103 protein-coding genes (1 of these 103 only partly in view) are annotated in these 115,343 nt (G+C 51.4%); 52 read left to right on the top strand and 51 right to left on the bottom strand.

Annotated features, from left to right (window positions below):
- A protein-coding gene (locus tag PsW64_RS09960; protein WP_057462566.1) for a TetR/AcrR family transcriptional regulator crosses the window boundary here: on the bottom strand, positions 1-392 show its 5' portion. Its footprint begins 178 nt before the window's first position; 392 of the gene's 570 nt are visible here — the first part of the coding sequence; the start codon lies at positions 390-392; its stop codon lies off the left edge, out of view.
- Positions 393-645: 253 nt separating this feature from the next.
- The gene (locus PsW64_RS09955; protein WP_063303489.1) at positions 646-4,131 is read right to left on the bottom strand and encodes an indolepyruvate ferredoxin oxidoreductase family protein; all 3,486 of its coding nucleotides are present in this window, start codon (positions 4,129-4,131) and stop codon (positions 646-648) included.
- Positions 4,132-4,286: 155 nt separating this feature from the next.
- Here PsW64_RS09955 and PsW64_RS09950 point away from each other — a divergent pair, with 155 nt between their 5' ends.
- The 3 genes from PsW64_RS09950 to rpe all read left to right on the top strand — a co-directional run bounded on the left by PsW64_RS09950 (position 4,287) and on the right by rpe (position 6,659).
- Positions 4,287-4,772 (top strand): Lrp/AsnC family transcriptional regulator, encoded by a 486-nt coding sequence (locus tag PsW64_RS09950; protein WP_063289568.1) that lies wholly within the window; start codon positions 4,287-4,289, stop codon positions 4,770-4,772.
- Positions 4,773-4,902: 130 nt separating this feature from the next.
- Entirely contained in the window at positions 4,903-5,892 is a 990-nt protein-coding gene (locus PsW64_RS09945; protein WP_063303488.1) for a hypothetical protein, read from the top strand.
- A 98-nt stretch (positions 5,893-5,990) separates the two neighbouring features.
- Entirely contained in the window at positions 5,991-6,659 is a 669-nt protein-coding gene (rpe, locus tag PsW64_RS09940; protein WP_057462570.1) for a ribulose-phosphate 3-epimerase, read from the top strand.
- Positions 6,660-6,722: 63 nt separating this feature from the next.
- Here rpe and PsW64_RS09935 read toward each other — a convergent pair whose 3' ends face one another.
- On the bottom strand, positions 6,723-7,490 hold the full coding sequence (locus PsW64_RS09935; protein WP_063289570.1) for an HpcH/HpaI aldolase family protein: 768 nt from the start codon (positions 7,488-7,490) through the stop codon (positions 6,723-6,725).
- 168 nt (positions 7,491-7,658) lie between these two features.
- Positions 7,659-7,982, bottom strand: coding sequence for a DUF1476 domain-containing protein (locus PsW64_RS09930; RefSeq protein WP_063292757.1), 324 nt, complete (start codon positions 7,980-7,982; stop codon positions 7,659-7,661).
- 356 nt (positions 7,983-8,338) lie between these two features.
- On the opposite strand from PsW64_RS09930, the gene purC reads away from it, so the two are divergent.
- From purC to purQ, 4 genes are all read left to right on the top strand, one after another.
- A complete protein-coding gene (gene purC / locus PsW64_RS09925) occupies positions 8,339-9,103 on the top strand; it encodes a phosphoribosylaminoimidazolesuccinocarboxamide synthase (RefSeq protein WP_008548091.1) in 765 nt (254 codons plus the stop codon).
- Positions 9,104-9,313: 210 nt separating this feature from the next.
- A complete protein-coding gene (purS, locus tag PsW64_RS09920) occupies positions 9,314-9,553 on the top strand; it encodes a phosphoribosylformylglycinamidine synthase subunit PurS (protein WP_057462573.1) in 240 nt (79 codons plus the stop codon).
- Positions 9,554-9,587: 34 nt separating this feature from the next.
- Positions 9,588-9,695 carry a phosphoribosylformylglycinamidine synthase-associated small membrane protein gene (locus PsW64_RS28180; protein ID WP_193757775.1) on the top strand — a complete coding sequence of 36 codons (108 nt, stop codon included), beginning with the start codon at positions 9,588-9,590 and terminating at the stop codon, positions 9,693-9,695.
- Positions 9,696-9,740: 45 nt separating this feature from the next.
- Entirely contained in the window at positions 9,741-10,412 is a 672-nt protein-coding gene (purQ, locus tag PsW64_RS09915) for a phosphoribosylformylglycinamidine synthase subunit PurQ (protein WP_063303487.1), read from the top strand.
- Between the two features lie 69 nt (positions 10,413-10,481).
- Here the strand turns inward: purQ and chrA are convergent, their stop codons facing one another.
- Positions 10,482-11,708, bottom strand: a complete 1,227-nt coding sequence (chrA, locus tag PsW64_RS09910; RefSeq protein WP_063303486.1) for a chromate efflux transporter — start codon at positions 11,706-11,708, stop codon at positions 10,482-10,484.
- 89 nt (positions 11,709-11,797) lie between these two features.
- Positions 11,798-12,610, bottom strand: coding sequence for an AraC family transcriptional regulator (locus PsW64_RS09905; protein ID WP_057462576.1), 813 nt, complete (start codon positions 12,608-12,610; stop codon positions 11,798-11,800).
- A gap of 147 nt (positions 12,611-12,757) precedes the next feature.
- Between PsW64_RS09905 and PsW64_RS09900 the strand changes: the two genes are divergently transcribed.
- On the top strand, positions 12,758-13,294 hold the full coding sequence (locus tag PsW64_RS09900; RefSeq protein ID WP_057462577.1) for a peroxiredoxin-like family protein: 537 nt from the start codon (positions 12,758-12,760) through the stop codon (positions 13,292-13,294).
- Positions 13,295-13,357: 63 nt separating this feature from the next.
- On the opposite strand, the gene PsW64_RS09895 is transcribed toward PsW64_RS09900, so the two are convergent.
- Together PsW64_RS09895 and PsW64_RS09890 are read right to left on the bottom strand one after the other, a co-directional pair.
- Positions 13,358-14,422: an FUSC family protein gene (locus PsW64_RS09895; RefSeq protein ID WP_063303485.1), complete on the bottom strand. Its 1,065-nt coding sequence runs from the start codon at positions 14,420-14,422 to the stop codon at positions 13,358-13,360.
- A gap of 23 nt (positions 14,423-14,445) precedes the next feature.
- The gene (locus tag PsW64_RS09890) at positions 14,446-15,429 is read right to left on the bottom strand and encodes an HlyD family secretion protein (RefSeq protein ID WP_193757774.1); all 984 of its coding nucleotides are present in this window, start codon (positions 15,427-15,429) and stop codon (positions 14,446-14,448) included.
- A 359-nt stretch (positions 15,430-15,788) separates the two neighbouring features.
- On the opposite strand from PsW64_RS09890, the gene PsW64_RS09885 reads away from it, so the two are divergent.
- From PsW64_RS09885 to PsW64_RS09855, 7 genes are all read left to right on the top strand, one after another.
- Positions 15,789-16,301: a hypothetical protein gene (locus tag PsW64_RS09885; RefSeq protein ID WP_063303484.1), complete on the top strand. Its 513-nt coding sequence runs from the start codon at positions 15,789-15,791 to the stop codon at positions 16,299-16,301.
- Between the two features lie 224 nt (positions 16,302-16,525).
- Positions 16,526-18,730, top strand: a complete 2,205-nt coding sequence (gene purL, locus PsW64_RS09880) for a phosphoribosylformylglycinamidine synthase subunit PurL (RefSeq protein WP_063303580.1) — start codon at positions 16,526-16,528, stop codon at positions 18,728-18,730.
- A gap of 113 nt (positions 18,731-18,843) precedes the next feature.
- Positions 18,844-19,077, top strand: a complete 234-nt coding sequence (locus PsW64_RS09875; protein WP_057462580.1) for a BolA family protein — start codon at positions 18,844-18,846, stop codon at positions 19,075-19,077.
- Between the two features lie 130 nt (positions 19,078-19,207).
- Positions 19,208-19,543, top strand: coding sequence for a Grx4 family monothiol glutaredoxin (gene grxD / locus PsW64_RS09870; RefSeq protein WP_063289577.1), 336 nt, complete (start codon positions 19,208-19,210; stop codon positions 19,541-19,543).
- 153 nt (positions 19,544-19,696) lie between these two features.
- Positions 19,697-20,575: a hypothetical protein gene (locus tag PsW64_RS09865; RefSeq protein WP_063303483.1), complete on the top strand. Its 879-nt coding sequence runs from the start codon at positions 19,697-19,699 to the stop codon at positions 20,573-20,575.
- Positions 20,576-20,721: 146 nt separating this feature from the next.
- Positions 20,722-21,384, top strand: a complete 663-nt coding sequence (locus tag PsW64_RS09860) for an HAD family hydrolase (protein ID WP_063303482.1) — start codon at positions 20,722-20,724, stop codon at positions 21,382-21,384.
- A gap of 93 nt (positions 21,385-21,477) precedes the next feature.
- Positions 21,478-21,669: a hypothetical protein gene (locus PsW64_RS09855; protein ID WP_057462584.1), complete on the top strand. Its 192-nt coding sequence runs from the start codon at positions 21,478-21,480 to the stop codon at positions 21,667-21,669.
- 553 nt (positions 21,670-22,222) lie between these two features.
- Here PsW64_RS09855 and PsW64_RS09850 read toward each other — a convergent pair.
- The 6 genes from PsW64_RS09850 to PsW64_RS09825 all read right to left on the bottom strand — a co-directional run bounded on the left by PsW64_RS09850 (position 22,223) and on the right by PsW64_RS09825 (position 27,915).
- Positions 22,223-22,720, bottom strand: coding sequence for a hypothetical protein (locus tag PsW64_RS09850; RefSeq protein WP_063303481.1), 498 nt, complete (start codon positions 22,718-22,720; stop codon positions 22,223-22,225).
- A 99-nt stretch (positions 22,721-22,819) separates the two neighbouring features.
- A complete protein-coding gene (gene ttcA, locus PsW64_RS09845) occupies positions 22,820-23,785 on the bottom strand; it encodes a tRNA 2-thiocytidine(32) synthetase TtcA (protein ID WP_063303480.1) in 966 nt (321 codons plus the stop codon).
- A 132-nt stretch (positions 23,786-23,917) separates the two neighbouring features.
- The gene (gene rpsD, locus PsW64_RS09840) at positions 23,918-24,535 is read right to left on the bottom strand and encodes a 30S ribosomal protein S4 (protein ID WP_057462588.1); all 618 of its coding nucleotides are present in this window, start codon (positions 24,533-24,535) and stop codon (positions 23,918-23,920) included.
- Between the two features lie 238 nt (positions 24,536-24,773).
- Positions 24,774-26,219: an alanine/glycine:cation symporter family protein gene (locus tag PsW64_RS09835; protein ID WP_193757778.1), complete on the bottom strand. Its 1,446-nt coding sequence runs from the start codon at positions 26,217-26,219 to the stop codon at positions 24,774-24,776.
- A 152-nt stretch (positions 26,220-26,371) separates the two neighbouring features.
- Positions 26,372-27,109 (bottom strand): glutamate racemase, encoded by a 738-nt coding sequence (gene murI, locus PsW64_RS09830; RefSeq protein ID WP_446737465.1) that lies wholly within the window; start codon positions 27,107-27,109, stop codon positions 26,372-26,374.
- Positions 27,110-27,144: 35 nt separating this feature from the next.
- The gene (locus PsW64_RS09825) at positions 27,145-27,915 is read right to left on the bottom strand and encodes an RNA methyltransferase (protein ID WP_063292767.1); all 771 of its coding nucleotides are present in this window, start codon (positions 27,913-27,915) and stop codon (positions 27,145-27,147) included.
- A 294-nt stretch (positions 27,916-28,209) separates the two neighbouring features.
- Between PsW64_RS09825 and PsW64_RS09820 the strand changes: the two genes are divergently transcribed.
- Positions 28,210-28,794 carry an HdeD family acid-resistance protein gene (locus PsW64_RS09820; RefSeq protein ID WP_057462592.1) on the top strand — a complete coding sequence of 195 codons (585 nt, stop codon included), beginning with the start codon at positions 28,210-28,212 and terminating at the stop codon, positions 28,792-28,794.
- An 88-nt stretch (positions 28,795-28,882) separates the two neighbouring features.
- On the opposite strand, the gene PsW64_RS09815 is transcribed toward PsW64_RS09820, so the two are convergent.
- Entirely contained in the window at positions 28,883-29,473 is a 591-nt protein-coding gene (locus tag PsW64_RS09815) for a DUF2585 domain-containing protein (RefSeq protein ID WP_063292768.1), read from the bottom strand.
- A gap of 226 nt (positions 29,474-29,699) precedes the next feature.
- Positions 29,700-30,962 carry a beta-ketoacyl-ACP synthase II gene (fabF, locus tag PsW64_RS09810; RefSeq protein WP_063303478.1) on the bottom strand — a complete coding sequence of 421 codons (1,263 nt, stop codon included), beginning with the start codon at positions 30,960-30,962 and terminating at the stop codon, positions 29,700-29,702.
- Between the two features lie 459 nt (positions 30,963-31,421).
- On the opposite strand from fabF, the gene PsW64_RS09805 reads away from it, so the two are divergent.
- The 3 genes from PsW64_RS09805 (at position 31,422) to PsW64_RS09795 (ending at position 35,137) form a co-directional block, all read left to right on the top strand.
- A complete protein-coding gene (locus PsW64_RS09805) occupies positions 31,422-32,639 on the top strand; it encodes an NADP-dependent isocitrate dehydrogenase (RefSeq protein ID WP_063303477.1) in 1,218 nt (405 codons plus the stop codon).
- A 183-nt stretch (positions 32,640-32,822) separates the two neighbouring features.
- Positions 32,823-33,944 (top strand): hypothetical protein, encoded by a 1,122-nt coding sequence (locus tag PsW64_RS09800; RefSeq protein WP_063303476.1) that lies wholly within the window; start codon positions 32,823-32,825, stop codon positions 33,942-33,944.
- Positions 33,945-34,156: 212 nt separating this feature from the next.
- The gene (locus PsW64_RS09795) at positions 34,157-35,137 is read left to right on the top strand and encodes a glycerophosphodiester phosphodiesterase family protein (protein ID WP_063303475.1); all 981 of its coding nucleotides are present in this window, start codon (positions 34,157-34,159) and stop codon (positions 35,135-35,137) included.
- Here the strand turns inward: PsW64_RS09795 and PsW64_RS09790 are convergent.
- From PsW64_RS09790 to recA, 3 genes are all read right to left on the bottom strand, one after another.
- A complete protein-coding gene (locus PsW64_RS09790; protein WP_063303474.1) occupies positions 35,127-36,302 on the bottom strand; it encodes a cyclic nucleotide-gated ion channel in 1,176 nt (391 codons plus the stop codon). The genes PsW64_RS09795 and PsW64_RS09790 overlap by 11 nt on opposite strands.
- Positions 36,303-36,491: 189 nt before the next feature.
- The gene (gene alaS, locus PsW64_RS09785; protein WP_063303473.1) at positions 36,492-39,152 is read right to left on the bottom strand and encodes an alanine--tRNA ligase; all 2,661 of its coding nucleotides are present in this window, start codon (positions 39,150-39,152) and stop codon (positions 36,492-36,494) included.
- 190 nt (positions 39,153-39,342) lie between these two features.
- Positions 39,343-40,407 carry a recombinase RecA gene (recA, locus tag PsW64_RS09780; RefSeq protein WP_057462600.1) on the bottom strand — a complete coding sequence of 355 codons (1,065 nt, stop codon included), beginning with the start codon at positions 40,405-40,407 and terminating at the stop codon, positions 39,343-39,345.
- A 301-nt stretch (positions 40,408-40,708) separates the two neighbouring features.
- Here recA and PsW64_RS09775 point away from each other — a divergent pair, with 301 nt between their 5' ends.
- From PsW64_RS09775 to PsW64_RS09765, 3 genes are all read left to right on the top strand, one after another.
- Positions 40,709-41,632, top strand: coding sequence for a carbohydrate kinase family protein (locus PsW64_RS09775; protein WP_063303472.1), 924 nt, complete (start codon positions 40,709-40,711; stop codon positions 41,630-41,632).
- A 32-nt stretch (positions 41,633-41,664) separates the two neighbouring features.
- A complete protein-coding gene (locus PsW64_RS09770; RefSeq protein WP_063303471.1) occupies positions 41,665-42,579 on the top strand; it encodes a pseudouridine-5'-phosphate glycosidase in 915 nt (304 codons plus the stop codon).
- A 393-nt stretch (positions 42,580-42,972) separates the two neighbouring features.
- Positions 42,973-43,440 carry a hypothetical protein gene (locus PsW64_RS09765; protein WP_063303579.1) on the top strand — a complete coding sequence of 156 codons (468 nt, stop codon included), beginning with the start codon at positions 42,973-42,975 and terminating at the stop codon, positions 43,438-43,440.
- 171 nt (positions 43,441-43,611) lie between these two features.
- Here the strand turns inward: PsW64_RS09765 and cckA are convergent, their stop codons facing one another.
- The 7 genes from cckA to flgB form a co-directional block, all read right to left on the bottom strand.
- Positions 43,612-46,176 carry a cell cycle histidine kinase CckA gene (gene cckA, locus PsW64_RS09760; protein WP_063303470.1) on the bottom strand — a complete coding sequence of 855 codons (2,565 nt, stop codon included), beginning with the start codon at positions 46,174-46,176 and terminating at the stop codon, positions 43,612-43,614.
- A 95-nt stretch (positions 46,177-46,271) separates the two neighbouring features.
- Complete coding sequence (gene flhB / locus PsW64_RS09755; RefSeq protein ID WP_057462611.1) at positions 46,272-47,348, bottom strand: flagellar biosynthesis protein FlhB; 1,077 nt, start codon at positions 47,346-47,348, stop codon at positions 46,272-46,274.
- An 11-nt stretch (positions 47,349-47,359) separates the two neighbouring features.
- Positions 47,360-48,133: a flagellar biosynthetic protein FliR gene (gene fliR / locus PsW64_RS09750; RefSeq protein ID WP_063289596.1), complete on the bottom strand. Its 774-nt coding sequence runs from the start codon at positions 48,131-48,133 to the stop codon at positions 47,360-47,362.
- A 43-nt stretch (positions 48,134-48,176) separates the two neighbouring features.
- Positions 48,177-48,443, bottom strand: a complete 267-nt coding sequence (gene fliQ, locus PsW64_RS09745; RefSeq protein ID WP_057462613.1) for a flagellar biosynthesis protein FliQ — start codon at positions 48,441-48,443, stop codon at positions 48,177-48,179.
- Positions 48,444-48,500: 57 nt separating this feature from the next.
- The gene (locus PsW64_RS09740; protein WP_208860463.1) at positions 48,501-48,809 is read right to left on the bottom strand and encodes a flagellar hook-basal body complex protein FliE; all 309 of its coding nucleotides are present in this window, start codon (positions 48,807-48,809) and stop codon (positions 48,501-48,503) included.
- A 35-nt stretch (positions 48,810-48,844) separates the two neighbouring features.
- On the bottom strand, positions 48,845-49,270 hold the full coding sequence (gene flgC, locus PsW64_RS09735; RefSeq protein WP_057462615.1) for a flagellar basal body rod protein FlgC: 426 nt from the start codon (positions 49,268-49,270) through the stop codon (positions 48,845-48,847).
- Between the two features lie 39 nt (positions 49,271-49,309).
- The gene (gene flgB / locus PsW64_RS09730) at positions 49,310-49,717 is read right to left on the bottom strand and encodes a flagellar basal body rod protein FlgB (RefSeq protein ID WP_082827033.1); all 408 of its coding nucleotides are present in this window, start codon (positions 49,715-49,717) and stop codon (positions 49,310-49,312) included.
- Between the two features lie 445 nt (positions 49,718-50,162).
- On the opposite strand from flgB, the gene PsW64_RS09725 reads away from it, so the two are divergent.
- Positions 50,163-51,629, top strand: coding sequence for a flagellar biosynthetic protein FliO (locus PsW64_RS09725; RefSeq protein ID WP_063303469.1), 1,467 nt, complete (start codon positions 50,163-50,165; stop codon positions 51,627-51,629).
- A 10-nt stretch (positions 51,630-51,639) separates the two neighbouring features.
- The gene (gene fliP, locus PsW64_RS09720) at positions 51,640-52,401 is read left to right on the top strand and encodes a flagellar type III secretion system pore protein FliP (protein ID WP_082596717.1); all 762 of its coding nucleotides are present in this window, start codon (positions 51,640-51,642) and stop codon (positions 52,399-52,401) included.
- A gap of 84 nt (positions 52,402-52,485) precedes the next feature.
- Here fliP and PsW64_RS09715 read toward each other — a convergent pair whose 3' ends face one another.
- The 5 genes from PsW64_RS09715 to PsW64_RS09695 form a co-directional block, all read right to left on the bottom strand.
- On the bottom strand, positions 52,486-56,490 hold the full coding sequence (locus PsW64_RS09715) for a hypothetical protein (protein ID WP_208980696.1): 4,005 nt from the start codon (positions 56,488-56,490) through the stop codon (positions 52,486-52,488).
- A 105-nt stretch (positions 56,491-56,595) separates the two neighbouring features.
- Positions 56,596-57,294, bottom strand: coding sequence for a MotE family protein (locus PsW64_RS09710; protein ID WP_063292778.1), 699 nt, complete (start codon positions 57,292-57,294; stop codon positions 56,596-56,598).
- Positions 57,291-57,857 (bottom strand): DUF6468 domain-containing protein, encoded by a 567-nt coding sequence (locus PsW64_RS09705; RefSeq protein WP_063292779.1) that lies wholly within the window; start codon positions 57,855-57,857, stop codon positions 57,291-57,293. Before PsW64_RS09705 ends, PsW64_RS09710 begins: the two co-directional genes overlap by 4 nt.
- The gene (gene fliM, locus PsW64_RS09700; protein WP_063289603.1) at positions 57,858-59,081 is read right to left on the bottom strand and encodes a flagellar motor switch protein FliM; all 1,224 of its coding nucleotides are present in this window, start codon (positions 59,079-59,081) and stop codon (positions 57,858-57,860) included.
- 11 nt (positions 59,082-59,092) lie between these two features.
- On the bottom strand, positions 59,093-59,590 hold the full coding sequence (locus PsW64_RS09695) for a flagellar basal body-associated FliL family protein (protein WP_063303468.1): 498 nt from the start codon (positions 59,588-59,590) through the stop codon (positions 59,093-59,095).
- Positions 59,591-59,869: 279 nt separating this feature from the next.
- Here PsW64_RS09695 and flgF point away from each other — a divergent pair, with 279 nt between their 5' ends.
- The 4 genes from flgF to flgH are packed head-to-tail and all read left to right on the top strand — an operon-like array spanning position 59,870 to position 63,146.
- Positions 59,870-60,610, top strand: a complete 741-nt coding sequence (gene flgF, locus PsW64_RS09690; RefSeq protein ID WP_057462620.1) for a flagellar basal-body rod protein FlgF — start codon at positions 59,870-59,872, stop codon at positions 60,608-60,610.
- 11 nt (positions 60,611-60,621) lie between these two features.
- On the top strand, positions 60,622-61,404 hold the full coding sequence (gene flgG / locus PsW64_RS09685) for a flagellar basal-body rod protein FlgG (RefSeq protein WP_057462621.1): 783 nt from the start codon (positions 60,622-60,624) through the stop codon (positions 61,402-61,404).
- A 12-nt stretch (positions 61,405-61,416) separates the two neighbouring features.
- On the top strand, positions 61,417-62,385 hold the full coding sequence (flgA, locus tag PsW64_RS09680; RefSeq protein ID WP_063303467.1) for a flagellar basal body P-ring formation chaperone FlgA: 969 nt from the start codon (positions 61,417-61,419) through the stop codon (positions 62,383-62,385).
- Positions 62,385-63,146, top strand: a complete 762-nt coding sequence (gene flgH, locus PsW64_RS09675; RefSeq protein ID WP_063303466.1) for a flagellar basal body L-ring protein FlgH — start codon at positions 62,385-62,387, stop codon at positions 63,144-63,146. Before flgA ends, flgH begins: the two co-directional genes overlap by 1 nt.
- Before the next feature lie 359 nt (positions 63,147-63,505).
- Here the strand turns inward: flgH and dksA are convergent, their stop codons facing one another.
- Complete coding sequence (dksA, locus tag PsW64_RS09670; protein WP_057462624.1) at positions 63,506-63,922, bottom strand: RNA polymerase-binding protein DksA; 417 nt, start codon at positions 63,920-63,922, stop codon at positions 63,506-63,508.
- A 158-nt stretch (positions 63,923-64,080) separates the two neighbouring features.
- Entirely contained in the window at positions 64,081-64,518 is a 438-nt protein-coding gene (locus PsW64_RS09665; protein WP_057462625.1) for a flagellar assembly protein FliX, read from the bottom strand.
- 249 nt (positions 64,519-64,767) lie between these two features.
- On the opposite strand from PsW64_RS09665, the gene PsW64_RS09660 reads away from it, so the two are divergent.
- The 4 genes from PsW64_RS09660 to PsW64_RS09645 all read left to right on the top strand — a co-directional run bounded on the left by PsW64_RS09660 (position 64,768) and on the right by PsW64_RS09645 (position 67,369).
- Positions 64,768-65,886, top strand: coding sequence for a flagellar basal body P-ring protein FlgI (locus tag PsW64_RS09660; protein ID WP_057462689.1), 1,119 nt, complete (start codon positions 64,768-64,770; stop codon positions 65,884-65,886).
- A complete protein-coding gene (locus PsW64_RS09655; RefSeq protein ID WP_057462626.1) occupies positions 65,886-66,215 on the top strand; it encodes a rod-binding protein in 330 nt (109 codons plus the stop codon). Before PsW64_RS09660 ends, PsW64_RS09655 begins: the two co-directional genes overlap by 1 nt.
- Positions 66,212-66,712 (top strand): hypothetical protein, encoded by a 501-nt coding sequence (locus tag PsW64_RS09650; RefSeq protein WP_063303465.1) that lies wholly within the window; start codon positions 66,212-66,214, stop codon positions 66,710-66,712. Before PsW64_RS09655 ends, PsW64_RS09650 begins: the two co-directional genes overlap by 4 nt.
- A gap of 192 nt (positions 66,713-66,904) precedes the next feature.
- Positions 66,905-67,369 (top strand): hypothetical protein, encoded by a 465-nt coding sequence (locus PsW64_RS09645; RefSeq protein WP_063303464.1) that lies wholly within the window; start codon positions 66,905-66,907, stop codon positions 67,367-67,369.
- 232 nt (positions 67,370-67,601) lie between these two features.
- On the opposite strand, the gene PsW64_RS09640 is transcribed toward PsW64_RS09645, so the two are convergent.
- Complete coding sequence (locus PsW64_RS09640; RefSeq protein WP_063303463.1) at positions 67,602-69,143, bottom strand: flagellin N-terminal helical domain-containing protein; 1,542 nt, start codon at positions 69,141-69,143, stop codon at positions 67,602-67,604.
- Positions 69,144-69,590: 447 nt separating this feature from the next.
- On the opposite strand from PsW64_RS09640, the gene PsW64_RS09635 reads away from it, so the two are divergent.
- Positions 69,591-70,046 (top strand): flagellar biosynthesis repressor FlbT, encoded by a 456-nt coding sequence (locus PsW64_RS09635; RefSeq protein WP_063289608.1) that lies wholly within the window; start codon positions 69,591-69,593, stop codon positions 70,044-70,046.
- Positions 69,967-70,353, top strand: coding sequence for a flagellar biosynthesis regulator FlaF (locus PsW64_RS09630; RefSeq protein ID WP_082827035.1), 387 nt, complete (start codon positions 69,967-69,969; stop codon positions 70,351-70,353). The genes PsW64_RS09635 and PsW64_RS09630 overlap by 80 nt, the downstream gene beginning before the upstream one ends.
- Positions 70,354-70,387: 34 nt before the next feature.
- Here PsW64_RS09630 and PsW64_RS09625 read toward each other — a convergent pair whose 3' ends face one another.
- From PsW64_RS09625 to PsW64_RS09615, 3 genes are read right to left on the bottom strand one after another with little or no spacing between them, the layout of a single operon-like run.
- Positions 70,388-71,947, bottom strand: a complete 1,560-nt coding sequence (locus tag PsW64_RS09625) for a hypothetical protein (RefSeq protein WP_208980695.1) — start codon at positions 71,945-71,947, stop codon at positions 70,388-70,390.
- A 27-nt stretch (positions 71,948-71,974) separates the two neighbouring features.
- A complete protein-coding gene (gene flgK, locus PsW64_RS09620; protein WP_082831065.1) occupies positions 71,975-73,819 on the bottom strand; it encodes a flagellar hook-associated protein FlgK in 1,845 nt (614 codons plus the stop codon).
- A gap of 53 nt (positions 73,820-73,872) precedes the next feature.
- The gene (locus PsW64_RS09615) at positions 73,873-75,564 is read right to left on the bottom strand and encodes a flagellar hook protein FlgE (protein ID WP_063303461.1); all 1,692 of its coding nucleotides are present in this window, start codon (positions 75,562-75,564) and stop codon (positions 73,873-73,875) included.
- A 325-nt stretch (positions 75,565-75,889) separates the two neighbouring features.
- Here PsW64_RS09615 and PsW64_RS09610 point away from each other — a divergent pair, with 325 nt between their 5' ends.
- From PsW64_RS09610 to PsW64_RS09575, 8 genes are all read left to right on the top strand, one after another.
- On the top strand, positions 75,890-76,726 hold the full coding sequence (locus PsW64_RS09610; protein ID WP_063303460.1) for an AAA family ATPase: 837 nt from the start codon (positions 75,890-75,892) through the stop codon (positions 76,724-76,726).
- Positions 76,727-76,749: 23 nt separating this feature from the next.
- Positions 76,750-77,367, top strand: a complete 618-nt coding sequence (locus tag PsW64_RS09605) for a hypothetical protein (RefSeq protein ID WP_208980694.1) — start codon at positions 76,750-76,752, stop codon at positions 77,365-77,367.
- 402 nt (positions 77,368-77,769) lie between these two features.
- Positions 77,770-78,300 (top strand): SixA phosphatase family protein, encoded by a 531-nt coding sequence (locus PsW64_RS09600; RefSeq protein WP_057462636.1) that lies wholly within the window; start codon positions 77,770-77,772, stop codon positions 78,298-78,300.
- Positions 78,301-78,393: 93 nt separating this feature from the next.
- Positions 78,394-79,890, top strand: coding sequence for a YcjX family protein (locus tag PsW64_RS09595; RefSeq protein WP_063292792.1), 1,497 nt, complete (start codon positions 78,394-78,396; stop codon positions 79,888-79,890).
- Positions 79,887-80,948, top strand: coding sequence for a YcjF family protein (locus PsW64_RS09590; RefSeq protein WP_063303459.1), 1,062 nt, complete (start codon positions 79,887-79,889; stop codon positions 80,946-80,948). The genes PsW64_RS09595 and PsW64_RS09590 overlap by 4 nt, the downstream gene beginning before the upstream one ends.
- Positions 80,949-81,032: 84 nt before the next feature.
- Positions 81,033-81,557 (top strand): GrpB family protein, encoded by a 525-nt coding sequence (locus tag PsW64_RS09585; protein ID WP_063301114.1) that lies wholly within the window; start codon positions 81,033-81,035, stop codon positions 81,555-81,557.
- Positions 81,558-81,628: 71 nt separating this feature from the next.
- Positions 81,629-82,804 carry a vWA domain-containing protein gene (locus PsW64_RS09580; protein ID WP_063300912.1) on the top strand — a complete coding sequence of 392 codons (1,176 nt, stop codon included), beginning with the start codon at positions 81,629-81,631 and terminating at the stop codon, positions 82,802-82,804.
- 302 nt (positions 82,805-83,106) lie between these two features.
- Positions 83,107-84,810, top strand: a complete 1,704-nt coding sequence (locus tag PsW64_RS09575) for a DUF3011 domain-containing protein (RefSeq protein WP_208980693.1) — start codon at positions 83,107-83,109, stop codon at positions 84,808-84,810.
- A gap of 6 nt (positions 84,811-84,816) precedes the next feature.
- On the opposite strand, the gene PsW64_RS09570 is transcribed toward PsW64_RS09575, so the two are convergent.
- A complete protein-coding gene (locus PsW64_RS09570) occupies positions 84,817-85,602 on the bottom strand; it encodes an AraC family transcriptional regulator (protein ID WP_063289617.1) in 786 nt (261 codons plus the stop codon).
- 108 nt (positions 85,603-85,710) lie between these two features.
- Between PsW64_RS09570 and PsW64_RS09565 the strand changes: the two genes are divergently transcribed.
- Positions 85,711-86,928, top strand: coding sequence for an MFS transporter (locus PsW64_RS09565; RefSeq protein ID WP_063303458.1), 1,218 nt, complete (start codon positions 85,711-85,713; stop codon positions 86,926-86,928).
- Between the two features lie 71 nt (positions 86,929-86,999).
- On the opposite strand, the gene PsW64_RS09560 is transcribed toward PsW64_RS09565, so the two are convergent.
- The 3 genes from PsW64_RS09560 to PsW64_RS27880 all read right to left on the bottom strand — a co-directional run bounded on the left by PsW64_RS09560 (position 87,000) and on the right by PsW64_RS27880 (position 88,356).
- Positions 87,000-87,320 (bottom strand): 2Fe-2S iron-sulfur cluster-binding protein, encoded by a 321-nt coding sequence (locus tag PsW64_RS09560; RefSeq protein WP_063303457.1) that lies wholly within the window; start codon positions 87,318-87,320, stop codon positions 87,000-87,002.
- A 121-nt stretch (positions 87,321-87,441) separates the two neighbouring features.
- On the bottom strand, positions 87,442-87,726 hold the full coding sequence (locus PsW64_RS09555) for an Hpt domain-containing protein (protein ID WP_063303456.1): 285 nt from the start codon (positions 87,724-87,726) through the stop codon (positions 87,442-87,444).
- A gap of 333 nt (positions 87,727-88,059) precedes the next feature.
- On the bottom strand, positions 88,060-88,356 hold the full coding sequence (locus tag PsW64_RS27880) for a hypothetical protein (RefSeq protein WP_063289621.1): 297 nt from the start codon (positions 88,354-88,356) through the stop codon (positions 88,060-88,062).
- Between the two features lie 386 nt (positions 88,357-88,742).
- On the opposite strand from PsW64_RS27880, the gene PsW64_RS09550 reads away from it, so the two are divergent.
- Complete coding sequence (locus PsW64_RS09550) at positions 88,743-96,011, top strand: apolipoprotein A-IV repeat region-like domain-containing protein (protein ID WP_063303455.1); 7,269 nt, start codon at positions 88,743-88,745, stop codon at positions 96,009-96,011.
- A 240-nt stretch (positions 96,012-96,251) separates the two neighbouring features.
- Positions 96,252-97,556 carry an SAM-dependent methyltransferase gene (locus PsW64_RS09545; protein WP_063303454.1) on the top strand — a complete coding sequence of 435 codons (1,305 nt, stop codon included), beginning with the start codon at positions 96,252-96,254 and terminating at the stop codon, positions 97,554-97,556.
- A gap of 42 nt (positions 97,557-97,598) precedes the next feature.
- Here PsW64_RS09545 and PsW64_RS09540 read toward each other — a convergent pair whose 3' ends face one another.
- Positions 97,599-98,204 (bottom strand): LysE/ArgO family amino acid transporter, encoded by a 606-nt coding sequence (locus tag PsW64_RS09540; RefSeq protein WP_057462645.1) that lies wholly within the window; start codon positions 98,202-98,204, stop codon positions 97,599-97,601.
- 102 nt (positions 98,205-98,306) lie between these two features.
- Here PsW64_RS09540 and PsW64_RS09535 point away from each other — a divergent pair, with 102 nt between their 5' ends.
- Together PsW64_RS09535 and PsW64_RS09530 are read left to right on the top strand one after the other, a co-directional pair.
- On the top strand, positions 98,307-99,191 hold the full coding sequence (locus PsW64_RS09535; protein ID WP_063303453.1) for a LysR family transcriptional regulator ArgP: 885 nt from the start codon (positions 98,307-98,309) through the stop codon (positions 99,189-99,191).
- A gap of 190 nt (positions 99,192-99,381) precedes the next feature.
- Positions 99,382-100,323: a 3-hydroxyacyl-CoA dehydrogenase family protein gene (locus tag PsW64_RS09530; protein ID WP_063303452.1), complete on the top strand. Its 942-nt coding sequence runs from the start codon at positions 99,382-99,384 to the stop codon at positions 100,321-100,323.
- A gap of 303 nt (positions 100,324-100,626) precedes the next feature.
- Here PsW64_RS09530 and PsW64_RS09525 read toward each other — a convergent pair whose 3' ends face one another.
- Entirely contained in the window at positions 100,627-101,343 is a 717-nt protein-coding gene (locus PsW64_RS09525; protein WP_063303451.1) for a hypothetical protein, read from the bottom strand.
- Between the two features lie 177 nt (positions 101,344-101,520).
- Here PsW64_RS09525 and PsW64_RS09520 point away from each other — a divergent pair, with 177 nt between their 5' ends.
- A complete protein-coding gene (locus PsW64_RS09520; RefSeq protein WP_063303450.1) occupies positions 101,521-101,829 on the top strand; it encodes a cupin domain-containing protein in 309 nt (102 codons plus the stop codon).
- A gap of 19 nt (positions 101,830-101,848) precedes the next feature.
- On the opposite strand, the gene PsW64_RS09515 is transcribed toward PsW64_RS09520, so the two are convergent.
- The 4 genes from PsW64_RS09515 to PsW64_RS09500 are packed head-to-tail and all read right to left on the bottom strand — an operon-like array spanning position 101,849 to position 106,567.
- Complete coding sequence (locus PsW64_RS09515; RefSeq protein ID WP_208980692.1) at positions 101,849-102,640, bottom strand: ABC-type transport auxiliary lipoprotein family protein; 792 nt, start codon at positions 102,638-102,640, stop codon at positions 101,849-101,851.
- Positions 102,641-102,650: 10 nt separating this feature from the next.
- The gene (locus tag PsW64_RS09510; RefSeq protein WP_063303448.1) at positions 102,651-104,588 is read right to left on the bottom strand and encodes an MlaD family protein; all 1,938 of its coding nucleotides are present in this window, start codon (positions 104,586-104,588) and stop codon (positions 102,651-102,653) included.
- A gap of 9 nt (positions 104,589-104,597) precedes the next feature.
- On the bottom strand, positions 104,598-105,413 hold the full coding sequence (locus PsW64_RS09505) for an ABC transporter ATP-binding protein (protein WP_063303447.1): 816 nt from the start codon (positions 105,411-105,413) through the stop codon (positions 104,598-104,600).
- A gap of 5 nt (positions 105,414-105,418) precedes the next feature.
- The gene (locus tag PsW64_RS09500) at positions 105,419-106,567 is read right to left on the bottom strand and encodes an MlaE family ABC transporter permease (RefSeq protein ID WP_057462652.1); all 1,149 of its coding nucleotides are present in this window, start codon (positions 106,565-106,567) and stop codon (positions 105,419-105,421) included.
- Positions 106,568-106,675: 108 nt separating this feature from the next.
- Here PsW64_RS09500 and dgcN point away from each other — a divergent pair, with 108 nt between their 5' ends.
- Complete coding sequence (gene dgcN / locus PsW64_RS09495) at positions 106,676-107,689, top strand: N-acetyltransferase DgcN (RefSeq protein ID WP_063303446.1); 1,014 nt, start codon at positions 106,676-106,678, stop codon at positions 107,687-107,689.
- The gene (gene dgcA / locus PsW64_RS09490) at positions 107,686-108,669 is read left to right on the top strand and encodes an N-acetyl-D-Glu racemase DgcA (protein ID WP_063303445.1); all 984 of its coding nucleotides are present in this window, start codon (positions 107,686-107,688) and stop codon (positions 108,667-108,669) included. The genes dgcN and dgcA overlap by 4 nt, the downstream gene beginning before the upstream one ends.
- Positions 108,670-108,716: 47 nt before the next feature.
- Here the strand turns inward: dgcA and PsW64_RS09485 are convergent, their stop codons facing one another.
- Positions 108,717-109,889 (bottom strand): MFS transporter, encoded by a 1,173-nt coding sequence (locus PsW64_RS09485; RefSeq protein ID WP_244277263.1) that lies wholly within the window; start codon positions 109,887-109,889, stop codon positions 108,717-108,719.
- A 178-nt stretch (positions 109,890-110,067) separates the two neighbouring features.
- Between PsW64_RS09485 and PsW64_RS09475 the strand changes: the two genes are divergently transcribed.
- Complete coding sequence (locus PsW64_RS09475) at positions 110,068-111,177, top strand: protein phosphatase CheZ (RefSeq protein ID WP_208980690.1); 1,110 nt, start codon at positions 110,068-110,070, stop codon at positions 111,175-111,177.
- 64 nt (positions 111,178-111,241) lie between these two features.
- Here PsW64_RS09475 and PsW64_RS09470 read toward each other — a convergent pair whose 3' ends face one another.
- The 3 genes from PsW64_RS09470 to PsW64_RS09460 all read right to left on the bottom strand — a co-directional run bounded on the left by PsW64_RS09470 (position 111,242) and on the right by PsW64_RS09460 (position 114,235).
- The gene (locus PsW64_RS09470) at positions 111,242-112,261 is read right to left on the bottom strand and encodes a threonine ammonia-lyase (RefSeq protein ID WP_063303442.1); all 1,020 of its coding nucleotides are present in this window, start codon (positions 112,259-112,261) and stop codon (positions 111,242-111,244) included.
- Between the two features lie 91 nt (positions 112,262-112,352).
- Entirely contained in the window at positions 112,353-113,432 is a 1,080-nt protein-coding gene (locus PsW64_RS09465) for a glycosyltransferase family 4 protein (protein WP_063303441.1), read from the bottom strand.
- Positions 113,429-114,235 (bottom strand): UDP-2,3-diacylglucosamine diphosphatase, encoded by an 807-nt coding sequence (locus PsW64_RS09460; RefSeq protein WP_446737464.1) that lies wholly within the window; start codon positions 114,233-114,235, stop codon positions 113,429-113,431. The genes PsW64_RS09465 and PsW64_RS09460 overlap by 4 nt, the downstream gene beginning before the upstream one ends.
- A gap of 266 nt (positions 114,236-114,501) precedes the next feature.
- Between PsW64_RS09460 and PsW64_RS09455 the strand changes: the two genes are divergently transcribed.
- The gene (locus PsW64_RS09455) at positions 114,502-115,281 is read left to right on the top strand and encodes an SDR family oxidoreductase (protein WP_063303439.1); all 780 of its coding nucleotides are present in this window, start codon (positions 114,502-114,504) and stop codon (positions 115,279-115,281) included.
- The last annotated feature ends 62 nt before the right edge of the window (positions 115,282-115,343 follow it).

Below are 115,343 nucleotides of genomic sequence, written 5' to 3'. Positions count from 1 at the left end.
ACCTCACAGTTGATTGCTCTTCCAAATTCAGCACTCATCTCCTGAAATTCAGCAATCAACTCAGGTTCTTGAGCAGCAAGAGCAAACAATGCTTTCGGAGCGGTCTTCTCTCTGTACTCTTTGTAGATCTGGAAGCTGGCCCGCAAAATGGGACAGGCCACTCCCTGCTCTGTCAACTTGTCGCTCAGCGTGTAAGTCCGTTCACGAACCTCAGAAACAACTCTGCGGATCACACCCAGCAACAGCTCATGCTTGCTTCGGAAATTGTAAAGCACCCCGCCTTTGGACATGCCGGCCTCAGCCGCCACGGCATCAATGGTCAGCTTACGAGTTCCTTCAATGCAAACCAGACGCTCGACTGCATCCAGAATATGTTCAGCTGTTGTTTCCACGCTGGTATCCCTCTCCTCTAACCGGAGTCTGTACCGTCTGGTCGGTTTATGTACCGTCCAGTCGGTTTTTGTACCGTCCGGTCGGTTTTAGAGGAAGACCTAAAAAAAGACAAGTTCGAATTTTGAGAAAATTGAGATAGCTGCCCGTAGGAGAACGCATATCAAGAATGAAATCACGTAACTGTGATTTGAAACACAAAATGCCGACCCCTGTCAGGGCCGGCATCCTTTGTTTTCCGCCAATAACGAAGGCTTATTCAGCAGCTTCTTTAAAAGTGACCGTTGTCGGGTCTTCCTCAAGTCTGCCAAGCAGCTCCTCACGTCTGAGTTGTGCAAGCTTCAGGTTCTCGTCCTTGATAGGACCATAGCCGCGAATAGAATCAGGCAAGTTGAGAAACTCGCGAAGCAATCCATAGTTCGCTGTACCGAGTTTTCCGCCAACCAATGAAAGATCATCCCGGTACTGTTTCACCAAAGCCCGCTCTTCTTTACGCTCCCGCGCATATCCAAACGGATCGAGTGCAGTGCCACGCAAACCACGAAGAGACACAAGCATCTCAAAAGCCTTGAAGATCCAAGGACCAAAGGCCCGCTTTTGCGGACGACCCGTCTTTGGATCCGGCTTACCGGGCAGGAATGGAGGAGCCAGCATCAACTGCAACTCACCTGGGTCTGCAAACTGAGCCTCAAGACTCTTACGGAATTCTGGCTCACTATAAAGGCGCGCAACTTCGTACTCGTCTTTATAAGCCATCACCTTGTAAAGCATCTCAACTGCAGTGTGCGTCACCTCAAGAGAGCCCGGACCAAACTCTTCATCCCGCGACCTGATCTCGGAGATCTTGTCGAGATACTTATTGGCGTAGGACTTATTCTGGTAAGTGGTAAGCTCTTTCGCGAAGAAGGCGATCTTCTCATCCAGCGTCATCACCTTCACAGCTTCCTGACGTGGAAGAGCTGCAAAAATCGCATCAGGATTGGAGTAAAGAACACGCCCAGCATGGAATGCATTGATGTTCTTCTCAACCGCTGCGCCATTCAATGAGATCGCATTTTCAATGGCTTGTGCTGAGATCGGCAGAGTACCAGCCTGATAAGACAATCCGATGAGCATCATGTTGGTGTAAATCGCATCACCCAACAGCTTCTCAGCAATGTTCGCCAGATCATGAGCTTTCAGATCAAGAGTCCCCTGCTCCAGCGTCCGCTTCATCTTATGCTCATCAAAAGAAAGCTGCTGCTTCATCACAAACTCAGAAGTCGGCGTGACATTTGTATTCACAAAGCCATGCGTTCTGCTCTTATGATAGAGAGAAAGCTGCTCAGCCTTACTTGCAACCAGCATATCACTTGCAATCAGCACATCCAGCTGTGCAGGCGGCACACGTGGCCCTTCAATTGTGTCACTCGCCGCAGCAAAGCGCACGTGAGAAGTCACAGGTCCACCCTTTTGAGCAAGGCCAGTCATGTCAAGCGTAGATGCTTTGATCCCGTCAATATGAGCCGCCATCGCGATAATCGCAGAAATGGTCGTAACGCCCATACCGCCAATACCAGCCACCAGCAGGTTGCGGGTGTTCTCAAGAGAAGGCAGTTGAACGTCTGGCAGCTGCTTTACAAACTCATCAAGAGCAAAATCAGCAGGCTTTGCCTGACGCAGTTTCGAACCCTTCACATAAACAAAGGAGGGGCAGAAGCCCTTCACGCAGGAGAAGTCCTTGTTACAGGAAGACTGATTGATCCGACGCTTTTCACCAAACACCGTCTGAACAGGCTCAACAGAAAGACAGTTGGACTGGACAGAACAATCACCGCACCCTTCACAGACACGGTCATTGATGAACAAACGCAGATCCGGATCAGGATACAAACCCCTCTTCCGGCGACGGCGTTTTTCAGCAGCACAGGTCTGATCAAATACGATCGCAGAAACACCTTTGAACTCTTTGAGCTCGTTCTGAACGGTCATCAGATCATCACGGTGATGAACAGGCTCGGTAACCGCAAGATCCTGACGGCCAGAGTAGTCCTCCGGGGTCTCGCTGAGCAGAACAACCTTCTCAACCCCCTCAGCATGAAGCTGGTTGAGGAGCTGTGGCACAGTCAAAGATCCATCAATCTCCTGACCACCCGTCATCGCAACAGCATCATTGTAAAGGATCTTGAAGGTGATCGGCACACGAGCCGCAACAGCCTGACGGATCGACAGAATACCGGAGTGGAAATAAGTTCCATCTCCCATATTAGCAAACACATGCTCATCACGCGCAAAGTTCGCCTGACCTACCCAGAGAGAGCCTTCACCACCCATGGCAATCTGACCATCAGTGGTCCGGCCATTAATCTCGGTCATGGCATGACAGCCAATACCCGGCATCGAGCGAGACCCTTCAGGCACCACGGTCGACGTATTGTGCGGACAACCAGAGCAGAAGTAAGGGGAACGCGCTGCAAGTTCGCCATTTCCCTGAGCCCACATCTGCTGACGCATCATGGAATCAGCAACAGAACGCATCTCGTCATTGACGTATTCCTGAGGCAGGAAATTCATGATCACACGGATCATCTCATCAATGGAAAGCTCCAGAACATCAGAGAGCAGAGGCTCTCCCTGCGCATCTTTCTTACCAAGAATCTTCGGCTGCTGATCACTCGGCCAGTTATAAGCAATCTCTTTGATTTGTGGCTCGATGAACGCACGCTTGTGCTCAACAACCAGAATCTTTTCGACACCACGCGCAAAGCTTGAAAATGCTGTTGGCTCAAGCGGATAAGGCATACCAACCTTATAAACCGCCAGCCCGATCTCCTTGGCCCGTTGATCTGTAATTCCCATCAGGCGAAGCGCCTGACACAAATCACGGAATGCTTTGCCTGTCGCAACCATGCCGATACGCGGCTTTTGCGCACCATAGGCAACATGGTCAAGACGATTCGCCTTTGCATACGCCAGAACCGCAGGCATGCGGATGTCGCGCAGTAAACGTTCTGTCTCCAACCGATTGCCGAGCAAGAGCACACGATTCAGCTCAGCATTCTTGCGCGGATCAAACGCAGCAGGGCGTGAGAATGACATACGCCTTGGATCAACAGAAACAACACCAGATGCATCCATCGTATCTGCAAGACAAATCAATGCACTCCACAGACCGGTGTAACGGGACATCTCAAACCCATGTAAGCCGAAATCAAGAACTTCCTGAATGTCAGCCGGGTTGAGAACCGGAATTTCTGCGTGCTGGAAAAAAAACTCACTTTGAGCGGGCAAAATGGAAGATTTTGCCAGATGGTCATCGCCCGCAAGTGCCACAACTCCGCCATTTGGGTCGGTTCCAGAAGCACTTGCCTGATGCAGCACATCACCTGCTCTATCAACACCTGGCGCCTTCCCGTACCAGATACCATAGACGCCATCAAAGGCTGAGCCTTTACCGTGCTGTCTGACTTTTTGCGATCCCCACACTGCTGTGGCGCCCAGTTCCTCATTCACTCCCGGTTGAAACTGAATATCCAGCGGATCGAGATATTGACGTGATCTTTGAAGCTCCGTGTCGTAACCAGCAATTGGAGAACCGCGGTATCCTGAAATAAAACCGCCTGTTTTCAATCCCTTAGCACGATCTAATCGACCGCGATCCAACGCCAGTCGTACCAGTGCCTGAATACCATTTAGGTAAACATTGCCTGTTTCAGCTGTGTATTTGTCATGTAAGCTGATCGGTGGCACACTTACGTTCATTCAATGAGCTCCTCTCCCATCATGGCTGTGGACGGTCCCCCCCGCCAAAACCAATTCTTTCGTCCTAGCCCATAGTGATCCTTTTTTTGCGTGCTTTCTGTGCTATCCTACCGACAAATACGTACTCAGTCGAAAAATTATTCCTAAGAGGGCACATGAGCGAAAATTCCTTATTGGACCCATCCGACATCCGAGTTCTGCGGATTCTGCAAAAAGATGCATCCCAATCCATCGCAGATATCGCCAAAGAAGCCGGTATGAGCCAAACTCCTTGCTGGAGGCGAATTAAGAAACTCAAGGAGTCTGGCGTTATCAAACAGACGGCTGCGCTGGTTGATCGCGAAGCCGTCGGTCTTGGCTTTCTCGCATATGCCTTTGTTAAGCTCACTGTACCCAGCCGCGAGAACATGGAAACATTCGACAGGCTAATTGGAGTATGGCCCGAAGTTGTTACATGCGAACGCATCACTGGCGCAGTGGACTATCTCATCAAAGTAGTTGCCACAGATATAAAGTCTTATGACGATTTTCTTCGTTTGAAACTTCTGGACAACGCTCTTGTCTCAGATGTTCAGTCACGCATTGTAGTTTCGACAATTAAGGAAACAGTTGCGTTACCTCTTAAAGAGTTTGCCAGCTAACGTTTCCAGACCAGCCTAATCGCAGTTAGTTTACGCATGGTCGCTGAAACACTGAAATGTTTGCTCAAACTCAACTGATATGGTTTAGTCGCGCGATCTCTTGCACTTAAGTTTTCGCGTGGACTAAACATTGCTCTCCCCTAAATTCGTTTTAAGCGGCCTGAAGCCGATCAATACACTCCTGCGTTTTTTGGGGCGAAATGGCACCAACGCGGTCGCAATCTCAGTCTTCCTCGGCCTTTTGCTGCCCGGCATTGCTGAAGCGCTACGCATTCTCTTAACGCCCGCAATCTTTATTCTGCTGACACTGAGCTTCATCCGCGTAGACAACGCAGCCATTGCCAATCAGCTCAGACGCCCACTGCCAGCGTTTGCGGCAATGCTCTGGCAAATGCTCATTCTCCCTCTGCTCGCAACAGTGACCTGCTTGATTATCGGGTTGGATCAGATCGACTTGGGAGTACTGACAGCCTTGTTCATGGTGTCTGCCGCACCGCCCGTTATGTCCACGCCAATCTTTATCTGGATGTTTGGTCTCAACGGAGCCCTCGCGCTCACCATTTCAACCCTGTCATTGATCATTGCCCCTCTCAGCACAGCTTTGTTCGCCTACCTGTTGCTACCAGAAACCCTTCAGGTCTCCCCTTTGTCTCTGGCGACCAATCTGGCCATGTTCCTGATAGGCTCTGCAGGACTGGGACGACTGCTTTACTATTTGCTTGGCGCAAAACGGATCAACGAGGCCACAGACCACATCAACGGCCTAAACTGTATTGTGCTGTTTATCTTTGCCGTCGCAGCGATGGATGGTGTGACTGGTTTTGCAATAACCGCACCGTTCAAAGCCACAGCCTTGTTTGTAGGTGTCTTTGCAATTGCAGCCCTTCAGTTGCTTGTAACCTTTCTGATCTTTTACCCTGCAGGACGGCAAACTGCCTTCATAGCCGCCTACGGCACCGGAAGCCGCAATCTGGGCCTGATGGTTGCTGCATTGGGAGGCACAATTCCAGAGCTCGCATGGCTGTTCTTTGCCTTTGCCCAATTCCCAATCTACTTACTTCCATGGATCCTTAAGCCTGCTGCGATACATATCCGTGAAGCAGAAGCAACAATCCCCTGAGCGCCGTGCGGGAATCTGCGCTGTTCGCACCACTTGCTTCTCATGTGTGTCCATGTTAGCCGCACAGCAAATTGGGCACATCTAGGAGAATCCCTGCTATGGCACAGCCGCTCGTTATCGCCCCTTCCGTCCTTGCATCAGACTTTTCTAAGCTGGGGCAAGAAGTTCGTGATGTTGTTGAAGCTGGAGCCGACTGGATCCATCTGGATGTCATGGATGGCCACTTCGTTCCAAACATCACCTTTGGCCCGGACGTCATTGCAAAACTCCGCCCTCACACTGACAAGGTCTTTGACGCGCACCTCATGATCGAGCCATGTGATCCGTACCTTGAAGCCTTCGCAAAAGCTGGCTCGGACTACATCACAGTTCACGCAGAAGCGACCACCCACCTGCACCGCTCTTTGCAGGCAATCCGCAATCTGGGTAAAAAAGCAGGTGTTTCTCTAAACCCTGGCACACACGAAAGCTGCCTTGAATACGTCTTGGATAGCGTCGACCTGATCCTTGTCATGACCGTGAACCCTGGCTTCGGTGGGCAAAAATTTATCCACTCTCAAATCGAGAAGGTTGCCCGCATCAAAAGCATGATCGGCGATCGCCCAATCCGCATCCAGATTGATGGCGGGGTCACCCCTGAGACAGCCCCATTGGTCACCAAGGCTGGTGCTGACACACTGGTCGCAGGCTCAGCAGTCTTCAAGGGCGGCACTGTAGAGAGCTACCGCGAAAACATCGCAGCAATCCGCGCAGCTACTCAGGTCTGATATCTGGTCCTGAAATGCAAAAGGCCGCCCCTGAGGCGGCCTTTTTTTGTAGACGTAGTGGCTTTAATCCAATGAACTCGCAGCTTCCGCAGCTGCATTGATAAACAAATTCGAATCCGTCCCAAACGTCATAAACTGATAACCAGCAGCCTTTGAGTGCTGAAGATGCCCCTTGGAAACACAATAGATCCCGGCAATCTTACCAGCCGCACGGGTTTTCTCCGCAATGTCTTTCTGCATCTCCAGAGAAGCGTCAGAAACAGGTTCCACACGTTTGCCGCCAGAAACAGTCAATGACAGGTCAGCAGGCCCGACAAAAATGCCATCTAAACCATCAACAGCCAGAATGTCTTCAAGCGCTTCATAGGCCTCTGGCGTCTCAATCATAGCAATTGCGAGCGTCTTTTCATCAGCCGAAGCGAAGTAGTCATCCATGGAAACACCGGTTGCCATGGTTGCGCCAACAGCACCATAGCTACGCGCGCCCAACGGCGGGTACTTGCAGAACTCCACCAGCTTCTTTGCATCATCCACTGAGTTGATCATCGGCGCGATAATCACTTCAGCGCCCACATCCAACAACCAGCTGGCATTCTTAAAGTCATCAACACAGATTCGTGCAACAGCATGCCCACCACCATTAATGATCTCTTTGATAGAATCACGTGCTTCAGCCGTGGTTAGCAGACCATGTTGCAAATCCAGCGTGATTGCTTGGTAGCCGCCTCTTAAAAACAGATCAGAAAATATTGGAGAAGGCAGGCTTGCCCACGCGCTCACAATGGTTTGCCCTGCTCTCAACTTCTCTGCCAGACACTTATTCTCAGTCATTCAATGCCTCATCTGATTAAGCACAGGCACCATCAACCACGCAGCACCAGCTCTAAAACAAAACTATCATTCACACAAAAAAAGCCGTCTCCCTGAAAATAATCAAGGGAAGACGGCAAATTCTCTAGTTTAAGGGCTCTCTTGGTGAGCCTGCTTAAGGAGTGCAGCTTATGCTTCCTCAGCAACTTCCTTTTTCGCAACAGCCATCAGCTCTTCCATAGTGCGGCGAATCTGGTGTTCAGACTGCTCAACACTTGCATCTGCAAAATCTTTGGAAATACGAGCAAAAATGTCTTCGTCGCCTGGCTCTTTAAGATCCGTTTGGACGATCTTTTTGGCGTAATCTTCTGCGATGTCTCCGGCCAAACCAAGCTTCTCAGCAGCCCACTGGCCCAGCAGCTTATCGCGCCGTGCAGTAGCCTTGAAAGCAAGCTCAGAACCCATTGCGAAACTGCCTTCAAACGCATCAGCTCGTTTGTCAAACGTGCTCATCTATTCCCTCCTAGCTCAGACAATGTAAAAAGGTCCCTCCCCTCTTACAAGCCACGCTATAACTTACGTAAATCATTGTACGCAACTTCTATTTGCAGGTCAAAAGCCATTAGTTGTAGTCAGCAGCATTTCAGAGAGCGTTGACGCCATTCGAATTACCCATTTGTGCTTTATCAAAAAGTCGGTTAAGTTCCGCGCCGCATAGCGGGATCGCGATTTTCGCAATGACGAAAGATGCGAAAACCAGTGCTGGAGGGTCATTCGCAGCATTTTTGCTCGAATGTTTTGCAAGGCAAGTGGTTTAAGCCTCGACGTCACCCGTACGACTTGTTCTACAAACGCAATGGTAAGTGCCTATGAACCGCCGTCGGCGAATTTACGAAGGCAAGGCCAAGATTCTCTATGAGGGTCCTGAGCCGGGAACGCTGATTCAGCACTTCAAAGATGATGCTACAGCCTTCAACAACGAAAAGCATGAAGTCGTTGATGGAAAGGGTGTCCTGAACAACCGGATTTCTGAGTACATTTTCAACAATCTGAATAACATGGGCATTCCAACCCATTTTATTCGTCGGTTGAACATGCGCGAACAGCTGATCCGTCAGGTCGAAATCATTCCGATCGAAGTCGTTATCCGCAACGTTGCTGCAGGTTCTCTGTGCAAACGCCTGGGATTGGAAGAAGGCACTCAGCTTCCACGCTCCATTATCGAGTTCTACTACAAGAACGACGAACTTGGAGATCCGCTGGTTTCTGAAGAACACATCACCGCTTTTGGTTGGGCTGCTCCTCAGGAGCTTGATGACATCATGGCACTCGCCATTCGCATCAATGACTTCCTGTCCGGTCTGTTCATGAGCGTCGGTATTCGCCTCGTTGATTTCAAGATCGAACTTGGACGTCAGATCGAAGGCGACATGATGCGTATCGTCCTTGCGGACGAGATCTCTCCAGACAGCTGTCGCTTGTGGGACACGTCCACAAACGACAAGATGGATAAGGACCGGTTCCGCCAGAACATGGGCGGTATGGTTGAAGCCTATCAGGAAGTAGCCCGCAGGCTTGGTATCCTGATTGACAACGACCGCCCGGGACATTCTGGACCAGTGCTAGTCAAATAATCAATGAACGGGCCCCTGCGGCCCGTTTTGCATTTTTGGGGCAAGCAAACTACCGCACGGGTATTGAACTATCTCACTACCTGCGCTCGTTTTCACTTCCCCAGTATAGATTCCCGCGTTATGAACGCGCGCAAAGAACGGATTTTCGCGGCAGGCGCAATGCAAACCGCTTGAATCTCTCATTTTGGTAAGGAAGGACCAGTTAGAACCATGAAGGCACGTGTGACCGTCACTCTTAAGAACGGTGTTCTCGATCCCCAGGGCAAAGCAATCGAAGGCTCCCTTGGTTCTCTTGGTTTTGAAGGCGTTGAAGGCATCCGCCAGGGTAAAGTGTTTGACCTTGAACTGGCAGATCGCACCGATGCTCAGGCAAAAGCTGACATTGAAGCCATGTGCGAACAGTTACTGGCAAACACCGTCATCGAAAATTACTCGATCGAGCTTCTCTGAAGTAACCGATAGCAGAATCTGCGAGGGCATAAACGTGCAAGACGATACAGGCCGGATCATCCGGTTCATGGTTATCAAAGCAATCATCTTTATTGGCTTGCCCGCTGCCCTCTCTGTTCTTGCGGTGTTTTTACTTCTGTAAAATCTCGTCTGTAACAAGCGGCCCTCCATCCAAGAGGAAACATTCATGAAATCCGCAGTGATCCTATTCCCCGGTTCCAACCGGGATCGCGATATGATCAAAGCGCTGGAGCAGATCTCCGGCCAGTCTGTTGCCACGGTATGGCATACTGAAACTGAACTGCCAGAAGCAGAGCTTTATGTCCTGCCAGGCGGCTTCTCTTACGGTGATTACCTGCGCTCAGGTGCGATTGCAGCACGCTCCCACATCATGCCAGCTCTCAAAACTGCAGCAGATCAGGGACGTCACGTTCTCGGCGTATGTAACGGTTTCCAGATGCTGACTGAGGCAGGCCTGTTGCCAGGTGCGTTGATGCGCAATGCATCCCTCCACTTCGTGTGTAAGGAAGTTATGCTGGAAACCACCAGCACCAACAGCGCCTTCACATCTCACATGGAAAAAGGCAAAGTTTGGCGCTGTCCGGTGGCACACCATGACGGCAACTACTTTACTGATGCTGAAACCCTGAAAGAACTCGAAGGCGAAGGCCGCGTCGCATTCCGCTATGCTGACGGTACCAACCCAAATGGTTCTCTCAACGACATTGCAGGCATCACCAGCGCCAAAGGCAATGTTCTCGGCATGATGCCTCACCCGGAAAATCTTATCGAAGATCTTCATGGTGGCCTCGAAGGCCGTGCTCTGTTTGAAAGCGTAATGCAAAGCCTCGCTGCTTAATCAGCAAAGCAAACAAGTTTTAGAACCCGGGATGCTCAGCACTCCGGGTTTTTTTGTTTTCTGAAGTCCTTAAATGAACGCAAAGCCAATCCCGGTCAGGCCAAGCAGTACCACAACCACCCATGGCGGCGATTTGAAAGAAACCAGCAGAACAAATCCACAAAGCGCAGCTGCAAAATCTTTTGCCTCAAGGATCGCACTGGTCCAGACAGGCGCATATAAGGCCGCTCCAAGAACACCAACAACAGCCGCATTTGCGCCAGCCATGACGCCACGTGCAGAAGGTGTCTGACGCAGCACGGCCCAGTAAGGCAGACCGGCAATCAGAAGCAACGCCCCCGGCAGGAAGATGCCCAGCAACGCTATGCTTGCTCCAATCCACGCTGCATAGCCAGTCTGCATTTCAGCGCCCAGATATCCGGCAAATGTAAACAAAGGCCCCGGCACGGCTTGCGTCGCGCCGTACCCGGCAAGGAAAGAGCTCTCACTCACCAGCCCTTTGCCAACCACCTCGGCTTCCAGCAATGGCAACACCACATGCCCTCCACCAAACACGAGCGAACCGGAATGGTAGAAGCTGGCAAACACACCCAGCAATGGATCAACAATAACATCACTCAGAATGGGCAGACCAAAAAGCAGCACAGCAAATAAAATGACAGAAAGCAGCCCAACCCGACGTCTAGGAGCAAATAGAACCTCATGCACCACGGCTTTGGGCTCCGAGCGGCAAAACAAAAAGCCTCCCAGGCCACCAGCCACAATTGCTGCAATTTGCCCTCCGGCCCCACCGAAGGTGACAACAAGAACTACAGCGAGCACAGCAAGTCCGGCTCTGAGCTGATCCGCACAAAAGTTGCGTGCCATCCCCCAGACAGCCTGAGCAACAACAGCAACCGCCACCAGCTTGAGACCATGAATCAGCCCCATGCCGACAGGTCCTTCAAAAGCGCTCGCCCAATAGGCAAATCCAAAGAGCAGCAAGGCTGAAGGAGCAGTAAAGGCAAAGAACGCAGCCAAAGCTCCCAGTGGTCCCGCCCGCATAAGTCCAAGCCCAAACCCAACCTGACTGCTGGCCGGTCCCGGTAGGAACTGACACAACGCAACCAAATCACCATAAGCTTCTTCGGAAAGCCACTTCCGGCGCTTCACGATCTCCTCACGAAAATAACCCAGATGAGCAATCGGCCCACCAAACGACGTCAAACCCAGTTTTAGAAAAGTAACAAAAACCTCTAGCGCATGACCTTTGGCATGCACTTCAGGAAGGTTGGTCGGACGTTCTGTAAAACTCATGTACAGCTCAATTGTATTCTGAAAAGAAAGCGGAGCAGCATATAAAGCAGAGATGTGACATTAGGACAAACACGCAGAACGCATCCGCTCTATGCAGCCACACCTGTTTTCAATGCAACATTACGAGGAAGCTCATTGTAACGCCGTTGATAGGCCCGCGACAATGCCGTTGGTGAAGCAAACCCAACCCGCGCAGCAACGCTTTTCAAAGGGCGCCCAGCCTCCAGATCCAATTTAGCCAAAGCCAGCCGCCAGTTGCTCAAATACGATCCCGGCGTCTCCCCCATGACTTCCTTGAAGTGCACAGCAAACTGTGTGCGCGACATGCCAGCAACTTCTGCAAGACTTTCCAGACGCCACTGCTTGGAAGGATCTTCATGAATGGCAACAAGCGCTTGCGCTAGATTAGGATGAGCCAACCCGGCAATCAAACCACTGCAGGCAACACCGGACCGCACCGCATGACGCAGCAACCGGATCACCACCACTTCACACAAGCGATTGATCACAGCGGCACTTCCGCACCGAGGCGAAAGCACTTCTTCTACCACCAATGCAGCAAGGCTCTCCAGCTCTGGCGCATCCTTGAGATAGATCTCCACATAATCTGGCAAAGCAGTGCTCAGCTGAGATCCCGGCCCGCCAAACTCAACCCGAGCTCCGGCAAGAACAACAGTATCCTCGCAGATACGCTTAACTTCAGTGGGGTTATTGGGACTGGCAGGGAGAAACACAAGCTTCCGGAAACCTTGCATACACCGAAGAATGAAAAAGTTGCCCTGAAGCACCTCATCCTCAGTGTTTTTAAGAATATGTGCCTCCACTTTAAAGCGTTCAATAAGCGAAGAAAGGCGATCGTATCGCAGCTCTCTCGGTTTCACCTCAGCAAGTGCAGTGGCCATATCCGAACTCTCAGTCAGTTATTTCGAACAAAAAGCAATTAAACGTTCAATATCATATCAAATAGAAATCGACCACTGCTAATTGCCTTTTCAAGAAATCGAATTGAGCAAAGCTACAAAAAGAAAATTTAGCTCAGGAGAATAACAATGCTTATCCCTCGCAAGCCAGTCCCAAGCTTATCTGCGAACCTCCTTGGTGGTGGTACATTCGATCTGTCAGCCGATGCTTCTGACTTTGCCACTCTGGTCGTTTTTTACCGTGGTCTGCACTGTCCCATTTGTGCAACCTACCTGAAAGAACTGGAACGCCTGACACCAGAGTTTGAGGAACGTGGTGTGAAAACCATCGCCCTCTCAACCGATACAGAGGACCGTGCCCAAACATTTTCCAATGCGATTAAAGCAGACAAACTGCGCGTTGGTTATGGCGTTACTCTGACAAAAGCACGTGAATGGGGTCTGTTCATTTCAGCAGGCCGCGGAAAAACGTCTATCGGTATCGAAGAACCAGGCCTCTTTGCTGAACCAGGCCTATTCTTTGTAAAGCCTGACGGCACTCTCTACTTCGGGAATGTGCAGACTATGCCATTTGCACGCCCTGACTTTAAACCAATGCTCGGTGCTCTCGACTTCTGCATCAAGAATGATTATCCCGCTCGTGGTGAATACACCGGAGCTCTTTAATCAATTGTACCACAAACACTTTTCTTGATGCACAGAGAGGCTGTGATTTCACAGCCTCTCTTTTTATTGGTCTCCATCTGGTTCTTGCTTGGTCTTTTCTTTTGCAAGGTGATCAATATGGCTCAGGTCTGCACCCTGCCAGACACGCACCACAAATAGCGCAGCCCCACCAATAATTGCCCCAAGAACAACTCCTACAAGTCGATCCAACACCAATTGGATGTCACTAATTGGTCCTGATGACGCTAATGCTGCAATAACAAATGCATAACCAGCCTGAGTGCCAGCATATGCCCAATAACTGTTACCATGATGGACCGAGGTCAGAATCCATAGGCCTGCCCACATCGCGATAAGCCACCAGAAAAATTCCTGAAAAGCTATGGCTGCAAGCGCAAGCCCCATTACGCCGCCGACAAAACATCCAACGGCTCGATTAAGTGCAACTTTCTTAACTGACTCGACTGGCCCACAAAGAACAACCATAGATGTGATCGCAATTTGCACCGTTCCAGTAAGGTCGTGGCGGTCATAAATAATGGGTGCGGTAACAGCCACAACTGCACCGCTGACGCACAATGCAACGACCCAATCCTTATCTAGATTCTCAATGGTGGGTTTCCCGAATGGTGCAATTCCAAGAGAAAATCCATCATTTTTAATGAAAACATGAGTGACAGCAGCAGCAACGGCCACACCGAGCGCCAGGTTCAATGCCCGATCAAAAAGTAAAGGAAACAACTGCCCAAGTTCTGCGATAGATATATAGATCGCCAACAAAGCTGTCACGGCTCCCAACAACCACGCATAACCAAAATTCGGACTGGCCAACCGCTTATAGATAGCCAATATCGCTAAACCCGCCACAGCAATCATCTGCAAAGGTTGTTCTTCTACGAATAAAATCACAAATATATAGCCTACAACTGCACCAATGATCGTTCCCAGAACTCGTTGGGCTCCCTTGCGCCAAACATTGGTCCAGTCAGAATTCGCAACTGTCAGAGCTGATAAACCAGCCAGCCAGGGAGCATCAGCATCAACAATAAGTGCAGCAACAGCAGCAAGTGTCACAATCAAGCTGGTCCGGAAACCATATTTGAAATCAAAAAAGACTTGCTGTTCCACGTAACTCTACTCCAATATGCGACTTAGTGAATGAGGAGTATGCGGGCATCGCCGCCATGCATTGGTTGATAACCTTCTAGAAACTCTCCCATATCAATTTCGACAGGAAACCTTTGGGACAATCGGATCCAAGCTGTCGTCAGAGGTATAAACGGTAGAACACGAGGATCAGTTATCGCACGCGAAACACCTCGCCCTATCGAACGGACTGTACCTTTGTGAACACGATAGGGGTCACTGGAGACCTGAAACCAAACTGTTTGTCCCGGCTTTAATCGCGATGCATGCCGTTCCACCAAATTGGCTATAATTCTCCAGTTTGTATTCGTGATCAAAGCCAGTTGAGGAATCCCTTCCAGCACATAATTACCCGGGTTAACCGTGTATTCGCTGACCACACCATCGACAGGCGATAAAAGAGACGATTTACGAAGATTGTATTGCGCAAGGGCCGTAGCTGATTGACCCGCCTCATAAGTGGAGCGCATCACCTCAACCGAATGCGTGGCCGCTCTCAAGGTATCACGTGCAGAATCCGTTTCTGCGTTAGCCTCTTCCAACGAGAGCGTAATGTTATCGAGGCGCTGCTGTGTCACAAACCCATTATCGGTCAATTCTTCAAAGCGTTGCTGCTGCGCAGACAGATTAGCAACCTTGGCAACGGCAGCAGTCACAGAAGCTTCGGCAACCTGAACTTCCGCCTCAGACCGGCGGAGACTGGCCAGTGCCTTTGCTTCTTCTGCTCGTGCTTCCTGAACAGCTAATGCAAAGGGTTCAGGATCAATTTGCAGGAGGAGTTCTCCAGCCCCAATTTTCGTGTTTCGGGCAACTGGTACTTCGGTAACAAACCCGGAAATTTCTGGAGCAACGCGCACAACATCAGCGGAAACATAAGCATCAGCAGTGTAAGTGATGTAATAATCCTGTACCACATAAGCGCCGATCAAGGCGCATGCGCCTAAGATCACCTTGATCGGACCACTTATATGATAAATGCCTCCAGGCACCCTTTATCTCCGCTCACCTGACACTACGCAAAACATAAGTATCGGCGAATTCTTGTTAGACAAACCAGCGTCAAACACTGGCAAAAGGCACCCATTTGGAAGCACGAGAAAGCATCGCAAATGAGGGTTTTAAAATCATGAAAACCATCCCTCTAAATTCAAAGTAGGTAGTAAATACAGTAAGTTAACAAAGATTTCTGAAATATGAAGTTTTTACACGTGCTCGTTGCAGAACGCGAAACAAAAACCTAACCAGTTCAAAAGGTCGTCGTTGAAAGGGGATCAGCAGGTGTGGTTGCATCGCGAAAACGCATAGGCTTGGCCCAGTTGTCAGGCAAACCTGCAAAGGACTATCTGTGATGCCCCCCCTCGCGAAAAGAATTGCCGTCCTCGGAACCGTTTTCGCCACCGCGTTTGCAGCGACAACGCTCAGCGCCAATGCAGCACAGGTTAATGCTCGAGCCGCAAGCTTCTCCCACACAGGCCAGTTGGCCACCTTTGGCCTCTACAACAATGCAATTGTGACGGATCAGCTCAATCTTAAGCGCATCAACGCTGATTATATCTTCTTAAGCGATAACCCTGAGGACCCTTTTGACTTTGTATCAGGCAGTTGCTTCGGAGGCGCTGTCGTCAAAAACATGCAGGTCCAAGGCGGTGGCGTCTGCAGTTTAAAAGATAAGAATGGAACGCCCTTCGCTCTCAGTTATGAAATCACGACAGTTAAGAGTGGAACCTACTCCGGCAACTGGGCAATCCTTGGCGGTGATCAAAAATGGGACACAGCCAAAGGCAGCGGCACATGGAGCAGAATGGCTCTTCCCAATAAGTCCATGTCCGTCACCACAATTCAGGGCGAAATAACCTTCTGACAACCCAAAAATCGCCAATCAGAGGTGAAAATTTTTTCAGTCAATTCAAGAAATTACAACCTGCTTATTTTCCAACAAAGCGACTTGACGTTAAGCTGCAAAAAACCATGCCTTGGCAGCAAAAAAACCAAAAAAACGGTGTCTACAGTTTCCATTTTCCTATGAATCCTGTTAAGCAGCCCGTGACATTTGGCCCCGGCGCACTGCGCCCAAATTTTCTGAGTGTGATGATCCAAAATAGCGTCAAGATCACCCCCGAACTCATTGAGGCCCACGGTCTTAAGGAAGATGAATATGCTCGCATCCTGGAGCTGATTGGCAGAGAGCCAACCTTCACCGAGCTGGGAATTTTCTCCGCAATGTGGAACGAGCATTGCTCTTACAAATCCTCCAAGAAATGGTTGAAGACACTCCCGACCACCGGACCTCGTGTTATTCAGGGACCGGGCGAGAATGCAGGCGTTGTCGACATCGATGACGGGCAGGCAGTCGTCTTTAAGATGGAAAGCCACAACCATCCGTCTTACATTGAGCCATATCAGGGCGCAGCAACTGGCGTTGGCGGCATTCTGCGCGACGTGTTCACCATGGGTGCACGTCCGGTCGCAGCCATGAACGCTCTGCGCTTCGGTGAGCCAGATCATCCACGCACCCGCCACCTCGTATCCGGCGTTGTTTCCGGTGTGGGTGGATACGGCAACTCCTTCGGTGTCCCGACAGTAGGCGGCGAAGTTGAGTTCCACAAATCCTACAACGGAAACTGCCTGGTCAATGCATTCGCAGCGGGCCTTGCCGATTCTGACAAAATCTTCCTGTCTGAAGCAAAAGGTGTTGGCCTTCCTGTGGTCTACCTTGGCGCCAAAACAGGCCGCGACGGCGTGGGCGGCGCCACAATGGCTTCTGCTGAGTTCGACGATTCCATTGAAGAGAAACGTCCAACTGTTCAGGTTGGTGATCCATTCACTGAAAAGTGTCTGATGGAAGCCTGCCTTGAACTGATGAAGACCGGCGCAGTCATCGCCATTCAGGACATGGGCGCAGCTGGCCTTACCTGTTCAGCAGTTGAAATGGGCGCAAAAGGTAACCTTGGCATCGATCTGGATCTCGACAAAGTCCCAGCCCGCGAAGAGAACATGAGTGCCTATGAGATGATGCTCTCTGAAAGCCAAGAGCGCATGCTCATGGTTCTAGAGCCATCCAAGGAAAAAGAAGCCGAAGCCATCTTCACCAAGTGGGGACTGGACTTCGCAATCTGCGGTGTAACCACAGATACCCTGCGCTTTGTTGTGAAGCAGCACGGTGAAGTCATGGCCGATCTACCAATCAAGGAACTCGGCGATGAAGCGCCTGAGTATGATCGCCCATGGACACAGTGGCCTGAGCCAGAAGAAATTGCAGCAGCCAATGTTGAAGAGCCAGCAGACTACAAAGAAGCTCTGCTGAAGCTTATCGGTGGCGCTAACGGGTCTTCCCGCCGCTGGGTCTATGAGCAATACGACACCCTCATTCAGGGCAACTCCGCAGCAACTCCGGGCGGTGATGCTGGCGTCATCCGCGTGGACGGAACAGACAAGGGTCTGGCATTCTCCGTAGACGTGAACCCGCGCTATTGCTACGCAAACCCATATGAAGGCGGCAAGCAGGCAGTCGCAGAAACCTACCGCAACCTGTCCGCAGTTGGGTCCCTTCCGCTGGCGATCACCGACAACCTGAACTTCGGCAATCCCGAAAAGCCTGAGATCATGGGCCAGTTCGTTGGCTGCTTGAAAGGCATCGGTGAAGCATGCGAAGTGCTGGAAACTCCGATCGTCTCCGGTAACGTGTCTTTGTACAACGAAACCTACGGCGAGGGCATTCTGCCAACACCTGCAATCGGCGGCGTTGGCCTGCTTAAAGACGTGACCAAGCGCGTTGGCAGTGCATTTGTCAGCACTGGTGAAACCATCATCGTGCTGGGCGGCAAAGGCAAGCACCTCGGTTCATCTCAGTACCTGCAGGAAGTTCTGGGCAGCGATGAAGGTGCCCCTCCTTCAGTGGATCTGGAAGTTGAAAAGCTCATCGGAACGTTCGTACGTGAAGCTATCACCGCGGGCCGCATCACAGCAGCTCACGACATCTCGTCTGGCGGCCTGGCTGTTGCTCTTGCGGAAATGGCCATCAAAGGCAAGCTCGGTGCTACTGTAAAAATCACCGGCGAACATCCTCATGCCATTCTGTTTGGCGAAGATCAAAGTCGCTATGTTGTGACTGTGGCAGAGGAAAAGCTCGCTGCCTTCTTGGAAGATGCGATCGACGCTGGTATCAGCTCGGAAGAAATCGGTAAGACTGGAGGTGATACTCTCGTTCTTGGTGATAAAATCAGTGCATCAGTTGAAGAGCTGAACAATGCTTTCGAGGGATGGTTCCCGCATTTTATGCAGGCGAGCTGATACTCGTCCACCGAACTGCTAAACTGAGTTCTAAATAAGATTCGCTTCCCTCCTCATTTGGGTGAGGGAAGCAGCCAAACAGAAGTAACCCAGTCGGGCAAGGAGGCATACCCATGGCCATGGACGCAGGCGAACTACAAAACCTTATCAAAGAGGCTTTGCCAGACGCACACGTGGAAATCAGAGATCTGGCAGGTGACGGCGACCATTACGCCGCTGTCGTTATCTCAGAGAGTTTCCGCGGTAAATCCCGCGTACAGCAGCACCAGTTGGTGTATCAGGCTCTTAAGGGTAAAATGGGCGACGATTTGCACGCATTGGCGTTGCAGACCTCTGCTCCGGAATAACAAAACTAAGGCAGTGCGACCTTTCTCTTGCATTATCCCTGCAAGTTCCCATATGAGTGCCGCACTACGAACAATATACAATCACGGTCACCGGGCTTTGACCCCGGTCGAGCGAAAGGAACTCGACGACATGAGCGATATCCAAAGCTGGATCAAACACGAAGTAGAAAACAACGATGTAGTGCTCTTCATGAAAGGCACTCCAAACTTCCCACAGTGTGGCTTCTCCGGCCAGTCTGTGCAGATTTTGGATTACATCGGCGTAAAATACGTCGGTCATAACGTTCTGGAAGACGATAGCCTCCGTCAGGGCATCAAAGATTATAGCCAGTGGCCAACAATTCCACAGCTCTACGTCAAAGGCGAGTTCGTTGGTGGCTGTGATATTATCCGTGAGATGTTCCAGTCTCAGGAACTTCAGGCTCTGCTCTCAGAAAAAGGCATCGAGATCGCACCAGCTGCGTAAGTCTCTGCTGAACATAAAATTCATAAAACGGGCCTTCCCACGGAGGCCCGTTTTTTCGTTTTCACTCACGAACCCTTACTCCATCCCATTTGTGAGGTTTAGGTGCCCATCTCACTGTGCTAGCTCTAGTTATTATTCTTTTCGGAGCGCACTATGACCGAGCCAACCATTAAATTTCTTCCCAAAGACTTACGCAACACACATTCAACTTGGTTGCAAAAATACAAAAAAAATATCGTCACCAAATATGGCGAAGATGGCATCATCGATAAGATTTTTGATGTTATTGGAGTGGAAAACAAAGTTTTATGCGACGTGGGTGCAGCCGATGGAAAACATCACAGCAACACATATAACCTATTAAAAAATAAAGGTTGGAAGGGCATCTTATTTGAGCCAACAAAGCAACGTTACAAATTGCTCAAAGAATTATACAAAGAAAACGAACAAGTACTCCCACTATTTGAATACGTTGGCCTAGATAAGCACACTGATCTGGATTTTCATCTCGACCAACTTCGTGAGAAGCTCCCAAGAAATTTTGATTTTTTGTCAATCGATATTGACGGCTGTGACGTCCACATCTGGGCAGATGTAAAGCGATATCGTCCGCGCGTTGTCTGCATTGAGTTTAATCCCTGCATATCTTTGGACATTTATTTCCTGCAAGCGCGAGATCTTTCAGTGAATCAAGGAAATTCCTTACTCGCTATCTGCGAAGAAGCAAAAGATATGGGCTATGAACTAGTTGCAACAACTCAGCTAAATGCATTCTTTGTTGATCGCAATGATTTTGATAAATTTGAGATTTTAGACAATTCTCCGAAAGCAATGCATTTCTTGGAGGATAAAACCACTCATATTCTTATGGCTTATGATGGCCATCTTTTCTTAGCTGGAAGAACCCATCATCCGTGGAAGCATTACGAAATAAAAGACGACAATATACAAGTATTGCCACCGGAGTACCGAAAATGGAAGGCGGATGGGCGCTTTGCATTCGCAACGCAGGATAAAGAAAAAGCGCCTTAAAATCCTCTCATCTGAGTATCGGCTTGATAAAATATTTTCCTACAAAGCCCTTTAAAACGGGCCTTCACACGGAGGCCCGTTTTTTGTTGTCAGGCACTCGAAAACCATTAGGTTATTCTGCAAGCATTCCTCAAAACAGGCAGCATATGTTTAAGACCATTGTTTTCGATTTGGATGGCACAATTTGTCATCACAAAGCATCCTACCCGAAAATGTTCTTTGAGATTTTTGGTGAGCAGTTCAACAAGCACAGCGACACCTGGCTACGCCACATGCTGCACAATGGCGAGCACACCGGGTTGGAGGCTGTGCAGTCGTGTTTCCCAGACATGCAGGCTGACGAACAGGAGCACGCACTGACAACGTTCACCCAGAGGTGGGCGGAGGCACAAGCTCCTTTCTCTGGCATTTTTGAAGCAATCGCACTTTTGAAGGCAAACTTTGACTGTCAGATCGGTGTCATGACCAATGGCCCTTCAGGTTTCCAATGGGCTGTCATGAACAAGCTTGGAATTCTGGATCACGTCGACTTTGCGTACGCCAGTGGTGATACATTCCCAGCAGAGTGCAAACCAAGCGTGTCCCTTCTTCGCAAGCTTGAGAACAAACACGACTTTATCGCGGAAACAGCTCTGTTTATTGGCGATAATCTGGAAAAAGACATCAAGCCTGCCCGCGAAGCAGGTTGGAGTGCCCTCCATGTTGCTCCCCACGATCGAAAAGCAGATGCCCTGCCCCTCAACAGCTTCACAGAAGCAATAGCGCAGGCAGAGTGCTTAGAGGTTAACTGGAGTAGCCTGACCGCTTAACCTTCCTGAACGCTGAATGAACACACCTCTCAGAGCTCTCTCACATTCCCCTTGCTAAAACAGTCTGATCAACAGTTCATCGGGGGATGAGAGATGCAAGTTTATCTGAGAGTTTTGCTCCTAGGCGTAATCACAGGCACCACGATGGGTGCAGTCGCCGCGGCTATTACGCCAACCACGAAGGAAGGCCTCGCCCGTTACGAGTGCAACCACATAACCGTGTTCCAAAAGCCGTCTCTACTAAACGGCCCTGACGCCTGTAAGTACTATGGGGGGATGAAGTGAGAACTCAGCTGCACTCATACTGCTGCTTCACCACGGTGATAACACCGTCTCGTAAGTTAAAGCGCTCAGTCAGCTTGCTACAGCTATCACACAGTGGAACGATCTGAGCCCGACTTCCGCTCAGCCATCTCAGGTGTGATCCTTGGGTGGGTTTTTTATGACATTCTGCATTGCTGCAGGTAGATGGCCAGTCACGTTTTGAATGCCTGATCCAGTGCAACTTCCAGGAACCGCACTGACAGGATTGATCAGCAGTATCTCTCTGCTTTTTCCATCCAATACCGTTCAAGCCATCAATGACCATATTCATAGTTACCTCCAATGTCTTTCGTGGAAAATTCACATCGAGAAACTAAAAAAATATCACCACGTTAAACCGCGGCTTGATCGCTGAAATTCTGTCTTAATTCGACTTTAGTTACAGGATCTGGATACAATCTTTATTGAATAGGTAAAATCGCGTAGTTTCTGCAATTATTTCTCGCAGTTTACGTATTTTTATTACCTAACAAGAATTTAAAATACCGCAGGGAATCTCTAGCAGCACTGAAAATCAAACACCATTGAGACGGCGAAACTGGTTGATTTGCTCAGCCATTTCTTCTGGAGATTGCTTGTAGGTGCCTGGCAACACCCCATCAACGCTCAATCCACGCACGGCTTGAGCATAGGGAAACTTCCGCTTCCCCTTCAAATCCAGCACAACGCGTTTGGCCAGCTTAAACCCCATAAAGCTGAGTTGCTTTACATCCACACTCTCAATCTCATTCCAGGCCAATCTGCGCTTGATGAGAGCACGGTGATAAACAATCCCGTCTTTTCCAATCTCGGTATAATTGAGCGAAGGAAGATGAAAGATGCAAGCAGTGCCAAGTGCAATGGTAATGCCAATCAGAAAGAACGTGGTGATGCTTATGCCAAACACCTCTTCAAGCAACGGAGAGAGATCTGCAAACCCTCGCAACTGTGAGAACACCACAAACATCAGTGCGGTAAAGACGTTCTGCAGAACCAAAGCCGTGTTGCGTGCCCGAAATCGAAGTGGTGTCATGTCTCTATCCAATGCAGCCGATCAATCTATCGGAAAAAAGCAAAAACCGCTCCATCAAAGGATGCAGCGGTTTAGAAATACAGCAGTTAAGCCAAATGACTAAAACTCATTGCCAAACAGTTTCTCAGCCATTGCAGCAGCAGCGGAGCAAGGTTCCTGATCACTCTCTCCCTGCTCACCCGTATTAGGACGCAGGCCAACAAAGTCAAACGCTTGTGCATCATGTAAATGAGATGGACGCACATGCGCCAGAGCACGAGCCATAATGCCCAGCCGGCCTGGCGTCTCCTTCTCCCACTGTTGCAACATCTTCTTCACCTGAACACGCTGCAAGCCATCCTGTGAGCCACACAGGTTGCAAGGAATGATTGGGAAATCCATTGCCTTGGAGAACTTCTCGATATCCGCTTCAGAGGAGTTCATCAGCGGACGCAGCACCATCAGGTCACCTTCATCATTCACCAGCTTTGGCGGCATGGATGCCATACGACCACCAAAGAACATGTTCATCATAAAGGTTTCCAAAGCATCGTCCCGGTGATGCCCCAGCACAATTGCCTCACAGCCTAGCTCACGCGCAGTGCGATATAAAATACCGCGGCGCAGGCGAGAGCACAGGGAACAATAAGTAGACGTTTCAGGCAGCTTGTCGGTCACAATGCCGTAGGTGTTCTCGCGCACAATCTTGTTCGGGATCTGGTAGCGCTCAAAGAACTCGGGCAGGATGTGTTGCGGGAAATCCGGCTGGGACTGGTCAAGATTGCAGGCGATCAGGTCAACAGGAAGAAGACCACGCCACTTCAGATCCATCAAAACAGCAAGCAGAGTGTAGCTGTCTTTACCACCAGAAAGACAGATGAGCCATTTGGTTTTCTCCGGGCTCGCCCCATCCGGAACCATCTTATAGTCAGAGATTGCCTGACGAGTTTCACGCAGCAACCGTTTACGCAGTTTTTTGAACTCAACCGAACTTGGCACCTCACGGAAAAGTGGATGACACTGTGAATCAAAACTCTTGTCCTCAGCGGCTGTATCAGTGGCGTGTTCTGCGCTTAACTGGCTCATGGCGTTATCTTATCTTCACTCGTTCTCAATCATACAATGGCGAATGCAATATGCTGCGGGAGGAATAGCACCACCAAAAGAAAAGGGCCACCCAAAGGGCAGCCCAAATCAAATCCTTCAGGATCAAACCTATTAGCGGGAATAGAATTCCACAACCAGGTTTGGTTCCATCTGAACTGGGTAAGGCACGTCGCCAAAAGCAGGAACACGAGCAAATGTCGCGGTCAGCTTGTTGGTGTCAACGTCAAGGTAGTCAGGAACGTCGCGCTCAGCGGACTGTACTGCTTCCAGTACGATTGCCAGCTGCTTGGACTTTTCACGAACTTCAATAACGTCACCAGGCTTACACATGTAAGAACCGATGTTTACGCGGCGACCGTTTACGTTCACATGACCGTGGTTGATGAACTGACGAGCAGCAAACACAGTGAGAACGAATTTTGCGCGGTAAACAACTGCGTCAAGACGGCACTCGAGAAGACCGATAAGGTTTTCAGAAGTATCACCGCGCTGACGGGAAGCTTCATCATAAGTCTTACGGAACTGTTTCTCAGAGATGTTGCCGTAGTAGCCTTTCAGCTTCTGCTTAGCGCGCAGCTGCACACCAAAGTCAGAAAGCTTACCCTTACGACGCTGACCGTGCTGGCCTGGGCCATATTCACGACGGTTCGCAGGGCTTTTAGGACGACCCCAGATGTTTTCACCCATCCGACGGTCTAGTTTATACTTGGCGCTCTGGCGCTTAGACATCGCAGTTTCCTTAGCGTTTATCTGTAATTTTAAAGGAAACGCGCCCTCCTTTTCCTTCACAAACCCAAAGGCTCATAAAGATTGACAGCGGTCCTGGCAAATAGCGCATGCCGAACCACACGGGTGCGTAAAATCAAAGCGGCTCCATAGGAACCGCCATGAACAGCGCATTCCTATTGAAATTGCTCGCAAGAGTCAACGGAATATGACAGCAAACAGCTGAGAAATAAGAGCACTATCAATAGCGCCTTTGCGCTTCTTCGCCACGCTCTTTGCTCCAGATCGTAGCATCAACACCATCTGCAAGTTCAGGATGTTCGGCAATATCAAACATAGGCTCCTTCCCTTCCTTAAGCTGCTTAATGTAATCCTTGGTAATCAAGGACACCTTTGGCGCCAGAAGCACAATCGCAATCAGGTTGATTGTCGCCATCACAGCCATAGCGGCATCCGCTGCGTTGAATACAGTATCGACTGTCTGCAAAGTACCCCAAAACACCATTGCCAGCGAAAGAACACGAAGGATTGTGAGCCCCGGCTTCCAGCCATGCTCCAGATAAATCATGGCATTTTCCGCATACGAGTAATTCGCCACAATCGAGGTGAATGCAAAGAACAGGATCGCAACAGCGATGAAGTAGACACCAAAGTCACCCACATGCGCCTCTGCCGCAGATTGTGTAAGCGATATACCCGTCACACCAGTTGTCGGATCATAGATACCGGAGAGCAGGATAATCAATGCGGTCGCAGTACAGATCACGATCGTATCAATGAAAACACCCAGCGCCTGCACAAAGCCCTGAGAGGCAGGATGATGCGGATCAGGAACAGCTGACGCAGCAATGTTTGGCGCAGACCCCATGCCAGCTTCGTTGGAGTATAGACCACGGCGGACACCGTTCAGCAACGCTGCCATCACACCACCAGATATCCCGCCAACCGCTTCTTCAAGGCCAAAGGCATGCGCGACAATACTCCACAGAACACCGGGCACTTCTTCATAATTCGCAGCCAGAATACCAAACGCAATCACCACATAAGCAATCGCCATAAACGGAACGACAACCTCTGCAAAGTGAGCGATCTTCCGCAGGCCACCAAAGATGACCAGCCCAGCGGCCAAGACAAGCACGACACCAGTGACGATTTCCGGCATATCAAATGCACTGTTCATAGCATCTGCAATGGAGTTGGACTGCACGGCGGAGAACACAATGCCAAAAGCAAAAATCAAAGCAATTGCAAAGATATGGCCAAGCAATTTGCTTTTAAGACCAGCTGCCATGTAAACCGCCGGACCACCGCGAAACTGACCGTCGTCATCTTCAACCTTATACAGCTGGGCCAACGCGCTTTCTGCATAGGCCGTTGCCATGCCAACCAATGCAACCATCCACATCCAGAAGATCGCCCCCGGCCCGCCCAGCGTCAGCGCAACTGCAACCCCTGCGATATTGCCGGTGCCAACACGGGACGCCAAACTGGTACATAAAGCCTGAAACGGGCTGATCCCGTTGCGATCTTCGTGCCTCGATTTGAGAAGAACGCTGAAACACTGCCCAAAATAACGAAACTGGATAAAGCCTAATCGGAACGTGAAAAACACACCAACGGCAAGCAAGCCATAAAGCAGAACGTAATTCCAAAGGATGGTATTGGTGTAATCGACAACAGTATTGATGATATCCAAGGCTTCGACTCCAGCAAATCCGCAGGTGCCGACTGGGTATCAAAACAAATTCAAGATCCGCCTAGAACAACCAATTAAATAAGAGAGGATTTGAGCCAAGGCAGGCAACACTCCAGCAACCTATACGCTTACAAGAGAGAACCTCAGTTGGTCAGGAAAAACAGATCGTCGCACCCCGTCGCCACAGATTTCGGCTCTACGACCTGAACCAGCCGTCTGGCGATCGCAGGTGCAGGGTCAATCCACGTTACCGGCCAGGGAGCCACTTGCTCCATTTCTTCCTGCAAAAAAGGATAGTGCGTGCATCCAAGCACAACGCAGTCGGTGCGTTGGCCGTCTTTCTCGACAAAGCAAGGAGCAATTTCCTGCCGCAAGCGATCAAGGTCAACTTCGCGACCTGCCAGCTTGTCTTCTGCAAGTGCTGCAAGACCAGTTGCCCCAACAAGTGCAATATGGTGCTCAGGCGCAAACTCGATGATCAGATCCTGCGTGTAGTCGCGCTTCACAGTCCCCGGCGTTGCAAGCACTGCAAAAACGCCGCTTCGTGTTTGCTCAGCAGCCGGCTTTATAGCTGGAACTGTCCCAACCACAGGAACGCTCAACATCTCTCGTAAGCTCTTGAGCACAAGCGTCGAGGCCGTATTGCAAGCCACCACAACCGCGCTCGGTTGCCACGCCTCACTGACAGTCTGCACCAATGCGCAGATGTGCTCACGCAGTACCGCCGCATCCCAGTCGCCATAAGGGAAAGCAGCACGATCTGCCAGATATAACAATGCAGCATCAGGAAGCATTCGCTTGATCTCACGCTGCACCGACAGCCCCCCGACACCACTATCCAACACCAACACACGACCAGACGTATCCGCCCGCATATGCATTTGCTGAAATGGAACGACTGGGGAGCCGGTCAGCATCAATCTTTGTCCTTCACGCCATACTTCTCAAAGCAGGAAATCACACCACGCATGATGCGCACTTCATTTTCGGTGAGATCTGCTTTCTGAAAGATGTTGCGCAGCCTGCGAATTGTTACTGGCTTCTTTTCAATAGGACGGAAGAACCCGCGAGAATCCAGCCCTGCTTCCAGATGCTCAAACATTCGTTGAATGGATTCTTGTGTTGCGAGCTCTCCATCATAATCGTCCAAGGAGAAAGGCAGTGCACCAGCAGTCGCCACACGGCGCCATTCATAGGCACATACCAGAACAGCCTGGGCAATATTCAAGGACGCGTAGGTTGGATCAACCGGAAGGGTCACAATTTTATTTGCAAGCGCCACCTCGTCATTGTTCAGGCCCCAGCGTTCTCGGCCAAACATATAACCGGACGGGATCCCGCGCACGCCCTGAGCAACACTCTCAGTCGCGGCCTCATCAGGTCCCACAACAGGTTTTGGAATATCACGGCTACGTGCGGTCGTTGCAAAAACGAGTTTCAGATCGGCAACAGCTTCTTCAACACTGTCGAAAACCCGTGCTGCATCAATAACATGATGTGCCCGGCTGGAAGCTGAGCGTGCTTTTTCACTCGGCCAACCGTCGCGTGGGTTGATCAGGCGCAGGTCGTGCAGACCAAAATTGGCCATAGCACGAGCAACCATACCGATGTTTTCGCCAAGTTGAGGTTCACAAAGAACGACAACAGGAGGAATGGCATTGTTTGTTTCAGGAGTGCTTTCAGACATGCGGATCCTCTAGCCGATCACACCGGAAATTACCAGAGCCGTTTTGCCTCCCAGCCGTCTCAGCAAACGCGTATTCCTATCAGAATAAGCCTGCTGTTTTCCCTCGGCGACAAGTCACCACCTGCACCTCAGTCACATGATATGGCGTAGGAACTCTGACCAATCACGTAAAGAGGGTAAAATTCGGCGAATTCAATCAAGAGTAAAGCTGTGTTTTGCTGTTACCTAGAGTGTTAGCCATTTCAATGCAGCCTCTGAATGGCATGACCCTCTACGAAGGAGACCCCGACGACAATGTCTGGACAAGAACCCAACGCAGGTGGCACCCCGCCTCCAAATGTCCCGGACCTCACGCAGTTAGTGCGTGACAACTGGTTGAAGTTTCTGGTGCTCGGAGTACTGATGGTGATTGGTGGTACGATTGTGTTGGTCATACCATACGCGTCCTCCATCGCAGTAGCACTGGTAATTGGATTGGTTCTGATAGTCGTCGGGGTTCTTCAACTCTGGCACGCCATGCAGGTAAAAGAATGGGGAGGCTTCCTCGGGCAATCACTGGTCGGCATCATCGCGCTGGTTGGTGGGGTAGCAATCTATTACAACCCTGTCGCTGGCACAGAAGCGCTGACACTCGTGCTCTCCGCTGTCTTCATAGCGCAAGGCATTGCACAGGCGCTGTTCTCATTCCGTTTGCGACCTCACACCAGTTGGGGCTGGATTCTGGCCTCTGGCGTCATAGCAATCGCAGCTGGCTTGATGATCCTGCTCGACTTCCCTGCTTCAACCGGTTGGGCTCTGGGCCTTGTGGCCGGCATTTCCATCATGTTCAACGGCTGGAGTTATGTGGCCATAGCACTGGCCGCGCACAAGAAAGCATAATGCGCTTCAAATGAGAACTTGATCGGAAGAGTGAATTCAAAAAACAGCGTGCCGCGCAATCTAAAATGAGCGCGGCACAATTTTGTAATTAATAGGCCTGCATCTGCCATTCTTTGATGGCATCCAACGGATAAACCAGCATGATCACATTGAGTGTGAGGTTGTCCCTGATGATCGCTCCAACAATCAGTTCCATGGCAAGAATGAGCACAACAGTCAGCCAAACCGGCAACCGTGCAGCAAGCCAGAACCCGAACATCATCCAGATAATATCAAAAACGGAATTCAGAACACTGTCGCCAAAGTAATCGAGGGCGATAGTCGCTTCACGGTAACGATTGATAATGTAGCTGGAGTTCTCGACAAGCTCCCATGTCGCCTCAACAATAACCGACAGAACCAACCGGAAGCCCATTGGCCAGCCTGCCCCACCTGTAAAGAGACGACCCATCCACCAGAACAAAGCGTAAAACAGCATGCCGTGGATGATGTGAGACGGCGTGTACCAATCAGAGATATGCTGGCTGCTATCAGCACTGTTGGCGTTGCCCGCCCAAAGTTTGATCACCCCACATTTGCAGATTGGTTCCCGCCCCATAGCAAGAAGGATAGCGGCAGTCGCGATCAGCAACAAAACGGTGATCAAAGCATAGTGCTTGTTGTTCAAACGGTTGAGCATCAATCAAACTTTCAAAATGAGCAGGAACTAAAATCTTATCCGCGAAGGATGAACAGGACCCTCAAACAAGCCTGCGTATATAAGCAACGCCTAAATCAATCAACGAAAACTGCAAGAAACGTGAGTTGAATTAAGTCAGTAAGGTGCAGCTAAAAGAACAATGTGGCAAAAAGAAAAGGCTCAGAGAACCCCTGAGCCTTTTCCAGAACTATGTTGTCGCTAGCTGTCAGCTCGGCTTTCCAAAGATCACAGAGGCATTCACCCCGCCAAAACCAAAGCCATTGGACATGACATATTTCAGGTCTTTCTCTTTAGACGCATTCGCCACCAGATCAAACTGGGAAGCCTCATCATCAGGCTCTTCCAGGTTCAGTGTCGGAGGAAGCACGCCTTCCCGCAGTGCCATAATAGAAGCGATTGCCTCAAGAGCACCGGCAGCCCCCAAAAGGTGCCCCGTCGCAGATTTGGTTGAAGAAACAGCCAGATCTTTCCCACGATCTCCAAACACAGCCTGAATGCCTGCAATCTCTGCAGCGTCTCCAACTGGTGTGGATGTACTGTGGGCATTGATATAATCAATGTCGTCAGGATTAATCCCTGCCTGCTTCAATGCCTTACGCATCGCAGCTTGCCCACCTGCACCATCCGGAGGAGAAGCCGTCACATGGTGGGCATCAGCTGACGTACCATACCCCAGGATCTCAGCAAGCGGCGTCGCACCGCGAGCGAGGGCATGCTCAAGCGTCTCAATCACCAACATCGCAGCCCCCTCACCCATGACAAATCCATCACGGTTCTTGTCAAAGGGACGCGAGGCTTTGCTAGGTTCATCATTAAACCCGCTCGACAGCGCACGGGCAGCAGAAAAGCCGGCAAACGAGACAGCGTCAATGCAAGCCTCAGCACCGCCAGCAAGGGCGACGTTTGCTTCACCGCTCTTGATCATGCGCACTGCATCACCAATGGCCTGCACACTGGCAGCACATGCGGTCACAGGCGTTCCCAACGGCCCCTTAAACCCATTGGCAATCGAAACCTGACCCGCTGCAAGGTTTGCCAGAAAGCTTGGCACAATAAACGGCGACAAACGCCGCGGACCTTTGGTCTCAACGGTGCGTGTAGCTCCGGTCATCGCTGGAAAGCCACCAACTCCGGATGCAATGATCGTCGCGGTGCTCTCCTTCTCTTCGTCCGTTTCAGGACGCCAGCCAGCCTGTTCAACGGCTTCTTTGGCTGCAACCAGAGCATAATGGATAAACAAATCCATCTTCTTCTGGTCTTTAAAAGGAATAGCAACACTGGCATCAAAGCCAAATTCATCTTCGTCGATGGTTGGAACCTGTCCTGCCACCTGACAAGCATGCTCGCTTCCATCAAATCTGGTAAGAGCGCGAATACCACTTTCAGAAGCTACCAGTCTCTTCCAAAACGGGTTGATCCCAACACCTAGGGGCGAAACAACCCCCATACCGGTTACAACAATCCGCATCTTCCCTTACTCCTAAGTCAAAGAACGCAGCAACCGACTCCTGCGCGCTCTACAAAATGCTCGCGTCCCAATTATGACGCCATCAGGTCGCCAGAGTAATTGGATATGTTTTGAGAGTTAAGAACAAACTGCACAATTGCAACTCATAGTGGATAACATCTTGGGATTGCGGAGTAATCAGTTTTTGCGCCCTAAGCAGAATGTTCGACAATCCACTCGGAAAGGAGAAAGGTACAGCAAGATTATGGACAGCATCTCACACCATGCATGAGAGCAAATACAGTTGAAATTGCAGTTTGTTAGCAAACACCACTTCTGTGCAGCATACGAATTTGGTATTACAAGCCAACCGAGCTAGCATTTCCACTGGCATTAAATTGCGCACATGTGTATACACATGGCAATTCGAGCCGCTTCAGGCTCCATTTTCATGTACCTAAAAACACGAGGTCTACTAATATGGCGAAGATCAAGGTAGCGAATCCAGTCGTCGAGCTCGACGGCGATGAGATGACTCGCATCATTTGGCAGTTCATCAAGGACAAGCTGATCCATCCTTACCTGGACATCGATCTGAAGTACTACGACCTCGGCATTGAGTCCCGCGACGCAACAGACGATCAGATCACCGTTGATGCTGCAAACGCAATCAAAGAACACGGCGTTGGCGTTAAGTGTGCAACCATCACTCCAGATGAAGCCCGCGTTGAAGAATTCGACCTGAAGCGCATGTACCGCTCTCCAAACGGCACCATCCGTAACATCCTGGGTGGCGTTATCTTCCGTGAGCCAATCATCATGTCCAACGTTCCACGTCTGGTTCCAGGTTGGACTCAGCCAATCATCGTTGGCCGTCACGCATTTGGTGATCAGTACCGCGCGACTGACTTCAAATTCCCAGGTAAAGGCAAGCTGTCCATCAAATTCGTTGGTGACGACGGCGCTGAGATTGAACACGAAGTATTCGATGCTCCTTCAGCGGGTATCGCAATGGCGATGTACAACCTGGATGATTCCATCCGCGACTTCGCCCGTGCTTCCATGAACTATGCTCTTGGCCGTAAGGTACCTTGCTACCTGTCCACCAAGAACACCATCCTCAAAGTATACGATGGTCGCTTCAAAGACATCTTCCAGGAAATCTATGACGCTGAGTTCAAAGAGAAGTACGAAGCAGAAAAAATCTGGTACGAGCACCGTCTCATCGATGACATGGTTGCTGCATCCATGAAGTGGTCCGGTGGTTACGTTTGGGCTTGTAAGAACTACGATGGCGACGTTCAGTCCGACACCGTTGCACAGGGCTTCGGTTCCCTTGGCCTGATGACTTCCGTTCTCATGTCACCAGACGGCAAAACCGTTGAAGCAGAAGCTGCACACGGCACAGTGACCCGTCACTTCCGTCAGCATGAAAAAGGCGAAGACACTTCCACAAACTCCATTGCATCTATCTTTGCATGGACCCGTGGCCTGGCGCACCGCGCGAAACTCGACGACAACGCCGAGCTGAAGAAGTTTGCTGAAACTCTTGAGCAGGTATGTATCGATACAGTTGAAAGCGGTCACATGACCAAAGATCTGGCTCTTCTCGTAGGTCCAGAACAGAAGTGGCTCACCACAACTGGCTTCCTCGACAAAGTCGACGAAAACCTTCAGAAAGCTATGGCTGCTGCATAAGTACTGCCAAAGCGCTGATTTACGAAAAGGGTGCCTCCGGGCACCCTTTTTTGTGGGCGAAGCAATTGTGCAAGCCTGTCAGCAACCCGATTGAATTTCCAGTACTCCCTTTAAATCAAGGGAGTACCGAACAATGCATCCTTCACGAATACGGCCCTACCGTAATCAAAAAGGATCCTGACGATGAAACCACAACTCTTACTGCTACTGCTCGGCGCGGGATTGGCAAACTTTGCTCAAGCTCAAGATAATGACGCCATAACCGCCAAGAAAATTGGCCCGTATTTCCAGCTGGAAATACAAACTACAACCCCGTCTGGTGAAAAAAAGAGCTCGATCTTTGTGATGGATACAGGATCAACCGGCATCGTTGGCTCCGCTGGCTTTTTTATTCCCACAGCTGAAGAACAGGCCAGCTCCACCTGCTCCACCCTGTCCTACTCCAGCTCAGGGAATACCTATGCTGGATACATAATCAATCGCGATCTCTCGTTTGGAACGCCCGGTAAGGCTACTACAAAACACCTCAAAAACTTTCCGGTCTTTGCTGCCGTACAGCATTGCCCAAACAGTAAGAACAAACCCACCTGCTCAAAGACACCCGCCCTCACTTGTAACCACAACCCTAAGGTTTTCATGATGGGTGTTGGTTTTGACAGTCCCCATGGCATTTCCCAGGTGGATGCAGATCAAGCCAATCCCACAAATCCATTCCTTAATCTGGTAGACGACAACGGCGTCCCTTTCGAGAAACAGAATTACGCCCTCACAAGCACGCACTCAAACAGCAGCAGCATAGATGTCTATTTGGCATCCACTCAAAACCCGCTCCCCAATCTGGGCAAAACGCTTACGCTTCCATTATCGGCATCACCAACAAATCCAACGGCTTTGGTCGCACCTATCCTCCCCTTTGCAATCACAAGCAAATCCAACGGCGAGGTCGTTTATCCGCCAACCGGTCCCCAACCAACCCGCGTTCTCCCCGATACTGGTATTTCATATGGAATAGTCTCAGTAGCTAAGACCACGCCTCCGTGTTGCACTACCAGCCCTAACAGCGGACAGATTGAAACGTCAGACTATGAGATGCAGCTTTACGTAAATAAGCAAAGCAAAGAACCGCTGGTGACACTAAGCTATGGGAACGATCAAGCTCTTGGCCAGTCCGCCAGATGGTCCTTAGGGCATAAGGAAGTTAGTGCGATGCTATTTAACAGCGGTCAGCTATTTTTCGAACACTGCAATTACTTCTACTCCCCCACGGATAAGCAAGTGACCCTAAGCTGCGCTTCAGGACAATAAGGCTCACAGGGAGCGGAACAGCTGCTCTGACGCTCCCTGATGAACAGATCGACCAGATCTCAACATGCATCTGCCTGATTACCGCAAACTCTCCATGAGTTCATCAGCACCTCGATGCCGAAATCTTGAGTACGCCAAAACAACGCCTAAGTGAGAACACATTACGCTTTCAACCTAGGCGGACGGTCACTGTTTCCAATCCGGCGCCTCTTATGTTTAAAAAGATTGTTCTGCTGCTCCTCCTCGCATTTGCTGGGGTCTATCTCTACAACGCTTCATGGCTTTCAGGCCAAACTCCATCCGGCAAACCCAGATTCATTGCTCATCGTGGGGTCCATCAGACCTATCATCGCAACGAGTTGACCAACCAGACTTGCACAGCAGAGCGCATTAACACGCCTACCCATTCCTTTCTAGAAAATACGATTGCCTCCATGCGGGCTGCATTCGAAGCTGGCGCAGATATTGTCGAGCTGGATGTACATCCAACCGCAGATAACAAACTTGCCGTCTTTCATGACTGGACACTGGATTGCCGCACCAATGGACTGGGCATCACCAGATCTCATTCACTTGCAAAACTCAAAGCACTGGACATCGCCTATGGCTACACCGCAGACGGCGGAGAAACCTATCCTCTAAGAGGAACCGGCATAGGTGCAATGCCAGAACTTGAAGAGGTTTTCCGTGCTCTTCCCGGCAAGAAATTCCTGATCAACTTCAAAGAGAAAGAACTCCTCTCGGCAGAACTTCTGCAGGAGAAGCTTGACAAGCACCCTGAGTGGAAAGCGCAAGTCTGGGGCGTCTATGGGGCATCCGCACCCACCTGGAGTATTGCAGACAGCGCGGAGGAAATCGTAGGCTTCGACAAACGCCAAACCAAAGCCTGCTTAAAAGCATACATTGCTCTCGGCTGGAGTGGTTACGTCCCGCAAGAGTGTAGAGGCACCGTCATCGGCGTTCCCTCAAATTACACATGGGCTGTTTGGGGCTGGCCGCATAAGTTCCAGCAAAGGCTCAAGGAATATGGCAGCGAGGTCATCGCATCCGGCCCATTCACATTACAGGGTGTCGGTGGCGGCATAGACACACAGGAACAACTTGCTGCGGTGCCAGATAACTTCGACGGATACATCTGGACGGACAAAATCGAAGTGCTCGCACCGTACATCCAAGGCCAGATTACGAAGTGAACTCCACATCCGTATGACGGCTCTTCCGCTCATCAATGGCTTCATCAATGATCTTCTTTGCTATAGCCGGTTTACGATCCATGAAGCGGCGCAGGTCTTCCATCTTGAGGACCATGAGCTGAACGGGTGTTCGCGCAACAGCGCTGGCCGTTCGCTTGCGGTGAGCAAACAACGATGCCTCGCCAAAATGCTCACCCTCACCATGTAAAATACGGTGGTCAGAAAACACTTCTTCCACTTCACCAGATGCAATCAGGTAAAGGCTGTCTCCATCCTCGCCCTTCTCACAAATGGTTTGTCCAGCAGGTACACTGTGCGAATGTAAAAGCTCCGTCACTGCAGCGATCTCAATCGCAGACAGGCGCTCAAACAGCGGTATGGTGGCCACCATACCCCAGGTGATCACAAAATCTCTGCTATGGATCTCACGCGCAAACGCAGTGCCAACAATTCCAACTGGCAGCGCAAACAGGCAGTACCCCATCAACATCACCAGACTGGCAATGGTTTTACCCATCGCTGTGACAGGCACAACATCACCATAACCAACCGTAGTGAGAGTTGAAAACGCCCACCACAACGCACTCGGAATAGTACCAAAATGCTCCGGCTGCGCGGCATGCTCAACACTGTAAAGCAGCGTTGCAGACACGAGAGCAACCCCGAAAATCAAAACCAGACTGCCAACAATCGCCCTCTGCTCAGCAACAACTGCAGAAATAAGAGAGCGTACGGCAGGTGAGTATCGCGCGATCTTCAGGAATCGCAACAGACGCAATATAACAAGCGATTTCCAACTGATACTGGCGAAGAACAGCGAAAGCCAGAAAGGCAGAACAGCCACAAAATCAACCAGCGAGAGCGGCTGCATCGCATAAACAGCACGTGCTTTGAGCGGACCATATTTCCTCAAAGGAGGATGCAGGTCTGAAACCCAAAGCCGCAAAAGGTATTCAACGGCAAAGATTGAGCCAGCAATGAAATCCAGCAGAAAAATCTGCCAGACATACACTTCTCCGATGCTTGGCTCCGTCTCAAGGACAGCAAGTCCCACATTCACAACAATAAAGATGATGAGAATCGCATCAATCTGCTTGGCAAGCCGGTTACCGGCACTGCTGCGCTCCAGCAGATTATAAACTTTCAACTTGATGGAGTGTGCCACCAACGCCCCCAATAAAATTCCCGGGCACTTGAAGAAACAGATAAAGCAATCCCAACAGCAATAAACCTCCCTTCACCATTTTACAGGCCCACGCAAACCGCAAAAAGAGGCACCCAGCGAAAGTAACTGGCAAAAAATAAAGGGGAGATTAAATCCCCCCTTTGCAACTCTTAGATCTTTGGTTCGGTATTAAAGCGTTTCAAGGTGAGCCTTGATCGCAGCAATCGCCTCATCAGCCTTGCTTGCATCCGGGCCTCCAGCCTGCGCCATGTCCGGACGGCCACCACCGCCACGACCACCAAGAGCAGCAGAACCAATGCGAACAAGCTCAACCGCACTGGCTGTCTCACTCACATCCTTGGTCGAGCCAACAACGATCGCAGCTTTTCCGTCTTCCGCTTTGCTGATCAGCACAACAACACCGGAACCAATCGCAGTCTTGCCTTCATCGGCAACAGACTTGAGATCCTTCGGATTGATGCCTTCAAGAACACGAGCCATAAGCTTAAACTTACCCGCTTCAGTAACACCGGCATCCCCATCGGAGCTGCCACCGCCCATCGCAAGTTTCTTCTTCGCATCAGTCAGTTCACGCTCAAGCTTCTTGCGCTCATCCAGCAAGCTTGCAATACGAGCAGGAACGTCAGCTGCAGCAACCTTAAGCAAACCAGCACTCTCACGCATCAGCGCATCTTGCTCTGCCAGATACTTACGTGCTTCATCACCAGTAAGCGCTTCAATACGGCGAACACCAGCAGCAACAGCACCTTCAGAAACAACAGTCACAAGACCAATGTCACCAGTGCGCTTCACATGCGTACCACCGCAAAGTTCCACGGAGTAAGACTTTCCGGCTTTCTCGCCAGTAGTCGCCGTACCCATGGAAACCACACGGACTTCATCGCCATACTTCTCACCGAACAGAGCCATCGCGCCAGCTTCGATCGCCTCATCAACTTCCATCAAAGAAGTCTCAACAGCACCGTTTTGCAGCACGATCTCGTTGGCCAGAGCCTCAACCCGTACCGTTTCTTCAGCGCTGACAGGCTTTGGATGCGAAAAGTCAAAACGCAGACGTTCTGGCGTAACCAGAGAGCCCTTCTGAGCAACGTGAGTACCAAGCACTTCACGCAATGCTTCGTGAACCAGGTGCGTTGCGGAGTGGTTGGAACGAATAGCACTGCGGCGAGAATGGTCAACAACCAACTCAAGCGCATCGTCCACCTTAACTTCACCGCTCTCAACACGAACAAAATGGACGAACAGGCCGTCAGCTTTCTTCTGCGTGTTGGTGACAGCAAGGGAAACACCATCTGCAATCATAGTACCACAGTCGCCAACCTGACCACCGGATTCGCCGTAGAACGGTGTCTGGTTAAGGATCAAAGACCCCTCTTCATCTTGCTTCAGAGAAGTAACTTCTTCGCCATCCTTCACAAGGTTCAAAACAACGCCTTCTGCCTTCTCAGTCTCATAACCGAGGAACTCAGTCGCGCCTGCTTTCTCCTTGATGGAGAACCAAATGGCGTCTGTTGCAGCATCACCGGAACCTGACCACGCCGCACGCGCTTCAGCACGCTGGCGTTCCATGGCGGTGTTGAATCCATCGGTATCAACCGCAATCTCACGGCTGCGCAATGCATCCTGTGTCAGATCGAGCGGGAAGCCGAAGGTGTCATAAAGCTTAAACGCTGTTTCACCATCAAGCTGATCACCGGAGCCCAAAGAACTGGTCGCATCTTCCAGCAGGCCAAGACCCCGCTCAAGAGTTTTGATGAAACGCTTTTCTTCCAGCTGAACTGTCTCTTCAATGAGCTTTTCAGCACGTGGCAGCTCAGGGAACGCCTGACCCATTTCACGAACCAGAGTAGGCAGCATCTTGAAGATGACCGGCTCTTGTGCACCCAAAAGGTTTGCATGGCGCATCGCGCGGCGCATGATGCGGCGCAATACGTAACCACGGCCTTCATTGGACGGCAGAACACCATCAGCAATCAGGAAGGCCATGGACCGCAAGTGATCTGCAATCACCCGGTGGCTCGCCTGCGCTTTGCCAACAGCTTCAACACCAGTGAGATGCTCAGAGCTCGCAATCAACGCCTTGAAGAGGTCAATCTCATAGTTGTTATGCACGCCCTGCATGATCGCAGCAAAACGCTCAAGTCCCATGCCCGTATCGATGGACGGACGAGGCAGATCAATGCGCTTTTCTGGCAGCTGCTCGTACTGCATGAACACGAGATTCCAAATCTCGATAAAGCGATCACCATCTTCCTCAGGAGATCCTGGAGGGCCACCCCAGATATGTTCGCCGTGATCGTAGAAGATCTCGGAGCATGGGCCACAAGGACCTGTATCACCCATGGCCCAGAAGTTATCTGAGGTTGGGATGCGGATGATTTTCTCATCAGCAAAGCCAGTCAACTTCTTCCAGATCTTGAATGCTTCTTCATCCTCGGAATAAACGGTGATCAACAGCTTGTCAGCCGGCAGCCCGTATTCTTTGGTGATCAGATTCCACGCCAGCTCAATAGCGTTTTCCTTGAAGTAATCTCCAAAGGAAAAGTTGCCCAGCATTTCAAAGAAGGTGTGATGGCGCGCAGTGTAGCCAACATTGTCCAGATCGTTGTGCTTACCGCCAGCGCGGACACACTTTTGCGAAGATGTTGCACGCACGTAATCCCGTTTTTCCAAACCAGTGAATACGTTCTTGAATGGCACCATACCCGCATTTGTAAACATCAATGTCGGATCATTGCGTGGCACCAGTGGACTGGAAGGAACAACTTCGTGTCCGTTCTTTGCAAAGTAGTCGAGAAAAGCCGACCGAATTTCGTTGACGCCACTCATAGGTATTGATGTCCGTCTCGTTTTCTAGTGGGCAGCTACTTCAACAATCACAGCCGCCAAATTGCAGGGTATGCGCATCAAAAACGATGCAACAAAAAATTAGTATCTGCCGCGTTTTAGCCATATGCAGCAAATCTGTCCATAAAACCCTACAAAAAAAGAGGCTGGATAAATCCAGCCCCTCTAAACTCTATTGGTTTTCCGCAGCTTTTTCCGGATCATCAATTGCTTCAGCGATCAAACCTGCATTCTGTCGGATAGCAAGTTCAATCTCGTCCGCCAGTTCAGGATTCTCTTTCAGGAAGGTTTTCGAGTTCTCTCGCCCCTGCCCCAGCCGCTGGCTGTTGTAAGAGAACCACGCACCAGACTTCTCAACAATGCCGCCTTTCACACCAAGATCCAGCAATTCCCCCATTTTGGAGATGCCTTCACCGTAGATGATGTCAAACTCAACCTGCTTGAATGGAGGCGCCAGCTTATTCTTCACCACTTTCACGCGGGTCTGGTTACCAACAATTTCGTCACGATCTTTAATCGCACCGATACGGCGGATATCCAAACGCACAGAAGCATAGAACTTGAGTGCGTTACCACCGGTTGTCGTCTCAGGCGAACCAAACATCACACCGATCTTCATGCGGATCTGGTTGATGAAGATCACCATAGTGTTGGATTTGGAAATAGAAGCGGTCAGCTTGCGCAGCGCCTGGCTCATCAAACGAGCCTGTAGGCCAGGGAGCGAATCGCCCATCTCACCTTCAAGTTCAGCTTTTGGCGTCAGCGCAGCAACGGAATCGATCACCAGCACATCAATCGCACCAGAGCGAACCAGCGTATCGGCGATCTCAAGTGCCTGTTCACCAGCATCCGGTTGAGAGATGAGCAGGTCATCAATATTCACACCGAGCTTGCGTGCATAAATCGGGTCCAGCGCATGTTCAGCATCAATAAAGGCGCAAATCCCGCCTCCTTGCTGCGCACAGGCAACTGTGTGCAAAGCCAGCGTGGTTTTACCGGAGCTTTCAGGTCCATAGATCTCAACGATGCGCCCTTTTGGCAGTCCGCCGATTCCAAGGCCGATATCAAGACTGAGAGAACCAGTCGAGACGCTCTGGATTTCTACGGCCTGTCCCTGGCCCATGCGCATAATGGAGCCTTTACCAAAGGCTCGTTCAATTTGGGAAAGCGCTGCATCCAGTGCTTTATTCTTGTCCATCTGATTGCCCTCAACAAGGCGAAGTGAAGTTTGTGCCATACGTTCTCATCCCTTATTCCACGATGGACGCGTAGTTTCAAAGTCAGTTATTTGTACTCATTTTGTTCCAACTTCGCAATACCCGATAACTAACTAATAAAAATGGATTAATTTCAATGTGTTCTCCTATTGTTCAACATGTAGATAACTTTTCCCGACACCTGTTTGGAGGAACGCATCTGGAATCAAACAGCAAAATGCACTTTTGATACATCACCCACAGTCTGTATTTGCTCGTAGCTTGCTTTGGCCAACCACATTGCATATCAACTGTCTTTCGATGTCGGGAGGAGAATTGGTTATGTCCACTAAAAAGGTCGGAGTAATCGGAGCAATCCATCTGGACAGGATTGCCCATGCAGATCGACCATTCCAGCCGGACACCTCAACACCCGGGAAAATTATGTCCCGTGCTGGAGGTGTTGGAGCAAACATTGCACGCGCAATGGCCCGGCTGGGCATGCAACCAACAATGCATGGATGTCTGGGGGACGATGCAGACGGAGCATACCTCGCAAAAAGTCTGACAGACTGCGGGATTGATACCTCCAGTATCACCACTGTCGCAGACGGTCGAACAGGATCCTATCTGGCGCTTCACAATCCGGATGGCACATTGTTCTCCGCAATTTCAGACAGTGAGATCACAGCAAAGGTAAGTTTCTCAGAAGCAAATCCAATCCCGCAGGCTCTGCTGGACTGCGATAACTGGCTCTGTGAAACCAATCTGGAAGAAGCAACGCTTCTCTCACTTGCCAATGCCAAGGAGCATCGCCTTCTCGCAGCAGACACCGTCTCAATTGCGAAGGCGCCCAAACTGCGTCCCCTCCTCTCAAAAATCGACATTCTTTTTACCAACACAGATGAAGCCACAGCTCTTTTGGAGTGCGAACCAGGAGAATTCTCAGCAGAAAAACTAGCTCAAAAGCTGGCAACTGCAGGCATTCCAATTGTTCTGGTCAGCAATTCCAACAAGCCGCTGGCTCTTCACTGTGCAGGCAGCACAAGCTCGCACACTCCATTTTCTGTTGTTCCCGTAGATGTCACCGGTGCCGGTGATGCCTTCATTGCAGGCTTTCTTTATGCAAGTTGCCTCAATGAAGCCCCGGTTTCAGCAGTAAAAAGCGGTCTTGCCTCTGCATCAATTACAGTGGAAGCGACCGGCGCTGCGCCAGAAACGCTTTCACCCCAATCGCTTAAAGCTCGTTTATTAGAACATGCCTAAGCACCAACAACATACGAAAGACTGGGAAAACCATGGGAAGTTCAATTAAAATCCATCATTCAAAAGAAGTTGCAGATGCTCTGAGCAATGGCGCCCCTATTGTTGCGTTGGAGTCCACCATCATTACCCATGGCATGCCGTACCCGCAAAACGTTGAAACTGCCCGCGAAGTAGAACAGATCATCCGTGACGGTGGCGCAGTCCCTGCGACAATCGCTGTGTTGAACGGCGAGCTGCATGTGGGTCTGGAAGACAGCACTCTGGAAGAATTGGCAAACGCCAAAGACGTCATGAAGTGCTCCCGCGCAGATCTTTCCTTCGCTATGGCGCTGGGTAAAAACGGCTCCACAACCGTAGCTGCAACCATGATGGCAGCACACGCAGCTGGCATCCGCGTGTTCGCAACCGGTGGCATCGGCGGTGTCCATAAAGGCGCAGAAACCAGCTTCGATATCTCAGCAGACCTGGATGAGCTGTCCCGCACTCCAGTTTGTGTTGTTTCCGCAGGTGCAAAAGCCCTGCTCGACATTCCAAAGACACTGGAAGTTCTGGAAACACGCGGCGTTCCGGTCATTGGTTTCAATTGTGAAAACGTGCCTGCTTTCTGGTCCCGCGATTCAAAGATCAAAGCGCCCTACAGCCTGGACGATGCTTCAGACATCTCAAAACTGATCAAGTTCCGCGAAACATTTGGCGACCACGGCGGCATGCTCGTCACCAACCCGGTACCTGTTGAAGATGAAATCCCATCTGACGAAATGCAGGTGTTCATCGATGCCTCCATTCAGGCAGCAGAAGAGCAAAACATCACCGGCAAGCAAGTCACCCCATTCGTGCTGCAAGACATTTTCGAGCGCACCAATGGCCGCAGCCTCGCAACCAACATTGCGCTTGTTAAAAACAACGCAAAGCTTGCTACTAAAATCGCTTGTGGTTTGACTGCGTAAGCAACTTTTAACCCAAGAAATAATGTAAATCCGGGTTGGCCCTTCCAATCCGGATTTTTTATGTACGATCAGCACCATTTTTCAAAAGCACCCCGACACGTGTAGTCAACTCAAATCATGCAGAGACTTTCACATCTCTTTGATCGAAAGATTCCGTTGTTTTTCGGTCCCGATTATTTTAGGTGTTCTAAAGCTATAGAATTTTACATCTCTGTGTTTCTATTGGCGCATCTGCATCTTGTGGTCATATAGTGCTCATCAAAACGCCATCAGGCGGGCATATGCGAGAAAGGCCGATCCCATTTAATGGGTGGCTCCATTGAAATCACGCCAAACAGAATTGCGCGGTTGGCGGCAGCTGCTTCTGTTTTTGTCACCCGCAGGATTTACGCTATGAAGAAACTCATTTTTATCGGATTAACTGCAGCTCTCGCGGCTTGCCAAAGCGGCCCATCCAATCGCAGTGGTCAGCCAACTATTCGCGCGGACGCAGATTCTCAAACCATTCAGATCAACGCGTCTCCTGAAACTGTTCGCAAAACACTGGTCGATAGCGCAAGCGCACGCGGCACCATCGTGCAGCAGAACGAACAAAACATGGTGGTGATGGAAAGCTATGTACGCGGCGAAAACGCTGTTTTAGATAACGAGTTCGGCGCCTCTGACTCCGGTGAGCGCGCCTACCGCATTCGTGTGCGCTTCTCTGGCGCACAGTGCCGTACAAATGTTGTTCAGGACCTTGCACTGGTCAACAACATCTACACCCCGCAAGAACAGTCTTTCCAACTTCCAGGAAATCCGGGTTCCATGCAGAGCCTTCAACGTTTGAAGTCCAATGCGGAATCATCTGCAGGCTGCTAAGCATCAAGAATTCAAAAAAAGGCCGGAAAGCTTCACAGCTCTCCGGCCTTTTGCATTAAAGAGTAAGAAACTACAGCGTATCTCCGAAAAGTGGAAACCGGTTTTCGGATAAAGATACGCAAAAACAAAGGCTAAAGCAGTTCAGATGTTTCAACTTAAATGCGAACTGCTTTAGGCGCGTTCTTGCGTCTTGGCTTCCAGAGTTTCTTTCACGGTTGTTGCAAGCTGCTTGAGTGTGAACGGCTTCGGCAAGAAGGTGAAACTCTCCTCAGCAGGCAAGTTCTTCTCAAAGGCATCCTCAGCATAGCCAGAGATAAAGATGATCTTCAGGTCAGGACGCGTCTTGCGCAGCTCAATAAGCAGGCTTGGCCCATCCATTTCCGGCATCACCACGTCAGAAACCACAAGGTCAATCGCCCCGCCTGTTTCTTCCATCACTTCCAATGCCTCAGTGCCGGAACCTGCTTCATAAACCTCATAGCCGCGGCCACCTAATGCGCGCGCAGCAAAGGCTCGCACAGCCTCCTCATCCTCAACAAGAAGAATGGTTGCCGAACCAGTCAGGTCAGCCTCTGTTACTTCCTGTTCCGGCTTAACCTCAACCACCTCTTCCTTTTCAGTGGAGATGTGACGCGGCAGGAAGATGCGGAACGTCGTACCCACACCAACTTCACTGGTGCAGAACACATAGCCACCAGTCTGCTTCACAATGCCATAAACAGTGGAAAGCCCAAGACCCGTTCCTTTACCAACATCTTTGGTCGAGAAGAACGGCTCAAAGATCTTGTCCATCACGTCCTGCGACATGCCATGGCCATTATCGGCAACTTCAATGAGCACATACTCACCCGGTGGCATACCGCGCGTGTTCTCATAGGTTTTGGAAACAGCCTCTTCCACATTAAGCGTGCGGATGGAGACTTCGCCTCCACCTTCCATCGCATCACGGGCGTTCACAGCAAGGTTGACGATCACCTGCTCAAGCTGGTTCACATCCGCCATCACAGGCCACAGCTCCCGGCCATGTACCAACTTCAGCTCAATCTTCTCGCCAAGCAGACGGTCCAGAAGAATAGAAACATCAGCAAGCACATCAGCAAGTGCGAGCTCCTGCGGGCGCAAGGTCTGACGGCGGGAGAACGCGAGCAACTGACGCACAAGACCGGCGGCCCTGTTCGCATTCTGCTTGATGTTCATGATATCCTGGAACGCCGGATCTGTAGGCCGGTGGCTTGCCAGCAGCAGATCAGAGAACCCGATAATAGCAGTCAGAACGTTGTTGAAATCATGCGCAACACCACCCGCCAGCTGACCGATCGCCTGCATCTTTTGGCTCTGGGCAAACTGAGCTTCAAGCGCGCGCTGCTGGGTGGTTTCCAGAACATAGATCACCGCAGCATCTTCACCGGCCTGACTGTCCTGCACTGCAGAAACGTAGAAGGTCGCGGAGCGCGGATCGCCATTTCCTTTAAGCGAGACATCAAGCGGCGCAATCTCGCTCTTGCCCAGCGCAGCTTCCTCCAGCGCACTTTGCAGAGCAACGCGGTCAGTTTCAACGACGAACTCGGTGAGCTTCACATCCTTGCCAAGGCCTTCACCCTGCTCGAACAAACGCATGAACGGGCCATTGGTGCGCTCCACAAGGCCATTCTTGTCGATAGAGGCAATCGCGACAGGTGTGTTGTTGAAGAAGCGTGAGAAGCGAACCTCTGCAGCCCGCAGCGCCTCTTCATCATCATTGCCCGCAGAGCGATTGATCACAAGCGTACGACTGTCACCAGCAAGCCCATCAGCTCCAAACGGAACACGGTGCACAAGGCGCACAGGCAGACCGGTGCCATTGCGGGTCACCAGATCAATATCAAAGCTCTCGGTCTTAACTTCACCCTCAGAGCCCAGCAGCGCCTCAACAAGAGCTGCCCCTTCTCCGCGCACGATGTCTTTCAAAGACAGTTCGCCGGAGATGAATTGGGTCAGATCATAGCCAAGCCAGTCAGCAAGTGTCGCATTCAAGTAGACCAGCTTGCCTGTGCTGTCAGAGGAGAAGAACCCGCAGGGCGCATGGTCAAGGAAGTTGATAACTCTCTGCAGCTCCTGGAAGGAGTTTTCCTGTTCGGTTCGGTCACGCGTAATATCAGAGACCTGCCAGATGGTGATGCCGCTTTCAACGCCAACCGCTGCATCCTGATCCAGTGGCCGAACACTGATGCGATACCAACGAGCCCCGCTGGCAACCTCACCAACCGCATTCGGCAGGCGCACTTCTTCTGTTGCATATCGTCCGCTCCGCACCGCTTGCGACAGCCGGAATATGGCATCAGCAGCATCCGGGTCTGACGAAAACACCCGCTCCACCGTGCGCACATCCGCAGGTCCACGCGCACCCGTCAACTCAGCATAGGACTGGTTGGCATAGATGATACGGCCATTATGATCAGCCAGCAGAACACCATCATCAAGCGAGTTCATGAAGGATTCAGCAAGTGGATTGCGATGGGTTTTGGAGATGAACCGTAAAAGGCCAATGGCCATAGCAAAGAGAGAGAACACCCCGACAACGGCCAGAACACCCAGGAGCCCCAAAATATAGGGCTCCGCCTGTTCCTTGCGCATCAACGCGAAGGCGGCTGTCGCTGCAACAAGTCCTAATGCAAGCAGCATCAAGGCCCCAAGGCTGCCTCCCTTGTCTGTCCTGTCTATCACCGGCTCAGGTCGCCGCGCTTCGGTCTTCGTCATCTTACCCTCTCTACGGCTGCCCCGCAGACGATTTGACTCCATCGCGCCATGAGAATAGTCCGCTCCAAAGCCGACACTCCGGCACGCATGTGCCGTTAAGACCGCCAGCTCTTCTTTTTACGCAGTTGCATGACATAACCAATCACCTTCGCAACCGCGGCGTAGTGCTCCTCAGGCACATAATCATTCAATTCTATCGTTGCATACAACGCACGTGCCAGCGGTGGGTTCTCCACGATCGGCACATCGGATTCCTTCGCAACCTCTCGTATGCGGAGCGCCAGTTCATCCACCCCAAGCGCAACACATTGCGGTGCTCCCATGCCCTCTTCATAACTCAGGGCAACCGCGTAGTGGGTCGGGTTTGTAATAACAACCGTCGCATCCGGCACACTTGCCATCATTCTGTTGCGTGAACGCTGAAGGCGCAACTCTCGAATTTTGGCTTTAATCTTGGGATCACCCTCAGATTGCTTGTATTCCTCTTTAACTTCCTGCTGGGTCATCTTTTGCTTTTCGAACCATTTTTTCCGTTGCCACACCAAATCGGCTCCGGCAACAACAGTCATAAGCGCAAGAATTGCTCCAATCACCATAATAGCAAGTTCGCGGACCTCCTCCAGCACAAGGCCCGTTTCTCTGAACACCACTGTGTCCAGACGGTCTCTTTCCGGCCACAGCACCAGAAAGACAACCACAGCAACCGCAATGATCTTTACGAGCCCTTTCAGAAAGTTCGCAAGACTGTCTTTAGAGAACAACCTCTTCATTCCTGAAAGCGGCGAGATCTTGTTCAACTTCGGCTTCAACCGTTCAGCTGTCCAAAGTGGTTTGTGTTGAACCACATTGCCAACAACGGCGAGCACCAGAAGTGTGAGCAACGGCAGTGCCACCACACCAAGTATTTCAGGCCCAGTTATTTCTAAAAGGAAAACAAGAGCACCCGGATCAACAGCAATCGTGTCTGCATGGGCAAAAAAGCCCTTTAAAATGGTAGAAATACCCCCAACCATCGCAGGCGCGAGGAAAGAAATCACCAAAGCGGTCCCCAACAACGAGAACCAGGCACTCACTTCCTGCGATTTCGGTATGTCCCCTTTCTCGAATGCATCATCGAGCCGCTTTTGGGTGGGGTCCTCGGTTTTCTCCGAATCGTCGGTATCTTCAGCCATCACATCCCTCGTTAATTCAGCAGGAACGGCTGAAGCGCATTTCGGAACTCCGTCAGGTAAAAACCCATCAGCGTTGAAAGCAGCAGCAGGAAGATACCAAACCCGATCAGAATATTGACCGGCATGGCAATGAAGAAGATTTGCATCTGTGGCATCAGCTTATTCAGCAGGCCCAGACTGAAGTAAAACACGATCCCGACAACGATGAACGGCGCACCCATGCGAAGGGCGACAGAGAACATGTGCGACACCGTTGCAATCGCCTGCGCTGAGAGGTCCCCAACCGGTAACGGATTACCGGGGGGAAACAGCGTGAAGCTATCCTGCATGGCCGCAATCATCACATAATGCAGGTTGGTCACAAACACCATGCAGATGCCAAGCACGTTCAGGAAGTTGCCCATCAACGCGCCTTGTTGACCAGAGTTCGTCGCATCGCCGCCCATCGCAAAGGCAAGGCCGGACTGGTTGGCCATGATCGTACCAGCAGTAGAAAGGGCGTAGGAAATCAGCTTCATCGACAGACCGATGAAGAACCCCACCAAAAGCTCTCCGCCCAGCAAACCCAGTAGGCGCGGCAGACTGCTCATGGCATCTGGCGGATAAAGATCAGCATTGATGGGCGCCAGCACGTAAGTCATCAAAAGCGCGATGGTCAAACGGACTCGGACTGGAATGAAGGATTCGCCAAAGGCAGGCACGAGCATAAACATTGTGCCGATGCGCGCAAACATCAGCAGGAAACCCATAACGATCACCGGTAGAAAATCCAGATTGACCGTCACAAATTTGCCCCCAGAATGCGCGCCGCCCTGCGCTGTATCTCGCTCAATATCCGGAGATAATCAACCCGGCAATGCGGTTTGTAAAAGAATTCATCAACTCCCCCATGAAAGGAAGTGTCACGAGCAACGCAATAAAGATACTCAGGATCTTAGGAACAAACACCAGCGTCTGTTCCTGAATTTGTGTCAGCGCCTGAAACAGCGCTACAATCACACCAACCAGAAGCCCAATAAGCATCACAGGAGACGACACCAGAATAAGCGTCCATATGCCCTCGCTGGCAATATCCAGCACCTCTGCTCCGCTCATCCTGCTTTAACCACCCTCTCGCTCATCATCTTGGCACCGACACATATAGCCAAGCAGTTAGATTGGCATCCGCATAATTTCTTCATACGCAGAAATAACGCGGTCACGAACAGAAACAACGGTCTCCAAAGCAAGTTCAGTCTCAGCAACCGCTGTCACCACATCCACCACATTGGCTTTGCCCTGCAACAGGTTAAGGGACTGCACGTCAGCAACCTGACCGCCCTCATTGATCTCACTGATCGCAGACTGCACCATATTGCCAAAAGCACCGCTTTTGTCACCGCTCTCACTGGCAGCTTCAAGTGGATTACTCAGTTTTGCTGTGTTTGCATAAGCACTTGCAGCAATAGAAGCATTAGACATGATTGTATCTCCTTCCGGTGTCAGCCAACCGGTCATCAACCTCTAAGAATATCGAGCGTTTTCTGCATCATGGAACGTGAAGACTTCACCACATTCAGGTTCGCTTCGTAAGAGCGGGTCGCTTCCTGCATATCCGCCATCTCAACCAGCGTGCTCACATTCGGCATCTTCACGTAGCCTTTGTCATTCGCAGCCGGGTGGTCCGGTTCATACCGAAGCTTGAACTCGCTCTGGTCTTCACGCACCTTGCCAAGCTTCACCAGCTCAGCTTCCACCTTACTGTCAAAACTGTTTGTGAATGTGGGAACCTTGCGGCGATACGGATCCTCACCCGGTGTTTGGCCGGTGGAATCAGCGTTGGCAATGTTCTCTGCGATCACCCGCATGCGACCTGTCTGAGCCTTCAGCCCGGACGCCGCAATAAACATCGACTTAATAAAATCCATGGGTTCCTCCCACATTAACCTCAGTGCTCATCACACCAAGGCAACTGCTCTCACTCATCGTCTCAGCGCGGTCTTGAACATACCAAGGCTACGCGTATAAAGGCTTGTTGCTGTCTGATAGTCGATCTGGTTCTCGGCGATCTTCATCATCTGCTCTTCAAGAACCACACTGTTGCCGTCTGGAGTTCTTTCAAAGCTGGAAGCCTTGCTTACTTTCGTCCCGACACCAGCGCTGATCCCGCCACTTGTAATGTGCCCGGCATTAGTCGCTACAGGACGCAACGCACCAGATCCAGCCTCGGCCTGGACCATGTCACCAAAGCTCAGATCCTTCAGGTCCTTGCTGCGGTAACCAGGCGTATCTGCATTGGCAACATTTTCAGCCAGTACACCCTGACGTTGTTGGTGCCATTGCATCTTTTGGCGCAACGCCTGAAACATCGGAAGATCAGTTAAGGCCATCTGACAGCACAACCTATGAGAACAGATTTAGTAAATTAAACTAGGTAGAAAGTGCCTAGGCAATGGTTAACAAAAAGTTAACATTAAGGTTCTATTAATATTTACGCACCGAAGAATCCTTAAAAAGCAGAGCACTACCGAAATTCCAAGCGCATCAGAGCCCTGAAAAGAATCATGGGCTTTAGCACCTATTAAGAATTGCGGCCTGAGAAGTGGAAAATTTTGCCGGGCCAGCAAAATTCACCCGTTCAAAAGTGCAATTTCGTGATTTTCGCGTAAAAACTCGGGTAACGCCACCAACTTCATCCCTGTGAACTGTTCATTCTACATAAACTATAGGTTACAAATGCGCGCATGAGTTAATGCGGGGATTCGTACCCCAATTCCGGGCTGTTTTATCAAAAGAGCAGTCCGCTGAATGCTGAATACGAGTTGAGGAACATTCATGCCTGACTGGCTGGCCCAAACCACTGGTATGTCGCAGGGAAGCGCACAGCTTCTTGCTGTCGTACTGGCGATGTTGATTATCGCGGTTCTCATCGCGGTCTGCATTCCGCTTTTGAAGCGCTTAGCAAGAACCAGTTACAAGGGGTCGCGAAGTCGCCAACCTCGTCTTGCAATCATGGATGCGACCGATATCGATGCGCGGCGCAGATTACTGCTTGTCCGCCGAGACAATGTTGAGCACCTCATCATGATTGGGGGCGCTAATGACGTTGTTGTTGAGCAAGGCATCATTCGTGGCATGCCGGTCTCGGCCCCGCCTCGCGGACAGATGTTTACAGGCAATGGGCAAGTCGGCACCACACCGGCAACACCAGAACAAACGCCCTCTTCAGAAGAACCAACAGCACGCCTGAACTGGGGTGAAGACACCGCGCCAGTAACGGCAGAGGTCAAACCTGCACTTGCAAGTCGCCCTGCTCTAAAGCAGCAGCCTGAAGTAAAGGCACCTGCACAACCTGTAGCGACAGCACCTGCCCCGGCGCCAGCAACAATCAAAGAAAAAGTTGCTGCAGTGCCTCAGGCAGCGCCAATCCCACAAGCTGCAGCAGCAGGGCACATGACATCTGCGCGTCCGGCAAGACCAGCTGCCCCAGCATCAGCAGCAGCACCAGCACCAGCACCAGCAGGTAGACCAGCCGCTTTGCAGACGCCAACCATCGGCGGCGCACGCGGCGTTCAAAAAGTAGCGGCACGCCCAATAACAGCACGCCCGTCTCCAGCGCGTCCAGCCTCACCACGCTCACTCAGCCCGTCACAGCCAAGCCCAGCTGTGAAGCAGCCGGAGCCGATTGCGCCAGTACCAGAGAAAACTGCAGAAAAGCCTGCACCAAAACCGGAAGCGCCACAGCCAGAAGCACCGGCAGCATCCAAGCCTATTCCAAAAGCGGCAATGAAACCGCCTTTGAATGGTCCGGCAGCAAACGCAGCAAGTGCTTTCATGCGCCCTCGGGTAACTGAGACGCCGGCCAAAGTGCAGGAAGAGAAGAAAGACACGCCAAAACCTGAGGCGGCAGCCGAAAAGCCTGTCGCAAAAGCTGAAGCTGCTGCTGAAAAGCCTGCGCTGAAGCCAGAAGAGACAAAAGCTGACGCAGCACCAGCAGCTATTCCAGCTGAAAAAGCAGAGGCAACGCCAACACCTGCCGCAGAGCAGCAGCCCGAGCCAGCCAAGGCAAAGGAAAAAGCCGCCAGCAAAGCAAAAGCCAAGAAGCCAGCTAAGCAGGAAAAGGCACCTGAAGCTGAGAAAACAGTAAAGCAGGAAGAGAAGGCAGAAAAGCCGGTAGCTTCCGAAGCTGCTCCTAAAAAAGCAGAGAAAACATCACCTAAAGATGATCCCAGCGAAGCTGTAGATGGCATCGCAAAGGAAATGGCAGACCTGCTAGATGACATTGAGGCCAACACAAAATAATTTAGCAGGAATGGTGAAAGCAAAGCTGAGCGAAAACAAAGGCCGATTGGGGCTTTTGGGTTTCGCTCTCTTGCTTTTCTGGTTCGGTCCTGCTGCTGCTCAAAGCATTTCAATTGATTTTGGAGGCGGAGAAGGCAACTCGGTTACAGAGCGTGCTGTTCAGCTGGTTATGCTGCTCACAGTGCTCTCACTGGCGCCGAGCATCCTGATCATGGTGACAAGCTTCACGCGTATCGTTGTGGTTCTTTCACTGCTCCGCTCTGCAATCGGGCTTCAGACTGCACCACCAAACGCGGTCATGTTATCCCTTGCCATGTTCCTGACAGCCTTCGTCATGGCCCCAGCCTTTGAAACTGCATGGGATCTCGGCGCAAAGCCCATGATTGAAGGCACCATCGACCCGCAAGAAGCATTCAACCGGGCATCCGAACCCTTTCACGAGTTCATGCGTCAACAAGTACGCGAAACTGATCTCCTGCTCTTTCAGGAACTCGCAAAGACCCCTGCCCCGGAAACTCCTGAAGAGCTGAGCCTGCGCGTTCTGGTGCCAGCCTTCATGATCAGCGAGTTGCGCCGCGCCTTTGAAATCGGCTTCCTGCTCTACCTGCCGTTCCTCATCATCGATCTCGTGATTGCATCAGTCCTGATGTCCATGGGTATGATGATGCTGCCACCAATCGTGATCTCGCTGCCATTCAAGCTCATCTTCTTTGTGCTCGTAGACGGCTGGCAACTGATCGCAGGCAGTCTGGTCCGAAGTTTCGGCGGTTAGCCACTTCCCCGTTCAGCCAGACATCAAACAAAAACACCGCATGAAAGATCATGCGGTGTTAAAACTGCTTCACGACGAGGCTGCTTAAGCAGCTCCCTCACTTGTATCTTCAGGATAAAGGAAAGCTTCCTCAGTCGGAATAATCGGCGTTGCTGAGAGATATTGACGTCTGTACTCCTCAAGGAAGGACACCAGACTATCCCCACCACCAATCGACTTGGCAACATTCAGGAACTCAACGCCGCGATCATCAATGGGCCGCGTCACAATCTCAAATGTTTCAGCCTGCGGAGACTCGCTCATTTTCTGCGAGTATTTCTGCCGCAGCCGCTCAAGACCTAAGCTATCTTCAGCCAGCGTATAGGCAATCGCCGCGCGGATGACATCAACACGCTCATGGTCAGCAAGCGGCACTTCATCAGACCAGCGACTGCCGTTCATCTGTTCCAGCTGCTCACCAGCCTTCCGCCAGGACCGCGCCGACCAAAGCGTATCAGCCCGCAAACGATCCACGTCTGACCCAGACATGTTACGCACCAGCTCCAGAGCAAGATCAGGACGCCCGCTCTCACTCAAAGCACGCGCCTCAACAATATTTCGCTGGCGCTGCAAAGCAGCCGGCAATTGTCCCTGACGCGTTTGCGAAAGCACCCGCAGCGCTTCTTCCGGCTTCCGGTTCAGCAGATAAACAACAGCCAGATCAGCAGCGATCTGCGCCCGCGCAGCGCCTTTCAGACGCTTGTCGATCTGATGCCGCAAAACAGAGGCTGCCTGATCCAGCAGGTCCATATCAATCAGACGACTGGCCAGCATCCGCGCCATCTCATCACCTTGACGACCAGCAGGCACCAACTCACGGAAATCATAAAACAGCGCAAGCGCCTTCACAGGCTCCAGAGCTTGCGCCCTGCCTTCAAGGAACAGGGTTGCAAAGACAGAACCCATTTCCTGCTGAATGTTCGAGGTGATTTCTGCGCCTGCATCAGATTGCACAGCCTGAGACATCGCCTCAAAGGCCCGGCGGTAATTGCCTTCCTGCGCATGCAGCTGAGCCATCAGCCGCAAAGTCTTCAGCTCAGTTTCATCACCACGCCACGACGCAGCAAGCCCCTCCAGTTCGGAGAGGGCTTCATCCGCATCAATCAAACCATCCCGATACCGCAGCTTCACACTCAGGAACTTGGCTTCAGCAGCCTCCGGCCCATCACTGGAGCGCACCACCAGATCATACACATCCAGCGCTTCCTGTGAGCGGCCAGAAGCATCGGCAATCCGCCCGCGCAGCAAGTCATACTGAATGGCCTGCTCTTCATTCACATCAGAAGGCTCAATCTGCGACAAAGCCCCCAGCGCCCGACCATAGTTGCCAAGAGCCAGATGCGTCTTGGCAGCTGCAAGGTTGAAGTACACCTGCAACATCACCGGATAATTGGCCATAACAGCCAACCCGCGCCCAAGATTTGCATGAGCGCCCTGCCAGTCCCCCAGCGAGGAATGCGCAAAGGTCCGCCACACCGCAGCATCAGGGCTGCTGGCAAGCTCAGGAGCAGCAAGATACTCAAGCGCCTCACCCGGTCGCGACGCCAACATCTGCGCAGCGCCCATCATCACGTTGAAGGTGGCATCTTTCTCGATGAGAGGATCGTCCTCTTCCATGATGCGCAAGGTGCCAATAGCTTCCTGCGCAAATCCACTGGAGAGAAAAAACCGCGCCATATCCAGACGTGGACCACTCAACTGCTCCGGATCAGCCTTCGCAATCGCATCTTCATGCGCCCGAAGGCCTTGCATATAATCCTCAGGCTTTTGCTGGTCCAGCTGCGCAAATTCAATCAGGCCCGGTTGTGTCGGGTCCTTAACATGAGCGCCAATCGTCGTGCCTTTGGAAAGACCACGATTCGAAATCTTCAATCCGTCAGGTCTGGAGATCACAAGATCTTCACCCGACAACTCAACATCAATCCCATCTGCACTCGGAACCACCGCAAGTCCCTGAGAGCTGCGCAGAATCTGTACCTGAGGGAACCGGTGCGATTTCAAAATACCACGAACAGGCGCAGGACCGCTGACCACATAAATCCGGTCGCCGACGCTTTTGTCAGTTAGCACATGCAACCGCCCACTTGCACCAAACGGCAAACGCAGAACATTCGAGCCATCACCCTGCACATTCCGCTCAACATCAACCGGATCAGTCTTTGTCGAGATCGACGGCCCCAAAGTAATCGCCCAGGCGTCATCCTGATACTCGATGGAGATCAACGTGGTCCGCTTCAGGTCAAACCGCAGCACCTGCGCGCCATCAACTTCATCAAGCTCCACCTTGCGCGCAAGATCACTCAAAACGGCCGGAATACCGCGCCCGTCCAGATGCTCCTCACTGTCGAACACCGCCCAAACCTTTTCATCTCGGCGGAAAACAGCAGCACCAACCTCGTGCTCAAACGGAAACACCAGACGAACAGTATCACCAATACGATACGTCTCAACACCAACAACACGCGCTGCAGCGTCATTCTCTTCCTGAATAATTGTTTCAGCAGAAGCACGACGCGCAATCGGCAACTCCTCGTCTGCATCAGCAACAACAGCTGCAGCAGCCGGAGCAGCATCAACGCCCGCACCTTGATCAGGTGCAAGCATCACTGGTATCGAGGTCTGCCCACCTGCATTCACAACCTCGGCAATGAGATCGGTTTCCGGAATCACCTCAGCAACAGGTGCCACATCAGTTTCAGGCGCAGGCTCAGGTTTCACACGGCGAACAGGTTGCGCCTTTACAACAACAGCTTCAACGGGCTCTGGATCCTTGCCAGCCTCAGCCTGCAAGTCTTCTTCCGAAGGCTTTGATAGAGGAATGTCAGCTGGAGCAGGCCGGTCAACCGGATCACCAATGCGTTCCAACTCCGGCTTCGCAACTGGCAACGGCATCTGCGGAAAATCAAGGCCATCATTCACGCTGGTTTGAGCGGTCTGAACAGGTTGAGGCGTCGGAAACAGACTGCCCGGAGCAGCAACCCGAGCCTGATCAACAGCAGCAGACACGGCAGGTGCAATTGCAGCGGGTGCCGCATCTTTATTACCAAGCGTGTTTATGACATTCGAAGCGCCTTGTGGCACATCTCCATCGCCAAAAAGCTCATCGCGAACTTCGGAAACCCGTGGATCCAACTGGCCGATGTCTTCAGGCGTGACATCAACAATAAGCTGCTTCCCCTCCTGAAAAGATCGCACATCAACACTCGGATCAACAATCATGTTGAAGATCAGATCATTGTCACGGGTTTGCGAGCCAACATCCAGCACAGTACCCGGTAGACTTGCTTTAAACTGAGACAGATCCAGATCAGCAGCCTGATCAAACTTGACACGAATATTGTTTCCGTTGCGCTCAAACGCACTGCCAACCTTCACATTCCAATCGAAGATCAGGCGCGTAAATGTTGGATGTGTCCCAATCCGCAGCTTGACCTTGATCTCCTGATCCTCAAGCGCGTTTGCTTCTTCCAGCACACGAATACGCTCAAGCGCTTCCGCAGCCCGTCGGGCAAGCTCATCAACCACATCCTGAGGTAAGGACGGAGGCCGGCCCTCGTAATTGGCAGGAAGCAGATCGATAAAGAGCTTCTCACCAGCTTCCATACTGTTGATGTTAACCGGCTGCCGCAATGCAAAACGCAGCGCAGCACCATCAGGATCAGCACGGGCAATGGAGATGTAGTCCATCAAAGCTTCCGGCACATCCTCAACATCCGCTGCAATGCCATCGGGAAAGGAGATGCGCAGGACACTGGTGGAAATGGAAGCTTCATAGGGCGGCAACAACGAGCGATCCGGGAACGTGATCAACATGCGGGCAAAATTGCCGGTGTCTTCGACTTCAAGAACAGCAGAAGCTGGCTCGGCCCAGGCACTTAAAACACTGCCCCCTAAGGCAGTTGTGGCGAGCATGAAGGAGACAAGCCAAGCCTTGCCCTTTACCCTAACAATGCGTGCTCCATGCAATGCACGGCGCGGCACAAAAGGTAAAGTGGCGCGCAGAAAGGAACGCTTCTGCTTATCTTTAAGGTCGCCCCCAAAATCGCCCATGCCCGATTCTTACTCCTAAAATTAATTAGGTATCTGTAACAATTGGCTATTAACGCAAGCTTACAGACTCCTGAGCCAAGAGCGAAAAACCGCCAATTTGCTCAGTTAATTCCCCTGAATCTTCGGAAGAATTGTGGAAGTCGTCTTCACATTGCGGCTCTCGCCTGCTGCCAGTGCAATTGTCAACTGCTCCGCCATTTCCGGATCCATCTCAGAAAGCACATCCGCCATCTTCCGCGGCTGCATCTCCTTCACCACCTTCAACATGATGTCCAGGTCCAGACGGTTGAAGATCCGCGCTGCATTTTTGGCCTTCATGCTTTCATAGATCTTCACCAGATCCAGGATCTCTTCCGCAGCCTGCTTTTCTTTGCGCTCAACTTCAGAATCGATCTTCGCTTCAAGTGCCTTAAGTTCCTGAAAACGCTTGTTCAAACGCGCTTCAGCAGCAGCAAGAACCTGCTCGCGAAGCTCCAGATCACTTTCACGCTGGTTCAGCACATCACGGCGATTACCAAGGCTATTGAGAACGGCAAGTTCAGAAACGGAGTTCGTTGGAACACCACTTTCTTTCACACCACTTGTATTTTGAGCAATCTGGATCTTCCGTGCGCCAGATGGATTGGGAAGAACGTTTGGAGTAGCAGGTGCTTCTTCCTCAGCCTTCGCCACTTCCGACTGCTGCGCATCAGCAACCCGAACAGCACCAATTGGATAAGTATCACCTAGAAACAAACCAAGCAGTTTCAAAACCAGAAGGGCGCTACCAGCAAATACGACAATCGGAAGGAGCCTTAGTTTCATGCTACGCGGTCCTGCGCTTGTCTACGGAAGCGCTCAAGGCGCGCAGCGGATTCATTTGCAGCTTCACGAATGTCACGGGTCACAGAGCGGGTCGCAGCTTTAGGGGCTGGTGCGCTACGTGTTTCAGCCGGATGCATTGTTTCCTGTTCCGCAATGATCCCGGCAGCAAGTCCCTCCGCTGCGGTTTCATAAGTGCGGGACATTGGAGCTGCTGGTGCGGCCACACGGGTATCACGATCAGCAAGCGCACGATCTGCAACACCGCCAATGCGGTCGAGCACATCTTCACCGGCTCCCAACTGATTAGTCAGTTTGCGGGAAACCGCCTCAGCTTCGCCCAGACGCACACCAAGAGTACGGTCTGCATTTCCGCAGGTGGACTTGAGACCCATGATCGCACGCTCTGCAATTTCAGTCGCTGTAATCAGCTCAGAAATAGTTGCGCGCAAGGACTCTTCGTCAGAGCGGAGACGACTTAGGCGACGGTTAAGTGTCCAGCAATACCCAATGGTAATCACAAGAAGAACCGCAACGATGCATTCAATAATAAGACCTAGGGACATCTAGTTTGTCTCCAGTTCGCTTTGCAGGGACTTTTCAAAAGCGGCGAGCGTCATTTTCGGTTGCTTCAGCTTCTTTGAAATTTCGATGGAAATTCGGTCATCAACATGGCCCATAAGGCCCTCTGTCAAAGCCACTCCCCCGCATTTCACCTGAACAGGATCACGCGGGCCGGTATCAAACAGCAAGGTTTGACCAACTTCCAGATTCAACACCCGCTGGAGCGGGATGGTGTTTTCATAAAGGACAGCATCAACCTGCACTTCTGAGGAATAAACCTCAGTGGCAAGGTGCTCTTCCCAAATAGGATCACGCCCGAACTTCTCACCCATGAACATCTGCAGAAGCAGTTCACGGATTGGCTCAAGGGTCGCGTAAGGCAGCACAATCTCAACTTTACCGCCGCGATCTTCCATATCGATGCGCAGCTCAACCATGATGGCAGCATTCGCAGGACGGGAGATCGCAGCAAAGCGTGGGTTCGTTTCCAAACGCTCAAGCGGGAAACTCACAGGGGACAACGGTCCAAAAGCCTGCTCAGCATCCAGTAGAATAATCTCGATCATCCGGCGCACCAGATTGCTCTCAATCGTGGTATATGGCCGCCCTTCAACGCGTGTAGGCGAAGACCCACGGCCACCACCAAGCAACACATCAATGATGGAATAGATCAGAGAGCTCTCAACGGTAACAAGTCCAAAGCCATCCCATTCTTTCGCCTTGAACACACCAAGGATCGCTGGAAGTGGAATTGAGTTCAGGTAGTCACCAAAACGCACATTGGTCATGGAGTCCAAAGAGACTTCAACATTGTCCGATGTGAAATTACGCAGAGACGTTGTTGTGAGACGTACGAGACGGTCAAACACGATCTCCAGCATCGGCAAGCGCTCGTAAGACACCATTGCCGAATTGATCAGCGCACGAATACCGCCTTCATCACCAGCCAGAGACCCATCCAGCGTAAAGCCCAGAAGGTTGTCGATCTCTTCCTGATTCAGAATACGGTCCGCACCACGAGACGCGCTCTCTACATCCGGTTCGCTGTCGTCGATCATCGCAGCCCATTGAGCTGCGGCCTCTTCACCGCCTTCTACGCCTTGCTCCTGAAGCGCAGCGCCCCACGCCGCGGCAAGATCCTCATCACTGTCACCGCCCTCAGCTTCAGAAAGAGCGGTGTCCCATGCATCATCCATATTTTCAGGGAGAGTATCGGTATCTGACATATGCCGCTCCCCTACTGGATCAGGATCTCTTTAAAGAGAACCCCTTCAACCTTGGCTGGATAGATTGCAGAGTTGATGCGGCGCAGAAGTTGCTCCTTCAAGCGGAACAGCCCAGCAGACCCTTCCAGATCAGCAGGACGCAACTCACGCAGATAAATCTGGAAAGCATCAAGAATACGCGGAAGATAAGGCTCCACCTGAGAAACCATGCTGTCGCTCTCAACTTCAAGAGCAATGCGAACTTTCAGGTAGGTCGTGCGGCCTTGGGTAGAAAGGTTCACCGTCATTTCTGGCAGATCGTAAAAAACGACAGGCTTGGTTTGGATCTGCTCAACAGTGCCATCCGCTCGTTTGACGGTGGCTGTCTCGCCCAGATTGATCCAGTCCATTACATATGCACCGCCCACACCAAGGGTTAACAGCAAGACGCCAGCAATCGCTCCGATAACGATCTTGCGTTTGCCGGACTTACCGTCATCCTCAGTATTTTGCAGTTCCGCATCTGCCATTTTTGCGTCCCGGTGAATCGCAATTAAAAGTTTAGTAACTATTAATGCAACCTAGTTGGTTAACACTGATTACCGAATGGTTAATACCGTCATTACTAAGCAATTTTTGCCCACTAGGAAATTAAAGTAGGCATATTTTATCAAATACTTAACAGATAATTTGCGCTTCCCTCCGTCAAAACAGCAGAATTCAGCCAAAGTTCCAAACTGGCACAACTCCTGCAAGAACCTTGGCGCTGCGGGTCTGGGGAGACCTGTTGCAATGCTGGGGAGCATAAAATGGAAAACGCACAGCTGATCGGCTTATCACGCCAAAGTGCCCTTCGTCGGAACTTGGATGTGGTGGCCAACAATCTGGCTAACATCAATACGACTGGCTACAAAGCTCAAAGGCTTATCTTTGAAGAGTTCTTGATGCCAACCGCACAGGCGACTGAATTTCAGCGCCCAGACCGCCCTTTGTCCTTTACACAGGATGTAGGGACAGCAACAGTTCTGACACAGGGCTCGATCCAACTGACAGGTAATCCGCTAGACGTCGCGATCGAAGGTGACGGCTATCTGGCTGTGACTGGTGCAGGCGGTGAGCAGCTTTACACTCGCGCAGGCAGCCTTGCCATTGATCCTGAGGGCACGCTCGTAACAGATGCAGGCCTGCCAGTTCTCGCTGACGGCGCTCCAATCCAAATCAATCCAGAAGATGGTGAAATCACCATCACCAAAGAAGGCGTGATCTCCACCCCACAGGCTCAACTTGGCCGATTGGATGTTTACACCTTCGACAACCGCCAAGAGCTTTTGCACGTTGGCACAAACCTGTTTTCCGGCTTGAACCCAATCCCAGCAAATAACCCGACTGTCGTCCAGGGCGCCCTTGAAGGCTCCAACGTGGAAGGCATTCAGGAAATCTCCCGCATGATTGAAATCACCCGTCAATACAAAAGCGTGTCCAAGATGATGTCGCAGCGCAACGAACTTCGTCAGCGCTCCATCCGCGAACTTGGATCGGTTGAAGCTTAAGGAACAGCCCAATGAAAGCCCTTCACATCGCCGCAACCGGCATGAAAGCTCAGGAACTGAACGTCGAAGTTATTTCGAACAACGTGGCCAACATGCGCACCACTGGCTACAAGCGCCAGCGCGCAGACTTTCAGGATCTACTCTACGAAAACCAGCGCCGCATGGGCACCGAAACCTCAGACGCAGGCACAATCGTTCCAAACGGCGTGCAAATCGGCTCCGGTGTACGCACAGCAGCAACCACACGCATCATGTCACCGGGCTCCGTGACCCAAACGGGCAACGAGTACGACATAACAATTCGCGGCGAAGGCTTCTTCCAGATCCAGCGTCCGGACGGCACAACCGGCTTCACCCGTGACGGCTCCTTCGCACGCTCCCAGACAGGCCAGCTCGTCACCAAAGACGGCTATACAGTTCAGCCTGGAATCACAATTCCGGACAACGCCCGCGATCTGACAATCAACGTACAAGGCCTCGTGCAGGCCATGGACGACAACGATCAGGTGCTGAACCTTGGACAGCTCGAAATCGCCCGTTTCACAAACAAAGCTGGCCTTGAGGCAATCGGCGACAACCTCTTCCTGGAAACACCGGCAAGCGGCCCGCCACAGACAGACAACCCGGGCAACGCAGGCTTTGGCAACATCCTTCAGCGCCATCTTGAATCATCCAACGTCGATGCTGTGACCGAGCTTTCCAATCTGATCTCAGCTCAGCGCGCTTACGAGATGAACTCCAAGATCATCAAAGCAGCCGATGAGATGTATTCCACCACAACGAATCTTCGCTAAGGAGTTGAGTTGATGAGAAAGTTGGCAACCACACTCATTGCAGGACTACTGGCCCTGACAGCCAGCAGCGCATTTGCTGCCTCAATTCTGCGCCCAACGGTCAATGTAACCGGACCAGTCGTCACCATTGGTGACTTCTACACCGAAGCGGGAGAGCTGGCTCAAACACCAATCTTTCGCAGCCCGGACCTTGGCACCACAGGCAACGTGTCTGCATTGATCATCGCACAGCAGGCACAAGCTGCCGGCTTTATTCAGGCCGACACCAACGGCCTGACAACTGTGAGTGTGCACCGCCTTTCCATCCCCGTAGATGAAACACTCATCTCAGACATCCTGCGCAATGCATTTGCGGAGCGCGCAAGCGTGCAGCCGGACGAGATTGAAATCTCCTACCACTCACCACTTCCGGTGAACATGCAGGCAGACGCCAACTCCATTTCTCCGCTAACCATCGGGCACATCAACTGGTCACCGCGCACCGCACGCTTCAAAGCCATCCTCAATGTGGTACAGGAAGGCCAAAGCAGACCAATCTCCGTCATTGGCAATGCCTCTCAGATGGTGTCCATCACTACACTGGCTCGCAATCTGGAACGCGGCAGGGTCATCACAGCCAAGGACATTCGCGAGGAGCGCAAGCCAGCCTCTCGCTATGCCGGACGTGAGTTTCTTGCAGCTGCTGATCTTGTTGGAATGGAAGTGCGCCGTAACATGCGCTCTGGTTCAACCATCACTCCAAGGGATGTAAGCGCACCGATCCTCGTCAAGCGCGGCGCTAAAGTGACTGTGATCTACAAGATCCCCGGCATGAACATCACAACTCAGGGCAAAGCCAAGTCTGAAGGCGGCAAAAATGACCTGATTGAGATTGTGAACCCAATTTCAAAGAAAACGATCCTTGCTGAAGTCATCGGCAGAGACATCGCCATCGTGACCACCGCAAAAACGCAGGTCGCAGCCGTATTGGAGAACCGCTGATGCCGAGAATATCTTCAGCAACCAAAATCAAGCAATATGCTGCGCTCACGATTGGCCTGTTTGCACTTGTCGGCTGCGAAACAGCCGACAAACTTTCCAAAGTTGGACAAGAACCTGTTCTGACCGCGATTCAGGACCCACGTACGCAGCCTGGCTATCGCCCGGTACAAATGCCAATGCCAATTAAGGAAGTAGAGCGCTACAACGCGAACTCTCTTTGGCGCACCGGTAACAGAGCCTTCTTTCAGGACCAGCGCGCAAAACGTGTTGGCGACATCGTAACGGTAAACGTCACCATTTCCGACAAAGCAGCTTTTGAGAACACCTCGAAGAGCTCGCGCAGTGATGCGAAGAACTCCGGAGCTGGTGGTGCACTCGGCGGCGCAATCAACACACTGGCACTTCCTGCCAGCGCTTCAGCTGACGCTCTGGCATCAATCAACAGCTCCGACAGCTTTCAGGGCACCGGCTCTATCGACCGCACAGAAAGCCTGAAGACCACCGTCGCAGCTGTCGTGACACAGGTACTCCCCAACTCCAACCTCGTCATCGAGGGCCGTCAGGAAGTGCGTGTGAACCACGAAGTTCGTGAGCTGATCGTAGCAGGCGTCGTTCGTCCGCAGGACATTGCATCCGATAACACAGTTGAAAGCACCAAGATCGCAGAGGCACGCATCGGCTACGGTGGTCGCGGCCAGATCTCCGTTGCCCAACAACCTAAATACGGCAGTCAGGTGCTGGACATCGTGCTTCCGTTTTAGAGCGTGTTCCGTTTGATTGGTTTCAATCAAACGGCAAGAATTCGCTCCAACAAAAATGTTAGAGCGCGATGCGTGACTGTAAATGAACGCGGCGTGCTCAAAAAGAAATCAAAGAACCCAAAACCGCTTAATAAGCTCCCCAGCTTGAGCGGTACATAAAGCGAGCTCGGCAACATGCTCCCCAGCATGCCGGGCTCGTTTTCTTTTGTGCACCAGAACATCGCCCACCGACGTCCGGCCAAAACAAAACAAGGGAAGCACAGCTAAGCCGTGCTTCCCTCGTAAAGTCATACTTCAAGTACTAGAGCCTAAAAACTTAGGACCACAGCTTGAAAGGCGATATCCTGTCTCCCTGAGGATCAGTCATCCCGATAGATTTTCTCGCGCCGCTCATGAGCCTCTTGGGCTTCAATAGAAAGCGTTGCGATAGGTCGTGCATCCAAACGACGAACAGAGATTGGCTCGCCAGTCTCTTCGCAGTAGCCGTAGGATTTGTCTTCAATGCGAGCAAGAGCAGCGTCAATTTTAGAAATCAACTTTCTCTGCCGGTCACGCGCACGTAATTCAATCGACCGATCGGTTTCAGAAGAAGCACGGTCAGCCAGATCTGGGTGATTAGTGCTTTCTTCTTGAAGCGCAGCAAGGGTCTCCTTGCTCTCTTTCAGAATATCTTCCTTCCACGCAAGAAGCTTTCTACGAAAGTACTCGCGCTGTTGGTCGTTCATGAATGGTTCATCCTGTGTTGGACGATAATCAATTGCGACATCAACTGCCATCTGAAACTCCGCCTATTTATATGGGCGGCTGGAATATAGCGAGAGGAACCTGAAACAACAATCTACTAAAAAGATGAAATTGTCTAAGAACACAATTATTCAGTGTATTCAGCAACTTATACGGTTGGAAACCTTTGATACTATCGTAAATGGATAGGCTATTCTACGTAGTGACCCAGCTTTGCGAGCTCGATTCTTGCACGCAATTCAATATCTTCGACCACTCTGTCGAGACCGGGGTTACCACTTTTGACCTGCATGGACAGGTTACCAACAAGCCGCTCAAGGCGCTCTGGCTGCACTTTGCCTTGCAGCAAATCGATCCGCAGCGCATCTAGTTGATCCAGAAGTTTATTTCCATGCTGCACAGCGCGCTGCTTGTCATCGACCTGAACTTCCATCTGCTGAAGGGCCAGCAAAGAATCCACACCCTGCAGCGACGGTGTTGGAACACCAGCCTGCGACTGCGCAACGCTGGTGGTCTCCTCCTCAACGGCAAACGCACCCGCCTGCTCGCCTTCAGAACCTTTGCGACGTTTCGTGCCCACTTTACTCGTGGAGTTCAAACCAGAAACTGGAGTGCTGCGTACAAGCAAGACCTTACCCTCAGAGCTATGGAACTGGACAAAAGCTTAAACCCGAACGCATTTGCCGAGCTGATCACATAAAACTTTACCAAGCAGGCAACAATTGCCGCATTAAAATTTGCAGTGCTTTAACTTTTATCCACCCCCTACTAAAAATACCCAGTAAATTCAGCAGGTTAAAAATTAGCAAACGCAACACTGAAACTGGCACAAAATTCGCATATTTCCGGCATGTGTGAACTGAACAGCCGGGTACCAATGCGCTCTTTCGCAAACTTACGTAGAATCGCCGCAGCGGCACTGATCGTCCTTATGGGCGCGACCCTTCAGGGAAACGCAGCCTCAAGGATCAAAGACATCACTGACTTTGAAGGCATCCGGGACAACCAGCTCATTGGTTACGGTCTCGTCGTCGGCCTTCAGGGCACTGGTGACTCTCTCAATGCCTCACCATTCACCCGGCAATCTTTGCAGGCAATGCTGGAACGCCTTGGCGTCAACACCAACGAAGCAGACCTGAACACAAAAAACACCGCCGCCGTAATGGTGACTGCCAACCTGCCAGCGTTCTCAACACAAGGCACCCGCATCGACGTAACCGTGAGCGCACTTGGCGATGCAAAGAACCTTCAGGGCGGAACACTGCTGGTGACCCCACTGATGGGCGCAGACGGAGAAGCCTACGCCATCGCGCAAGGCCCGGTGGCAATCGCAGGCTTTGCAGCACAGGGCGACGCAGCTTCCGTTGTACGCGGCGTCCCAACATCTGGCCGCATTCCAAACGGTGCTCTTGTGGAGCGGGAGGTTGAGTTCAAACTCTCTTCACTCAGCACTATTCGCTTGGCCCTGCGCAACCCGGACCTGACCACATCCCGGCGCATCGCAGTTGCAATTAACGAGCTGATTGGCCTACCGACTGCAGAGCCTCTGGATCCATCCACCGTTCGCCTCACACTACCAAAACAGTTCGATGGCAACATTGTCGATTTGATCACTGATATCGAACAGCTGATCGTAGAGCCTGATTTGCCGGCCAAGATCGTGATAGACGAAAGCTCCGGCATCATCGTCATGGGTCAGCAGGTGAAAGTCTCCACCGTCGCAGTCGCACAGGGCAATCTCACAGTCACCATCGCTGAATCACCAGAGGTGGTTCAGCCGCTGCCATTCGCACAGGGCCAAACGGCTGCGGTGCCTCGTACAGACGTGCAGGTGACTGAAGACAATAGCCAGCTGGCACTCGTCAACGAAACAATCACACTGCAGCAGCTTGTTGATGGATTAAACGCTCTGGGCATCGGCCCAAGAGACCTGATCTCCATCTTACAGGCCATCAAAGCCGCAGGCGCCCTTCAGGCAGAAATTGAGGTCCTCTAATGCTCCAACAAGCACAACTGCCCTCTCCTGCCCTGACAAGCTCAGCAGACCTGATCGCAGGCGCCAATCAGGCAGGCAAACCACCAGCTGCCAAAGATCCGCTGATGGAAAAGGCCAAGGAATTTGAAACCGTATTCCTCAATGAGATGTTGCAAAACATGTTCACCGGTCTTGATGAAGGTGGGACCTACGGCAACGGCGAAGGCTCAGAAGCGTGGAAATCCATGCTGATCAACGAGTACGCCAACACAATGTCTCAATCTGGCGGCATTGGTATTGCAGCTTCAGTTCACTCGCAATTATTACAACTTCAAGAGAACGCAGTATGACCAACCAGTACGACGCTGAAACTGTTCCAAGTACAGTATCGTTTGAAGAAGAACCTATCCAGACACGGATGCAAGCCGAGGTCTTCTGCGAAAACTTTGAAACGGCAATGGACAATCTGGTCCACATCATCGAAGCAGAAACGGAGCTGCTACGTGAAGGCCAGATTTCTGAGCTGCCAACCGTTGCCCCCAAAAAACATGCAGCCATCGAGTCATATCTCTCTGGCATCCGCGTCGCAAGTGCAAACGCCATCGCACTAGGCAATCTCGCTCCGTTGTCCATTCAACGTATGCGTGAGCGTCACGGCAATCTGCGGCCAATTCTTCAAACCAACCTGCAAGTGGTCTCTACGGCACGTTCAGTGACGGACAACGTCATTGAGACCGTTGCTAAAGCCGTTGGTTCTCAAATGAAGACAAGAGGTTACGGCGCAAACGGCATGATGAGTTCGCCCCAAAGATCCGCTCAGGGCATTGCCGTTAACCAAACCCTGTAAACGGCACCATATTAAGCGTGCATATTAACGAAATAACCTGAAGATCGCCCGTAGCCTCCCTGATAAATAGGGGTATTTGGCGGTTTTCAGTCGCATTTCTCTAAATATTTCGTAAATTTCTATCATTAAGATTAATATTATTTAAGAACATTCCCCATAAAGTTGTCAGAGATTGAACACGTGGGGGACATTATGGAAATAGTCACACAACGACCGACACTCTTACATCAAGCGCTGACAACACAAGCAGCACCGGTAAAATCGACGACCGAACAGGTCAAAACCGAACTCTCCGGCGCCCAGGCGGTCACTGCATCCTCTGAGTCAGAGGATAACTCAACCGCCTCCGAAAAGTCATACCTCTCAGACTCCCGTCTCGGCGTCATCCCTAGCAAACCTAAGGACGACCAGAGCCGCATTGAGCGCGGTTACATTTATGATGAAGAGTCAGATGAGCTCATCTATTCGATGACGCAAGAGCCAGAAGGCGACGTCATCTACGAACTGCCCTCCAAGACAGCTCGCCGCATTCGTGCATTCCTGGATGAAGTCCTTCAGGCACAAGAAAAGCGCAGCCTGGGCGGTGAGGCAAAAGAGATTGATCCTGCAATCTACGAAGCAAAGCAGGTCGAGCCAACGCAAGCAAAGCAGGCCTAAGCCACACAGGCTTTATCCTCCCTGCAAACCAGACTTATCCCCCTTGAGCTATGCCGCCCCCGCAGCATGGCTCTTTTTTTGTCTGCCCAGTGACCACCACATAACAACGTGCCCACCACCACAAAAACGCAAAGCAACGCACATACCAACGCAAACGGTGCACGCCCAAAAAGACAAAAGAAAAACGCGCCCCAAAGAGCGCGTTCTCCAAATTCTAAATCTGAAACAAAGCTTATCGGATAAGCTGCAGCACAGACTGACCAGCCTGAGTTGCCAGAGACAGAGTAGAAGTAGCAATAGAGTTCTGAGTGTTCAGAGCCGCAAGGTTCGCACCTTCCAGGTTGGAATCAGCCAGCGTCAACTTACCAGCACCAACTTCCAGTGTGTTGATCAGATCAGCTGTGAAGTCCTGACGGTTGGTCACGATGGACAGGTTTGTACCGAAAGTAGAAGCCTGTGCACGCAGATCCAACTGAGTCTGACGAACCTGCTCAAGAGAATCTTCAATGAGGTTGTCATCACCCCAACCGTTACCAACAGCACGTTCTTGCGCTTGCGTATCTTTCGCAACTGTTACACCAGTACCAGAACCAAGCTCAGCACCGATGGTGGAGTTACCGCTACCTTGCAAGAAGCCAAGCTTCAGGTCTTCCTTATCAGAATCAACGTTGATCTGATTGCCGCTAACTTCAACAGAAACGCCATCGGCAGATTCAAGCGTAGTTTTCAGGTTACCAACAGTTGTGCCGTCTTCAATCTTGAAGGTTTTCTCAGCGCCGTTACCCAGCTTGTAGGTAATGGAATCACCAATAGCAAAGCCATCCAGATCCTTCAACTCAGTGTTGGCATCCAGAGTACCCGTAGCTGCAGAAGCACCCGACCAATCAGTACCCAAATCGCTTGCTGCAGCGTCTGTCGCATCAAAGGTGATGTCTTCGTCAGAAACGATCTGGAGTTTCCCATCAACGTCAACACTTGCAGAAACGCCATCAACGCTATTCAATGAGTTCACGACGTCTCCTACAGTGGTGACATCAGTACCAACAACAAGATCAACTTGCGCACCACTACCAACGGTATAGGACAGAGTATCACCAGTTGCGATACTATCTAGACCAACAAGGTTATCGCCAATAGCACCTGCACCAAGATCCACCTCAGCCTTGTACTTTTCAGTGCCGAGTGTCAAGCTTTCGATATTATTATCAAAATCGACCTGATCTTGAGATTTAACAGTGGTTCCGATTGCATCCAGCGTCAGGGTTGAATCATCAGAGTCGAGATCGGTATAATCAACAGATTTGATATTCAGGTCGGAAGAACCATCTTCATTGAACTTTACCAGGAGGTCGTTGCCTTCACCACCAAGAAGGTTCTTGCCTTTATAGCCAGAATCTTTAGCGATATCTTCGATCTGAGTGCGGAGTTCGTTGAACTCTTCAGCGTACTTAGCACGGGTCTCAGTGTCTTTAGACTGAAGCGCCTGGTTCGCCTTACCCTTTGCAGCGTCGAGCAGCTTATCAATCGCGGAGATACCTTGGTCAGCAGCTTCCAAAGTAGAGACAGACTGCCCAATATCATCCTGCAAACTACTTAGATCTGAAGCGCGGGAGTTCAAAGATGAAGCAGTGAAGAATGAGTTCGGGTTATCAAGAGCAGAGTTAACTTTCTTACCAGTTGAAAGACGCTCCTGGGTATCGCCGATCAAAGAAGCCGTGCTCTGAAGTGTGTTCAGGTTCGTGCGCACCGCTGCAGTGAGTGTAATATCAGCCATTTTATAATTCCCTTCTAGGATAATGAATGACCCTTTCTGGGTCACAAACGCAGCAAATAATTACTGAGTTTTAATTGGGTACAATTACCCGTCCTGCGAGTAAAGGGGGAACGTGTTAACAAGCACTTAATAAATCAGTGATTGTAGCAGCCACGTGCGACAGCTCACAAGTAAATTCAATTTTATATAATTAAGTCAAAAACTTACTCAACAACGGCAGCGATACAGCTGCACAATATTGTCTGTGCATATTTCCACCTATTTGTACTTTCACAGCCCTCCCAATGGCTTAAGCTGCGCTGCATGAATTGGCGACTTTACATATTCAATTCAGAAACACTCTAAACTTAAGAAAAATTAGAAATAAATCGCTGAATAACTTGTAAGATTTAACTAGATTAACCTTTTGGTTGCCATCATAGTTAAGAGTGCTTTGAAGGAGGCTGCATGGCACTAAAGGTCGAATTAAAACCCGGAGAAAAGTTGATTGTTGGTGAGACACTTATCACTAACGATAAGCAACGTGCACGATTTTTCATTCAGGGAGATGCACCTATTCTCCGAGAGAAGGATATCCTTCTACCGGAAGACGCCAGCACCATGGCACAGCAGGTCTACCTAGCAGTGCAGGTCATGTATTTAAAGCAGGATATCACGGTTACTCAGAAAGAGTATTTCGATGTGATCGGAAAGATCTTGCAGGCCGCACCAAGCACACGCGACCTTATCAGCGAGATTAGCACCGCAATTTTGCGAGAAGAGCTCTATCGCGCCCTGAAGCTCGCCAAGAAATTGATTGAATATGAAAGGACTTTGATAAGTCATGTATCAACAAGCAACTCAGGCATATCAGCAGTCCGCAAACACCTCGGCCTCAGCGGATCCGAGGGCTCTGGAAGCTGAAGCTCTGATGAAAGCTGCAGCGCGCCTTTCTGTGCTGCAACGTGAGTGGGATACAGTTTCACGCGAAGAACGGAATGAAACACTCATATTCAATCGCACGCTCTGGACAATTTTTGTAACTGAGGCCACTGCAGAGTATAGCGAGCTGCCTCTGGAGCTCCAAAATAACATCGCAAATCTGGCCCTGTTTATGTTCAACAGAACCATGGAAATGATGGGTGGTGCGGAGCCTGAGGCGCTTGAGACGATGATCAACATCAACAAGTCTCTGGCATCTGGATTAAGAGGCCAAAAGGCAAACGTATAATAACAAAAAGCCTCCGTTTTACGGAGGCTTTTTGTTATCTCAAGAAGTCAGTAATTGTTAGATTTAACAGTATAGACGTTGCTTGAAACGAGGCGTCTAAATCCGTCTTTAGCACGGCTATCTCAGTTCCAACTTCAGTCTTGTCAACGTTCTCGAGCCCGGTCAACGTGTTGTGATAGGTCAGAGACGCCTGCTTTTGCCTCTCAGCAGTACGTTTCACAGTGGTGTTTACCACCGACATCTCTGAGGCTACGCTTTGGATGCCTGAATTTCGATCCCCAGCAACAGAGAGTGCGTCATCGCTCTTACCTGCCAACGAAGCATAGTAGGATTTTGCGACCGCTTCACTCTCAGCATCATCTGGAGTTTCTGCTGTAAAGCCTGCCGCTACAAATACAGCAAGGTTCTGCAATTGCTCGGAAAACGCCGACTCATTCGCGCGCGCGCCATAATCCACGCGCACATTGTCATCGATCTGAACAACCTTGTCTGAGCGCGGATCATCAGAGTTCTCGGTACCGGTATACCAGTCGACCAGAAGGTCAGGTGCGGTCTCATAACCAGAACCGTCCGCTTTTGGTACCTTCGGCGCTGGATCAGTCCGCCCGTGATTACCAAAAAATTCCTCACCAGCCTGCACATCAGCAACCGCACGAAGCTCAGTCTTTGCAATATCGCCTATTGCCTTATCAAAAGCTGCCTGAGCATTCTGAGCGCTCTCCAAAGCAGGATTAGCACCCGTCCCAATCAGGAAGGTTCCCTCCCCTGCATCAGGATCATCGGTTGCTGTAAGCTTAACAACTGATTTGCTCCCGTCAGGAAGTTCCAGCTCAACCTCAATCGTATCACCAACACTCGGAGTGTCATTGAACGCGAAGGTCCCCTTCTTCCCTTCAGGATTAGCCGGATCAGTCAGGTCTTCAGGAGTAACCGCTGTTGCAACATCAGCAGAGGACGCTGAAACGGAAGTGATTTCAAAGCCAAATCCCTCAACATTGTCCTGTTGAAGTGTCAGAGTAGGAACACCAAGCGGATTTGTCACACTGGATTCGATGCGACCATTTTCAGAGGCACCAACATGAGCATTCTCATAACGCTTCATGAGCTCCTTGAGCCCAAGCTTTCCACCTTGCCCATCCATTATGGCATCAAGCGAGGCAACGGGTGGCTCAGTCGCATCCTTACCACCGAACAGATAATACCCGTTCACTTCAGAGTTCAGCTGCGAGATCGTCTCATTCAGCATAATCTCAGTTGCTTGTTGACTGGTTGTCTGGCCATCTGTGGTCAGCGTATAGTTGTTCTCATCAATAGCACTCACACTCTCAGAGCGCATTTTCTCCATATGCTCAATAGACTTGCCCATAAGGTCGAGCTGAATGCTGGCAATCGCGTTAGAGTCTTCATAAACCTCAATATTTGAGATCTCGCGGCGCAACTCCAATGCCATGCGAGAATCTGAACTGATGCCACCATAGGTTTGAGACTTCAGCCCGGAAGTCAGCTGAATAGACTTGTTCTCCAGCTGCGTCTTTTGCTGCATAAGGAGATCAAGCATATAGCTATGAGATTTAGAATAACCGATTGTATTCATTTGAATAACTCAATTCCTAAAGCAGCATCATGCGATTCTAAAAAGTGTATCATACATTTCGTCGATAGCCGATAAGACACGAGCATTCGCAGCATAAGCATTCTGCAATTCAGTCAGCTTCACCAACTCTTCGTCTACATCAACCTTATAGCTGTTTTCATAAGCATTCTTAGCAATACTGGTAACAGCCTTTGAGTTGCTCGCAGCTGATGTCGCCGCGCTGGCAATCTGACTTTGCTTGACCACAGTCTCAATGCCAAAATCAGAAATCGTCCCGACGTATGGGGCATTCTTTGCTCCGATCCCCGAGCTTGGCGCATACGTATATTCAGTCTCAGTCAGGCGGCTTTTCAGGAGGTTTGCACGCTCGGAGCTCTGCTTATCTGGCTCACCTGCTAAAAGACTTGGATCATCAACAATAGCTTTGTTGACAGTCATCCGTTGCGCAAAGCCGGTCTTCTGGCCACCATCTTCTAGCGCCCCAGTATAAGGTCCACCATCCCCCTTAGTGTCTACAAAGAGCGGGATCTCGGCACCATCAGCAGCGGTAACAGTCCGCGTATTTTTCGCTGTAAGACCGGTAATCTCAATAGTACCTGGGCTGGTCGGAGACAGAATTTTCAGCTCACCGGCAGCATCAACGGAAACATCAAACCCAGCACCTAGCGCACTAGAAATCTGACTTTCTAGCGAGGTCGAAGTCGCTGGAATTACAATACCATGCACAATATCATTGGAGTCGGCAGTTACATCCGAAGAAAGCGGCAGTAAACTTGGGTCGGTCACTGCAACAAATGTAACCTTACGGCTTTCTCCGTTAACATCAAACTCAAGCTCAATCGTATCGCCAGAAGATTGCAGTTTGGACGTATCAACACTGAAGCCCGTTGCCGCAGGTGGCGCTCCACCATCATCAGCAGCAACACCTTCAGACGTCTGCTGAGACAAAGACAGTGCCATCTGACTTGCAAGCTCATCCAGGCGCGCCTGCGTCTCTGGAAGGGTATTATCTCGCAACTCCACGAGCGCGCCCATACTACCGCTCTTCAGGTCAAATGATGAAAGCTCCATAACAGCGCCAGACTGTGACTTTACTTCAATCGGATTACCTTCAACACCGACACCAAGCGTAGGGCGCGGAGTAAACTGTAACTCTGATGCGCGATCATTGTATAACGTGGTTCCAGATTTAGTTGATATGCGTAGCAAGCCATCGTTGTCTTGCTTGATTTCAACATCCATCTTTTCAGTCAAAGCTTCCAGTTGCCGGTCCATCTGATCATGCAAATGAGCCGTTTCCCGGCCAGCAGAACGCTCAACAACAATGGTGTCTTCCAGACTCTCAATTTCTTTGAGGATGGAATTGACCTGCGTTACTTCATCAGCAATTCCAGCATCGGCATCGCGGCGCATTTCCTGCACTTGCTTGGCTGAGTTATTGATGCTTCTGGAAAGCTCTTCAGCAGCATTTACAGCCACTTCCTGCGCACTTTGAGAACTAGGATCTGTTGCTAAAGACGTCAGCGCATTTGTGAAATTGTTCATCAAACTCGGAATAGAGCTTGGGTCTCCAACCTTCCCAAACATCTGATCAAGTTGCGTGATGTATTCGTTGTATTGAGTAGCATAAGCCGTATCACTCAGGCTTTCCCAATAAGCAGACTGGAGTTGGGTATTAACTTGCCGTTGAACTTGATTGGTCAGAACGGATGAAGAAGACGTAGACGTATTGTGAACTTCTGTGCCCACGATTGTCTTAAGCGTATAACCGTCAACGTTCGCATTGGCGACATTCCTCGATGTAACCGCAAGCTGCGCCTTCGTAAGCGACAATCCCGACATAGCCGCATTCAAAGCTGCTCCGAGACCCATACCCTATACTCCCTAAGGCAACGAGGTAGGCAATAGCCTACCCCAACACCAGTTTATCGAACGATATTAAGAACTGAATCCAGCATTTGGTTTGCTGTCGACAAAACTTTCGAGTTCGCCGAGTAGGCCTGTTGAGTGATGATCAACTTCGAGAACTCCTTGGCAATATCAGCATTCGAGCTCTCTAGCGCTTTTGCACGGATCGTACCGCCGTTCCTAAAGTCAGGCTCACCAGAAGTAGAGGTCTCGGAAAAAGCAGCACCGTCAACACGCTGAAGCTCTTGCTCCGCAGCAAAAGTCGCAACTGGAATCTTAAAGAGCTTCTGGGACTTATCGTTGGAGTATTTCCCAATCACATTACCTTCAGCATCAATGGAAACATCCTGAAGTTTTCCGGAAGGGAAACCGTCCTGTGAAGTGCCAATATTGGATGCACCACCAATTACATCTTCATATTGGGTTAAGTCATCAAGACCAAACTTGAAGGTAATGTCGCCCATACCGACACCATTGACTTCAAGATCAGGAATATCAACTAAGCCTGAAGCAGGTGACGTCAAACGACCAGCTGCGTCGAATGACATGTCACTGACTTTTTTCCACGCAACTTCATCACCAGACGCATTAGTGTTCGTATTGTAGAAAAGTGACCACTTATTCTCTGCATTCAGCGCCCAGCGTAGTTCAACGTTAACTGGTGTCCCATTCTCATCGTAAACAGTTTCCTGCCCACCAGCGACAGAGGACTTAATGAAATCGTCAGCTTTATCACCCGTGACAACGTCAGGATTATAGGTACCAGTTGAGGGTAAAGGCTGAGGAGCAAAGTCCATATCGAGTACGCTACCTGAAGAAGGTACACTTCCCGCCTGATCGATTGTTAATGTCTCGAAGGATGAGATCTCAATCTCGCCAAGTGCATTGATCTGAGCTGTTACTCCATGCATCCCATTCAGCTTATCAAGCAGATCCTGAACAGTCGTATTGGCATCAATATCCAACACTTCAGGGTCATGCTGCCCCACCTTCAATGTCAACACACTATCAGCTTCAAACTGGTTTGACGGCAACAACTTGCTCTCTGCTGTAAGCAATGTTGCAGGTGCACCGTCATCATTCAAAGCGAGTGTTGATTGTTCGTCTGGATCGGAAAACACGCTCAAATCAACATACTGCGAGTTCGCCGCACCATCTGCTTTTTGATAGTTCGCAGTCGTTGGCTTGGATGGCAAATTCGCCTGATAATTGATTTGCGTCGATGGTTGCGCTGGCATCGGGGCATCAGACACCTGAATTGGCACTGCACGATCACTCACAGCACCCGTTGCAGGGTTAATCGGGTACCCCTGCAGAAAATAGCCCGCGGAGTTAACCAGATTTCTCTCAGTATCCAGTTCAAAGTCACCAGCACGCGTATAGTAACTCTCAGGAGTTTCCTGACCTAAGCCATCTCTGTTGGTAACCAGAAAATACCCTGGCCCGTTAATCGCCATGTAGGTGTTGCGGTCAGCGGATGTGACATCGCCAGACAAGTAGTTAGTGGCACGAGAAGTCGCAATTACAGTACCGGAAACCTGTTCAGCCTGCCGACTACCTGTACTGGAAACAAGATCGGAGAAGCTTGTATCAAGGCGTTTATAGCCAGTGGTCGAAGAGTTCGCCACGTTACCGGAAATATTCTCCAACGCCTTGGACTGTGCGTCCAAACCGGTCGTTGCAGCGTTGATAGCACCATAAATACTCATCGAGCCCACCTAGAATTCAAATTCGCTCATGCTTACGCAGATCTTTGAACACTAAATGCAACTTACGTGCCAAACTAAAAAATTCAATTTATTCAGCCATTTCAATAATTTACAATTTTAACCTATTGTTAAACATAGGATTTTCTGCCTAAACCCGGCAAATAGCTCGCCCTACTCGGCACATAATTCCCAGAGAGGCAAAAGAAACCGAGCAAAGATCGAAACCACTAGATAAGCCCAATGGCGCAACCCTGCAGGGATTGCCCATTGTCTAACGAGAGATTACTGTTTTCGCCAAATCACGATACTCAAGCAGGATTTAGCGATGAAATTTCAAGGGACCTCCCAATACGTTGCCACAGAAGATCTCCGGATCGCAGTCAACGCAGCTATTACCCTTGAGCGTCCCCTGCTTGTAAAAGGCGAACCTGGAACCGGCAAAACTGTCCTAGCTCAGGAAATCGCCCAGAGCTTAGGCGTCCCCTTCCTTGAGTGGAACGTCAAGTCGACCACAAAGGCTCAGCAAGGCCTATACGAATACGACGCGGTTTCCCGTCTCCGCGACAGCCAGCTTGGCGATGAACGCGTAAAAGACATTCGCAATTACATTCGCAAAGGCAAACTTTGGACTGCTTTTGAAATGAATGAACGCCCGGTTCTTCTGATTGATGAGATTGATAAGGCTGACATTGAGTTCCCAAACGATCTGCTTCAAGAGCTGGATCGTATGGAGTTCTTTGTTTATGAGACAGGCGACACGATCAAAGCAAAACAGCGTCCAATCGTGATCATCACCTCAAACAATGAGAAAGATCTTCCAGACGCATTCTTGCGCCGCTGCTTCTTCCACTTCATCAAGTTTCCGGATGCAGAAACAATGACAGAGATCGTCAATGTGCATTTCGGCGAAATCAAAGACCGGTTACTTAAGGAAGCACTCAACGCATTCTATAACCTCAGAGACTTGCCGGGCCTGAAGAAGAAGCCGTCAACCTCTGAGCTTCTGGATTGGATTAAACTGCTTCTGAACGAAGACATCGCCCCGGAAACCCTCCGCGATACCGAAAGCCGGAAAGTTATCCCGCCATTGCACGGCGCACTCCTCAAGAACGAACAGGACGTTCATCTGTTCGAACGCCTCGCCTTTATGAACCGTCGCTAGTATCTGCATTGCCTGGCTTGAAAATGAAGCAAAACAATAAAACTAGTTTTTTGAGCCAGCACATACTTTCCAGTGCATCAAAAGCAATTCTCGCAAGCTGCCTGCTTCTTACAGGCAGCTTACTCGCACAAGCAAACAGTACCATCTCGGAAAGCCTCCTCTACCAGCCGCATACACTGCACAACGGCTGGCGCAAAGATGTGGACGCACTAACGCACTTCACCGGCATGTTTTGCCCGGACTATATCAGCAAACTTTCCCGATCAGCTCTCGTTCCCGATCTGAAGGAACTCGGTATCGGATGCATTTACGAAACCGAGAACGGCGAGATCAAAGTCATCTTCCGCCGGCACAAAAAAGACACGGCGACAACTCTCATAAACAACTTCAAAAGCGGATATCGTCAAAGCCACTTCAAACCACTGGATCTGAAGACACCGCAAAATGAGGTTGCGTTCCGAACCGAAACAACAATGCGGATGGGCCGCGTCGAGAGTTTCACCGCCTACACAGCCCCAAGCGCTGACTATACGGTCTGGGCATCCATTTCAGATGATCTTCCTGTAAGCGAGCTTGAGAAGATCCGAATTCTTTTCAAAAAGCTTACTCTTCGCGTCGAGCAGGAACAGCGCCGCAACTAACGCAGCGCGGCTAAATTGGCGGATCGCCCAGCACACCTACATCAGTGCAACCCTCATATTACAACACACCGCGTCGTAAGCGACCAGAACAGCTGCCTAAACCATTCTGCCAACTAAATATCTTATAGGCACGACTGAAATGAACTCAGTTACGAATGCATGCATCACTTATAAATATTTCAGTAATTATAAGATAAAAACCCCATACTATTAGGGGAATACTATCACCTTCCAAATTCAATCAAAAACATGTAGGTTTCAAACAGAGACAAAGCAAGTAATAAACAAACAAGTCCATCCAATTATGCTGCATCGCAATATCGCATAGCAGCACAAATACAACTTAGAATGTTTCTACCTCTTAGGAACATAAAGTAATAAAGTATATCTGGAGGATAACATATGCTTCGCCTGATGCTGTTACGCCATGCAAAATCCGACTGGAGTGATGAGGGTGCTCACGATCATGATCGCTCCCTTAACACCAGCGGTTGGAAAGCCGCAGCAAGGGTTGGAGCCCACATCCACCAACATCATATGCATCCAAAACTGATCTTATGTTCTACGGCTCTTCGGACACGGCAAACACTCATGGAAGTAATGCCATACTTGCGCAGTGATACGCGCATTCAACTGCTCAGGGATCTCTACAATTCGAGCGAAGGTGACTACATAGATGCAATCCGCGCCTACGGTGGTGGCTTCGACACTATCCTCATTGTCGGCCACAACACAGCTATTCAGGACACAGCTCTTGAACTCACTGGCAAAGGCAACCCTGAGTACATACACCAGATGCAATCCAAGTACCCAACCGGAGCTCTCGCTGTAATAGACTTTGAAGAGCACCGCTGGTCAGAAATTGACTGCAAGAAAGGAAGGATCGTCTCATTCTTCCAGCCACGACACCTGCAAGCTGTTTCAGGCTCCTGACTAGGAAAATTTTGCGCAATTCAACATTTATTGGCGCATTTGCGATTGCATTCCTCCAAAGAACGCACCACATCGTTCTTTGGAGGATGATCTGTGAGCCCACTGAATTCATTATTTAAAAACGCTAAGCTGGCCCTAACTGATGCACAAACAGCATTGGACAATCTAACGGGATCAGCGATTGACCTAACAGTCCCCACGGTCCGTCTGGGTGTCACTGGATTGGCACGTTCCGGGAAGACCGTCTTTATCTCAGCTCTCGTTCACAATCTCATTGCCGGAGGTCGCCTGCCTCTGCTGGATGCAGCGGGCACAGGACGGCTCGCGCGAGCATGTCTTCAGCCTCAGCCCGATGACAATGTTCCACGGTTCAACTATGAGCAGCATGTCGAAACACTGACAAAGGATCGCCTTTGGCCGGAGTCCACACATCAAATCTCCGAACTTCGCCTGACCATCGAATACGAGTCAGCCACATTCATGAACCGCCAGTTAGGCGGTGGCAAACTGCACCTCGACATCGTGGATTACCCTGGTGAATGGCTCCTCGACCTTGTTTTACTACGACAGGATTTCCGGCAATTCTCAGAGGAAGCCCTGAGACGCGCTAAAGCAAGGCCAGATTTGTCTGAGGAGTTTCTGTCAACACTCGCGCGCTATCAAGATAAGCTGCACGATGAGTTTTCAGAGGACATCGCAAAGGATCTGGCAAGCACCTTCACCACGTATTTGAGCCGCTGCCGGGATGATGAGAACGCACTATCCATGTTGCCTCCTGGTCGCTTCCTCATGCCCGGCGACATGAAGGGCACACCAGCCCTCACCTTCGCCCCGCTCAATCTGGGTGATACGCAGGTCAAACCCAAAGCAGGCACGCTCCTCGCCATTATGGAGCGCCGCTACGAAGCCTATCGCAAGCACGTGGTCAGACCGTTCTTCAAAAACCACTTTGCCAAATTAGACAGACAGATTGTGCTCGTGGACGCACTAACAGCAATCAACGCTGGCCCTGAGGCCTTGGATGATTTGAGCGGAGCCCTCACTGAGATTATGGGCGCGTTCAGACCCGGCAAAGCAAGCTGGCTATTCTCAATAGTGTCTCGCAAGATCGATCGCATTCTGTTTGCAGCCACAAAGGCAGACCATCTGCGACGCGAGGATCACGATCACTTGGAGTTACTCCTCAAGCAGCTGGTTGAACGGGCAATCAACCGCGCAGAGTTCTCAGGCGCTTCAGTTGAAACGCTCGCCCTCGCATCCGTCAGAGCCACCAGGCAGGCAACCGTTCATCACGATGGTGCAGAAACCCCCGCGCTCCTCGGCACACCAATGCCAGAAGAAACCATTGGCTCCATGAGGTTTGACGGCGAAGAAGAAGCAGCTATTTTCCCCGGCGATCTTCCTGACGATCTGAGTGACCTTTTCTCTACAGAGCAAAGCCACGGCACGCCGGAAGATCAGACCGCATTGAAATATGTGCGCTTCCGCCCTCCAAAGCTGGAACGCACGGCAGAGGGGCTGACCTTATCTCTCCCTCACATCCGTTTGGACAGCGCAATGGAATTCTTGCTGGGAGATAAACTCGCATGACCAACAAGAAAACACAGCAACATAAGCCTCAGGCACGCCGCGCTCCCAAAGCATTCAAACTGGATGACAGCTCCGTCCGGCTGGAGGGGGAGTTTGCCCACGAACCACTTTCCTCTGAAGCCGTTGTGTCAGAAGAAGATGAAAACGCGTTGGCCCTGCCACAGAACAATGTTGCCCCAGAGCCAAAACCAGCGAAGAGTCGTTGGAGCAAGATCATCGCCATTGGCGGTGGCGGCCTCGTCTCACTTGCCGTTGGCTTGGCTGTCGATAGCCTAATCAGAGACCTCTTTGCTCGCTATGACTGGTTGGGCTGGACAGCTGTTGGCCTCACCGCTCTCGGCTTTCTCGGACTGATCGGTTTGTTCTTCAAAGAATGGCGGGCACTCTCTCGTTTGGAGCAAATCGACCATATACGCGATGACCTCCAAACCGCAGCAGACAACGATAGCGATAAGGAAGCCCGTGCAGCTCTACAAAAGCTAATGGCGCTCTACGCGGACCGTCCGGAAACAGCTCATGGCCGCGCTCTGCTAAAAGGTCATATGCAGGAAATCATTGATGGGAGAGATCTCGTCAAACTGGCAGAACGTGAGCTGATGGCACCAATGGATGCACGTGCCCGCTTGATCGTCATGGAAAGCGCGAAGCGTGTTTCTGTAGTTACCGCACTATCACCTCGTGCACTCGTTGATATCCTGATCGTACTTTACGAAAACCTGCGCATTGTTCGCCGCATCTCCCGTCTTTACGGAGCCCGCCCCGGCACACTCGGTTTCTGGCGCCTTTCACGAGATGTAGCGGCTCACCTGGCCGTCACAGGTGGCATGGCCGCAGGAGATAGCCTGCTGGAACAGTTCATCGGTCAGGGTTTAGCAGCAAAACTTTCCGCACGTCTTGGCGAAGGACTAGTCAATGGCTTCCTCACAGCACGCATTGGCGTTGCTGCAATTCAAACCTGCCGCCCTGCGCCATTCATCGCCACAAAAGGCCCATCACTAACGGAGCTCATGAGCGAGATCACGAAATCTGCCCCAGATGAGATTGCAGATCAGGATTAACGAATATCTCACGCCAGCCCTATGCTTCCCCCAATCTCTTGGTATGTTCAAAGGGCTGACAAAACAAAGGCGGCAGACACAGCTATGATCACGCGCAAAGTCAAAGTGGTAGATGCACAAGACAACTGGGCCGAGGAGTTCCGGCTGGAGCAAGAAATTTTGCGTGAGCTACTCGGAGATATTGTCGAAGACATTCACCATATTGGCAGCACATCTGTGCCAGCTCTTGCCGCCAAACCAATTATCGACATCCTGCTGGAAGTCTCCAGCATCCCAGCACTCGATACTCAATCTGCAAAGCTGATCAATCTTGGCTATGTCGCCAAAGGTGAATACGGCATTGCAGGTCGCCGCTACTTTGAAAAAGGTGGTGACGACCGCACCCATCACCTTCACGCGTTTAAATCAGGAGATCCGCACGTTTACAGACATCTGGCCTTTCGTGATTACCTGAAAGCTCATCCTGAGATCCGTGAGAAATATGCCCACCTGAAGAAGAAAACAGCGAAGGAGGTCAACGGAGATGTCGAGGGATATCGAGAAGGCAAGAAAGATTTTGTTGAGCTTCATCTCGCCAAAGCGATTGACTGGGCCAGAGGCTCTTATTGATCCCTATGCTTTTGCCTAAGGTGTCAATTGCACTCTCGACACTGCACCGCCCAATCGCATAATGTGCCCCCATGTTTATTCAGTTTTTCGAAGAGCTAAAATCCGCTGGTTTACCCGTATCCGTACGCGAATATCTTACGCTTATGGAAGCGCTGGACGCTGATCTGGCCGGCAAACGGGTGGAGGATTTTTACTTCCTCGCCCGTGCAACGCTGGTCAAAGACGAATCCAATCTGGACAAGTTTGATCGCGTCTTTGGTCACACGTTCAACGGATTGGACCTGATGAGCGAAGTGGCAACCACAGACATTCCAGAGGAGTGGCTGCGCAAGCTCACAGAAAAGCACCTTTCTGAAGAAGAGAAGAAGCTTATCGAATCCATGGGCGGCTTTGAAAAGCTCATGGAAACACTCCAAAAGCGGTTGGAAGAACAAAAAGAGCGCCATCAGGGCGGCAACAAATGGATCGGGACAGGCGGCACATCCCCATTCGGCGCGTATGGCTACAACCCTGAAGGCATTCGGATCGGACAGGATGGAAGCCGCCATCGCCGAGCAGTCAAAGTCTGGGACAAGCGCGAGTTCAAGGATCTGGATGACACAGTTGAACTGGGCACCCGCAACATCAAGGTTGCCCTGAAACGCCTGCGCAAGTTCGCCAGAACCGGAGCAGCTGATGAGCTGGACCTGGACAACACCATCAAATCCACTGCCCACAAAGGCCTGCTAGATATTCAAATGCGTCCCGAACGGCGCAACTCGGTCAAAGTGCTTTTGTTCTTCGACATCGGCGGCTCAATGGATGATCACATCCGCGTCTGCGAAGAATTGTTCTCTGCTGCCAAAACCGAGTTCAAGGTGATGGAATACTTCTACTTCCACAATTGCCTCTATGAGTTCGTCTGGAAAAACAACCACCGCCGCCACACAGAGCGCATCAACACGATGGACGTGCTTCATAAATATCCAAGCGATTACAAAGTGATCTTCATTGGCGACGCCTCAATGAGCCCCTATGAGATCACTTATCCCGGCGGTTCAGTTGAGCATTGGAACGAAGAAGCAGGCAACGTCTGGGTAAAACGCGTGACAGACCTTTATCAAAAAGCAGTCTGGCTCAATCCGGTACGGGAAAAGCACTGGGATTACACCCATTCCATCGGCATGATGAAAGAGTTGTTTGATCAGCGCATGTACCCTCTCACTCTGGAAGGCATGGATTCCGCCATGAAGGAACTTGTACGCTAGACGTGTTCCGTTTGATTAAATTCAATCAAACGACAAGAACTCGCTCCACCAAAGAGGTTAGAGCGCGGTGCGTGAATGCGAATGAACGCGACGAGTTCTGACAACACAGCGCATTTAACTTCCCCTTTTTGTAATTTTACAACTAGACTGCAAGTAGCATTGAGATCTAGACAGCAACCGCGCTTGGCAAAAAGCATGCTTCACACCTGTTTTGGAGAAGAAGCTGCAACACGCTTTCAGCTGGGCGCAAGCTGATTGCGTTAGGCAACAAGTGCACCAGAAGAGCTAAGAGAGGCTATGCTGTGAGCAAATCTATTTTGTGGCAACTGTTTACAAGGACATCGGCAGGCACCATCGCCTTCATTGCGCCGTTCCTTGCTGCCAATGCCAACGCAACAACTATTCCGCCGATTAACTCGCTTATTCCAGCGCTCATAATTGAAAGCTGCCTCGACAAAACCGACGCAGCTTTGGATAGCCCGGAATTCATCGACTGCCTGACCAACACCCTCACCAGACAACCTGAGGGCGATAACATACATAGCAGCGATCCGACGCACAGGCCTTCAACAGCGAACCATGTCGCCAACTCACCAGATCGTCTGGATGGCACCAACGTGGTTGTTTGCGCCTCTGAAAACGCTGGTTACACCAAGTGCAAGATCTCGAACGCCAACCGCAATTACGTCCAGTTGCTGCGTCAGACCTCTTCAGCGCTCTGCAAACTCAATGAAAGCTGGGGCGTCGTCCCATCGCATCTTTGGACGGATAAAGGCTGTTCTGGCATCTTTTATGTTGGCAACAAACCGTACGCTCGCAAAACCGTAAACACGGTAAGTGCCAGTTCGTCTTCACTAAAGAAGCAGATCAAGTCAGCCAGCTCAGGTGGTTTGATCACCCCCATTCCGCAGCTTCCTGAATTTACGAAGGACGGATGGCGTAAGTGCGCTCTCGAATTTCAGGTTTGCGAGCTACCCTACGCAACAACCGTTCGCTTCGGCAGGCCCGGCGCATTTTACGAGAAGTCTGCGAAAGGTGATGTTCATTGCCGGACCGATTTCTTCGGAGACCCAGATCCTGCCGCAAGAAAAGCATGTTATTACAAGCTGAAGCGGGATAGCACATCTCCACAGGCAGCGCCTCCAACGCAAGTTGTGACACAAGACTTGCCGCCATTGGAAAACAGCCAGATCGCACCGGAAGATGATCTGGCAATCAATGTGGCCGAACCACTCTGGCAGGCCCGCCGCGCCTGCTCCACACTGGGCAGCAAGATCATCGCAACCAAGAATTCCCTGTCAGAGTTGCCGCCTGTCTATTTGGGCCTCGGCACCTTCACCAATCAACAAATGAACCAGAAACCAGTACTGGTACGAACAGGGGACAAACTCGCTGGTCGCGGTGTCTACCAAAGTCAGGGCATGTACGTGCCCTTCAACTTTTCCTGCGCGCTCAACAGCAACGGAAGAGCCGCCCAACATTTTGTTTTCCATGAGCAAAACACAGACCTCATAACACAGGACCTTCTGCCAAACCCTGACAAGTTCCTTCAGGAAAAAGCTCCATTGAATGGATTTGACGGTCCCTATGTCTGGGTGTCTGGCCTCCCAACAGGTGCAGGCGACAAGAGCGCAGTTTTGGTTCATGGCGTACCTGAAACAGACGATACCGACTTTTACGCCCGTTGCCTGGCTGGAAGCGGTGATATCGAGATCATGTTTCAGTCAACCGTCCCTGCTTTGCAGGAAGGCGATAGTATCCTGATTTCGCTAAGCACAAGACGGTTCAAGGAAAGCTATGTTGGCGTCGGCAGTTCGTTGAATCAGGAAGCCGGTGTTTCCCTGCCACTCCTCACTTTGAGCAATGGCTCTTCACTTTGGAACCGAATGGTGCGAGACAACGAGTTGAAGATCAATCTGGGCGGCTATGCTATCTACAACGTAAGCCTCAAAGGTAGCGCTAAGCACGTTCGCAACTTCATCAGCGCATGCAGCGCCAGCAAATAACCTAGGCTACGCAGTCTTGAAGTATTTGCCCGGCGTCGTGCCAAAGGCTTTGCGGAACTGAGAAATGAACGGACTTGGCCCTTCATAGCCAAGTTTGAAAGCCACATCACCCACACTTCGGCCTGCTGAGAGCAGCTCCAAAGCACGAAACAGCTTGGCCTGCCCACACCATTTGCGATAACTCCAGCCCGTCTCATCAAAGAATCGCCGCTCAAACGTGCGCTGGGACATAAGCGTCCGCTCCGCAGCATCCGCAAGGCTCGGCAGGTGCGCAGGGCATGACAGGATAGACTGGCAAAGCTCTTTCAAAAGCACGTGGTTGACTGGCATCGGCAACTGCAGCGGCGCATCTGGTAAACTCTTCAATTGATCAACAATCACCTGCGCAATCCGCGCTGTCGCCCCATCAAGCGCATAGTCCCGGGGCGCTGCCATAATCTCTTGTATCAGCTCGCGTAAGAGCGGTGTCACTTGCACCACAACAGGCTTATCGGAAAGCCGCTCAGACCAGTCCTCTCGCAGATACAGGCTCCGAAACTGTGTTTTGATCGGATAGACAGTCCGATGCACCATACCTCCGGGAACCCAGACTGCACGCTCTGGCGGTACAACAAATGTCCCCTCCTCAGTAAACACAGTCGTGGACCCTTGCATGATATGAACCAGCTGCCCACGTGAATGCGCATGCGGCTCCCCCTGCCCGCCGATGGGCATATCTACCGCATAAGCAACAATGGGTTGCGGACGATCCACCTCATGTGGGTCTGCAAAAACATCAGCATGAATGGGCATCAAACACCTCTTGGCGACTTCAAGATATTTTTTGGCAAACTAGTGCTATCACGTAAACAAACTTTTCGCTTACTTAATTGCAAAACTCATTTCTAAGAACGAAGCACCATGTTGAATATCATTAAAGACATCAGAGCCGACTGGCGCTCACCCTTTGTATTTTTGTTGGTCCTCACCGTCGCCTCACAGCTCTCATTTTCTGTGTGGTGGAACCTCATCAATAACTTTGCAGTCAACACGCTCGATTTCACTGGCCAAGAAATCGGCATTCAGCAGTCCATCCGCGAAATCCCCGGCCTGCTGGCATTCACAGTCATTTTCATGCTGCTGATCTTCAAAGAACAAACGTTCACGTTGATCTCTTTGGGTCTGATGGGCTTCGGCATTGCAATCACCGGATACTTCCCATCCGCGATTGGCTTTTATGCCACCACCCTCATCATGTCTTTCGGCTTCCACTACTACGAGACGCTTAAGCAGTCTCTATCCCTGCAGTGGTTACCCAAGAAGGACGCCCCGGCACTCCTCGGACAGATTATTGCGGTCTCATCGCTGGTCTCATTGTGCATCTATGGCTCGATCATGATCGGCTGGAAGACGTTTGATCTATCCTATGAGCAAGTGTTCCTGTGGGCAGGCATTGCAGGCATGGCCCTGACCATCTTTGCCGCCTTTGCCTTCCCAAAGTACAAAGCACACGTGGAACAGCACAAAAAGCTGATCCTGCGCAAACGCTATTGGCTGTACTATGCGCTCACCTTCATGAGTGGCGCCCGCCGTCAAATCTTTACAGTCTTCGCTGGCTTCCTGATGGTCGAACGCTTTGGCTACGAAGTACACGAAGTTGCGGCACTGTTTCTACTGAATGGCGCAATCAACATGTTCCTTGCTCCAAAGATCGGTGCGTTCATTGGCCGCGTTGGTGAGCGGACTGCATTGACTTGCGAGTATGTCGGTTTGATCATCGTCTTCCTGTCCTACGCCTTCGTTACCAACGTGTACGTGGCTGGCACTCTTTACGTGATCGATCATGCTTTCTTCGCCATGGCCATCGCAATGAAGACCTACTTCCAGAAGATTGCAGACCCGGCAGACATTGCACCAACCTCCGCTGTCGACTTCACCATCAACCACATCGCAGCTGTGGTGATTCCGGTGGTATTTGGAACAATCTGGCTCTTCTCCCCCGCACTGGTGTTCATCGCAGGCGCCTCCATGGCTGCTATCAGTCTGATCCTGAGCCGCATGATCCCGCGCAATCCGGAGCCTGGTATGGAAACTGTTTGGGTTCCAACCCGTCAGCCGCAAGCCGTCGGCGCTGAGTAAGCATCCCATAACCCAACAAAAAAGGCTGGCCCAATCGGACCAGCCTTTTTTCATTCAAGCTCCGCAGTTGCTTAGCTCTGGCTCTCTGGAATGTGAACCACAAGACCATCCATTTCGTCAGTCACACGGATCTGACAGGAAAGGCGAGACGTGTCACGAACGTCCTGAGCAAAGTCGAGCATATCTTCTTCCATAGGCTCTGGTTCACCAGTTTTGTCATTCCACGTTGGGTCCACGTACACGTGACAGGTCGCGCAAGCGCAGGCTCCACCACATTCTGCTTCAATTCCAGGAACCATGTTCTTAATCGCGTTCTCCATAACGGTAGAACCGGCAGCAGCATCCACCTCATGGCTTTCACCTGATGAGGTGATGAAAGTAATCTTTGGCATATTTAAAGTCGTCCCGACCCTGATTGGCTTATTCTGTTGTCTTCAGATACATGCAGGCGCCCAGCTATTCAAGAACTTCTGGACCAGACCTTATGGTCAAACCCGCGCAGCCAATCTCGCATTACAAATTCCGCAGCTTTGAAAGATCCGCAGACACCTCCGTAAGGCAAGTCTCAACAGTCACCAGCAATGGCACAGCTCCGCTCGCAGCTTCCTGCTCAGCTTGCTCCAGCGCCTCCCCAAGCGCAAACGCACCAACACCGCGCGCAGAGCCTTTAAAGCGATGTAGCAAAGCACGAAGGGCTTCTGTTCCCATTGTCTCGCACAATCCCCGACGGAACTCTTCTATCTGATGAGCAAACATCTCCAGGATCTGACCTTGCAAATCCGGGTCATCAAACGTCACAGAAGAGAAGTGATCCCTACATATAGCACTTGTAGTTTTATGTAGTTCCATAGCCAAGTTTACGTTAGGCCTCCAAACACAGCCAAGTGACTCAAAGTTATCGCGATATTCGGAAAGTTGATTCGCTTGAGTGACTCAAACCCTGCCACCACCAAGACTCTGCAGTGACTCTACCCCTCATTTCCCATAGGCAACGGAATCTAGTCCCCAAAAGAAAACACAGGTTTTTATTTCATGGTTAACAAGATCCTACCGCCCAGATTCAAATCTAGACTCGTGACCCCGTCACCGGCTCTCACTGCCATTACACGTTAAAATTGACAAGACGCTCTGTTAAAGATGGTTAACAAGATTTTTCGAATTACCATCCCGCTCCAGCATAGCACGTCCCGTATCGGTCAGCTTACAAACGAGCCAATCCGGCTTCAACGGGTTGGAAAACCAAGGCTCCGCCCACCCTGCTGCAATACACGCCCGCACAGTTGCAGCTGGCACTTGTCGACCGCTCTCATCGAACAGCGGTAACTTTCCACCTGCTTCGTTAAGACCTCGCCTTAACCATTTGAGTTGTGTGGGACTCGGACGATTGGAACCTTTAGAACTGACTGGAGAATTTTCGCGATTAGCCATAGTGAGTTCCCCCCAAAATTGCTGCCTGTGACTTATCGTAGGGCACCTAAAAATCCCGGCAACTTCTGTTGTACAGTCCACCGGATTGTGCCATTAGGTTAAGGGTAGCTGCAAGGTGGGGAAATCTAAATCTTAAGGTACCGTTAACATTAACGGTCCGCTTTGATTCTGAAAACTCCCTGTTTTTGGCCCTAGAAGTTCGACGGTGCTCTCAATTCAGAGCTGTTGGATTGCATGGGGCCAAACCTATTGTTGTCTGAAATGCGTTCTTGTTTGGGAGGAATGTATTTCGCGTAGGACGGACACCTTGTGGTGACGGCGCCGGCACAAAAGGCGAAAAATGTGCTGACGACCGGCAAGTAGAGAGTACGGACGCGAGGCGAGATATGGCGAACACCCCGAAGGCGAAAGCTCCATCGGAAGTGGCTCTGTCAGCGGTAGAAGAAGCCCTTCAGGCTGATTTTGGCGCTCCACAAGAGCCTATTTTATCCAGTGAACAGGAGAGCACTACTGCGGAACCCCCGCAAATGTCTGCTAGCCCTGCAACGGAGTCTGTAACAACAGCTCCTTCCTCTGATAAAAAACTGGCTCAGCTTGTAGAAGAAAATCAAGCTCCGAGACAGGTTCGCAAACGTGGCCGTGGTGGCCGCCCGCCCACAGCAAGCAATGATGACCGCCAGTCCATTGGCTCACTGATGTTTGCTCTGCAGCGTAAGCCGTCTGCAGCTCCATTCTGGTTCGCATTTGCAGTCTCCGTTGTCTGGGCCAGCCTTGGCTTGGCAATGTCCTGGGGCTCATTCGCTGCTCAGCTTGAAAAATCATCCTCCTTCTCAGGCGTATTTGAAAACCCGACGCTGGTTCTCATTTCCGTCTTTATTGTTGTTCCAATTGCATTTGTCTGGGTCATGGCCCTCCTGTTCTGGCGAGCACAGGAAATGCGCAACGTCGCACGGGGCATGACGGAAGTTGCTCTCCGTCTTGCTGAGCCTGAAGATGTTGCAAAAGAAAGCATCCTGAACGTTGGTCAGGCAATCCGCCGCGAAGCTGCCGCCATGGGCGATGGTATTGAACGCGCGATTGCACGTGCCAGCGAGCTGGAAGTGCTCATTCATAAGGAGGTCTCTTCTCTTGAGAACTCCTATAATGACAACGAACTGAAAATTCGCCGTCTGGTGGAAGAACTTGTCAGCCAGCGTGAAGCCATTCAGGCAAACGCAGAGCTGGTTCGTGAAACCATCTCCGGCTCCCACGAAAATCTTGCATCACAGCTCGCGAACACATCAGAGGAATTCGCCTCCTCTGTTGATCGTGCCCGGGAACGCCTAACCGGTTCGATCGACGCTACGCTTGAGCAGATGACAAGCAAGATCGAAAATCGCGTTACAGAAGCAACCGACAGCTTCACTGAAGCTGGTAGCGAAATGGTCTCCTCGCTGACCGTTCGCTCCGATGATTATGTCGAGCGCCTCACCTCCACTGGCTCTGAGCTGGTTGAAACACTCTCCGACACCGGCTCCAAGCTCTCTGAAACACTTCACGAGCGCGGATTTTCCATCAATGAAGAGTTCTCCTCTACTGCAAACTCCTTCATTGATAACCTGACCGAGCGTGGCACAGACCTCAATACCCGTCTTTCTGAAACCTCAGAAGCACTCGTTGACAATCTGGCAAGCCGCAGCGATGAAATCACCGCTTCTCTGTCCTCCACCGGAACTGAAATTGTTGAGGGTCTTTCCACTCGCGGCAATGAAATCAGCGACCTGTTGGCAGAACGCGGCGATGCTCTGAACGCAACACTCGGTGCTGCTGGCGCAGAACTGTCTGCAACCATCACAGACCAGACAGAAGCCATGAAAGGCGTTCTGCAGGCACAGGGTACTGAGCTGACTACGTCTCTTGAAGAGACCGTCTCTTCTGTAACGGCACAGTTTGTTGGTGCAAGCTCTGACCTGACACAAACTCTGGTAACCACATCCGGTGATGTTGTTGGCCAGATCAGTGCAGCAAACACAGAACTCAACTCCACACTGACCAACGGTCTGTCCGAGTTTACATCCAGCGTTTCGCAAACCAGCGGCGAGCTGGCACAGACACTGGTGATCACCACATCAACCGTCACCGAGCAGCTGACCGAAGCAAATGCGTCCCTCACCGATACGCTCAACGTTTCTGTTCAGTCCATCAGCTCTGCTGCTGAGGGTGCAAGCTCGCAGATTGGTGCTGTTCTTTCAAACGGCGTTACAGAGTTGAGCACAAGCGTCACAAGCGCAAGCTCCGAACTCTCGCAAGCTCTGGCAACAACAACCTCCACTGTGACCGATCAGATCAACAGTGCGAACGACACCCTGACAGAAACAATGAACCTTGGCGTTGTTTCCATTAACCAGAGTGTCGAGACCGCAGGTTCCGAGCTGACAACGACACTTCTCACCGCTTCCAGCGAAGTCACCGAGAAGATCACCACAGCAAACGACAACCTGACTGAGACCTTGAAGGGTGGCATCGATACCATCACCCGTACAGTGGATGGCGTTAGCGGCGAACTCTCCCAGTCTCTGGACAGCGGCGTTGAGCTTCTGTCTCAAACGGTTAGCAACACAACCTCTGTTATGGCAGAGACAATGGAAAGCGGCGTAGCTAATCTCAACGAGAGTGTTTACGGCGTATCCGCACAGCTGACAGAAACACTGGACACCAGCGCATCCAACTTCACAGCATCTGTGTCCGGCGCGACCGCCAACATCACAGAAGCTCTGGAAGATGGCGTCTCCAGTCTCAGCACCACTGTCTCTAGTGCAAAAGAGCATATCTCCGAGGCTTTGGAAGGCGGCGTTGTCACACTCAGCGAAACCGTCAATGCTGCTGGTTCCCAGATCTCTACGATTATGGACAGTGGTGTGGGCAGCCTGACCGACTCGGTCAAAACTGCAGACACAATCATTTCCGAAACGCTGAACACAGGCGTCGGCAACCTCAGTGAAACCGTCAATGCAGCAAGCTCCCAGATCTCCACGATCATGGACAGCGGTGTGGGCAGCCTGACCGACTCGGTCAAAACTGCAAACACGATCATTTCCGAAACGCTGGATACAGGCGTCGGCAGCCTCAACGAAACCGTCAATTCCGCAAGCACACAAATCTCAACGCTTATGGAAACCGGTGTTGGCAGCTTGAACGAGACTGTAAACACCGCCAATACTCAGCTGACAGATACGCTGAACCTGACAGTCACAACAGTTTCCGATCAGTTCGGCAGTGCAAACGCGCAGCTGCATGAAACGCTCGAAACCTCTATCTCTGGCATCACCAATCACTTCACCTCCGCAAGCACACGTCTTTCCGACGAGATCCTTACCCGTGGTGAAGAAATCAACGCCAACCTGTCTCTTACAAGTGGCCGCCTGATCGATACGATCACAGGCCGCACCGAAGAGATGATGGGTGTCGTTGATGAGCGTGTGACCAATCTGGACACTGCCCTGCGCTCAACCGGCGAACAGGCAGCAGAAGGCATTGCAAACCGTGGTCGCGAGATCAATGAAGCAATCGCTGTTCAATGCACCGACTTCATCGACACACTGTCCCACCGCTCCACTGAGGTTTCCGAAGTGTTGCGCGGTGCTGGTGAAAGCATCATTGCGGATCTGTCTCTGCGTGGCGGCGACATTGCGACCCGTCTGGATGACACGGCAAACACACTCGGCACCACAATCACAGTTAGCGGCGGCGAGCTGGCTGACCGTCTTGGCAACGTCAGCACTCAGATCTATGAGAGCATCACCATCAACGGTGCTGAGCTGGATCAGCGTCTGGCAGAGCGCGGTGCAGAAGTTGCTGACACCATCAGCAAACAGACATCCGCCTTCAAGACCGCTCTTGAAAGCACAACAACTGACATCACCGGCGCACTTGGCCTGCGCACTGAGGAACTGGCTGACAAACTGGCTGACACCGGTACACAGCTTGCATACCTCATCGGCTCTCGTGGTGAGCGCGTAACAGCTGATCTGACCGAAATCGGCGATCGCATTACCGAAACCCTCGACATCCGTGGCCGCGCTTTGAACGATGGTCTAGCCAGCAAACTGGCAGAACTGGAACAGGTTGTTACCGAAAGCGGTTCCGATCTTGTTCAGTCTCTCGATTTGCGCAGTCAGAACATCGGCGAATCCTTCGACAACCGCATCGAGACACTCGACGCGAAACTCGAAGAACGCACCAACACCTTTGAGCAGAGCTTCGATACACGCGCAGCAGCCCTCACTGAGACCATCGAAAGCCGCACCACCAAGCTGGCAGACGCGGTCGAACAGGGCACTGGCATCATCGCAAGCACTCTGGAAGAGAAAACCCAGTCCATCTCCAGGATCCTCGAAGATCGTACCGACATCATTGCGGTCAATCTCTCCGAGCGTGTGGAACAGGTTGGCGTCTCTCTCTCCAACCGTGCAGAAAAGATCGGCGAGATCCTCGCTCAGCGTTCAGAAGCCATCGAAGAGACAATCTCCACAAGCCTGTCCACTTTCGATCAGGCAGTTGGCGACAAGGTCGAGGCAGCTGCAACTGTCATCTCTGACCGTGCAGAACACCTTGCAGACTCTCTGTCCACGGGCACAGAGCGCATCGATCAGGCTCTGGACGCACGTGCCAAGCAGATCTCTGAAACTCTGGTCAGCCGCACCCGCGAGATTGCCAAGGCATTCCACGATGGTCAGACCGAGATCAACGAAGCGCTCGACAGCCGTCTGGAAGAAGCTGGCAGCATCATCGTCAAGCAGTCCAAGAACCTCACCGACGCTCTGTCCGAGCAGGTCGCAGAGATCAACGTTTCTCTTGGCTCCAAAGTGTTCGAAGTTGCAGAAACACTCGACACCCGCTCCAAAGCTCTCGAAACGATCCTCAACGATCGCCTCGAAGCAATCTCCTCTACCATGGGAGACGAGAGCGAGAAGGCAGCAACCACGCTTACAAGCGCAATGGCAGAGGCAACCTCTTCCCTTGGCTCCGAAAGCACCCGTGTTCGCGACCTTATCCTCGAAGTCGTTGGTCAGGCATCCGATCGTCTTGCTCAGGAACGTGACCTCACAACCGAGAAGGTTGTCAGCAGCGTAGAGCAGCTGTCCGGCACACTGAGCAAAGAAGGCGAGCGTCTGCAGGAAATCGTTTCCAACTCCATCGGCGAAGCCCGCAACTCTCTGGAAGGCGAAGGCGAGAAAGCAGCAGCAGCTGTTTCCGATGCCATGGCAACCGTACGCGGTACGCTCACTAAGGAAGGTGACGAAGTCGCACAGCGCGTTCTCAGCACTGTGGCTCAGGCAGCTAACGCTCTGGCCGTGGAAAGCGAAAACGCCCGCGCCATGTACACCGCAACCCTGGCTGAAATGTCTGGCGCCCTCACCGGCGAAAGCGACAAGGTTCGTGGTGATCTGTCCCAGACCATCGAGCTGGTAACTGGCCGCCTTTCCGCAGAAAGCGAACGCTCCAAGACGATCCTCGCAGAATCTGCAGAAGACGTCCGCAAGCTTCTGGCTGGCGAAACCGACGAAGTTCGTGCTCGCGTCTTCACCACCATCGAAGAAGCAGCAGGCACTCTGTCCACCCGCGTCAAGTCCGTGGCAGACGAGCTGCTGGTTAAAGCTGAAAACCTCAACGATGCCTTCGGCAGCCGCTCTGCTGAGCTTTCAGAGATCATCGGCAAGGACGGTAGCGAGTTGATCACTGCCATCGAAAACCGTGCTCATGACCTCACCACACGCGTCAACGAAGTTCAGAACGCAATTCTGGATGCAGTGGCCGTGAAGGGCCGTGAAGTCTCTGACCGCTTTGCACAGAACGGTCTGCAGGCAACACGCGATTTGGTTGAAGCAGGCGACAAGATCGTGACTGCAATCGATGAGCGCAGCAACATCGCAACAACCCGTCTGGACGACAGCCGTGAGCGTATGCAGGCCGACATGAACGTCCTGCTCAACGCAGTCTCCACAAAGGGTCAGGAAGTTGCAGAGACCGTCACCCGTCAGGGTGCAGTCGCAACCGATGCTCTGACACAAACCATCGACGGCATCGGCAACACCATCGAAGATCGCACCCGGATGGCTGTGAACGTGATGACAGGTACCAAAGAGCGTCTGGAAACAGATGTCTCCGAAATCCTGACACGCCTCAACGCATCCAACGGAAGCCTTCGTCAGATCCTTGCATCCGCAAGCGAGAACCTGTCTGAAGTTGAAACCAACCTCGCAAACCGCGCAGGTGAGTTCAGAACTGCGATCGACCGTGCAGTTACCGAGACTGAAGCAGCAAACGCCACCATCGAGAACCAGGTCGGCCAGCTCCGCAACACAACACATACCGTGCTTGCAGACGCTGCGAAGATCGCGGGCCGCATGGAAGACCAGAACCAGCTTCTCGGTCAGGCCATCGCGGATCTGGAAGCAACCAACACCCATGTTGACAGTCGCTTCACAGATCGCCGCATGGCAATCGAAATGGTTGCAGACACGCTGATCAAGAAAACATCTGATGTTGAAGTGCTCATGGCGAACTACACCAACACCCTTGGTGATACGCTTGAAGTTGCTGACGACAAGGCCCGCGAAGTTTCTGGCATGCTCCGTGCTGCTGCTGAAGCTGCGACCAAGTCTGTAACTGAGCAGTTCGAAAGCATGCGCATGACCGCTGGTATGGAAGGTCAGAAGGCACGTGATGCAGTTAAAGCTGCCCACGATGATATCCTTCATGACATGAAGTCCACCGTCACTGAAGCATCCGAGCGCTTTACTGATGCAACATCTCGCATGCGTGAAGTTGCCCGTTCAGTGCACCATGAGCTGGAAGCAACCCGCTCTGAACTGAATGCAGGTATTCTGGCTCTGCCGGATGAAGCCGAAGCATCTACCTCTGCACTGCGCCGTATCGTGAGCGAACAGGTGAAGGCACTGGAGGAACTCTCCACAATCGTGTCCCGCCAGTCCTCTCAGTTCGATGTGTCCACGCCAGCAGAACCAGCCCGCGCAGTCAACGCTGCTCCTGCAGCCGTGGCAGCAACCAGCCAGTATGCAGCAGCTGAAGCACCAACACTGCAGCAAGTTGCAGCTACCGGCGCAAAGCCTGCCCGTATGGCCCCGTCCCCTCGCCGCATGGAAGCACCTGCTCCACGCGCAAAGCGTCCTCAGCCAACACCAGCGGCTGCACCACAGGGAAACGGTACGTCCAAGGGCTGGATCAGCGACCTGCTCCGCCGCGCTTCAGACGATGAAGACACAATGGGCGGACATCCGCGTGACACAGCAAACGCACGCACCCCGCAGCACATGGTTGAATCCCTCAACTCCCTGAGCATGGACATTGCTCGTGCAGTTGATCATGAGACCTTTGTGGATCTGTGGGAGCGCTACAAGCGCGGCGAACGTGATGTCTTCACCCGTCGCCTGTACACCCTGCAAGGTCAGCAGACCTTCGACGAGATCCGCCAGAAGTACGGTCGCGATCCTGAATTCCGCAGCGCAGTTGAGCGTTACATTCAGGACTTCGAACAACTCCTGTCTCAGGTCTCCAGAAGCGACAGCGACAATCAGCTCGGTCAGACCTACCTGACCTCTGATACCGGCAAGGTCTACACCATGCTTGCTCACGCAAGTGGCCGCTTCGACTAAGCGCGACAAACAATCAAACTCAAAAAAGGCTCCTGAGATTTTCAGGAGCCTTTTTTGTTGGGCCGACACAATAACACCGGTCTCCGTACTCGCTGCCCTTGTCTCCTGCCCCTCAAACCTCTCAGATCCTATGGTCTCCGACCCTAAAACTCTCTCAATCGCATCCTACAACTCGGGGATGTTTGATCCTCAGAGGAAGCGATAGGGTGTGCTTCACAAGAGCAAAGGCGGATAAGAGCGATGCAGGCAACATGGCGGCGAAATTCCTTAAAAAGCGCACTGGAACACATCCACTCAACAATGCAGCTGAAGTTCGGGTTCCGGTTGTGGGATGGCACACATGTTCCCGCCAATCCGCCTCAAGCAATTATTGCAATCAATGATCCCGGCGTGATCTCAGCCCTTTTACGACGCCCCAGGATTGAGACACTCGTTGATGCATGGGTACAAAAGCGGGTCGATATCGAAGGGGTAAACCTCTTTGAGATGGCAGAATTGCGCCCACCCGGAAAAGCAAGCAAGCTCGCCAGAAACCTGAACCGCCTCCTACTCGCAAAAGCAGTCCTGCCCTTTCTGTTCGCCCCCTCAAAACGGCGCGCTAGCTCAGAGGTAAAAGGAGAAGGTGCCCGTGATGGCAGCGAGGCCTCTAACCAACGCAATATCGCCCACCACTATGATGTCTCAAATGAGTTCTACGCGTTATTCCTTGATGAACAAATGCTCTACACCTGCGCCTATTTCACGAAGGCCGAAAACACACTGGATCAGGCACAGCGCGACAAGCTGGATATGATCTGTCGGAAGTTGCGGTTGGAACCGGGAGACCGCCTATTGGACATTGGGTGTGGTTGGGGCGCTCTCATTTGCCATGCAGCAGAACACTACGGCGTCACCGCCAAAGGCGTGACGCTCTCTGAGCAGCAAGTCCTGCTGGGCCGCAAAACCATTGCGGAACGAGGCTTGGAAGACCGTGTCTCAATCGAACTGCAGGACTTCTCCAAGCTCTCTGGCACTTTCACGAAAATCTCGTCCATCGGCATGTTTGAGCATGTCGGCCTTGCCAATCATGAAGGATACTTCCAAGCCGTCAAGCGTCTGCTGGAGCCGCGCGGGATCTACCTGCACCATGCCATAACAAGACCAGGCAAGCGCACAGAGAAGAAATTCAGGAAAAAGCCTGCCGAATACAAAGCACTGATCCGCTACATCTTTCCCGGTGGAGAGCTCGACCACATCGGCATGAGCCTCCGCAACCTCGAGGCCACAGGCTTTGAAGTGCACGATGTGGAAGGCTGGCGGGAACATTACGCTTACACCACGTCCCACTGGGCAACACGGCTTATGTCACGCAAGGAGGAAGCAATCGCTCTGGTGGGAGAAGAAACCTTCAGAATGTGGGCGCTTTATCTGGCAGGCGTCTCACTGGCATTTGAACGCGGTTCCGCACAAATCTTCCAGACGGTCGCAACCCGAAAAACAAAGAGTTTCTCCGGAATGCCTCTGACACGAGCCTCCCTGTACAAACGAGAGAATGAGACCTGTTAGCGATCAGATGCCCTATGAACTCGTCAGAAGCTATTGCGGCAATCAGCTCACCAGAGCAAATGCAATGGCCCACATGACAACAGCGATGACACCATCAAGAACCCGCCAGGAGGCGGGATTTGCAAATATTGGTCTCAGCAAACGGGCGCCATATCCCAGGGAGAAGAAGAACACGAAGGACGCCACGACAGCCCCCATGCCGAAAATGTACTCAGCACCTTCATGGCGACTGGCAACAGACCCGACAAGCAGCACCGTATCCAGATAGACATGCGGGTTCAAAAACGTAAGCGACAACACCACAACAAGAGTGCCAACAATCCCTGCCGTTTTGCCCTCATCCGGACTGAGAGCCGCCCCTCCTCTGATTGCGGACAAAGCGCTGCGAGCACCGTAGAGAACCAGAAAACCAGCCCCGCCATACCGTAAAAATGGCTCCAACTCGGGGATTGTTGCGGATATTGCCGCGAGGCTGGATATTCCAACCGTAATCAGGAAAGCATCACTGACTGCACATGTGATGCAGGTCAGGAAAACATGCTCTCCTCGCAGGCCTTGCCTCAGCACAAAAGCGTTTTGCGAGCCAATTGCGAAGATCAAACTAAGGCCAAGAGAAAAGCCGGAAAAGGCAACTGATAAGACTGACATTGGGTTTCCTAAGAGAGGAATTGGGAACTCATTGCCAACTTGACTATCTCGCCCTTCACCATTAGTAAAATTCAAATACCTTCTTCTACATTAGAGATTCTAATGGATTTTGACCGAGCACAACTGGCCGCATTCGCTTCAATCCTCACCACTGGTACATTTGAGAGAGCCGCACAACACCTCGGCATCACACAATCCGCAGTATCTCAGCGCCTGAAGACCCTTGAAGAGAAGCTTGGTTGCGTCCTCGTAATACGAGGCACGCCATGTGTCACCACCGCTCAAGGGGAAGCGCTGCTTCGACACGCCAACGAAGTTGCTTTGCTGGAGAAACAGGTCAAAGAGGAAATCGGCTTTTCAAGTGAGGCTAGCAACCTGACCAGCCTCCAGATAGCAGTCAACGCAGACAGCCTTGCCACGTGGTTCATTGATGCACTCGCACAGGTGGATGGTTTTCTGTTCGACCTGAAGATTGACGATCAAGACCACAGCGCAAACTGGTTGCGACGCGGGGAAGTTCAGGCCGCTGTCAGCGCGGAACCTACCCCCATACGCGGATGTGATTGCTTTCCTTTGGGCGCTCTGCGTTACCGGGCAACAGCAAGTCCGGCTTTCGTCAAGCAATGGTTCCCGAAAGGCGTCACCCTTGATGCACTGAAGCTCGCACCTGCGCTCACCTACAACATCAAAGATACGCTACAGACAGAATGGTTGCGCGCAGTATTTGGAGAGAGCATTTTCCCAAACACCCATTGGCTCCCAAGCCCTCAGGCGTTTATCGACGCCACAGTCAATCACATCGGTTGGGGCATGAACCCAAGTATTCTGGTCGATCCACTCATTGAGCAAGGGAAGCTGGTTGAGCTGATCCCAGACATGCCATACGACACAAAACTTTTCTGGCATACAAGCCGGGCAACAGCCCACACAATAGCTCCCCTCACAACAGCCATACGCCAGGCAGCAAGATCAGCACTGGCAGACTAAGGCCAGATGTGAGTAGCTGAACAAGCATCTCTGTTTTCCAGAGCACGACACATACGCCTTGGTACAAATTACTAAATTGACCTAGAAATCAACATCATAGTAGTTCTCCTTACCTGCGCCAGTATATCGGGCACACCTCCGCATCGAACTGAGCAGCTCCTTCTCATCGGGCAACGCAAGGAATGCTGACATGAACTACCCAAACATCGCAATTCTCGGGGCCGGAACAATTGGAATGAGTTGGATAGCGCTGTTTGCAGCCACGGGTCGGCAGGTCACAGTTTATGATCCCTCACCGGAGATAGAAGACCGGGTGACCGATCTGGTAAAAAATGCCGCAGAAACGCTTGCTGCACTTGGATGGCAACATGCCGGTGACACATCAAAATTACGGTTTACAAACGACCCTGTGGCAGCAGTATCAGACGCCGACTTCATTCAGGAGAGCGTGCCGGAGCGGCTGGAGATCAAACACGGGCTCTACCAGCAGATCGAACCACACCTGAAACCAGAAGTCATCATTGGCAGCTCAACCTCCGGCTTGAAACTCTCGGAGATGCAGGCAGGATTTAACAATCCAAGTCGCTTCATTCTGGCTCACCCGTTCAATCCACCACACCTCATCCCATTGGTAGAGCTGATGGACAATGAGAAAACGGATGCAAGCGTACTCCAATCAGCAAAAGACTTCTATGAGAGCATTGGCAAAGTCTGCGTACGCTTAAATAAAGAAGTTCCCGGGCACATTGCAAACCGGCTACAGGCAGCAATCTGGCGCGAGACTATTCACCTGGCGATGGAAGGTGTCGCCAGCGTCGAGGATATAGACAAGGCCGTTGCTTACGGCCCCGGCCTCCGTTGGGCCGCTATGGGTCCAAACACACTCTTGCATCTGGGCGGCGGTGAAGGCGGTATCCGTTCGTTCTGTGATCACCTCGGCGGTCCTTTCCAAAGCTGGTGGGACGATCTTGGCACCCCACGGATCACCTCTGAAGTGGTGGATACACTCGAAGATGGCGTGAAAGCCTCATTGGAAAACACATCCATGCAGGAGCTGGCAAAGCGCAGGGATGATCTCGTTCTGCAATATGTCTTGTCGGGGCAAACCAAGAAAGAGAGAAGCCCAGCCTAAGCGAAGCTGACATCCAAGCTACCAAGCGCTGGTCCTATGTTCTTTTCCAACCCGTCCCTACCATGAGCACATGCACAACAAAGGAGAGTGCAATGTGCTCATCAACGGGCTCAGTAAGGCCATTGATAATAGCACGGATCGTGAGTGGGCCTTCGCGCCACACTCTCTCTTTAGTTGAGTGCTGCCAGATAAGGTATTATGCAATTTTTGTAACAAGATTTCTTCGAAAATCAATCCTCGATGTACGAGTACGATCTCTCCACTTTTACAGTCGCTATTTGTTGAAGGAGCTCCCTGCCCACATTAGCCTCCTGTTAAAATATCATTTGCTTGTCGCACATAAACTCTCCAATTAAAGTCACACTCTCTGACATTTAATACTCTCGGCAAACTAGAATTCCCACCAGTAAACAACAAGCAAAACCCAACTGGTATGTTCGGCGATGCATTGCCTCCGATCTTCGCAATAATTGACTCTGCAGGATAAGGTCTCTTCACAAGAACAACTTTCCTAAGTCCCTCATCATTTATATCATCACTATGAACGAAAAAGCCGCTTTGCCTTAAATCTAAAATCACTTCATCAGTATTCAGCACCAACAATTTACTTAAGTATCTTTTAAGGGCCTTTTGCGCAGTTTCAGATGAGATAAATATTTCTGATTTGAATTCATGTTTATCGGGAATGAAACCATCTAAGATAATACTATGATATTCGGCATCTAATATGCGCCCACTAGAAGATCGTTCGAATAAGAAATCATGCTCTTCACCTGCCCCTTCGACTTCTCTACAAAGATATCGAAACACAACTACTATATTATTTTGTTGGGCTAACTCTTTTTGAATTACTCCTTGAGTGTTCTGTAGTTCATTGAAAACATTCTGATAATCTTTTGCTTCAACACGTTCTCGCAAGCGTTCTATTCTCGCAACATCACACTCACCAGAGGTTGCATTTCCAATGCAAATAGCAAAGGCAAATATAAGACTTATCAAAATAAGGCCTGAACGCCACATAATTGATTATCCGATTATAGGTCCCAGTAATCTCTTCATGTAAACGCTCAAAACTCAGCAACTCAACCCAGATATTATTGTAGACTAGAAGCTGACACCCAGCTCACCAAGCGCTGGTCCTATGTTCTTTTCCAACCCGTCCCTACCATGAGCACATGCACAACAAAGGAAAGTGTCATGTGCTCATCAACAGGCTCGGCAAAACCGACAGTTCTAATCGAGAATGACCGCGTAAAAGTCACCGAATGGCGGTTCAAACAACGCGGAGATAACACCGGCTGGCATCGCCATGCCTACGACTACATCGTTGTCCCGCTCTTCGATGGCACTCTGGAAATCAATTTAGGCAATGGGGAAACAATGGAAGCCGCAATGCAAAACGGTGTTCCATACTTCAAAGAGATTGGCGTAGAGCACGATGTCATCAACGCCAACAACTTCGAATGCGCATTCGTCGAAATTGAACTCCTTGAAGCCCGTCGATAAACACCGGATTTGAACCCGCCTACTTCGTCGTCCCTGCGACCTCGATCGCAGCCGGTGCAACAGCAGCAACCTGTCGTTTGCCTGCATCCTGCTGGCTGTTCAGTGCAGCGCGTTTGGCAGCGGCCGTTGCACGAGGGATGCGACCGACAGTATTGATAGACCAGCTGGTGATCTGGGCGAGCACATTGTCTGAGGCAGCATTAAGTGCCGGAATTGCATCAGTGACTGTATCTCCGGTTGTCGGCACACTCGCCGCAAACACACGCATGCCGATGGAGCGGCCATCCCGGTCATCCACGATACGTGCAGCCACTTCCACATAGCCTTTGTCACCACCATCCACCTGCAGCTCAAAAGCCCGCAAAGTGGTTTGCAGTTGATAGTCGATTAACAATCCCTGCCCCGGTTGCGAAACGCCGCGCAGCTTGCCGGTGTTCTCCAGCGTCTCAACAAGCTTCGCCTGAAACACACGTGGCAGCGTGTCTGTCCATGCCACCTTTGGGAAGTAGGAGTAAATTGGGCCGCCGCCCTGTGTCACTGCGATATTGCTCGTATCCAACGCTTGAAGAGCGACAGGTGTCGCCACAAGCATTTGATAATCAGAAGCACGGACTTTGACGGGAACATCGCGCGGCGCAGTCAAGCCATACAGAGCTTCAGGACCACTTGCCCCACACCCTGCAAGACCACCCAGCAGAACGGCACCAACAACGATTTTTTTAAGTGTCGAACCGAACACACCGAGCTCCAGCCTACTGCCATTAGCCACTCGCACGTTTTCGAGTCGCTTATCTACATTTTTGTCAAACATTTCAAAAAACTCAACGCCGCTGCGCACCATTAAAGACAGGTGTGTCCGATCCGCCGAAAATCACGCGATTTGGGTTACGGTCAAAATTGCTCACAGCACGCCGAATTTCAATAAGTGTCTGGTTTAACTGTTGCATTGCTGCAGTAAAGTCCTGTCCGCCTTGTTGGCTTAGTTTCAACAGGGCAGCAGAGATTGGCTCTGCCCGCAAAGCAAACGCATCCGCAACCTTGCGGATGGAGGCCGCAGCCTCAGTCGCTTCCTTGATAAAGCCCTGCCCATCAGCTGAAACCATACCGTCTACTTTCTCCAAAATCGTGTTCACACGAACGGAGGCGGCATTCAGATTGGTTGCAATGCTCTTCGCCTGATCAATCACTTTGTCAACGTCCGGCACCTTCTTCTTCAGTTCCATAGTCATGTCATTGACGGACTTTGCAGCATTCTGGATTTCATCAATCGCCTTGGCAAGATCTGGAGTTTTCTCAGCAAGAGTGGTCGCCACCTTGTCAGCCGAAGCAACAATATTGGAGACTTTCGCAGGGTCGATGGCTTCCACAATACCGTTGGTGTTGGAGATCAGAGAGTTCGCATTGTCCATGGTTTCGCTCAGCTGATCGGAGGCAGCGCTCAGGTTCGTTCCAACTTCACGGGCCGAAACGATCACACTGTCGATCTCCTTATTGCGACCAGCAATGGTATTGCTCACTTCACGAATGTTCGCTGTGGCAGCACCTGCATCATCAATAACTTTTGCGATCACCTGATTTTTGTCAGAAAGCGTTTTGGTCACCGTCTCAACCGAGGTCACGATATTACCGACCTGCTCGGACTTCACCATACTCAGGATACGGTTTGCATTCTTCGTGGTCAGTACAATCTCGTTGGAGGCCGTCTCAGCATTCTTCACGATACGGTCGATGGCGTCTTTATTCTTGGTCAGTTCAACAGTCAGCTGCCGCGCGTTTTCAGCAACAACAGAAGCAGAGGAAAGCATGGTGTTGATATCGCCGCGACGCTCAGTCAGCACACCACCAAGATCAGACGCACCTTTCAAAATGCGCTCAACCTCTTCAGGCTTGACGGCTCCAATCACAGCTTCAATCTGATCAAGTTCATCGGAAAGCTCTGTCGTAAAGTTCACCAGCTGATCAGAGGCCAGCTTACCGTTGGCAATGATGTCACCAACACCATCCGCGGAGGCAGACAGTTTCTTGGTCATGGCCTCAACATTGGTGACGATCTCACCCAGTTTGTCCGGCGGTACATTCGCCAGCAGGTCTTCACCGCGATCAACCAGTTTGCCAATCCGGCCCGAGAGCCCCGTCAGCGCTTTACTTGTCTCCGTCACACCAGCAAGAAAATCATCAACGCCCTTGGCATTGTTTGCCAGCGCTTGGGTAAAGACCTCGACATTCTTTATGGTCTTTTCCACTTCGGGCCGCGCAGTCATCACCAGCTCATCAATATGCGCCAGCGTGGAATCTGCCTTGCGCATGATGTCTTTGGCACCCTCCAGCAAATCCTCAAACTGGGACCTGCGTGCATACATGACCGGAATAGTATCAGCTGCTTTGGAGAACAACGCCGGACTGTCAGAAGAACCGCCGGACAGATCCACATAAGCCACGCCTGTCAATCCCGTAAACCCAAGAGACGCAACAGTGTCACGGCGCAGCGGAGCATTGGCATCAACGCGCACAATCGCAACAACAAGCTTAGGATTTTCAGGATCGTACGTCAGCGCACTCACATCACCGATCTTGATGCCGTTAAACAGCACCTGACCACCAATCGGCAGACCCGTGACTGCACCGGGGAAAATGATTTTGATATCACGCCGGCTTGAGCGGTCACCCGCACTCAACAGCCAGAACGTAAACAGGAAGGCAATGCCAACAACAGTTAGAACGAATGCACCAATAGCGATATTATTTGCGCGGGTTTCCATGCATCCTCCTCACACCCGTTTGAGGGCGCGTGCCCCACGGAAATAGGACTTAACCCAAGGGTGCTCCACCTGCATCATTTCCTCAATGGTTCCTTCAACCAGAACCCTGCGTTCGCCCAAAACGGCAATACGATCACAAATACTATGCAGACTATCCAGATCATGGGTCACCATGTAAACCGTAAGCCCTAGAGTTTCTTTCAGTTTTACAATAAGATCATCAAAATCAGCCGCTCCGATCGGATCAAGACCGGAAGTGGGCTCATCCAGGAACAATAAGTCAGGATCCAGCGACAAGGACCGGGCCAGAGCAGCCCTTTTGATCATACCGCCAGAAAGCTCGGAGGGCAGCTTATCAGCCGCATCCAATGGCAGGCCGACCATCTCAATCTTCAGCAAAGCCAGCTCATCCCGCAATCGCGGCGACAGCTTCAGGTGCTCACGCATCGGCACCTGAATATTCTGCTTCACAGTGAGAGAGGAGAACAACGCTCCCTGCTGGAACAACACACCCCAGCGCTGCTCAATCTCCCGGCGCATAGCATCTGTTGCTTCGTCAAAATCCTGCCCGAACACCTCAATGGAACCGGACCGTCGCGGCGTCAGCCCCAGCACAGCACGCATGAGCACGGACTTGCCCATACCAGACGCACCAACAAAGCCAAGCACTTCACCGCGGTAAACATCCATGTTCAGGTTCTCAAGAACCAGTTTGCTTCCAAAGCCGACGGTAACATCGCGCACCCGAAGCAAAATCTCCCGATCATCAGCCGCACGATGACCTGAGCCCAATCCGTTCACCGGTCCCGATTGTCCTTGTCCCATACTGGTTAAAACCCGATAGACGCGAAGAACACAGCAAAAACTCCATCCACCACGATGACCATAAATATAGCTTTCACAACAGAAACAGTCGTATGACGTCCAAGGGACTCTGAAGAGCCCTCAACTTTCATACCTTCCATGCACGCGATAAGCCCGATGATCAGGGCCATAAACGGCGCTTTCACAATGCCAACCATCAATGTGTCAACAGTAACAGCCGCCTGAAGTTGTGCAATGAAGGAATGAGGCACAATGCCCAGATACCACCAGCAGGTCAGCCCTGCCCCAAACAACGCCGCGATGTTCGCCAGAAACACGAGGATCGGAAGCGCAATCATCAGCGCTACCAAACGCGGCAAGATCAGCACTTCGGTCACCCGCAGACCGGTCACCTGAAGCGCATCAATCTCTTCCTGCATCTTCATGGAACCTAGCTCTGCCGTGTAAGCAGAACCGGATCGCCCAGCCACCATAATGGCTGTCAGAATAACGCCAATCTCGCGCAGAACCAGAATGCCGGAGAGGTCCACCACAAAGATCTCAGCACCAAACTGCTTCAGATAAAACCCGCCTTGTTGAGCAATAATTCCGCCGATCAGAAAGCTCATCAGGCACACAATCGGAACCGCCCCCATGCAGGAGCGCTGAAACTGAACGCCGATGGAGATAGGCCTCAACCGGCTTGGATGCGTCGCGGCGGCTGTGATTGTCGCGGTCAACCCACCCAGCATGGCCAGAATATCGCGCGTATCACGGCCCAGCTGGCGTGTCGCCTCGCCCACGGCTTCCAGATAATTGACGAAAGAGTTACCAGAGTGTTCTTCGGTGGGATTGTCGACGTCTTGCCGGTCAACTTCCTTCAGCAGGATGTCAAAACGCTCATCCTCATAGATGAACTTGACCTCTCGCCCCTGTTCGGCTTGCTCCATTTGGAACCGCTGCAGCAACCAGGCACCAGCCGTATCGAGAAAACTAACCGCCTTTAAATCCACGCAAATTACGGAATGGCGCAGTCTGGACGCGGCTTGATTGATGAGTTTTTCGCAAGTAGATCCCTGCCGGATACCCCAGGCACCGGAAGCCGTAAGCAAAAGTAACGCCCCGTCTTCAGCAGTTACCAGGTCCGGCGCATCCATTTTATCAGTCAGCTTCATCACGGGACCCTGCGCTCTATAATCCAAAAATCCTATTGATCCTATACAGGTTTCTGTAGTGTGTCGTCTAGTAATCCTCATTCAGCCACAAGTACAACGGAAAAAATTATGTCTATTTCTAAGCCATATCTATTATTTCTTGGGGACGTAAAAGACGAACTGGCAGCAAAAACTGCCCATGGCGTACTTGATTGGCGACCAGAGTGGTGCCTTGGCCAATTTACACTCCCGGGCTGCAAAGCCCACACGACCCTGTCAGAAATGAGTCTTACTGATGCCACAGAGGCAGGTGCAAAGACTATGGTCATCGGCTGCGTAAATGCCGGTGGCGTCCTGCCAGATCACTGGATTGCAACCATCGTCGACGCTCTCAACCATGGCCTCGACATCGCAGCGGGCCTGCATATCGAGCTGGCAAGCATCCCAGCCATTGCCGAGGCTGCTGCTAAGAACAAGCGCAAGCTTCACGATCTGCGCTTCACGGATCTCACGTTCCCAACTGGCAAAGGCGAAAAGCGCTCCGGAAAGCGTTTGCTGACCGTTGGCACCGACTGCTCCGTTGGCAAGAAATACAGCGCACTTGCTCTGCAAAAAGGGCTGGCTGACCGCAACATCAGCTCTGACTTTTGCGCAACCGGCCAGACAGGCATCCTCATTGCCGAACGCGGCGTTGCCATCGACTCTGTGGTCTCGGACTTCATCTCAGGCGCGGCGGAGCACATCAGCCCAGCCACCAAAGACAACCACTGGGATGTGATTGAAGGTCAGGGAGCCCTGCATCACCCGTCTTTCGCCGGGGTTTCGCTCGGCCTGCTCCATGGCTCGCAACCAGACGCTTTTGTAGTCTGTCATGAGCCAACCCGCTCCACCATGCGCGGTGTGTCTACACCCATTCCATCCATTCAGGACGTCATTGACCTGACAATACAACTGGGCCGCCTTACCAATCCGGACATCCGCTGTGTCGGCTTAGCCATCAACACCATGATGCTTTCTGAAAATCATGCAAAAAACCTGATTGAAGAGCTGGGGGAAGCGCATAAACTGCCTGCAACTGATCCTGTCCGCTTCGGGACAGATCCAATCATTGATCATATTTGCGCGGAGTTTAAACTGGTTTGACCTGTCGCCTGTCTATTGAAGCTGAAACATTCCCAATTGCGGGAAGCTTTACCATTGCCCGCGGTTCACGCACGGAAGTAAACGTCCTCACCGCCACACTCACAAAGGACGGTCACACAGGCCGCGGTGAGTGTGTTCCTTACCCGCGTTACGGCGAAAGCGTCGAGAGCGTCACCGCTCAAATCGAAGCTGTGCGTGGAGCTATTGAAGCTGGTGTGTCCATTGAAGAGCTACAAAGCCTCATGCCGGCAGGCGCAGCCCGCAACGCAGTGGACTGCGCCCTTTGGGATCTGACCGCCAAACGCCAGAGCTCCACTGTCGCTGAACTGGTGGGCATCAAGTCCCAGCGCATTCTGGAAACCGCCTACACTATCTCCGTCGGCACTCCGGAGAAGATGGCGACAGACGCCGCAAAAGCGGCCAGCCGCCCTCTCCTCAAGGTCAAACTTGCTGGCGATGGCGATGTTGAACGCATCGCTGCCGTCAGACAGGCAGCACCAAACAGCAAGCTCATTGTGGATGCCAACGAAGGCTGGTCAGAAGATAATCTGGAAGCCAACATCAAGGCTTGTCAGCAGGCAGGTGTTGGGCTGGTGGAACAACCTTTGCCAGCGGGCAAAGATGGCATTCTGGCAGAAGTGGAACACCTCATCCCGATTTGTGCAGATGAAAGCCTCCACACCTCAGCTGACCTGGAAAGCCTGCGTAACCGTTACTCAGCCATCAACATCAAGATCGATAAAACCGGCGGTCTCACTGAAGGGCTGAAGCTGCTGCGCAAAGCAGAAGAGATGGACTATGTCATCATGGTTGGCTGCATGCTCGCCACATCTCTCGCCATGGCGCCTGCCATGCTGCTGGCGCAAAATGCAGAGTTTGTTGATTTGGACGGACCACTGCTGCTTGCCAAAGACCGCGACCATGCTATCCGGTTTGAAGGCAGCCTGATGCACCCGCCATCCCCTGAACTCTGGGGCTAATCACAAGCATAAAAAAGGCGGCTCTCACATCGAGGCCGCCTTGTTTTTTAAACGCGTTTGGTCACCAGCATAAGCGTCAGTACACCGACACAGCAGATCCCCGCCATCAGATAGAAGGCATAGGCTTGTTCAATCGCATAGAGCCAGCCGCTGGCAATACCGCTCACGCCCATCACCACACCAAAAGCTGTTTGTGTCAGCCCCTGAGCCGTGCCAAGGCGTTTGCTTGATACCAGTTTGGACGTGTAGGCAACCATGCCCAGAAACACCATGCCAAAGCTACCAGCATGCAAAAGCTGAAGCAAAACAGCGGACCACGTCTCTGTTGCATAAGGGAACAGCAACCAGCGGATGATGCTCGCAACACCGCCCGTGACCATCAATCCCCAGGCTCCCAGGTGGCGCATGAAGAAGGAGCCCCAAACAAAAATCCCAATCTCTGCCAGAGTACCGATCGCCCATAATCCACCGACCATCGCATCGCTGATGCCCACAGACAGCCAGAAGATGCTGGCGAAGGCATAAAGCGCAGAGAAGCTGCCAAGCAACAAACCACCAGATAACACCACAAGCAGGAACTGCGGATCGCGCAATTCTTCAGCGGCCCAAACACTTTCTTTGCTTGAGCTGCGGCTTTCTGAAGGCATGCCCGGCAGCAGCACAGCAAGCAGCGCCAGCAAACCCAGACTGCCCACAGTCAGGAAAAGCAGTTCAGCAGGCTCACCAAATGTCAGATACCAGCCACCAATCAGCGTCGCGACCACAAACGCAATCGATCCCCATGATCGCATCGGCCCGTAATTCAGGCCAAGAGTGCTCACAGTTTCATAGGCATATGCATCCTGCAGCGGCTGAATAGGCGTGTAGAAAATGGAGAGGAAAACAACCAGTCCAATGACAGTCCAATAGTCACTGGAGTAGATCAGAACCCAAAAGGAGATCAGCGCAATAACACTGAACAGCGCCATGGAATGACGCCTGCGCCCTGCACGATCCGAGATGCTCGTCATCAACGGAGTTGCAAAGATGCGGACGATATTTGGCAAGGCAATCACCAATGCGATCTGCACGGGTGTAAAGCTAATATCCTCCAAAAAAAGCGGAAAGTACGCAAGAAAGAAAGCGTTTGCGAAATTAAACGCTGCAAACAAACCACTCACGCCTGTTGCAATCCAGAATAGGTTACTGGCTTTCCCTAATGAGGAAGTTCTTCTGGGCATAGTCATTGGAAAACACTACAAATGGGGGTGGAGAGTACCCGAGGAAGTGGATGGGAAGGGATACTCCTATCACTTGTGCTAATAGGGACTATCCAAATCAATGTAAACCAATTATTAGCCGTAGAATCTGTTATATAAACTTGTAGTATTATCTTAGTTAGTTATGAAGGAGCCACTTATGGCTGGCAACAACCGAAAGGTCCTTTTGAGCCCCGAGGAATTTGATGCCATCAAAAGCGCACTCTCTGAGACTGATAGAGGCCGTGCTTTCCTTCATGATCACCTCACACTAAACAGATCCGCCGAAACAGCAGACCTTCTGGAAGCTGTGCGACGACTTGAAAAAACATTGGTTGAGCGCGAACTGCCATCTGAGATGGAAACATATCGCCTGCACACCTATGAAATGTATGAGGCAATTGAGCGAACGAAGGACGAAATCTCAAAGATCAAGCTGGAAAATGCCGACAATAATCGCTTTTCAGCCGCTTCTGACGAGCTAGATGCAATCGTCACATCCACAGAAAGCGCAACACAGGTCATTTTGGAGTCCTCCGAAGCTATTCAGGATTTGGTGGACAAGCTCCGTGCGTCCGGCGCAGAAGATGCCCCATGCGATGCCATTGAAGAAATGGCCATGGAAATTCTGATGGCGTGTTCCTTCCAGGATCTGACAGGGCAGCGCATCAACAAAGTGGTAAAGGCCCTTCATTACCTTGAAGGCCGCATCTCCAAGATGATCCGCATCTGGGGTGTAAATCTGGCTGATGAAGATCGCCCGGAAATCAATTTGGATGAGCCGCGTGATGAAGATGATCGTCACATCGACAAGCGCCCGGACGCCCACTTGCTCAACGGCCCGCAAATGGATGGTGCAGGCGTTGATCAGGCAGACATCGATGCAATGTTTGACACAACACCTGCCTCGACCGAAGAAGCCCTGAACGAAAACGTCGTTCAGTTTGCTGCTGAAACACGAGCAGAAGCAGCCCATCAGGAAGAGGACAAAGCAGAAGAGCCCGCCGAGGAACCTGCTGAAATCTTTGAGCTTGATGATGTGGAAGACGAGCTGAACGCTGTTGAAACGCCTCAAGTCGCGTTGATCGATGACGACGACCTCATCGTCACCAACGACGACACGCCAGTCGAGACGGACACCGCGACAGAGCAGGACGATGCACCAATCGAGATCGAGGGGCAGTCGCCTCCGCTGACTTCCCCAAGAGGCAGCAATTCCGACCCGCTCCATCACCTCTCAACAGGAGAGCGCCTCGCACTCTTCTCGTGATTGAGACCTAAAACCAGAATTTCGAAAGCCGTTTGCCTCCTTTTCAGCGCAAACGGCTTTTTTCTTATGCAGGTGTTTTCTCTGCAGAGTACTGCTTCAATGCCTTCTCAAAGACAGCAGGATCCACATTGCCGCCGGAGATCGTGATCACTGCCGTCTTCCCGGCAAGGTCAATCTTGCCAAACAACACAGAAGCCAGAGCAACAGCTGCGCCCGGTTCAACAACCAGTTTCAGCTCAAAATAAGCAAAGGCAATCGCTTTCATCGCCTCGTCATCTGTGACACGCAGACCTTTTGCCTGACGCCTGCTCAATACTGAAAAGCTTTTGTCCCCCGGCATTTCAGTCAGCACTGCATCACAAACAGAACCGCCCAGAACAGCATTGCGAACACGTGTCCCAGCTTCCAGTGAGCGCGCATAATCATCAAAACCAGCAGGCTCTGCCGTGTAAATCTGACACTCAGGCAGGCTCGTTTCCAGCGCCAGCGCAATACCGCTGGTCAGACCACCGCCGCCAGTACAGCTGATCAACACATCAGGCGTGACACCCAGAATCTCACATTGCTCTGCAATTTCAAGCCCGGTCGTGCCCTGTCCCACAATCACACCACTGTCATTGTAAGGGTGAATGAACGTCGCACCGCGCTCCTCACAAAGACCACGGGCAATCGCCTCACGGTCCTCGCTCTCACGATCGTAAAGCACAACTTCCGCCCCCAGCGCTTTCGTCCGCTGGATCTTCAACTGAGGCGCATCCTCAGGCATCACAATCACCGCCGGAAAACCAAGGATCTTCGCAGCAGCTGCAACGCCCTGCGCATGGTTTCCGGAAGAACACGCAACTACACCAGCGGGCCGCTGTTCCTGCGGGATCAGGGAAAGGCGATTGAACGCGCCTCGAAACTTGAAAGACCCGGTGCGCTGCAGATTTTCGGCTTTAATAAAGACACGGCCATTCACCTGCTCATCCAACACCGGATAGTTCAAAAGCGGTGTCAGGCTGACATAGCCTTGCAGCCTTGTTCTTGCTTTTTCAATTTCGGAAAAAGTGAGTTCGACTGGACTGGAAACATCTAAAACCATAAGAACCTCGGCAACAGCAATATGCCGCCCTGTATAGCACGCAAATCTACGAGGGTTTCAGATATTCTGATCACAGCTCAAGGAGATCCACTCAACCATTCAGGTGATTTCCAACAGAGCCTTTGCCCGCATACAGGTCCTGCCGAAATCCTGCAGTGAATGCAGGGTCATAGGCATGTTCAGCATTGGCCAGAAACTGCTCGGCACTTGCCCGCCACGTAAAACGCAGGGCAACATCCCGGCAATGATCCCGCGAAACCTCCAGTGCTTCTAGTGCCGCCGCCTGAAGATCATTCTTCAATACACCTGCCCCACTGTTGCCAATCACATCAATCGGCCCCATCACAGGAAAGGCCGCCACCGGCGTCCCGCAAGCAAGCGCTTCCAGCAGCACATTGCCAAACGTGTCAGTCTGGCTCGGAAACACAAATACATCCGAGTTTGCATAATACTCAATCAGCTCATCACCGACGACAGGCCCGGTAAACAACACCTCCGGATAAGCAACCTTGAGCTCCTCCAGCTGCGGGCCTCCACCAACAACCACTTTGGTTCCCGGCAAATCAAGCTGCAAAAACGCCTCGATATTCTTCTCAACCGCCACGCGTCCCACATATAAAAATCGCGGCCCTGACAAGTGATCCAACAGACTGGTCCGCATTGGCCGGAACCGTTGGTGATCCACCCCGCGAGACCAACGCAGCAGATTGTCAAACCCACGCATGCGCAAGTCAGCTTCCAAAGTGCTCGTCGCAACCATGCACCCCTGCCCGCTGTTATGAAAACGGCGCAGCCAAGAATAGCTAAAGGACAACGGCACCGGATAACGTGCCTGCAAATACTCAGGAAAACGCGTGTGATAACTGGTAGTGAAAATCCGCCCATCTCGCTTTGCCACCTGCCTTGCCATAAGGCCCAACGGTCCTTCGGTCGCAATATGCAGATGATCGCAGTCGTACTTCTCAATAAACCCACGCACGATATGCGGCAGCGTCAGGCTCAGCCGGATCTCGCCATAAGACGGCATCGGAATGCTATGGAACGATTGCGGTGTCAGAAACTCAACCCGAATACCCATAGAGCGCAGTTCAACTGAAAGTCGCTCCAGCGTCCGCACAACGCCGTTGATCTGAGGCTTCCACGCATCGGTAACAATCAGGATCGAGCTCATGCCGCCACCCGTCCGTCAGAACTCTCGCTGGTAGGCTCACTCTCGCCCTGTTTGCCATCGCCCCAATGAATAACCTCAAAGGTTCCATCAAAGTTCTCGGCTACAGCAGTGCAACTCTCCACCCAATCACCAGTATTGATGTAATGGATGCCGTTGGTCTCATGATCAGCCGCATGATGGATATGTCCGCAGATCACCCCATCCACCTTCTGACGCTGCGCTTCTGAGACCAGTGTTTCCTCAAACTTGCCAATGAAGTTGACGGCGTTCTTGACCTTCAGCTTCGCCCACGCAGAAAGGCTCCAGTAGGTCAGCCCCAGCTTACGACGGCAATAATTCAACACTGTATTGAGATTGAGCGCACTCACATAAGCCCAGTCGCCAAAGAAGGCCAACCACTTTGCATGGCGCACCACCACATCAAACTGATCACCGTGAATGACAAGATACCTCTTGCCATTGGCGCCCTCATGAATAACCTGATCAACAACCTCGACACCCCCAAAGTGAATGCCGAAGAAGTCCCGCAGGAACTCATCATGATTGCCGGGAATGTAAACGATCCGTGCCCCTTTGCGACCTTTGCGCAAAAGCTTCTGCACCACATCATTATGCAGTTGAGGCCAATACCAGGACCGTTTCAGCCGCCAGCCATCAATAATGTCGCCGACAAGATAAACCGTGTCAGCGTCGTTTTGCTTCAAAAAGTCCAGTAAGAGATCAGCCTGACATCCGCGTGTGCCCAGATGCACATCAGACAAAAACAAGCTTCTGTATTTTTTACTAGTAGAATCCCCGGTCACCACAAAGCCTCCGGAATAAGAAAACCTTCTTTCCTTTAAATTGATTCACAAGAAACAAATATGACAGGATGCATATACTCAAACCTGTCAGCTTCTTGCTTAAACCTCAAGTAACATTACTCCCCGTTTATTATGGGAGAGAAAATCAAGTGTCTGCAATTCAAGTGAATATTCTATTTGCTTGCTAAGCTTGATCCTGACTGGCTCAAACCTTTCTGAGAATGTAGGCTGCCCTTCACAATTCACCGATTCATTAGGATGTTGAAATGCACTTGGGTATTGAGGGGCGCAAAGCCATTGTCTGCGCATCCAGCCGCGGGCTGGGGTTGGGAACGGCAAAAGCACTGGCAGAGGCTGGGTGTGATCTCGTAATCAACGGACGCAACGAGCAACGACTAGACCAAATCGCAAGCGAACTGGCAGCACAACACAACATCTCAGTCATTCCCGTGGCAGCAGATATCTCCTCACCAGAAGGCCAGCAAGCCGTTCTCAAAGCGTGCCCAAACCCGGACATCCTCGTCAACAACAACGGCGGCCCGCCACGCAAAGACTTCAAAGAGCTGGACCGTCAGGCGATTCAGGATGGTGTCATCCAGAACATGATCACCCCGATCGAACTGATCAAAGCAGTCATTGATGGCATGGCAGAGCGCCGCTTTGGCCGCATCGTCAACATCACCTCCATGTCCGTTAAGATGCCAATTGAAGGGCTGGACCTGTCCAGCGGTGCCCGTGCAGGTCTTACCGCATTCCTGGCAGGCGTCTGCCGCCAATACGCCCAGCACAATGTCACCATCAACAATGTGCTGCCCGGCAAGTTCGACACCGACCGCTTGAAAGGTGGCTTCGAGCGTCAGGCAGAGCAAACAGGCATCTCCATTGAAGAAGCCAAACGGCTATCTTCAGAAGAGATCCCAGCAAGACGTCTCGGCAATCCGGAAGAATTCGGCAAAGCCTGCGCCTTCATGTGCTCAGCCCATGCTGGATACATCACAGGCCAGAACCTTCTGCTCGACGGCGGCCTGTACCCAAGCGCTTTTTAAAAACAAAAAGCCTCCCCGCAGTCGCTCTGCAGGGAGGCAAATCAATTTAGCTTTTGCAGTGT

Origin of the sequence: Pseudovibrio sp. W64 (assembly GCF_001623145.1) — a bacterium.
Taxonomy (GTDB): Bacteria; Pseudomonadota; Alphaproteobacteria; order Rhizobiales; family Stappiaceae; genus Pseudovibrio.
The sequence above is the reverse complement of the archived record's forward strand: the minus strand, read 5'-3'. Positions and strand labels throughout refer to the sequence as shown.

Excerpts from the sequence above, each read along its gene's own strand:
- flgC (WP_057462615.1), bottom strand. The coding sequence starts at position 49,270 with ATGTGGGAGGAACCCATGGATTTTATTAAGTCGATGTTTATTGCGGCG.
- PsW64_RS09510 (WP_063303448.1), bottom strand. The coding sequence starts at position 104,588 with ATGGAAACCCGCGCAAATAATATCGCTATTGGTGCATTCGTTCTAACT.
- purS (WP_057462573.1), top strand. The coding sequence starts at position 9,314 with ATGAAGGCACGTGTGACCGTCACTCTTAAGAACGGTGTTCTCGATCCC.
- fabF (WP_063303478.1), bottom strand. The coding sequence starts at position 30,962 with ATGCGGATTGTTGTAACCGGTATGGGGGTTGTTTCGCCCCTAGGTGTT.
- flgH (WP_063303466.1), top strand. The coding sequence starts at position 62,385 with ATGCCGAGAATATCTTCAGCAACCAAAATCAAGCAATATGCTGCGCTC.
- flhB (WP_057462611.1), bottom strand. The coding sequence starts at position 47,348 with ATGGCTGAAGATACCGACGATTCGGAGAAAACCGAGGACCCCACCCAA.
- purQ (WP_063303487.1), top strand. The coding sequence starts at position 9,741 with ATGAAATCCGCAGTGATCCTATTCCCCGGTTCCAACCGGGATCGCGAT.
- PsW64_RS09850 (WP_063303481.1), bottom strand. The coding sequence starts at position 22,720 with ATGACACCACTTCGATTTCGGGCACGCAACACGGCTTTGGTTCTGCAG.
- PsW64_RS09505 (WP_063303447.1), bottom strand. The coding sequence starts at position 105,413 with ATGGGACAAGGACAATCGGGACCGGTGAACGGATTGGGCTCAGGTCAT.
- PsW64_RS09955 (WP_063303489.1), bottom strand. The coding sequence starts at position 4,131 with ATGAACGTAAGTGTGCCACCGATCAGCTTACATGACAAATACACAGCT.
- PsW64_RS09580 (WP_063300912.1), top strand. The coding sequence starts at position 81,629 with ATGTTTATTCAGTTTTTCGAAGAGCTAAAATCCGCTGGTTTACCCGTA.
- PsW64_RS09570 (WP_063289617.1), bottom strand. The coding sequence starts at position 85,602 with ATGCCCATTCATGCTGATGTTTTTGCAGACCCACATGAGGTGGATCGT.
- fliP (WP_082596717.1), top strand. The coding sequence starts at position 51,640 with ATGGTGAAAGCAAAGCTGAGCGAAAACAAAGGCCGATTGGGGCTTTTG.
- PsW64_RS09695 (WP_063303468.1), bottom strand. The coding sequence starts at position 59,590 with ATGGCAGATGCGGAACTGCAAAATACTGAGGATGACGGTAAGTCCGGC.
- PsW64_RS09900 (WP_057462577.1), top strand. The coding sequence starts at position 12,758 with ATGCTTATCCCTCGCAAGCCAGTCCCAAGCTTATCTGCGAACCTCCTT.
- PsW64_RS09540 (WP_057462645.1), bottom strand. The coding sequence starts at position 98,204 with ATGTCAGTCTTATCAGTTGCCTTTTCCGGCTTTTCTCTTGGCCTTAGT.
- PsW64_RS09525 (WP_063303451.1), bottom strand. The coding sequence starts at position 101,343 with ATGTGGCGTTCAGGCCTTATTTTGATAAGTCTTATATTTGCCTTTGCT.
- dgcN (WP_063303446.1), top strand. The coding sequence starts at position 106,676 with ATGTCTATTTCTAAGCCATATCTATTATTTCTTGGGGACGTAAAAGAC.
- PsW64_RS09515 (WP_208980692.1), bottom strand. The coding sequence starts at position 102,640 with ATGTTTGACAAAAATGTAGATAAGCGACTCGAAAACGTGCGAGTGGCT.
- PsW64_RS09500 (WP_057462652.1), bottom strand. The coding sequence starts at position 106,567 with ATGAAGCTGACTGATAAAATGGATGCGCCGGACCTGGTAACTGCTGAA.
- PsW64_RS09865 (WP_063303483.1), top strand. The coding sequence starts at position 19,697 with ATGACCGAGCCAACCATTAAATTTCTTCCCAAAGACTTACGCAACACA.
- PsW64_RS09615 (WP_063303461.1), bottom strand. The coding sequence starts at position 75,564 with ATGAGTATTTATGGTGCTATCAACGCTGCAACGACCGGTTTGGACGCA.
- flgG (WP_057462621.1), top strand. The coding sequence starts at position 60,622 with ATGAAAGCCCTTCACATCGCCGCAACCGGCATGAAAGCTCAGGAACTG.
- alaS (WP_063303473.1), bottom strand. The coding sequence starts at position 39,152 with ATGAGTGGCGTCAACGAAATTCGGTCGGCTTTTCTCGACTACTTTGCA.
- PsW64_RS09815 (WP_063292768.1), bottom strand. The coding sequence starts at position 29,473 with ATGCTCAACCGTTTGAACAACAAGCACTATGCTTTGATCACCGTTTTG.
- fliQ (WP_057462613.1), bottom strand. The coding sequence starts at position 48,443 with ATGAGCGGAGCAGAGGTGCTGGATATTGCCAGCGAGGGCATATGGACG.
- rpsD (WP_057462588.1), bottom strand. The coding sequence starts at position 24,535 with ATGTCTAAGCGCCAGAGCGCCAAGTATAAACTAGACCGTCGGATGGGT.
- PsW64_RS09935 (WP_063289570.1), bottom strand. The coding sequence starts at position 7,490 with ATGACTGAGAATAAGTGTCTGGCAGAGAAGTTGAGAGCAGGGCAAACC.
- PsW64_RS09535 (WP_063303453.1), top strand. The coding sequence starts at position 98,307 with ATGGATTTTGACCGAGCACAACTGGCCGCATTCGCTTCAATCCTCACC.
- PsW64_RS09475 (WP_208980690.1), top strand. The coding sequence starts at position 110,068 with ATGGCTGGCAACAACCGAAAGGTCCTTTTGAGCCCCGAGGAATTTGAT.
- PsW64_RS09660 (WP_057462689.1), top strand. The coding sequence starts at position 64,768 with ATGCGCTCTTTCGCAAACTTACGTAGAATCGCCGCAGCGGCACTGATC.
- PsW64_RS09885 (WP_063303484.1), top strand. The coding sequence starts at position 15,789 with ATGCCCCCCCTCGCGAAAAGAATTGCCGTCCTCGGAACCGTTTTCGCC.
- PsW64_RS09625 (WP_208980695.1), bottom strand. The coding sequence starts at position 71,947 with ATGAATACAATCGGTTATTCTAAATCTCATAGCTATATGCTTGATCTC.
- flgB (WP_082827033.1), bottom strand. The coding sequence starts at position 49,717 with ATGGCCTTAACTGATCTTCCGATGTTTCAGGCGTTGCGCCAAAAGATG.
- PsW64_RS09775 (WP_063303472.1), top strand. The coding sequence starts at position 40,709 with ATGTCCACTAAAAAGGTCGGAGTAATCGGAGCAATCCATCTGGACAGG.
- PsW64_RS09455 (WP_063303439.1), top strand. The coding sequence starts at position 114,502 with ATGCACTTGGGTATTGAGGGGCGCAAAGCCATTGTCTGCGCATCCAGC.
- PsW64_RS09770 (WP_063303471.1), top strand. The coding sequence starts at position 41,665 with ATGGGAAGTTCAATTAAAATCCATCATTCAAAAGAAGTTGCAGATGCT.
- flgF (WP_057462620.1), top strand. The coding sequence starts at position 59,870 with ATGGAAAACGCACAGCTGATCGGCTTATCACGCCAAAGTGCCCTTCGT.
- PsW64_RS09860 (WP_063303482.1), top strand. The coding sequence starts at position 20,722 with ATGTTTAAGACCATTGTTTTCGATTTGGATGGCACAATTTGTCATCAC.
- PsW64_RS09590 (WP_063303459.1), top strand. The coding sequence starts at position 79,887 with ATGACCAACAAGAAAACACAGCAACATAAGCCTCAGGCACGCCGCGCT.
- PsW64_RS09710 (WP_063292778.1), bottom strand. The coding sequence starts at position 57,294 with ATGAAACTAAGGCTCCTTCCGATTGTCGTATTTGCTGGTAGCGCCCTT.
- PsW64_RS09585 (WP_063301114.1), top strand. The coding sequence starts at position 81,033 with ATGATCACGCGCAAAGTCAAAGTGGTAGATGCACAAGACAACTGGGCC.
- dksA (WP_057462624.1), bottom strand. The coding sequence starts at position 63,922 with ATGGCAGTTGATGTCGCAATTGATTATCGTCCAACACAGGATGAACCA.
- PsW64_RS09825 (WP_063292767.1), bottom strand. The coding sequence starts at position 27,915 with ATGTCTGAAAGCACTCCTGAAACAAACAATGCCATTCCTCCTGTTGTC.
- PsW64_RS09740 (WP_208860463.1), bottom strand. The coding sequence starts at position 48,809 with ATGTCTAATGCTTCTATTGCTGCAAGTGCTTATGCAAACACAGCAAAA.
- PsW64_RS27880 (WP_063289621.1), bottom strand. The coding sequence starts at position 88,356 with ATGGCTAATCGCGAAAATTCTCCAGTCAGTTCTAAAGGTTCCAATCGT.
- PsW64_RS09650 (WP_063303465.1), top strand. The coding sequence starts at position 66,212 with ATGACCAACCAGTACGACGCTGAAACTGTTCCAAGTACAGTATCGTTT.
- PsW64_RS09485 (WP_244277263.1), bottom strand. The coding sequence starts at position 109,889 with ATGCCCAGAAGAACTTCCTCATTAGGGAAAGCCAGTAACCTATTCTGG.
- PsW64_RS09630 (WP_082827035.1), top strand. The coding sequence starts at position 69,967 with ATGTATCAACAAGCAACTCAGGCATATCAGCAGTCCGCAAACACCTCG.
- cckA (WP_063303470.1), bottom strand. The coding sequence starts at position 46,176 with ATGACGAAGACCGAAGCGCGGCGACCTGAGCCGGTGATAGACAGGACA.
- PsW64_RS09765 (WP_063303579.1), top strand. The coding sequence starts at position 42,973 with ATGAAGAAACTCATTTTTATCGGATTAACTGCAGCTCTCGCGGCTTGC.
- PsW64_RS09605 (WP_208980694.1), top strand. The coding sequence starts at position 76,750 with ATGAAGCAAAACAATAAAACTAGTTTTTTGAGCCAGCACATACTTTCC.
- PsW64_RS09530 (WP_063303452.1), top strand. The coding sequence starts at position 99,382 with ATGAACTACCCAAACATCGCAATTCTCGGGGCCGGAACAATTGGAATG.
- PsW64_RS09600 (WP_057462636.1), top strand. The coding sequence starts at position 77,770 with ATGCTTCGCCTGATGCTGTTACGCCATGCAAAATCCGACTGGAGTGAT.
- PsW64_RS09550 (WP_063303455.1), top strand. The coding sequence starts at position 88,743 with ATGGCGAACACCCCGAAGGCGAAAGCTCCATCGGAAGTGGCTCTGTCA.
- PsW64_RS09560 (WP_063303457.1), bottom strand. The coding sequence starts at position 87,320 with ATGCCAAAGATTACTTTCATCACCTCATCAGGTGAAAGCCATGAGGTG.
- PsW64_RS09610 (WP_063303460.1), top strand. The coding sequence starts at position 75,890 with ATGAAATTTCAAGGGACCTCCCAATACGTTGCCACAGAAGATCTCCGG.
- flgK (WP_082831065.1), bottom strand. The coding sequence starts at position 73,819 with ATGGGTCTCGGAGCAGCTTTGAATGCGGCTATGTCGGGATTGTCGCTT.
- PsW64_RS09805 (WP_063303477.1), top strand. The coding sequence starts at position 31,422 with ATGGCGAAGATCAAGGTAGCGAATCCAGTCGTCGAGCTCGACGGCGAT.
- purC (WP_008548091.1), top strand. The coding sequence starts at position 8,339 with ATGAACCGCCGTCGGCGAATTTACGAAGGCAAGGCCAAGATTCTCTAT.
- fliM (WP_063289603.1), bottom strand. The coding sequence starts at position 59,081 with ATGTCAGATACCGATACTCTCCCTGAAAATATGGATGATGCATGGGAC.
- PsW64_RS09705 (WP_063292779.1), bottom strand. The coding sequence starts at position 57,857 with ATGTCCCTAGGTCTTATTATTGAATGCATCGTTGCGGTTCTTCTTGTG.
- PsW64_RS09645 (WP_063303464.1), top strand. The coding sequence starts at position 66,905 with ATGGAAATAGTCACACAACGACCGACACTCTTACATCAAGCGCTGACA.
- PsW64_RS09715 (WP_208980696.1), bottom strand. The coding sequence starts at position 56,490 with ATGGGCGATTTTGGGGGCGACCTTAAAGATAAGCAGAAGCGTTCCTTT.
- grxD (WP_063289577.1), top strand. The coding sequence starts at position 19,208 with ATGAGCGATATCCAAAGCTGGATCAAACACGAAGTAGAAAACAACGAT.
- PsW64_RS09640 (WP_063303463.1), bottom strand. The coding sequence starts at position 69,143 with ATGGCTGATATTACACTCACTGCAGCGGTGCGCACGAACCTGAACACA.
- ttcA (WP_063303480.1), bottom strand. The coding sequence starts at position 23,785 with ATGAGCCAGTTAAGCGCAGAACACGCCACTGATACAGCCGCTGAGGAC.
- PsW64_RS09470 (WP_063303442.1), bottom strand. The coding sequence starts at position 112,261 with ATGGTTTTAGATGTTTCCAGTCCAGTCGAACTCACTTTTTCCGAAATT.
- recA (WP_057462600.1), bottom strand. The coding sequence starts at position 40,407 with ATGGCACAAACTTCACTTCGCCTTGTTGAGGGCAATCAGATGGACAAG.
- PsW64_RS09465 (WP_063303441.1), bottom strand. The coding sequence starts at position 113,432 with ATGAGCTCGATCCTGATTGTTACCGATGCGTGGAAGCCTCAGATCAAC.
- PsW64_RS09930 (WP_063292757.1), bottom strand. The coding sequence starts at position 7,982 with ATGAGCACGTTTGACAAACGAGCTGATGCGTTTGAAGGCAGTTTCGCA.
- rpe (WP_057462570.1), top strand. The coding sequence starts at position 5,991 with ATGGCACAGCCGCTCGTTATCGCCCCTTCCGTCCTTGCATCAGACTTT.
- PsW64_RS09635 (WP_063289608.1), top strand. The coding sequence starts at position 69,591 with ATGGCACTAAAGGTCGAATTAAAACCCGGAGAAAAGTTGATTGTTGGT.
- PsW64_RS09950 (WP_063289568.1), top strand. The coding sequence starts at position 4,287 with ATGAGCGAAAATTCCTTATTGGACCCATCCGACATCCGAGTTCTGCGG.
- PsW64_RS09800 (WP_063303476.1), top strand. The coding sequence starts at position 32,823 with ATGAAACCACAACTCTTACTGCTACTGCTCGGCGCGGGATTGGCAAAC.
- PsW64_RS09725 (WP_063303469.1), top strand. The coding sequence starts at position 50,163 with ATGCCTGACTGGCTGGCCCAAACCACTGGTATGTCGCAGGGAAGCGCA.
- PsW64_RS09520 (WP_063303450.1), top strand. The coding sequence starts at position 101,521 with ATGTGCTCATCAACAGGCTCGGCAAAACCGACAGTTCTAATCGAGAAT.
- PsW64_RS09565 (WP_063303458.1), top strand. The coding sequence starts at position 85,711 with ATGTTGAATATCATTAAAGACATCAGAGCCGACTGGCGCTCACCCTTT.
- flgA (WP_063303467.1), top strand. The coding sequence starts at position 61,417 with ATGAGAAAGTTGGCAACCACACTCATTGCAGGACTACTGGCCCTGACA.
- chrA (WP_063303486.1), bottom strand. The coding sequence starts at position 11,708 with ATGAGTTTTACAGAACGTCCGACCAACCTTCCTGAAGTGCATGCCAAA.
- murI (WP_446737465.1), bottom strand. The coding sequence starts at position 27,109 with ATGCATATGCGGGCGGATACGTCTGGTCGTGTGTTGGTGTTGGATAGT.
- PsW64_RS09855 (WP_057462584.1), top strand. The coding sequence starts at position 21,478 with ATGCAAGTTTATCTGAGAGTTTTGCTCCTAGGCGTAATCACAGGCACC.
- PsW64_RS09905 (WP_057462576.1), bottom strand. The coding sequence starts at position 12,610 with ATGGCCACTGCACTTGCTGAGGTGAAACCGAGAGAGCTGCGATACGAT.
- PsW64_RS09655 (WP_057462626.1), top strand. The coding sequence starts at position 65,886 with ATGCTCCAACAAGCACAACTGCCCTCTCCTGCCCTGACAAGCTCAGCA.
- PsW64_RS09795 (WP_063303475.1), top strand. The coding sequence starts at position 34,157 with ATGTTTAAAAAGATTGTTCTGCTGCTCCTCCTCGCATTTGCTGGGGTC.
- PsW64_RS09545 (WP_063303454.1), top strand. The coding sequence starts at position 96,252 with ATGCAGGCAACATGGCGGCGAAATTCCTTAAAAAGCGCACTGGAACAC.
- PsW64_RS09820 (WP_057462592.1), top strand. The coding sequence starts at position 28,210 with ATGTCTGGACAAGAACCCAACGCAGGTGGCACCCCGCCTCCAAATGTC.
- PsW64_RS09875 (WP_057462580.1), top strand. The coding sequence starts at position 18,844 with ATGGCCATGGACGCAGGCGAACTACAAAACCTTATCAAAGAGGCTTTG.